The organism is Caenispirillum bisanense, from assembly GCF_039523075.1.
Lineage (GTDB): Bacteria > Pseudomonadota > Alphaproteobacteria > Rhodospirillales > Rhodospirillaceae > Caenispirillum > Caenispirillum bisanense.
This window is the reverse complement of record NZ_BAAAEP010000009.1, coordinates 1-85,507: the sequence shown is the minus strand read 5'-3', so window position 1 is coordinate 85,507 and position 85,507 is coordinate 1. Positions and strand designations below refer to the sequence as shown.

At 70.1% G+C, this 85,507-nt stretch carries 76 protein-coding genes; 28 read left to right on the top strand and 48 right to left on the bottom strand.

Annotated features, from left to right (window positions below):
- Positions 1 to 359 precede the first annotated feature (359 nt).
- On the top strand, positions 360 to 1,151 hold the full coding sequence (locus ABD056_RS06520; RefSeq protein ID WP_343865559.1) for an NAD kinase: 792 nt from the start codon (positions 360 to 362) through the stop codon (positions 1,149 to 1,151).
- Positions 1,148 to 2,275, top strand: coding sequence for an AbrB family transcriptional regulator (locus ABD056_RS06515; RefSeq protein ID WP_343865557.1), 1,128 nt, complete (start codon positions 1,148 to 1,150; stop codon positions 2,273 to 2,275). Before ABD056_RS06520 ends, ABD056_RS06515 begins: the two co-directional genes overlap by 4 nt.
- 33 nt (positions 2,276 to 2,308) lie before the next feature.
- On the opposite strand, the gene ABD056_RS06510 is transcribed toward ABD056_RS06515, so the two are convergent.
- From ABD056_RS06510 to ABD056_RS06500, 3 genes are all read right to left on the bottom strand, one after another.
- Positions 2,309 to 3,334 carry a permease gene (locus tag ABD056_RS06510; RefSeq protein WP_343865555.1) on the bottom strand — a complete coding sequence of 342 codons (1,026 nt, stop codon included), beginning with the start codon at positions 3,332 to 3,334 and terminating at the stop codon, positions 2,309 to 2,311.
- A 72-nt stretch (positions 3,335 to 3,406) separates the two neighbouring features.
- Positions 3,407 to 3,706, bottom strand: a complete 300-nt coding sequence (locus ABD056_RS06505) for an ArsR/SmtB family transcription factor (RefSeq protein ID WP_343865570.1) — start codon at positions 3,704 to 3,706, stop codon at positions 3,407 to 3,409.
- Positions 3,707 to 3,785: 79 nt separating this feature from the next.
- A complete protein-coding gene (locus tag ABD056_RS06500; protein WP_343865553.1) occupies positions 3,786 to 4,355 on the bottom strand; it encodes a YqgE/AlgH family protein in 570 nt (189 codons plus the stop codon).
- A gap of 201 nt (positions 4,356 to 4,556) precedes the next feature.
- On the opposite strand from ABD056_RS06500, the gene ABD056_RS06495 reads away from it, so the two are divergent.
- The 4 genes from ABD056_RS06495 (at position 4,557) to ABD056_RS06480 (ending at position 9,777) form a co-directional block, all read left to right on the top strand.
- Complete coding sequence (locus ABD056_RS06495; RefSeq protein WP_343865551.1) at positions 4,557 to 6,653, top strand: protein-disulfide reductase DsbD family protein; 2,097 nt, start codon at positions 4,557 to 4,559, stop codon at positions 6,651 to 6,653.
- Positions 6,654 to 6,727: 74 nt separating this feature from the next.
- Positions 6,728 to 7,210, top strand: a complete 483-nt coding sequence (locus ABD056_RS06490) for a peroxiredoxin (protein WP_343865549.1) — start codon at positions 6,728 to 6,730, stop codon at positions 7,208 to 7,210.
- 87 nt (positions 7,211 to 7,297) lie between these two features.
- Positions 7,298 to 7,723, top strand: coding sequence for a hypothetical protein (locus tag ABD056_RS06485; protein ID WP_343865547.1), 426 nt, complete (start codon positions 7,298 to 7,300; stop codon positions 7,721 to 7,723).
- Between the two features lie 101 nt (positions 7,724 to 7,824).
- Positions 7,825 to 9,777: an acetoacetate--CoA ligase gene (locus tag ABD056_RS06480; RefSeq protein WP_343865545.1), complete on the top strand. Its 1,953-nt coding sequence runs from the start codon at positions 7,825 to 7,827 to the stop codon at positions 9,775 to 9,777.
- 24 nt (positions 9,778 to 9,801) lie between these two features.
- Here ABD056_RS06480 and ABD056_RS06475 read toward each other — a convergent pair whose 3' ends face one another.
- The 3 genes from ABD056_RS06475 to ABD056_RS06465 are packed head-to-tail and all read right to left on the bottom strand — an operon-like array spanning position 9,802 to position 11,203.
- Positions 9,802 to 10,101: a DUF2293 domain-containing protein gene (locus tag ABD056_RS06475; RefSeq protein WP_343865543.1), complete on the bottom strand. Its 300-nt coding sequence runs from the start codon at positions 10,099 to 10,101 to the stop codon at positions 9,802 to 9,804.
- Entirely contained in the window at positions 10,098 to 10,823 is a 726-nt protein-coding gene (locus tag ABD056_RS06470) for an LrgB family protein (protein ID WP_343865541.1), read from the bottom strand. The genes ABD056_RS06475 and ABD056_RS06470 overlap by 4 nt, the downstream gene beginning before the upstream one ends.
- Positions 10,820 to 11,203, bottom strand: a complete 384-nt coding sequence (locus ABD056_RS06465) for a CidA/LrgA family protein (protein ID WP_343865539.1) — start codon at positions 11,201 to 11,203, stop codon at positions 10,820 to 10,822. Before ABD056_RS06465 ends, ABD056_RS06470 begins: the two co-directional genes overlap by 4 nt.
- 263 nt (positions 11,204 to 11,466) lie before the next feature.
- Between ABD056_RS06465 and ABD056_RS06460 the strand changes: the two genes are divergently transcribed.
- Genes ABD056_RS06460 through ABD056_RS06450 form a run of 3 tightly spaced genes read left to right on the top strand, consistent with a single transcriptional unit; the run spans position 11,467 to position 13,631 of the window.
- Positions 11,467 to 12,141 (top strand): cell wall hydrolase, encoded by a 675-nt coding sequence (locus ABD056_RS06460; protein ID WP_343865537.1) that lies wholly within the window; start codon positions 11,467 to 11,469, stop codon positions 12,139 to 12,141.
- Positions 12,142 to 12,181: 40 nt separating this feature from the next.
- Complete coding sequence (locus tag ABD056_RS06455; protein WP_343865535.1) at positions 12,182 to 13,207, top strand: aspartate-semialdehyde dehydrogenase; 1,026 nt, start codon at positions 12,182 to 12,184, stop codon at positions 13,205 to 13,207.
- Positions 13,208 to 13,226: 19 nt separating this feature from the next.
- Positions 13,227 to 13,631 (top strand): VOC family protein, encoded by a 405-nt coding sequence (locus ABD056_RS06450; RefSeq protein ID WP_343865533.1) that lies wholly within the window; start codon positions 13,227 to 13,229, stop codon positions 13,629 to 13,631.
- A gap of 42 nt (positions 13,632 to 13,673) precedes the next feature.
- Here the strand turns inward: ABD056_RS06450 and ABD056_RS06445 are convergent, their stop codons facing one another.
- From ABD056_RS06445 to pdxY, 4 genes are all read right to left on the bottom strand, one after another.
- On the bottom strand, positions 13,674 to 14,294 hold the full coding sequence (locus ABD056_RS06445) for a LysE family translocator (protein WP_343865531.1): 621 nt from the start codon (positions 14,292 to 14,294) through the stop codon (positions 13,674 to 13,676).
- An 87-nt stretch (positions 14,295 to 14,381) separates the two neighbouring features.
- Complete coding sequence (locus ABD056_RS06440; RefSeq protein WP_343865529.1) at positions 14,382 to 15,011, bottom strand: response regulator; 630 nt, start codon at positions 15,009 to 15,011, stop codon at positions 14,382 to 14,384.
- Positions 15,012 to 15,052: 41 nt separating this feature from the next.
- Positions 15,053 to 16,468 carry a diguanylate cyclase gene (locus tag ABD056_RS06435; RefSeq protein ID WP_343865527.1) on the bottom strand — a complete coding sequence of 472 codons (1,416 nt, stop codon included), beginning with the start codon at positions 16,466 to 16,468 and terminating at the stop codon, positions 15,053 to 15,055.
- Positions 16,469 to 16,549: 81 nt separating this feature from the next.
- Complete coding sequence (gene pdxY, locus ABD056_RS06430) at positions 16,550 to 17,425, bottom strand: pyridoxal kinase PdxY (protein WP_343865525.1); 876 nt, start codon at positions 17,423 to 17,425, stop codon at positions 16,550 to 16,552.
- 251 nt (positions 17,426 to 17,676) lie between these two features.
- Between pdxY and ABD056_RS06425 the strand changes: the two genes are divergently transcribed.
- The 6 genes from ABD056_RS06425 to ABD056_RS06400 all read left to right on the top strand — a co-directional run bounded on the left by ABD056_RS06425 (position 17,677) and on the right by ABD056_RS06400 (position 23,532).
- The gene (locus ABD056_RS06425) at positions 17,677 to 18,558 is read left to right on the top strand and encodes an HpcH/HpaI aldolase/citrate lyase family protein (protein ID WP_343865523.1); all 882 of its coding nucleotides are present in this window, start codon (positions 17,677 to 17,679) and stop codon (positions 18,556 to 18,558) included.
- A gap of 167 nt (positions 18,559 to 18,725) precedes the next feature.
- A complete protein-coding gene (locus ABD056_RS06420) occupies positions 18,726 to 19,787 on the top strand; it encodes a MaoC family dehydratase (protein WP_343865521.1) in 1,062 nt (353 codons plus the stop codon).
- Between the two features lie 352 nt (positions 19,788 to 20,139).
- On the top strand, positions 20,140 to 20,520 hold the full coding sequence (gene sdhC / locus ABD056_RS06415) for a succinate dehydrogenase, cytochrome b556 subunit (protein WP_343865519.1): 381 nt from the start codon (positions 20,140 to 20,142) through the stop codon (positions 20,518 to 20,520).
- A 14-nt stretch (positions 20,521 to 20,534) separates the two neighbouring features.
- The gene (sdhD, locus tag ABD056_RS06410) at positions 20,535 to 20,912 is read left to right on the top strand and encodes a succinate dehydrogenase, hydrophobic membrane anchor protein (protein ID WP_343865517.1); all 378 of its coding nucleotides are present in this window, start codon (positions 20,535 to 20,537) and stop codon (positions 20,910 to 20,912) included.
- A 5-nt stretch (positions 20,913 to 20,917) separates the two neighbouring features.
- Entirely contained in the window at positions 20,918 to 22,708 is a 1,791-nt protein-coding gene (gene sdhA, locus ABD056_RS06405; protein ID WP_343865515.1) for a succinate dehydrogenase flavoprotein subunit, read from the top strand.
- A 41-nt stretch (positions 22,709 to 22,749) separates the two neighbouring features.
- Positions 22,750 to 23,532 carry a succinate dehydrogenase iron-sulfur subunit gene (locus ABD056_RS06400; RefSeq protein WP_343865513.1) on the top strand — a complete coding sequence of 261 codons (783 nt, stop codon included), beginning with the start codon at positions 22,750 to 22,752 and terminating at the stop codon, positions 23,530 to 23,532.
- Positions 23,533 to 23,659: 127 nt separating this feature from the next.
- Here the strand turns inward: ABD056_RS06400 and ABD056_RS06395 are convergent, their stop codons facing one another.
- From ABD056_RS06395 to ABD056_RS06380, 4 genes are all read right to left on the bottom strand, one after another.
- A complete protein-coding gene (locus ABD056_RS06395) occupies positions 23,660 to 26,044 on the bottom strand; it encodes a methyl-accepting chemotaxis protein (RefSeq protein WP_343865511.1) in 2,385 nt (794 codons plus the stop codon).
- A 314-nt stretch (positions 26,045 to 26,358) separates the two neighbouring features.
- Positions 26,359 to 26,532 carry a hypothetical protein gene (locus tag ABD056_RS06390; protein WP_343865509.1) on the bottom strand — a complete coding sequence of 58 codons (174 nt, stop codon included), beginning with the start codon at positions 26,530 to 26,532 and terminating at the stop codon, positions 26,359 to 26,361.
- 95 nt (positions 26,533 to 26,627) lie between these two features.
- Complete coding sequence (locus ABD056_RS06385) at positions 26,628 to 28,682, bottom strand: hypothetical protein (RefSeq protein WP_343865507.1); 2,055 nt, start codon at positions 28,680 to 28,682, stop codon at positions 26,628 to 26,630.
- Entirely contained in the window at positions 28,679 to 31,252 is a 2,574-nt protein-coding gene (locus ABD056_RS06380) for a DUF4159 domain-containing protein (RefSeq protein ID WP_343865505.1), read from the bottom strand. The genes ABD056_RS06385 and ABD056_RS06380 overlap by 4 nt, the downstream gene beginning before the upstream one ends.
- A 26-nt stretch (positions 31,253 to 31,278) precedes the next feature.
- On the opposite strand from ABD056_RS06380, the gene purF reads away from it, so the two are divergent.
- Both purF and ABD056_RS06370 read left to right on the top strand, forming a co-directional pair.
- The gene (purF, locus tag ABD056_RS06375; protein WP_343865503.1) at positions 31,279 to 32,775 is read left to right on the top strand and encodes an amidophosphoribosyltransferase; all 1,497 of its coding nucleotides are present in this window, start codon (positions 31,279 to 31,281) and stop codon (positions 32,773 to 32,775) included.
- Positions 32,776 to 32,869: 94 nt separating this feature from the next.
- The gene (locus ABD056_RS06370; protein ID WP_343865501.1) at positions 32,870 to 33,604 is read left to right on the top strand and encodes an SDR family NAD(P)-dependent oxidoreductase; all 735 of its coding nucleotides are present in this window, start codon (positions 32,870 to 32,872) and stop codon (positions 33,602 to 33,604) included.
- Positions 33,605 to 33,628: 24 nt separating this feature from the next.
- On the opposite strand, the gene ABD056_RS06365 is transcribed toward ABD056_RS06370, so the two are convergent.
- The 8 genes from ABD056_RS06365 to guaA all read right to left on the bottom strand — a co-directional run bounded on the left by ABD056_RS06365 (position 33,629) and on the right by guaA (position 41,170).
- Entirely contained in the window at positions 33,629 to 34,048 is a 420-nt protein-coding gene (locus ABD056_RS06365; protein ID WP_343865499.1) for a GrlR family regulatory protein, read from the bottom strand.
- Positions 34,049 to 34,176: 128 nt separating this feature from the next.
- Entirely contained in the window at positions 34,177 to 34,365 is a 189-nt protein-coding gene (locus ABD056_RS06360; protein ID WP_343865497.1) for a hypothetical protein, read from the bottom strand.
- Between the two features lie 95 nt (positions 34,366 to 34,460).
- The gene (locus ABD056_RS06355) at positions 34,461 to 34,937 is read right to left on the bottom strand and encodes a hypothetical protein (RefSeq protein WP_343865495.1); all 477 of its coding nucleotides are present in this window, start codon (positions 34,935 to 34,937) and stop codon (positions 34,461 to 34,463) included.
- A complete protein-coding gene (locus ABD056_RS22900; RefSeq protein WP_425545011.1) occupies positions 34,831 to 35,373 on the bottom strand; it encodes a DUF488 domain-containing protein in 543 nt (180 codons plus the stop codon). The genes ABD056_RS06355 and ABD056_RS22900 overlap by 107 nt, the downstream gene beginning before the upstream one ends.
- Positions 35,374 to 35,455: 82 nt before the next feature.
- On the bottom strand, positions 35,456 to 37,732 hold the full coding sequence (locus tag ABD056_RS06350; protein ID WP_343865493.1) for a TonB-dependent receptor: 2,277 nt from the start codon (positions 37,730 to 37,732) through the stop codon (positions 35,456 to 35,458).
- A 151-nt stretch (positions 37,733 to 37,883) separates the two neighbouring features.
- The gene (locus ABD056_RS06345) at positions 37,884 to 38,837 is read right to left on the bottom strand and encodes a FecR family protein (RefSeq protein ID WP_343865492.1); all 954 of its coding nucleotides are present in this window, start codon (positions 38,835 to 38,837) and stop codon (positions 37,884 to 37,886) included.
- Between the two features lie 94 nt (positions 38,838 to 38,931).
- Entirely contained in the window at positions 38,932 to 39,462 is a 531-nt protein-coding gene (locus ABD056_RS06340) for a sigma-70 family RNA polymerase sigma factor (protein ID WP_343865490.1), read from the bottom strand.
- A gap of 154 nt (positions 39,463 to 39,616) precedes the next feature.
- Positions 39,617 to 41,170 carry a glutamine-hydrolyzing GMP synthase gene (gene guaA, locus ABD056_RS06335; RefSeq protein WP_343865488.1) on the bottom strand — a complete coding sequence of 518 codons (1,554 nt, stop codon included), beginning with the start codon at positions 41,168 to 41,170 and terminating at the stop codon, positions 39,617 to 39,619.
- Between the two features lie 235 nt (positions 41,171 to 41,405).
- Between guaA and ABD056_RS06330 the strand changes: the two genes are divergently transcribed.
- Positions 41,406 to 42,269: a hypothetical protein gene (locus ABD056_RS06330; RefSeq protein ID WP_343865486.1), complete on the top strand. Its 864-nt coding sequence runs from the start codon at positions 41,406 to 41,408 to the stop codon at positions 42,267 to 42,269.
- A gap of 72 nt (positions 42,270 to 42,341) precedes the next feature.
- Here the strand turns inward: ABD056_RS06330 and ABD056_RS06325 are convergent, their stop codons facing one another.
- The 3 genes from ABD056_RS06325 to ABD056_RS06315 form a co-directional block, all read right to left on the bottom strand.
- The gene (locus ABD056_RS06325; RefSeq protein ID WP_343865484.1) at positions 42,342 to 43,112 is read right to left on the bottom strand and encodes a hypothetical protein; all 771 of its coding nucleotides are present in this window, start codon (positions 43,110 to 43,112) and stop codon (positions 42,342 to 42,344) included.
- A 138-nt stretch (positions 43,113 to 43,250) separates the two neighbouring features.
- The gene (locus ABD056_RS06320; RefSeq protein WP_343865482.1) at positions 43,251 to 44,078 is read right to left on the bottom strand and encodes a universal stress protein; all 828 of its coding nucleotides are present in this window, start codon (positions 44,076 to 44,078) and stop codon (positions 43,251 to 43,253) included.
- Positions 44,071 to 45,756: a cation:proton antiporter gene (locus ABD056_RS06315; protein ID WP_343865568.1), complete on the bottom strand. Its 1,686-nt coding sequence runs from the start codon at positions 45,754 to 45,756 to the stop codon at positions 44,071 to 44,073. Before ABD056_RS06315 ends, ABD056_RS06320 begins: the two co-directional genes overlap by 8 nt.
- A 299-nt stretch (positions 45,757 to 46,055) precedes the next feature.
- On the opposite strand from ABD056_RS06315, the gene ABD056_RS06310 reads away from it, so the two are divergent.
- A complete protein-coding gene (locus ABD056_RS06310) occupies positions 46,056 to 46,613 on the top strand; it encodes a DUF2087 domain-containing protein (protein WP_343865480.1) in 558 nt (185 codons plus the stop codon).
- A gap of 27 nt (positions 46,614 to 46,640) precedes the next feature.
- Here the strand turns inward: ABD056_RS06310 and glpK are convergent, their stop codons facing one another.
- From glpK to ABD056_RS06265, 9 genes are all read right to left on the bottom strand, one after another.
- Positions 46,641 to 48,107, bottom strand: coding sequence for a glycerol kinase GlpK (gene glpK, locus ABD056_RS06305; RefSeq protein WP_343865478.1), 1,467 nt, complete (start codon positions 48,105 to 48,107; stop codon positions 46,641 to 46,643).
- Between the two features lie 230 nt (positions 48,108 to 48,337).
- Entirely contained in the window at positions 48,338 to 49,792 is a 1,455-nt protein-coding gene (der, locus tag ABD056_RS06300; RefSeq protein ID WP_343865476.1) for a ribosome biogenesis GTPase Der, read from the bottom strand.
- Between the two features lie 12 nt (positions 49,793 to 49,804).
- The gene (locus ABD056_RS06295) at positions 49,805 to 51,172 is read right to left on the bottom strand and encodes an outer membrane protein assembly factor BamB family protein (RefSeq protein ID WP_343865474.1); all 1,368 of its coding nucleotides are present in this window, start codon (positions 51,170 to 51,172) and stop codon (positions 49,805 to 49,807) included.
- A 2-nt stretch (positions 51,173 to 51,174) separates the two neighbouring features.
- Positions 51,175 to 51,885, bottom strand: coding sequence for a tetratricopeptide repeat protein (locus ABD056_RS06290; RefSeq protein WP_343865472.1), 711 nt, complete (start codon positions 51,883 to 51,885; stop codon positions 51,175 to 51,177).
- Positions 51,886 to 52,050: 165 nt separating this feature from the next.
- Positions 52,051 to 53,730, bottom strand: a complete 1,680-nt coding sequence (locus ABD056_RS06285) for a methyl-accepting chemotaxis protein (RefSeq protein ID WP_343865470.1) — start codon at positions 53,728 to 53,730, stop codon at positions 52,051 to 52,053.
- Between the two features lie 240 nt (positions 53,731 to 53,970).
- The gene (locus tag ABD056_RS06280) at positions 53,971 to 54,474 is read right to left on the bottom strand and encodes a chemotaxis protein CheW (protein ID WP_343865468.1); all 504 of its coding nucleotides are present in this window, start codon (positions 54,472 to 54,474) and stop codon (positions 53,971 to 53,973) included.
- A gap of 291 nt (positions 54,475 to 54,765) precedes the next feature.
- Positions 54,766 to 55,803, bottom strand: coding sequence for a transglutaminase family protein (locus tag ABD056_RS06275; protein WP_343865466.1), 1,038 nt, complete (start codon positions 55,801 to 55,803; stop codon positions 54,766 to 54,768).
- The gene (locus ABD056_RS06270) at positions 55,800 to 58,394 is read right to left on the bottom strand and encodes a circularly permuted type 2 ATP-grasp protein (protein WP_343865464.1); all 2,595 of its coding nucleotides are present in this window, start codon (positions 58,392 to 58,394) and stop codon (positions 55,800 to 55,802) included. Before ABD056_RS06270 ends, ABD056_RS06275 begins: the two co-directional genes overlap by 4 nt.
- Positions 58,395 to 58,457: 63 nt before the next feature.
- Positions 58,458 to 61,799, bottom strand: coding sequence for a transglutaminase family protein (locus ABD056_RS06265; protein WP_343865462.1), 3,342 nt, complete (start codon positions 61,797 to 61,799; stop codon positions 58,458 to 58,460).
- A gap of 142 nt (positions 61,800 to 61,941) precedes the next feature.
- Between ABD056_RS06265 and ABD056_RS06260 the strand changes: the two genes are divergently transcribed.
- Together ABD056_RS06260 and ABD056_RS06255 are read left to right on the top strand one after the other, a co-directional pair.
- On the top strand, positions 61,942 to 62,172 hold the full coding sequence (locus ABD056_RS06260; protein ID WP_343865460.1) for an AbrB/MazE/SpoVT family DNA-binding domain-containing protein: 231 nt from the start codon (positions 61,942 to 61,944) through the stop codon (positions 62,170 to 62,172).
- Positions 62,169 to 62,552 (top strand): type II toxin-antitoxin system death-on-curing family toxin, encoded by a 384-nt coding sequence (locus tag ABD056_RS06255; RefSeq protein ID WP_343865458.1) that lies wholly within the window; start codon positions 62,169 to 62,171, stop codon positions 62,550 to 62,552. The genes ABD056_RS06260 and ABD056_RS06255 overlap by 4 nt, the downstream gene beginning before the upstream one ends.
- 7 nt (positions 62,553 to 62,559) lie before the next feature.
- Here the strand turns inward: ABD056_RS06255 and ABD056_RS06250 are convergent, their stop codons facing one another.
- Entirely contained in the window at positions 62,560 to 63,285 is a 726-nt protein-coding gene (locus tag ABD056_RS06250) for a class I SAM-dependent methyltransferase (protein ID WP_343865456.1), read from the bottom strand.
- An 85-nt stretch (positions 63,286 to 63,370) separates the two neighbouring features.
- Positions 63,371 to 64,222: a hypothetical protein gene (locus ABD056_RS06245; RefSeq protein WP_343865454.1), complete on the bottom strand. Its 852-nt coding sequence runs from the start codon at positions 64,220 to 64,222 to the stop codon at positions 63,371 to 63,373.
- An 86-nt stretch (positions 64,223 to 64,308) separates the two neighbouring features.
- Between ABD056_RS06245 and ABD056_RS06240 the strand changes: the two genes are divergently transcribed.
- Positions 64,309 to 64,890 (top strand): YdcF family protein, encoded by a 582-nt coding sequence (locus ABD056_RS06240; RefSeq protein WP_343865452.1) that lies wholly within the window; start codon positions 64,309 to 64,311, stop codon positions 64,888 to 64,890.
- A gap of 85 nt (positions 64,891 to 64,975) precedes the next feature.
- Positions 64,976 to 66,226: a CaiB/BaiF CoA transferase family protein gene (locus ABD056_RS06235; RefSeq protein WP_343865450.1), complete on the top strand. Its 1,251-nt coding sequence runs from the start codon at positions 64,976 to 64,978 to the stop codon at positions 66,224 to 66,226.
- A 30-nt stretch (positions 66,227 to 66,256) separates the two neighbouring features.
- Here ABD056_RS06235 and ABD056_RS06230 read toward each other — a convergent pair whose 3' ends face one another.
- The 9 genes from ABD056_RS06230 to dgcN all read right to left on the bottom strand — a co-directional run bounded on the left by ABD056_RS06230 (position 66,257) and on the right by dgcN (position 77,589).
- Positions 66,257 to 67,108: an ion transporter gene (locus ABD056_RS06230; protein WP_343865448.1), complete on the bottom strand. Its 852-nt coding sequence runs from the start codon at positions 67,106 to 67,108 to the stop codon at positions 66,257 to 66,259.
- A gap of 339 nt (positions 67,109 to 67,447) precedes the next feature.
- Entirely contained in the window at positions 67,448 to 68,428 is a 981-nt protein-coding gene (gene glk / locus ABD056_RS06225) for a glucokinase (RefSeq protein WP_343865446.1), read from the bottom strand.
- A gap of 36 nt (positions 68,429 to 68,464) precedes the next feature.
- A complete protein-coding gene (otsA, locus tag ABD056_RS06220) occupies positions 68,465 to 69,859 on the bottom strand; it encodes an alpha,alpha-trehalose-phosphate synthase (UDP-forming) (RefSeq protein ID WP_343865444.1) in 1,395 nt (464 codons plus the stop codon).
- 26 nt (positions 69,860 to 69,885) lie between these two features.
- A complete protein-coding gene (locus ABD056_RS06215; RefSeq protein ID WP_343865442.1) occupies positions 69,886 to 72,351 on the bottom strand; it encodes a glycoside hydrolase family 65 protein in 2,466 nt (821 codons plus the stop codon).
- Complete coding sequence (otsB, locus tag ABD056_RS06210) at positions 72,348 to 73,217, bottom strand: trehalose-phosphatase (RefSeq protein ID WP_343865440.1); 870 nt, start codon at positions 73,215 to 73,217, stop codon at positions 72,348 to 72,350. The genes ABD056_RS06215 and otsB overlap by 4 nt, the downstream gene beginning before the upstream one ends.
- Positions 73,210 to 73,965 (bottom strand): beta-phosphoglucomutase family hydrolase, encoded by a 756-nt coding sequence (locus tag ABD056_RS06205; protein ID WP_343865439.1) that lies wholly within the window; start codon positions 73,963 to 73,965, stop codon positions 73,210 to 73,212. Before ABD056_RS06205 ends, otsB begins: the two co-directional genes overlap by 8 nt.
- Before the next feature lie 266 nt (positions 73,966 to 74,231).
- Entirely contained in the window at positions 74,232 to 75,410 is a 1,179-nt protein-coding gene (locus ABD056_RS06200; protein ID WP_343865437.1) for a GGDEF domain-containing protein, read from the bottom strand.
- A gap of 174 nt (positions 75,411 to 75,584) precedes the next feature.
- Complete coding sequence (gene dgcA / locus ABD056_RS06195; RefSeq protein WP_343865435.1) at positions 75,585 to 76,586, bottom strand: N-acetyl-D-Glu racemase DgcA; 1,002 nt, start codon at positions 76,584 to 76,586, stop codon at positions 75,585 to 75,587.
- Between the two features lie 4 nt (positions 76,587 to 76,590).
- Positions 76,591 to 77,589, bottom strand: a complete 999-nt coding sequence (gene dgcN, locus ABD056_RS06190; protein WP_343865433.1) for an N-acetyltransferase DgcN — start codon at positions 77,587 to 77,589, stop codon at positions 76,591 to 76,593.
- Between the two features lie 177 nt (positions 77,590 to 77,766).
- On the opposite strand from dgcN, the gene ABD056_RS06185 reads away from it, so the two are divergent.
- Positions 77,767 to 78,102, top strand: a complete 336-nt coding sequence (locus ABD056_RS06185) for a helix-turn-helix domain-containing protein (RefSeq protein ID WP_343865431.1) — start codon at positions 77,767 to 77,769, stop codon at positions 78,100 to 78,102.
- Positions 78,103 to 78,107: 5 nt separating this feature from the next.
- Here ABD056_RS06185 and ABD056_RS06180 read toward each other — a convergent pair whose 3' ends face one another.
- Positions 78,108 to 78,308: a (2Fe-2S)-binding protein gene (locus ABD056_RS06180; protein ID WP_343865429.1), complete on the bottom strand. Its 201-nt coding sequence runs from the start codon at positions 78,306 to 78,308 to the stop codon at positions 78,108 to 78,110.
- Positions 78,309 to 78,788: 480 nt separating this feature from the next.
- On the opposite strand from ABD056_RS06180, the gene ABD056_RS06175 reads away from it, so the two are divergent.
- Positions 78,789 to 80,357, top strand: a complete 1,569-nt coding sequence (locus ABD056_RS06175; RefSeq protein WP_343865427.1) for a malonate--CoA ligase — start codon at positions 78,789 to 78,791, stop codon at positions 80,355 to 80,357.
- A gap of 49 nt (positions 80,358 to 80,406) precedes the next feature.
- Here ABD056_RS06175 and metW read toward each other — a convergent pair whose 3' ends face one another.
- Positions 80,407 to 80,976 carry a methionine biosynthesis protein MetW gene (gene metW, locus ABD056_RS06170; RefSeq protein ID WP_425545012.1) on the bottom strand — a complete coding sequence of 190 codons (570 nt, stop codon included), beginning with the start codon at positions 80,974 to 80,976 and terminating at the stop codon, positions 80,407 to 80,409.
- Between the two features lie 95 nt (positions 80,977 to 81,071).
- On the bottom strand, positions 81,072 to 82,298 hold the full coding sequence (gene metX / locus ABD056_RS06165) for a homoserine O-acetyltransferase MetX (protein WP_425545010.1): 1,227 nt from the start codon (positions 82,296 to 82,298) through the stop codon (positions 81,072 to 81,074).
- A gap of 191 nt (positions 82,299 to 82,489) precedes the next feature.
- Here metX and ABD056_RS06160 point away from each other — a divergent pair, with 191 nt between their 5' ends.
- The 3 genes from ABD056_RS06160 to ABD056_RS06150 all read left to right on the top strand — a co-directional run bounded on the left by ABD056_RS06160 (position 82,490) and on the right by ABD056_RS06150 (position 85,426).
- Complete coding sequence (locus tag ABD056_RS06160) at positions 82,490 to 83,329, top strand: chorismate mutase (RefSeq protein ID WP_343865423.1); 840 nt, start codon at positions 82,490 to 82,492, stop codon at positions 83,327 to 83,329.
- A gap of 103 nt (positions 83,330 to 83,432) precedes the next feature.
- Positions 83,433 to 84,515 carry a histidinol-phosphate transaminase gene (gene hisC, locus ABD056_RS06155; RefSeq protein ID WP_343865421.1) on the top strand — a complete coding sequence of 361 codons (1,083 nt, stop codon included), beginning with the start codon at positions 83,433 to 83,435 and terminating at the stop codon, positions 84,513 to 84,515.
- On the top strand, positions 84,512 to 85,426 hold the full coding sequence (locus ABD056_RS06150; protein WP_343865419.1) for a prephenate/arogenate dehydrogenase family protein: 915 nt from the start codon (positions 84,512 to 84,514) through the stop codon (positions 85,424 to 85,426). Before hisC ends, ABD056_RS06150 begins: the two co-directional genes overlap by 4 nt.
- Positions 85,427 to 85,507: the final 81 nt, after the last annotated feature.

Sequence of the window (85,507 nt, the reverse complement as noted above, 5' to 3'; positions counted from 1 at the left end):
GCTGTGCCGCGGGAGCCAAGCGGCCGGTCAGGCCGCGCCGGCGCCTGAGGCAAGAACAAACCAAACCACCTTGCGCAAGCAAGGTGGCCGGCGCGACCGCGCCGCGCGGCTGTGCCGCGGGAGCCAAGCGGCCGAGGAGGCCGCGCCGGCGCCTGAGGCAAGAATACAGAGTTCAACCAGGCCCCCGAGGGCAGTCCAAGAAAGAAGAAGCGCCGGCCCGGTCTCCGTGGCCGGCGTTTCCATGAGCACCGCCGTCCGGCCCGACGGCATCGCCAACGGCGCCGCCTCCCGTCGCCGCTGGAGCGTTCTCTTTCCGATCCCCGGCCGGTATACTGCCGGTCCTGCAACCGTGGCGCACCATGATCCAGACTCCCGCGACTCCTCCCGATGTGACTGCCATTGCCTTCGTCGCCGCCCAGTCGGACCTGGCGCAGGAAGCGCTGATGCGGCTGCGCCACCGCTACGGCCATACGCCGCCGGAGCGGGCGGACATCATCGTGGCGCTGGGCGGCGACGGCTTCATGCTGGAGACGCTGCACCGCTACATGGCCATGAGCCGGCCGATCTACGGCATGAACCGCGGCACCGTCGGGTTCCTCATGAACACCTACGGCGAGGAAGACCTGCCGAAACGGCTGGCGCGGGCGCAGCATGTGGTGCTGCATCCGCTGCGCATGGTGGCCGTCACCTGCGGCGGCGAGACCATCGAGGCGCTGGCCATCAACGAGGTCTCCATGCTGCGCGAGACGCGCCAGGCGGCCAAGCTGCGCATCAGCATCGACGGCAAGGTGCGCCTGCAGGAACTGATCTGCGACGGCGCCCTGGTGTGTACCGCTGCCGGCTCCACCGCCTACAACCTGTCGGCCCATGGCCCGATCCTGCCCATGGGGTCGAACGTCATGGCCCTGACGCCCATCAGCGCCTTCCGCCCGCGGCGGTGGCGCGGCGCCATCCTGCCGCACACGGCGCGGGTGGCGTTCGAGATCCAGGAAAGCAACAAGCGGCCGGTCTCGGCGGTGGCGGACTACACCGAGGTGCGCAAGGTGGCGCGGGTGGAAGTCCACGAGGCGCGGGACGTGCAGCTGACCATGCTGTTCGACCCCGAGCACAATCTGGAGGAACGGATTCTGAGCGAGCAGTTCGCACCATGAAGGCTCCCGACCGTCTGACGGTGGGGGCCTGGGGATTGGCCCTGGCGCTGGGGGGCGCCGGTGGCTGGCTGTTTACCAAGATCGGCACGCCGCTGCCGTGGATGCTTGGCGCGATCTTCTTCAATCTGGCGGCGGCCATGGCGGGCCTGCGGCCGAAGGTGCCGAACCCGCTGCGGCTGGGCATGGTGGCGGTGCTGGGGGTGATGCTCGGCAGCGCCTTCACGCCCGACATTGTCGACCACCTGGGCGACTGGGTGGTGAGCATGGCGGGGCTGTTCGTCTACGTCATCGTCGCCACCAGCGCCGTCATCCTGTTCTTCCGCCGGGTGGTGAAGTTCGGGCCGGTGACGAGCTACTTCTCCGCCGCGCCGGGCGGGCTGACGGAAATGATCATGGTCGGCACCGCCATGGGCGGCGACGAGCGCGCCATCAGCCTGGTGCATTCCATCCGCATCCTCATCACCGTCTTCACCCTGCCGTTCCTCTATCAGCTGTTCGTCGGCTACGAGCGGCCGGAGGGCGGGCTGCCGCCGGCCGATGCCTTCCTGACCGGCACCGACCTCGGCCTGCTGGCGGCCAGCGCCATCCTGGGGGCGGGGGTGGCGCGGCTGTTCCATCTGCCGGCCTTCTTCCTCACCGGCCCCATGCTGGGCAGCGCCGTGGTGCATCTGGCGGAACTGACCGCCGCCCACCCGCCGCCGGTGGTGGTGGCGGTGGCGCAGGTGGTCATTGGCGCCAGCATCGGCAGCCGTTTCGTCGGCGTGCCGCTGAAGTCCATGCGGGATACCTTCTTTGCCGCCCTGGGCTCCACCTCCATCATCCTGGTGGTGGCGGCGGTCTTCTCGGTGGCGGTGCAGGCGATGACCGGCATCCCGTTCTCGTCCCTCATCCTCGCCTTCAGCCCCGGCGGCGTGGCGGAGATGTCGCTGATTGCCATTTCCCTTGGCCGCGACGTCGCCTTCGTCTCCACCCACCATCTGGTCCGCATCATGCTGGTGGTGATGATGGCGCCGCTGGTGTTCAGCCTGCTGCGCAATGCCCTGGCGCCGCCCGGCACGCCGGAGGCTCCCGGTGGCGGTAGCGGCGCCGGGGGCGGCGGCGAGGGCAGCGGCGGCCGGGCCTGAGGTCCGGCGCGCCGCTGCGTCCGCTGTCCGCTGTCAGGCCAGCAGGTTCCAGGCCAGCCCGGCGATGACGGCGCCGGTCAGCGAGAAGGCGATGTAGGCGGCGAACACCGGCAGCCGGGCCAGGGCGAAGACGGCGATGGCGGCCGGAATGCTGGTGACGCCGCCGGCCACCAGGAAGCTCATGGCCGCGCCCGGCGCCATGCCCTGGCCGAGCAGCCCGCCGACCAGCGGCAGGGCGGCATAGCCGTTGAGGTAAGCCGGCACGCCCACCAGCGCCGCCGACAGCACCGGCACCACGCCGCTGCCGCCCACCGCCTGCGCCACCACCTCGGCCGGGACGTAGGCCAGCATCAGGCTTTCCAGCAGGAAGGCGAGGGCGAGCCACTTGCCGAGGAACAGGGCGGTATCGCGGGCGCTGGCGACGAACTGGCTGCGGCGCACGGCATCGCTCCAGAACGCCCACACCACCGGCTTCGGCGCCCGGATCTTGGCCCCGGCGCAGCCGCCGTTGCCGACGCCCGGCCGCAGCGGCTCGGCGAAGGCGGGCAGGCGGGTCAGCAGCAGGGTGCCGAAGCCGCCCAGCAGGCCGATGCCGATGGCCGCCACCGTCTTGGCGATGGCGAAGTCGACGCCGAGGGTGCCGGCGGTCATGACGAACATGGACGGGTCCATGATCGGCGAGGCGAGCCAGAAGGCCATCACCGGCGCCAGCGGTACGCCCAGCGCCAGCAGCGCGGCGATCAGCGGGATGACGCCGCAGGAGCAGAACGGCGACAGCGCCCCCATCAGCGACGCCGCCACCACCATGGGCACCACATGGCCCTGGAAGGCCTTGGCAATCAGGTGCTCCGCCCCGCTCGCCTTGGCATAGGCGGCCACCGCCACCGACAGCAGCAGGAACGGCGCCACGCTGAGCAGGCTTTTTGCCGTGAACCGCAGCGAGTCCGCCGCCTGCTCCGGCAGGGCGAGGGCCAGCGCCGCCGGAATGACCACCAGCGCCGCCAGGGCCGGGTCCACCCTGCCCATCACGCGGCCGAGGCCGGCTGTAAAGGCTGTCATGATCGCAACTCCTTCTCCGCTATTCCTAAGAATTACGGAGAAGATCGGCAAAAAAAGGGGCGCGACGGGCGGCTAGCCGCAGGTGGGCGCGTCGGCGCAGCACTCGGTCAGCAGGAAGCCCATGGTCTCCTTCATCACCGGCAGGTTGGCCCGGCAGATGAGCGTGGTGGCCTGCCGTTCCTGGGTCACCAGGTCGACGGCGATGAGCTTGTGCAGGTGGTGCGACAGGGTGGAGCGGGGAACCCCCGTCCGGTCCTGCAGCGCCATCACCGGCAGCCCGTCGTCGCCGGCCCGCACCAGGATGCGATAGATGGCCAGCCGCGTCTCGTTGCCCAGCGCCTCCAGCCGGCGCGCCGTCTTCTCCATGTCCATGGTCAAGGCATAGCACTCCGCGGCGGCGGCTTCAACGGTATTCTCAAGATATTTGGAATAGCCCGGCTCCGCACCGGGATCAGGCGTGGCCGGCGGTGTCGATCAGGCGGCCGGTGTCGATGCCCATGCGGGTCATGGCCAGGCCCCACTTGCTGTCGTTGTCGTCGCCGAACAGCAGGTCTTCGTCGGGCTGGCAGATCAGCCAGGCATTGTCCTTCAGCTCGCTGTCGAGCTGGCCGGAGCCCCAGCCGGCATAGCCGAGCACCATCAGGCTGTGGCGCGGGCCCTGGCCGGCGGCGATGTCCTTCAGCACCTCGGCGGTGGCGGTCAGCGAGATGTTGGTGTCCACCGGCAGGGTGCCGTCGTCGCGGTAATCGGCGGTGTGCAGCACGAAGCCGCGCGCGGCCTCCACCGGGCCGCCGAAATGGACGCGGATCTGGTCGGTGCGCACGCTCGGGGTGATGCCCATCTGTTCCAGGATGTCGTCGAAGGACAGCTGGTCGATGGTGCGGTTCACGACCAGGCCCATGGCGCCCTCGGCGGTATGCGCGCAGACGTACACCACCGTGCGATGGAAATTGGAGTCCGCCAGCGCCGGCATCGCCACCAGGCATTTGCCGACCAGGTACCCCGAAGTGGAAAGCGTCATCGTCATCCCGAACACTTATGCCGAAGCCGAGCCGACGGCAAGGGGTGCCGCTTCATCCGCCAGTGTATCACTTGGGCGTGAGCCGCTTCACCTCAATCCGGAAAGGCTTGCCCGCGGACCTGTCCATAGTCATATCCTGCCCTCGGCCCACATGCCTAACCTGACCCAGAAGCTGCCGGCCCGGTGGCCGGAGGATCGTCCATGCGCCACACTGCCGCCCGTCTGTTCGTCCTCGTGCTGACCGCCCTGCTGGCCGTCGCCCTGCCGGCGCGGGCGCAGTGGGCCGAGCCCGGCTCGTCCGGCTGGGTGGAAACCGCCGAGGCCGACGTGCGGCTGGTGGCGGCCGAAGGCTCCACCGGCGACCGCGACACCCTCACCCTCGGCCTGCACTTCCGCCTGAAGGACGACTGGAAGGTCTATTGGCGCGATGCCGGCGATGCCGGCTACCCACCGGAAATCGACTGGTCGGGGTCGGAAAACCTGGCCGCCGCCGAGATGGCCTTCCCCGCCCCCCACCGCTTCAGCGTCCTCGGCATCGAGACGGCGGGCTACAAGTCGGAAGTGGTCTATCCCCTGACGGTGCGGCTGGAAGAAGCCGGCCGGCCGCTGCGGGCGCAGGCGTCGGTGGATTACCTCATCTGCGCCGAGATCTGCATTCCCGGCCGCGTCGACCTCGCCCTGGCGCTGCCCGGCGGCCCCGCCGGCCCGACCCAGTTCGCCCACTTGATCGAAAGCTGGAAGGCGCGCGTGCCAGCCTACGGCAGCGGCAACGGCCTGACCGTCACCGAGGCGGTGGTGGAAACCGGCGGCGAGCGCCAGCAACTGCGGGTGACCGTCACCGCCGATCCGCCGGTGCGGGCGCCCGACCTGTTCGTCGAAGGGCCGGACGAGCTGCGCATCGGCCCGCCGCAGGTCACCCTGCAGGATGGCGGCCGCACCGCCGTGCTGCGGGCGGCGGTGCGCGAAGGCACCCTGACCGCCGGCGAGGCGCTGCGCCTGACCATCGTCGACGGCGACCGCGGCCTGCAGTCAGCGGCCGCGCCGGCCGTGGTGGCGGCGCCGCCCGCCGTGGGCGGTGCGCCGGTGCTGGCCGCCATGCTGGGGCTGGCGCTGCTCGGCGGGCTCATCCTCAACATCATGCCCTGCGTGCTGCCGGTGCTCAGCCTGAAGGTGATGGGCGTCGCCCGCCTGGGCGGGGCGGAGCGGCGGACGGTGCGGCTGGCCTTCCTCGCCACCGCCGCCGGCATCGTCGCCACCTTCCTGCTGCTCGCCGCCGGCGCGGTGGCGCTGAAGGCGGCCGGCGCGGCGGTCGGCTGGGGCATCCAGTTCCAGCAGCCGCTGTTCCTTGTCGCCATGATCGTGCTGCTGTCGCTGTTCGCCGCCAACCTGTGGGGCCTGTTCGAGATCCGCCTGCCCGGTGCGGTCGGCGATGTCGCCGTCGCCCACGACCGGCCGCACGGCATGGCCGGGCATTTCGGGTCGGGCGTGTTCGCCACGCTGCTGGCGACGCCGTGCTCGGCGCCCTTCCTCGGTACCGCCATCGGCTTTGCCCTGGCGCGCGGGCCGCTGGAGATCGCCGCCATCTTCGCCGCCCTTGGCATCGGCATGAGCCTGCCCTACCTGCTGGTCGCCGCCGCCCCCGGCATCGCCCGCCTGCTGCCCAGGCCCGGCCGCTGGATGCTGACGGTGAAGACGGTGCTGGGCGGCGCCCTGGCCCTGACGGCGGTGTGGCTGCTGTGGGTGCTGTCGGCGCAGGTGGGGACGCGGGCGGCGGTGGGGGTTGCGGCGCTCATGCTGGCTGCCGTGGCGGTGCTGGCAGCGCGGCGGCGGATCGGCGCGGTGCGCGGACGGCTGGCGGCGGGCGTGGTCGCCGGGCTGGCGGTGGCCGCCTTCACCGCGCCGTGGTGGCCGGCGGCTGGCCGGCCCGATGCGCCGGCCGCCGATGCGGTCACCGCCTGGGCCGCCTTCGACGAGGCCGCCATCGCCACCCTGGTGGGCGACGGCAAGGTGGTGTTCGTGGACGTCACCGCCGACTGGTGCGTCACCTGCAAGGTGAACAAGGCCGCCGTGGTCGACCGCGGCGCCGTCGCCGGCGCCCTCAAGCAGCCGGGCGTGGTGCCCATGCAGGCCGACTGGACCAACCCGGACGAGCGCATCAGCCGCTATCTGCAGTCCTTCGGCCGCTATGGCATTCCCTTCAACGTCGTCTACGGCCCGGCGGCGCCCGAGGGCATCCCGCTGCCCGAACTGCTGACCGAGCGGGCGGTGCTCGACGCCCTGGTGCGGGCCGGCGGCTGACCTGGACAGCGGCACCGCCACCTCCCATGTGAGGGCAGCGTTTGATTCGCTGCAATCCTGATGGAGGACCGTCCATGCCCGTTTCCGCCGGCGACCGCATCCCCGCCATGACCCTCAAGGCGGCCAGCGACGAAGGCCCCAAGGACATCGACACCGGCGCCCTGTTCGGCGGCCGAACGGTGGTGCTGTTCAGCGTTCCCGGCGCCTTCACCCCCACCTGTTCCGCCAAGCACCTGCCGGGCTTCGTCGAGAAGTACGACGCCCTGAAGGCCAAGGGGGTGGACGAAGTGGTGTGCCTGGCCGTCAACGACGCCTTCGTCATGACCGCCTGGGGCCGCATGAACGAATGCCTGGGCAAGATCACCATGCTGGCCGACGGCAACGGCGACTTCACCAAGGCACTCGGCCTCGACATGGACGCCAGCAAGCACGGCATGGGCATCCGCGGCCAGCGCTTCGCCCTCGTCGCCCGCGACGGCGTGGTCGAGCAGGTCTTCGTGGAGGAACCGGGGCAGTACAACGTCTCCAGCGCCGACAACGTCCTCAGCCATCTGTGAGCCGGCGGCGCGGGCGGCCCCTTGCGCCGCCCGCGCCGGCGCGCTAAGCCGGGTCTTCCCACGGGCGGAGACGGGCGGAGAGCGGCCATGACACGAGCAAGGACACGAACGGGCGCGGGCATCCTGGCGGCAACGGCGGCGGCCGCTGTGCTGCTGTCGGCATGCACCCTGCATGATCCGCGCGGCCGCCCCACGCCGGGGGAGAACTTCAACCCCGGCGCCGGCTTCGGCGTGTCGTCGCAATCGCGCACCACCCCCGACATCGCCTCCGCCCCGCGGCTGTTCACCGGCAGCGGCAGCGACGACGGCCAGCTCACCGGCGGCCTCACCCGCGTGCAGCACACGGCACTGCTGAGCGGCTGCGACATGCTGTTCGCCACCCAGCCCGACAAGCGCCGGTCCTGCAAGGGCGGCGACTATGCCTTCGAGCAGGCGCTGCAGGCCGGCTGCGCCGAGCGCCACCGCGACGATGCCGCCCGCCGCCGCCACTGCCTGGCACCGCTGACGGAGTAGGGCGGCGCCGGCGGTTCTCCCCGCTTGGCGGCGGGCGCGAAGATCGGGCATCATCCGAAACCCGTCTGCGCACGCACAACAAGATCAAGGGAGAGCCGTCCGTGTCCGTCAAGCTGTGGGAACCGTCGCCCGAGCGCATCGCCCGCGCCAACCTCACCCGCTTCATGCAGGCCGCCGCGCCGGTGGCCGGGCGCCGGTTCAGCGACTACGAGTCGATCCGCGCCTGGTCGGTGGAGGAGCCGGAAGCCTTCTGGCGGCTGGTGTGGGACTTCTGCGGCGTGGTCGGCGAGCCCGGCGACGTGGTGGTGGACGACATCCGCACGCTGCCCGGCGCCAAATGGTTTCCCAATGGCCGCATCAACTACGCCGCCAACCTGCTGAAGGACCGCCCGGCCGAGACCGAGGTGATCGTCTTCCGTGGCGAGGACAAGGTGCAGCGCCGCCTGACCTTCGCCGAGCTGCGGGCGGAGGTGTCGCGCTTCCAGCAGGCGCTGGTGGCGATGGGCGTCGGCAAGGGCGACCGGGTGGCCGGCTACATGCCCAACATGCCGGAAACCATCATCGCCATGCTGGCCGCCACGGCGCTGGGCGCCATCTGGTCGTCGGCATCGCCCGATTTCGGCGTGCAGGGGGTGCTCGACCGTTTCGGCCAGATCGAGCCCAAGGTGCTGGTCGCCTGCGACGGCTATTTCTACAACGGCAAGTCCCACGACTGCCTGGAGAAGCTGACCGCCATCGTCGACCGCATGCCGACCGTGCAGACGGTGGTGGTGGTTCCCTACACCCGCGCCGAGCCCGACGTGGCGGCGGTGCGCGGGGCGGTGACGTGGCCGCAGTTCGTCGCCGGCCACGCCGAGCAGCCGGTGCGGTTCGAGCCGCTGCCCTTCGACCACCCGCTGTTCATCATGTTCTCCTCGGGCACCACCGGGGCGCCCAAGTGCATCGTCCACGGCCACGGCGGCACCATCCTGCAGCAGCTGAAGGAACACGTGCTGCATTGTGACGAGAAGCCGGGCGACCGCGTGTTCTACTTCACCACCTGCGGCTGGATGATGTGGAACTGGCTGGTCGCCGCGCTGGCGGCGCAAACCACGCTGCTGCTTTACGACGGCTCGCCGTTCTATCCGTCGGGCAACGTGCTGTTCGATTATGCCGATGCGGAAGGCATGACCCTGTTCGGCACCTCCGCCAAGTGGATCGACGCGGTGAAGAAGGCGGGGCTGGAGCCCATCCGCAGCCACCGCCTGACGACGGTGCGGACCCTGACCTCCACCGGTTCGCCGCTGGCGCCGGAAAGCTTCGATTTCGTCTACCAGGGCATCAAGGAGGACGTGCAGCTGGCCTCCATCTCCGGCGGCACCGACATCCTGTCGTGCTTCATGCTCGGCAACCCCATCAGCCCGGTCTACCGCGGCGAGATCCAGTGCCGCGGCCTCGGCATGGCGGTGGAGGTGTTCGACGACGACGGCACGCCGGTGCAGGGCCAGAAGGGCGAGCTGGTCTGCACCAAGGCCTTCCCGTCGGTGCCGGTGGGCTTCTGGAACGACCCCGACGGCGCCAAGTTCCACGCCGCCTATTTCGACAAGTACCCCAACACCTGGACCCACGGCGACTGGGTGGAACTGACCGAAACCGGCGGCATCATCGTCTACGGCCGCTCCGACGCCACCCTCAACCCCGGCGGCGTGCGCATCGGCACGGCGGAGATCTATCGCCAGGTGGAAAAGCTGCCGGAGGTGATCGAGGCGCTGGTCATCGGCCAGGACTGGGACAACGACGTCCGCGTGGTGCTGTTCGTCCGCCTGCGCGACGGCGTGGACCTGACCGACGAGCTTCAGGCCGCCATCCGCAAGGCCATCCGCGAGGGCGCCACGCCGCGCCACGTGCCGGCCAAGATCATCAAGGTGGACGACATTCCGCGCACCAAGTCGGGCAAGATCGTCGAACTGGCGGTGCGCGACGTGGTCCACGGCCGGGCGGTGAAGAACAAGGAAGCGCTCGCCAACCCGGAAGCGCTGGACCTGTTCGCCGACGTCGCCGACCTGCAGGTCTGAGTTCGACGAACTGGGCGGCGCGGATCAGTCCTCGCCGCCCACCTCGCGCCGCACGCCCCAGTCGGCCAGCACCGCGTTCAGCTCCGCCAGCACGAAGAAGCGGGCCGAGTCGGCGTCGTAGCCGTCGGCCAGCAGGGCGTCGTATTCGGTGAAGACGTGGCGGGCATAGGCGACCAGCGACAGCCACGCCGCCGTCTGCGGCGCCGCCTTGCGCAGGCCGGGGCTGTCGAGGGCATGGTCGAGCACCGCCGTCCGCTCGTGGCGGGGCAGGCGGGGCGCCAGGGCGTCGAGGGCGCGCCCGATGGCCTCGCGCCGGCCGCTCACAGGATCGCCCACAGCAGCGGCAGCAGGGCGGCGGTCAGCAGCCCGTTCAGCCCCATGGCGAGGCCGGCGAAGGCGCCCGCCACCTCGCTGGTCTGGATGGCGCGGGCGGTGCCGATGCCGTGACTGGCAACGCCGAGGGCGAGGCCCAGCGCCCGGTCGTCGTGCACCCGCACCAGCCGCAGCAGCGCCGGCCCCAGCACCGCGCCCACGATCCCCGACAGGATCACCAGCACCGCCGTCAGTGACGGCAGGCCGCCGAGTCGCTCCGCGATGCCCATGGCGATGGGGGTGGTGACCGACTTGGGCGCCAGCGACACTACCGTCTCGCCGCTCGCCCCCAGCACCCAGCCGAGCGCCACGGCGCTGCCGGCGGCGGTGAGCGAGCCCGCCACCAGCGCCGCCGCCAGCGCCGACAGCGACCGCCGCACCTGGGCCAGTTGGTTATAAAGCGGCACCGCCAGCGCCACCGTCGCCGGGCCGAGCAGGAAGTGGACGAACTGCGCCCCCTCGAAATAGGTGCGGTACTCCACCCCGGTGACGGTCAGCAGGCCGACGATCAGCAGCACCGCCGTCAGCACCGGGTTGAGCAGCGGCGTGCGGCCCAGGCGCTCGAACAGCGCCAGGCCGATCTGGTAGGCGACCAGGGTGATGAACAGGCCGGTCAGCGGCTCCGCCGCCAGATAGACCCAGATGCCGTAGAGGTCGGCGCCGACGTCGGTCATGCCCCGTCCCCGTCCGTATGGTGGGAGCGACGGCGCAGGGCCGCCTGCATGATCGCGCCGGTGACGACGATGGTGAGGAGCGTCGAAACCACCAGCGCCACGGTCAGCGGCAGCCACTCCTCCGCCAGCCGCGGCAGGTGGACCATCACCCCGACTCCGGCGGGCACGAACAGCAGCGACAGGTGCCGCAACAGGCCGGCGGCGGTGTCACGCACGGCCTCGGGCGTCTCCGCCTTGTAAAGTAATCCTCTGAGAACAAGAGCAAGGAAAAGCAATGCCATTCCGACCACGGGGCCCGGCACTGGAACCTCCGTCAGGCGGACTAGTACTTCTCCGAGCAACTGGCATCCGAGAAGAAGCGTTATGACCGGCAGTGCCATGCGGAGCACCCTCGTTACGGTTTGAGGTGTGGCCAGAATGCGCGAGAAGGCACTGAATCCTATGATTTTTGTTGATCGCGGACAGCATTTTTAACCTGCTGCGTTGCAGCAAACGTTTTTGCGATGCACAATCGCACCCATATACCAGAGAGGACGCATGTGACGGTGGTCCGTTCCGTCGGCCAGTCGGGCTGACGGTCCGCGCGGGTGAACGCGCGGCGGGGACGGCGGGCGGACCAGCAGGCTGCGAGGTGAATGCTACGATGAAACGACTGTTGACCGTGCTGGTGGCGATGATGCTGCTCATCGCCCCGGCAACCGGGAACGCGTTTTCGGTCGAGGTGCCGGAAGACATTTCCCTGCCGTCGGAAGGCCTGGCGGGCTCGCGCGACGAGCTGATCTGCCTCGCCCTCAACGACTACTTCGAGGCCCGCGGCGAGTCGCTGCGCGGTCGCGTGGCGGTGGCCCACGTGGTGCTGAACCGCGCCCGCGACAAGCGTTTCCCGCGTGACCTGTGCAAGGTCATCACCCAGAACCTGTCGTCGGAACAGCACCTGTGCCAGTTCTCCTGGACCTGCAACGGCCTGCCCAACCAGCCGGATGACCAGCAGAGCTGGCGCCAGTCGCTGCTGCTGGCGGTGGCGATGCTGCGCATGACCAGCGGCATTGACGACCCCACGGGCGGCGCCCTGTGGTACCATGCCGACTATGTTCGCCCCGACTGGGCCGACCGCCTGCAGGAAACCGCGCGCATCGGCCGTCATCACTTCTACAGCGACAAGCCGACCTTCGACGATGGCGAGGTGCCGGCGACGGAGGGGGTGGAAATGGCCTCGTTCGGGCCGCTGCTGCCCTCCGGCCGCCCGTCGGCGCCGCCGCTGACCTTCGCGGAATGGGTTGAAATGACGAGCGGGGCGGAACAGATTGCGCAGCGTTGAGTTCAACGCAGACGCTTCTCCGACCGAAAGCAGTGAACACATGGCTCTACGCATCGCGGTACTCGGCGCCTCCGGCAATGTCGGGCGCGAACTCCTTCACGTTCTGGCGGAGCGCGGCGTCCGCGCCGGCGACGTGACCGCCCTGGGCGGCGGCCGTACCGTCGGCAGCCAGCTGTCGTTCGGCGAGGATGACGTGCTCGACGTCGACGACCTGGAGCGCTTCGATTTCGCCGGCACCGACATCGTCTACTGCGCCCTGCCGGAGCGCGAGGCCCGCAAGCCGGTGGAGCGCGCCATTGCCGCCGGGGCGGCGGCGGTGGACCTGTCGGGCGCCTTCCGCCTCGACCCGGCGGTGCCGCTGGTGGCCGCCGACGTCAACCCGAAGGCGCTGGACAAGCTGGGCGACGGCCGCATCGTCGCCACCCCGCGCACCATGACCCTGATGCTGGCCCAGGCGCTTGGCCCCATCCACGATGCCTTCAGCGTCCTGCGCTGCGTCGTCACCACCTTCCAGTCGGTGTCGGCCTACGGTCGCGGCGCCATGGACGAGCTGTTCAACCAGACCCGCGGCATCTTCGTGAACGAGCCGATCACGTCGAACCAGGCGGAGTTCAGCAAGCAGATCGCCTTCAACGTGCTGCCGGCCGCTGGCGGCTTCGAGAAGGGCGGCGCCACCAGCGAGGAACAGGTGGTGACGCAGGAGATCTTCAAGATGTTCGGCGCCGACCTTGCCTGCCACGTCAATGCGGCGGTGGTGCCGGTGTTCGTCGGCCATGGCGCCTTCGTCAACGTCGAGTGCGAGGAGGGCTTCAACGAGGACCAGCTGCGCGCCGAATGGCGCAAGGCGGAGGCCATCTCGGTGGTCGACTACCGCGAGGAACACGGCTACGTCACCCCGGCCGAGACCCACGGCGAGGACGGTCTGTTCATCAGCCGCGTGCGCGCCGATACCTCCGCCGACAATGCCGCCAGCTTCTGGATGGCCGGCGACAATCTGCGCCGCCAGGCCATCAACGCCGCCCAGGTGGGCGAACTGCTGGCCGCCCGGCTGCACGGCCAGGGCTGACGGGGGGAGGGAAGGCATCATGCATGTGCTGCAGTCCTGGGTGCGGGTGTTCTGCGACGCCCGCGCCCTTGATGACGTAGTCGACTTCTACCGCGGCCTGACCGGCGGCGAGGTCACCCTGCGGTATGGGTACAAGGAACAGAAGGTGCGCATGGCCGGGGTCCGCTCGCCGGCCCTGTCGGTGCTGGTGGTGGCCGGCGAGCCGGCCGCCCGCCGGCCCTTCGAGGCCATCGCCCTGACGCTGGAGGTGGACGATCTCGACGCCGTGAAGAAGGCCTTCACCTACATCGGCGGCGAGGTGATGGAGGAAAAGACCACCGAAGCCGGCACCCGCACCCTGTTCGTGAAGCATCCCGACGGCCTGCTGGCGGAATACGTGCCGCACCAGCCGCCGCGGCGGGCAGCGGCCGAAGGCCAGGGGTAGGGCGGAGGCATGACGAGGGGCGGGGCGGCGCGCTGCCGCCCCTCAGTCCAGCACCAGCACGCTCACCAGCACGCCGATCCCGAACAGCACCAGCACCACGCCCGAGCCGCGGTTGAGCCACAGCAGCCAGACTTCGGAAAAGCGGTGGCGGACAGCGCCGGCGAGCGTGCTCAGCACCCCCCACCACAGGGCGGAGCCGACGAAGACGCCGCTGATCAGCAGCGTCGCATCCATGGTGTCGTCGGTCACCTGCACCGCCCCCATGGCGGCGAACACCGCCATGAAGGCCAGGATGGTCGCCGGGTTGGTGAGGGTGAGCACGAACGACGAGGTGAAGTCGCGCATCAGGCCGAGCTTCGCCTTCGGCGTCTGCCACAGGGTCGGCCGCAGGCGGGCGGTGTGGATGCCGAGCAGGATGAGGAAGGCGCCGCCCACCAGCGACAGGGCGACGCGGTGCTCCATCAGGAAGTCGGAAATCAGCGTCAGGCCGAGCCCGGCGACGGCGCCGTAGAAGGTGTCGGCGACGGCGGCGCCCAGGCCGGCGATCCAGGCGGCGAAGCGGCCGTCGGCCAGCGCCCGGCGGATGCACAGCAGGCCCACCGGCCCGACCGGCGCGGCAATGGCGAAGCCGACGGCGACGCCGCGCAGAAACAGATAGTCCATGCCTTCCGTCGCCGTGCCTTCCGTGGATAGGAGGGGTGAGGGTGCGCGCGTGGGCGCGACCTTACCCCTATCTGTGGCCCGGCGCGACTATTTCGACCCCCGCCGGTCCAGGGTCGCGCTGTCGTGGCCGCCGGCGCCGCCGTCGATGTCGCCGGTGAAGTAGTAGCGGTCGATCATCTCCTGCGACATTTCGGTCTCCCGCGGCTCCAGGCCGGCGAAGGGATGCGGCCCGCTGCTGCGGCGGTCGGGGCCGCGGTAGGCGGGGTCTTCCTTGCGGCGGCGGTCGGGCCCGAAATAGGTCTTGGTGCGCACGTAGCGGCGCGGCCGTTCGATCACCGCCCGCATGCGGCTGAACAGGCCGGCGGCGGAATAGGGCTTCACCAGGTACTCGTTGACGCCGGCATCGCGCGCCGCCAGCACGTGGAAGCGGGTGGCGTGGGCCGAGATCATGATGACCGGCAGGAAGGGGTTGGGACTGTCGGCGGCGGTGCGGATCAGGCGGGTGAACTCGATGCCGTCCAGGTGCGGCAGATCCCAGTCGATGAACACCAGGTCGGGCGGCCGCTGGTGGGTGACTTCCAGCGCCTCGGCGCCGTCCTTGGCCTCCCGCACGTCGGCCACCGTCAGCGCCCGCAAGGTGGTGCGCATGAGCTGCCGGGAGAAGGTGTTGTCCTCCGCCACCAGCACGCTCACCCCGGACAGGTCGAGCCCCGCCATCTTGCCGTCGTCTCCTTCCCCCTCGCCGCCGCGCCGCCCGGTCAGGCGCCGCCGCCGGCGTCCTGCCGCCAGGCCATCTCGACCCGGTTGCGGCCGCCGTGCTTGGCGGCATAGAGCGCCCCGTCGGCGGCCTTGATGATGCGTTCGTAATCGGGGTGGCCGTCGTGCAGGGCGGCCCCCACCGACACGGTGATCGGCAGCACCCCGCCATCGGCCAGCGCCACCGGATGGGCGGCCACGGCGGCGCGGATCTGCTCCGCCTTGGCTGCCAGGGCGCCGGCGTCCATCTCGGCCAGCAGCACCAGGAATTCCTCGCCGCCGTAGCGGAACACGAAGTCGCCGGCCCGCACCTGACCCATCAGCTGTTCCGACAGCAGCGTCAGCACGCGGTCGCCGGTGTCGTGGCCGTGGCGGTCGTTGATCTGCTTGAAGTGGTCGGCATCCACCAGCAGCACGCCGAAGGGCTTGCCGTGGCGCAGGCTCATGGCCACCTCGCGCTGGAAGATGGCCGGCATGAAGCGGCGGGTGAGCAGCCGCGTCAGGCTGTCGCGGCCGCCTTCCATCTCCATGGCGCGGGCGGTGATGGAGCCGAGCAGGTAGGCGATTTCCGTCACGTCGCGGTCAAGCTGGCGCACGAAGGCGGCCCCCACGGCCTCGCCGCCGGCGGCCAGGGCGTCGTGGACCCGCCGCGTCACCTCGCCGACCCGGGCGCGCAGGGCATCCAGCTCCGGCGCCGCGCCGAAGGTGAGGTCGGCCTTGTGGTTGAGCCACAGGCCGAAGTCGCTGGCCTCCAGCGACGGCACCGCCGGCGGGGCGTCGCCGCGCTCGTAGAGGCCGACCACCACCGTGCGCAGCCAGTCGAACAACGATGCCTTCAGCCGCTCGCTCTCGACGGCCAGGCTCTGGCCGGACATGAACATCTTCAGCGACTGCTGGTGCCGCACGTTGCCGACCAGATCGCCGATGTAGGCCTCGTGCATGGTGTCGGTAAGGGTGTCGAGCAGATCGCCCAGGAACAGCACCGCATCGGCCGCCATGGCCGCCGGCAGGGTGCCTTCCGCCATCAGCCGGCGGGTCAGGTCGCGCTTGATCACCCGCATGCCGGCGGGGATCAGGGTCAGCGGGATGTTGATGCGGGCATGGACGCTGCCGACATGGTAGTTCTGCGCCACCAGCGCCCGCACGTCGTTCTCGCCGGCCAGCGAGAACACGGTCCGCAGCCAGCGCGCCATGGACCCGCGCAGGCGGGTGCTGACCAGATCGTGGCTGAGGAAGGGCGCGGCGGCCGGATCGGCCATCAGGGTGTCGTAGAACACCGCCGCCAGCGCATCGGCGTCGCGCCCGGCGATGGAAGCCACCCGGCCGCGCATGACCGGATCGGCCGCCCGCCAGATGGACCACAGGCTTTCGACGGTACGCGCCGTGACGGCATCGATGCGGGAACTGGCTGCTGTCATCACCGGCTCTGGCTTCTACCTCTTCGGAGGAACCCTAGCCGAAAGATCGTCTTCTTGTAAGGGTTTTAAAGAAAATGCCAGCTATTGCGCCAGCGCGTGGCAGCGGTAGCGGCGGCCCGGCTCGGCCAGGGCGTCCTGGGCGTCGATCAGGCACAGTTCGCGGGCGCCGGCCCGGTCGGTGGCCTCGAACACCGTGAACAGGGCGTTCACCGCCAGTTCCAGCGCCGCCGGCACGCTGCGGCACTTGAGGTAGTGGCCGAGGAACAGGGCGGCGAAGGCATCACCCGACCCGGTGGGCGGGTGGCTGAGGCGGATGCGCGGGGTGCCGATGAGCCAGGCGCCCTTGGCGGTGCGGGCCAGCACCTCGATGCGGTCGGGGTCGCCGTCGTCGCGCCGGACGGAGGTCACCAGCACCACCCCCGGGCCGCGCCGGCGCAGCGAGTCGGCGGCGGCGATGATCTGCGGCAGGGCGGCGCAGGGCTGGCCGGTCAGCAGCTCCAGCTCGAACTGGTTGGGGGTGGTGATGTCGGCATGGGGCACCACCGCCGCCCGCATCAGGTCTGGGATGTCCGGCTTCACGTACAGACCGCCGGGGCCGCCGGTGGCGTCGTGGTCGCCCATCACCGGGTCGCAGCAATAAAGCGCGCGGGAGTTGGCGGCGCGGGCGGCGGCGGCCGCTTCCACCACCGCATGGCCGATGGCGGCGTCGCCCAGGTAGCCGGACAGCACGGCATCGCAGCGCGGCAGCACGCCGCGCTCGCCGATGCCGGTCACCGTCTCGCGCACCAGATCGGCCCCCAGCACCGTGCCGCGCACCGTGTCATAGCCGGTATGGTTGGAGAAATGGACGGTGTGAACCGGCCACACCTCGTTGCCGAGGCGCTGCAGCGGAAACACCGCCGCCGAGTTGCCGACGTGGCCGTAGGCGACATGCGACTGGATGGAGAGAATCGCCACGAGTGGCTCCTTCCCGGGGCTCGAAAGGGCGGGGATGAGGGGCCGATCATAGCCCCGGCGCCTTCGCCCGCAACGGCCATTTCCCCTACGGCCGTTGCGGACGGTTGGGCGACCGTTCCGATTATGACCTTATGCGCCGTCATTTCTGTTCGAATGTTTCAAAGACCGCTTGTCGCCGCCGGGCGTGTCGGCTAGGTTGCGGCGCAGCATCACAAACCGCCGAATCGTCCGAGAAAGGGAGACCACATCCCATGGCTACCGTGTCCCGCCCGCGCCGCAGCGTGCTCTACATGCCGGGCTCCAACACCCGCGCGCTGGAAAAGGCGCGCACCCTGGCCGCCGACGGCCTGATCCTCGACCTGGAAGACGCGGTGGCGCCCGATGCCAAGGTGGAGGCCCGCGCCAACGTGGTGGCCGCCGCCGGCTCCTACGGCCAGCGCGAGGTGCTGATCCGCGTCAACGGCCTCAACACCGCCTGGGGCCACGACGACATCGCCGCCGCCGCCGCCTCCGACGCCCATGGCATCCTGCTGCCCAAGGTGGAAAGCGCCGACGCCGTGCGCATGGCCGAGGCCATCATGGTCAACGCCGGCGCCCGCCCCGACATGGCCATCTGGTGCATGATGGAAACGCCGCTCGGCATCCTGCACGCCGAGGAGATCGCGGCGGCCAGCCCGCGCATGGGCGGCTTCGTCATGGGCACGTCCGACCTCGCCAAGGACCTGCATGCCGAACACACCGCCATGCGGCTGCCGTTCGTCACCTCGCTCGGCCTGTGCATGCTGGCGGCGCGGGCCTACGGCCTTGCCATCCTCGACGGCGTGTACCTGAACCTGACCGATGACGAGGGCTTCGCCGCCGCCTGCGCCCAGGGCCGCGAGTTCGGCTTCGACGGCAAGACGCTGATCCACCCGAAGACCATCGACGCCGCCAACACCGCCTTCGCCCCGTCGGAGGCCGAGGTGGCGTGGTCGCGCAAGATCATCGACGCCCACGCCGCCGCCACGGCCGAGGGCAAGGGCGTGGTGGTGGTCGACGGCAAGCTGGTGGAGAACCTGCACGTCGTCAACGCCAGGCGCCTGGTGGCGCTGGCCGACCAGATCGAGACGCTGAAGGCGGACATGGCGGGGTAACGCCCCCGCCGCTCCACATTGATCAACCACCAAGGCACCAAGGCACCAAGAAGCCGCCGCAAGCGTCACCGCCCGGAGTCGTGCCGGCCGTGACGGGAGATTGCTTCTTGGTGTCTTTGTGTCTTGGTGGTTCCCATTCACGCACGTCGCGACGGGAAATGACCCCCATGACCACCAAGACCAACCAAGGCAACTACTTCGAGGATTTCCGCATCGGCCAGGAGCTGGTGCATGCCACGCCGCGCACCGTCACCGAGGGCGACATCGCGCTCTATACGGCGCTCTACGGCCCGCGCTTCCTGCTGCAGTCGTCGGCGGTGGCGGCCATGGACGTGGGGTTCGAGGATGCGCCGGTGGATGACCTGCTGGTGTTCCACATCGCCTTCGGCAAGACCGTGCCCGACGTGTCGCTGAACGCCGTCGCCAACCTGGGCTATGCCGACGGCCGCTTCGGCGTGCCGGTCTATGCCGGCGACACCATCCGCACCACCTCCACCGTCATCGGCCTGAAGGAAAACTCCAACGGCAAGACCGGCGTGGTCTACGTGCGGTCGCGCGCGGTCAACCAGCGCGACGAGATGGTGGTCGACTACGTGCGCTGGGTGATGGTCAACAAGAAGGACCAGAGCAAGCCGGCGCCGGAACCCGTCGTGCCCGACCTGCCGGCGGTGGTGGCGCCCGAGTCGCTGCGCCTGCCGGTCGGTCTGAACCTCGAGTCGTATGATTTCGCCGGCGCCGGCTCGGCCTTCTGCTGGGAAGATTACGCCGTGGGCGAGAAGATCGACCACGTCGACGGCATGACCATCGAGGAGGCGGAGCACATGATGGCCACCCGCCTTTACCAGAACACCGCCAAGGTTCACTTCAACCAGTTCGAGCAGGCGAAGGGCCGCTTCGGCCGCCGCCTCATCTATGGCGGCCACATCATCAGCCTGGCCCGCGCGCTGTCGTTCAACGGGCTGGAGAACGCCTTCAAGGTGGTCGCCATCAACGCCGGCAGCCACTGCAACCCGACCTTCGCCGGCGATACCATCCACGCCTGGACCGAGGTCACCGGCAAGTTCGACATCCACGAACGCCATGATCTGGGCGCCCTTCGCCTGCGTACCGTGGCGACGAAGGACCGGCCGTGCGCCGATTTCCCCTACAAGGACGCCGACGGCAAGTACGACCCCCAGGTGGTGCTGGACTTCGACTATACGGTGCTGATGCCCCGCCGCATCGGCTGATCCCACCCGCCGGGGTGGGGTGGCTTGCGCGGCAGCCCCACCCCGGCGGCGTTGACACCGGGGGGGCGAGGGGCTAAACCTTTCGCCGCATTGCCGCAAGAGTCCAGGCGTCTCCCGGAACGCCCATTCGAGGGGGCGGGGCGGCTGCGCCGGTCCCGGCCGGTGCCGGCGGTCCCGATGGAATCGGGGCGGACCGCCCTCCCCGAGGGGAGGGGGCTTCGTCCCGGGTGCTCCGGATGGCCGCATCCGGCGCCGTGACTAACGTGGAGTGGGCGCGCAAGCGCCGCAGACCAAGGTGCGTCCCGGTCATGGGCAAGGGCCTGGGGCGCCGACCTTCGAAGAGGCTGACGCCATGAAATCTGATACCCGGCCTTTGTCGCCGCATCTTCAGGTCTACAAGCTGCCGGTCGAGGGCAAGCTGTCGATCACCCACCGTATCACCGGCGTGGGCCTCTCGGTCGGCATGCTGCTGCTGATCTACTGGGTCGGTTCCGCCGCCTACGGGCGCGAAAGCTACGACGCCGCCATGGGCTTCATCACCTCGTGGTTCGGCTACCTGCTGCTGTTCGGTTTCTCGGTGGCCTTCTTCTTCCACCTGGTCAGCGGCATCCGTCACCTCACCTGGGACATCGGCGTCGGCCTGACCAAGGAAGAGGCGCGTCGCTCGTCCTATGCCGTTCTCGCGGCCACCGGCGTGCTGACCGTGCTCGCCTGGATCATCGGTCTGGCCTGAGGGGGAAAGATCACATGAGCCTGCGTTCTCCGCTCGGCCGCGTGCGCGGCCTGGGTTCCGCCAAGGATGGTGTCGGCCACTGGCTGGCCCAGCGCATGACGGCCATCGGCCTCGTGCTGCTCGGCTTCTGGTTCGTTGCCGCCATCGTCTCCAACGTCGGCGCCGACCATGCCACCTTCACGGCGTGGCTCGGCCAGCCCGGCAACGCCACCCTGATGATCCTGACCATCGTCGCGGCCTTCTGGCATGCGGCGCTCGGCCTGCAGGTGGTGATCGAGGACTACGTCCACGGTCACTGCCGCGCCGCCGCGCTCATCGCCGTCAAGCTGGCCTGCTTCGCGCTCGGCGCGTTCGGCGTGCTGTCGGTCCTGAAAGTTGCCGTTGGAGGCTGAGGTAAATGGCTGCTTACGATCTCATCGACCATGAATACGACGTGGTGGTGGTCGGCGCCGGCGGCGCCGGTCTGCGCGCCACCTTCGGCATGGTCGCCGCCGGCCTGAAGACGGCCTGCGTCACCAAGGTGTTCCCCACCCGCTCCCACACCGTCGCCGCCCAGGGCGGCATCGGCGCCAGCCTCGGCAACATGGCCGAGGACAGCTGGCAGTGGCACATGTACGACACCGTCAAGGGCTCCGACTGGCTCGGCGACCAGGACGCCATCGAATACATGTGCCGTGAAGCCGTGCCGGCGGTCTACGAGCTGGAGCACTTCGGCGTGCCCTTCAGCCGCACCCAGGACGGCAAGATCTACCAGCGTCCGTTCGGCGGCCACATGCGCAACTTCGGCGAAGCGCCGGTGCAGCGCGCCTGCGCCGCCGCCGACCGCACCGGCCACGCCATCCTGCACACGCTCTACCAGCAGTCGCTGAAGCACAACGCCGAGTTCTTCGTCGAGTTCTTCGCCCTCGACCTGCTGATGGACCCGGTGGACGGCACCTGCCGCGGCGTCATCGCGCTCGACATGGCGACCGGCGAGCTGCACCGCTTCCGCGCCCACCAGACGGTGCTGGCGACCGGCGGTTACGGCCGTGCCTACTTCTCCTGCACCTCGGCCCACACCTGCACGGGCGACGGTAACGGCATGGCCGCCCGCGCCGGCCTGCCGCTGCAGGACCACGAGTTCGTGCAGTTCCACCCGACCGGCATCTACGGCTCGGGCTGCCTGATCACCGAAGGCGCCCGCGGCGAAGGCGGCTACCTCACCAACTCCGCCGGCGAACGCTTCATGGAGCGCTACGCCCCGACCGCCAAGGACCTGGCCTCGCGTGACGTCGTCTCGCGTGCCATGACCATGGAAATCCGCGAAGGCCGCGGCGTCGGCAAGGAAAGCGACCACATCCACCTGCACCTGGAGCACCTGGGCGCCGACGTGCTGCACGCCCGTCTGCCCGGCATCACCGAAACGGCGAAGATCTTCGCCGGCGTCGATGCCACCAAGGAGCCGATCCCGGTGCTGCCGACCGTCCACTACAACATGGGCGGCATTCCGACCAACTACATGGGCGAAGTGCTGCGCCCGACCAAGGACAATCCGGACGCCGTCTGCGGCGGCCTGATGGCCGTCGGCGAAGCGGCCTGCGTGTCGGTCCACGGCGCCAACCGCCTGGGCACCAACTCGCTGCTCGACCTCGTGGTGTTCGGCCGCGCCGCCGCCCACCGCGCCGCCGAGCTGGTGAAGCCCGGCACCAAGCACAAGCCGGTGGCCAAGAGCTGCGACGACCTGGCGCTGTCGCGCCTGGACCGCGTGCGCAACGCCAACGGCTCGCAGACCACCCAGGAAATCCGCTCGGCCCTGCAGCGCACCATGCAGAACGACGCGGCCGTCTTCCGCACCAGCCAGTCGCTGAAGGAAGGCTGCGAGAAGGTCAGCCAGATCGCCGGCACCCTGCCGCAGCTGAAGATCACCGACCGCTCGCTGGTCTTCAACACCGACCTGACCGAGGCGCTGGAACTCGAGAACTTGATGACCTGCGCCCTTGCCACCATCTACGGTGCCGAAGCGCGCCAGGAGAGCCGTGGCGCCCACGCGCACGAGGACTACCCCGAGCGCGACGACGAGACCTGGATGAAGCACACCCTCGCCGTCGTCGACCACGACTACAAGGTCACCCTCGACTACCGTCCGGTGCACACCTACACGCTGACGGACGAGATCGAGTACATCGCGCCGAAGAAGCGCGTGTACTGAGCCGGCTCCCGTGAAGCGACGCCTGTTGCGAGGATAGAAAGATGGTTGAATTCAACCTGCCGCCGAACAGCCGGGTCAAGGAAGGCAAGACCTTCAAGGCGCCGGCCGGTGCCAAGCGGGTCAAGACCTTCAAGATCTACCGCTACGATCCGGACCTGGGCGAGAATCCGCGTCTCGACACCTTCGAGATCGATCTGGACGCCTGCGGCCCCATGGTCCTGGACGCCCTGCTGAAGATCAAGAACGAGGTCGACTCGACCCTCACCCTGCGCCGGTCGTGCCGTGAAGGCATCTGCGGCTCGTGCTCCATGAACATCGACGGCACCAACACGCTGGCGTGTCTGAAGCCGATCGACGAGGTGCAGGGCGACGTCAAGATCTACCCGCTGCCGCACATGCCGGTGGTGAAGGATCTGGTGCCCGACCTGACCACCATCTATGCCCAGTACCGCTCCATCGAACCGTGGATGAAGGCGGAAACGGCGGTGGCGGCCAACAAGGAGCGCAAGCAGTCGCCGGAAGAGCGCGCCAAGCTCGACGGTCTGTGGGAATGCATCCTGTGCTTCTGCTGCTCGACCAGCTGCCCCAGCTACTGGTGGAACGGCGACCGTTACCTGGGCCCGGCGATCCTGCTGCAGGCGGCCCGCTGGATCAACGACAGCCGCGACGAAGCGACCGGCGAGCGTCTGGACCAGCTGGAAGATCCGTTCCGCCTGTACCGCTGCCACACCATCATGAACTGCACCAACACCTGCCCGAAGGGCCTGAACCCGGCCAAGGCCATTCAGGACATCAAGCACAAGCTCGCCGAGCGCGTGCTGTAAGCCGACGGGTCGGTCCGCAGGGACTGAACGAGGAAACCGCCGCAGGGGAGGCCCTGCGGCGGTTTTCCTTTTTGCCCCCTTGCACGGCCCGGCCCCGGGAAGAGGGCCGGGCCGGGGCGCGCATCCGTCAGGTCTGCTGCAGGTTGGTCAGGAAGCTGTCGACTTCGCGGCTCAAACCTTCCGCCGTGCTGCGCAGGGTGCGGGCGCTGGCCGACACCGACTGGGCATGGTCGCCGGTCTGGCCGGTGACGGAACTCAGGCTGCCCATGACGCTGGTGACTTCCTGGGTGCGGTCGGCGGCCGCCTGAACGTTGCGCGTGATTTCCGCCGTCGCCGCCGTCTGCTGCTCCACCGCCGCGGCGATCGACCCGGTGATCTCGCTCAGGGTGGCGATGGTGGTGCGGATGTCCTCGATGGCGTCGACGGCACCCTGGGTCGCGCCCTGGATCTCGTCGATCTGGTTCTTGATGTCTTCCGTCGCCCGCGCCGTCTGGTTGGCGAGGCTCTTGACCTCGTTGGCGACCACCGCGAACCCCTTGCCAGCGTCGCCGGCACGGGCGGCTTCGATGGTGGCGTTCAGGGCCAGCAGGTTGGTCTGGTTGGCGATGTCGGTGATCAGGTTGACCACCGCCGAGATGCGGGTGGCCGAGTCGGCGAGGCTGCGGACGGTGCCGCGGGTGGCTTCGGCGCGGTCCACCGCTTCGGTGGCGGTGCGGGAGCTTTCCGACACCTGACGGGCGATTTCCCGGATGCTGGCCTCCAGTTCCTCGGCGGCGGCGGCGACGGTCTGGACGTTGCCCGAGGCATCGGAGGACGCGACGCCCGCCCGCTGGCCCTCGGCGGCGGCCTTGGTGGCGATGGACACCATGGAGTCGGAGGCGGCGGCCATGTCTTCCGACAGCGAGGTCACCTCGCTGGTCACCCGGCGGACGCTGCTTTCGAAGGCGTCGACCATCTGCATGTACTTGGTCACGTCCTCCCAGTTCAGCATGGGGCCGATGTACTCGCCGTTCTTGTCGAAGATGGGCGTCACATGGTTTTCGATGGTGATGTCGCCCATGCGGAAACGCCCGGTGTAGGGCAGGCGCGACGGGTCCGACAGCAGGTTGCGGACAACGGCCGGGTTCTTGTGGAAATCGAGCACGCTACAGCCGAGCACCTCGTCGGGCGTGCGGCCGAGGTGGCGCCCCATCTTGGCCAGCAGGTCCTTGGCCGCCCGGTTGATGTATGTGATGCGCAGGGTGTCCCGCTCGCACATCATCACCTTGGCCGGCTGCACCTCCACCATCTGGCGCAGGCGGAAGGCTTCATCCACCGTCGTCGCCAGATTGCCGAGGGCGGTGGCGATCTGCCCCAGTTCATCCCGCCGCTGGCGTTCGGGGATGTCGACATCGCTTTCGCCGGTCGAGATCTGCTCGACGGCGCTGGTCAGCCGCTTGATCGGACGCACCACCGTGTAGCCGAGCGTCAGCCAGACGGCCGCCCCGATCAGCGCCATGATGATGGCGGAGGTCAGCAGGATAGAGTCCCGCACGCCGGTGGAGGCGGCCGCCATGTGGGCCTGCGGCACGGTAACCATCACCAGCCAGGGGCTGGCGAAGTCGCCGAAGGTGACCGGATGGAAGAACCGGGCCTCGGGCGCGCCGCCGGCGGGGGAGGCACCGTCGGTATTGAACGGTCCGCTTCCGGCGCGGGTGAAGGCATCGGCGGGGAAGTCACGGAAGACCTCGCCCGCCTTTTTGCCGATCCAGGAGGCATCGGGGGCGCCGGAGATCATGCCCTCGTGCGAAATGATCACCACCTGCCCGGCGCCCATTGGGTGGGCAGAGGCCGTTATCGCCGCCAGCCGGTCGAGGGAGAAGTCGGCGCCGATGACGCCGATCCCCTTGCCGTCGGCGATCACCGGCACGCCGACGCTGACCAGCATGACGTTCTTCTTGCCGGCCAGTTCGGGATAGACGATCGGGCTGGTCACGTAGTCGCGCCGGCTGTCCCGCGGCACGGTGTACCAGGCGTTCTGGGCGCTGGGCTGACCGCCATAGGCGGAAAGGCTGTCCAGCATGGGAGGGCCGCTGATGCGGTTCCAGTAGACCAGAAAGCGGCCGGTGTCGTCGCTACCGGGGGTGTTCACATAGGCGCTGTCGCGGCCGTCGAGGGCCTGCGGCTCGAACCCGGCCCAGACGCCCACTAGGTCCGGCGCCTTCAACAGCCAGTGATGGAGGATTTCGATGTAGGCGGCACGATCCGGCTGCCCGGTGGCCTGGAGAGCGGTGAACCCTTCCCGGATTCCGCGCGCCTGTTCCAGGGCACGCGAGAACTCCCCTTTGACCTGCTCGGCATAGAATCCGGCCTCGGCGGCACCCGCGTCCCGGCTGAGATTGCCGGTGGTGGTGGCGGTGCGGTCGGTGACGATGAAGACATTGATGCCGAACAGGATCAGCAGGACGGTCAGAACCGCCAGGGATACCTTGGCCTGCAGCCGCAGGCGGCTGCCCCCGGATGATGCTGTCATGGAATCCCCCCAAGAGCTTTATGATCTACAGGGGGAGTTTACGGCAGCCGCGCGGCCGAGATCATGAAATTCCAGTTGTTACCGATCAGGTCTCGCCGCCGCGGCGCGTCGGGGCTTGTCTTTATTCTCAGGGTTTACCGCGACTTACGGGTTGGAAAGATGGGCCCGTCTTACCTTGTGCTTATGCGGTACGGCATAGACTGCCCGGTGCCGCCGACGAAGACCTGCGGTTTTCATCGTCGGCTTCATTCTCCGGGCGATTGCTTCCGACTCAGGGCCATCTGTCTCGGAGCCCTCGCTCCCCGCAGGGGCGGTCAGGGCTTGGGGGCCGGGGGCGTCTTGTCGTCGTCGTCCTTCTCGTCGCTCGGCTTGCGCGGTTCGGCCGGGGTCCAGGAGGGAGGGTCGGAGGCGGGGAAGCTCTCGTCGATGGTTTCGTCGATGTCGTCTTCCTCGGTTTCCGGGCGTTCGCGGGATTCCTTGCCGGTCATTGCAGGCTCCTTGGTCAGGGGTGGAGCCGCCACCCGCGGCGGCGGTCGTTTTGCCATCAACGCCAGCCGTCGCCCCGACGTTCGAAAAGCCCGCCCTAGCGGCCCTCGCGCCACCACGCCAGGATCACGCCGCCGAGGATGAGCGTCAGCGCCGCCCACAGCGGCAGCAGCGGAATCTGCCGCACCCCCGCCACCACATAGTCGCCGTTGCTGCGCAGGCCCATCCAGCCGCTGCCGGCGGTGGCGGCGTCGGGGGCGGTGCGGCGGATGTCGGGCACGCCACCCTCGGCCAGCCACCACAGGCCGCCGCCGCTGGCCGCCGCCACCGGCGCCAGCACCGCATCGGTCGCCACCACCGCCGAGGTCTCCAGCGGATTGGCGGCCCCCGCGGCGGCGATGGCGGTCATGTCGCCGTCGTCGATGCGCCACACGCCGGGTTCCTCCACCGGCAGGGCGGCCTCGCTGCGGCCGCCGCCGGCCGCCTCCAGCGGCAGGACGGTTTCTTCCCCCGACGGGCTGGTGACGGTGACCTCGCGGCCGCCGGCGTCGTCCAGGCTGCGGCGGGTGATGGTGAGGGTGCCGCCGCTGACCTCCGCCCGCAGCGAGCGTTCCTCCAGGTCCGGTTCCTTCATCAGCCAGTGGGCGAGGCGGCGCACCAGTTCCGCCTGCGGGCCGCCGCCGCGCCAGTTCTTTTCCCACAGCCACAGGGTGTCGGACAGCAGCAGGGCGACGCGGCCCTCCTCCACACGGTCGAGCAGCAGCAGCGGTTCCTCGCCGGCGCCGGTCATGACGGTGGCGGCACTGCCCTTGGCGCGGGCGGAGATCTGGCGGATCCACGGGCCGAACGGCGGCGCTCCCGGCCGCGGCACCAGGGCATCGGTCACCGGGTGGCGCAGGCCGAGGCCGGCGATGCGCGGGCGGTAGGTCTCGTCCACCACCTCGCCCGACGGCGCCGCCGGCAGGATGTCGCCAAGGGGGCTGTCGTAGAGGCTGAACGGTTCCGCGAACTCCGGCCCCACCGCCAGCAGCAGGGCGCCGCCCTGGCGCACGTAGTCGCGCACGTTGGCCATGTAGGGGTCGGGCACCAGGCCGGATCGGGTGTAGCGGTCGAAGACGATGAGGTCGAAGTCGTACAGCCGCTGCTCGAACAGCTCCTGGATGGGGAAGGCGATGAGCGCCAGCTCGCGCAGGGGCGTCAGGTCGTCCTTGCTGGGCGGCCGCAGGATGGTGAAGTGGACGAGGTCGACGTTGGGGTCGGATTTCAGCAGGTTGCGCCAGGCCCGTTCGCCGATGTGCGGCTCGCCGGAGATCAGCAGCACCCGCAGGCGGTCGCGCACGCCGTTGATGGCGATGGCGGCCTGATTGTTGAGCGGCGACAGGTCTTCCGGCCCGGCCGGGGTTTCCAGCGCCACCACCGTCTGGCCGGCATGCTCGATCATCACCGGAATCTGCACCGCCTGCCCCACCGGCACGGCGAAGGCGCGGGCCGGGCGGTCGTCGACGGTGACGGTGAGGGGGGCGGTGGCGCCGGGCGGGGCGTTTTCGTCCACCACCCGCACGGTGACCTCCACCGGCCGGCCGACCAGGCCGAAGTCGGGCGCCGTTTCCACCACCAGGCGGCGATCGGTCTGGCCCGGCTCGCCGGTCAGCAGGGTGTGGACCGGGAAGCCGGGGGCGGTGGCGGGAACGTCGTGAACCTGCCCGTCGGTGACCAGGATGGCGCCGGCCAGCCGGCGGCGCGGCACGTCGGCGGTGGCGCGGGTCAGCGCGTCGAACAGGCGGGTGCCGGAATCGAGGGTGGAGCCGACGCGCTCGATGCGCACCTCCAGGCTGTCGTCGCCGTGCAGGCGCTCGGCCAGCTGCTGCACCGCCGCCTCGGTCTGGGCGGTGCGGTCGCCCACCCGCTGCGACAGGCTTTCGTCCACCACCACCACCGCCACGTCGGTGAGCGGCCGGCGGTCTTCCTGCACCACCTGCGGGTTGGCGACGGCGACCAGCAGCGCCGCCACCGGAATCGCCCGCACCAGGGTGCCGCGCGCCCGCCGCGCCAGCCCCCACAGGAACAGCAGCAGCGCCGCCACGGCCACGGCCGCCAGCCCCTGCCAGGGGATGACCGGCGCGAAGACGATGTCGGTGACGGCCTCGATCATTGCGTCAGGCGCTCCATGATGGCGGGGACGTGGACCTGATCGGCCTTGTAGTTGCCGGTGAGGGCATACATCACGGCATTGACGCCGAAGCGGTAGGCGATCTCGCGCTGGCGGTCGCCGCCCGGCACCACCGGCGCCATGTAGCTGCCGTTGGGCGCCCGCGCCCAGGCGGCGGCCCAGTCGCCGTTGCCGATGATGACGGAGGAGACGCGGTCATTGCCGCTGCCCTCGCGCTCCACCCACACCGTCACGTCGGCATGGCGGCCGGGGGTTTCCTGCAGCAGGTAGAACGAACGGGTGAGCACATGGTCGTCGGGCAGTCGCACCAGGGTCGGCAGCTCGAACTGCGACAGCACCGGCTCCACCGCCGAGGAGGGCAGGTCGCGGGTGTCGAACAGGATCATGCCGCCGTGCTGCAGGTAGTCCTGCACCTTGCCGCGGGCGGCGACGGAGAGGGTGGGGGCGCCTTCGATCACCGGCCAGTAGACCAGCGGGTAGAAGATCAGGTCGTCGACCTCGGGGTCCACCGCCATGGGCTCGCTCAGCTCCGCCGACGATCGATTGCCGAGCACCCGCGTCAGGCCGTAGAGGCCGGCTTCCGACAGGCGGTCGACGGCGGTATCGCCGGTCTGCACCCAGGCGAGGCGGGTTTCGGTCACTGCCTCCACCACCCGCGGGTCGGCGGGCTCCGGCGGCGGTGCCGGGGTTTCCTGCGCCCGTGCGGCGCCGGCCGCCGCGGCGGCGGCCAGCACGGCGGCCAGCAGCAGGGCGGCAGCGCGGCCGGCGGTGGAGCGGCGGCCCGGCAGGCGGGGGCCGAGGCCGCGCAGGGCGTAGCTGGCGATCCAGTCGAGCAGGGCAAGGCACAGCGCCGCCAGCAGCAGCCACGGCCGCAGCTCCACCTCGCGGCCGACGTCGGACAGGGTGCCGCGCTCGATGCCGCTGCCGAGCGCCGGCAGGGGCGCCAGGGCGGGCAGGTGATCGACCAGATTGAGCGACCGCCGCTCCTGCGCCGACCCGTAGTAGCCGGGCGGATGCTGCGGCCCCGGCGCGGTGGCGGTGAGGGCGGCGGCGGTGAGGGCGCGGGCATTGCCCGGCGGCTCGCCCAGGCGGCCGAACCCGTCCAGGGTGGCGAGCGGCGGCAGCGGGCGGCCGGCATCGTCGCCGCCGCCCTCGACGCCGGCCGACAGGGTCAGCATGCGCTCCATCATCTGCGGGAACAGGCCGGACAGCGCCAGGGTGGACCACTCGGCATTGGCGGTGGTGTGGAACAGCACCACCCAGCCCTGGCCGCGCGGCTCGGCGGTGACCAGCGGCGTGCCGTCGGTGAGGCGGGCCCAGGTCTTGTCCGGCAGGGTGGGGGAGGGTTCCGCCAGCACCTGGGCGGAAACCGCCACGTCGGCCGGGATGGGCAGGCCGGCGAAGGGGCTGCGGTCGGGGAAGGGGGCGAGGCGCACCGGCTCCGACCAGCTGAGGGTGCCGCCGAACTGGCCGCCGCCGCCGCGCAGGCGCACCGGCAGCAGCGGATCGTTCTGGGTGTTTTCCTCCAGCCGGTCGCCGGCGAAGCGCACCAGCACGCCGCCGGCGGTCACCCAGTCTTCCAGCCGCGCCGCCGCCGGGCCGGCGAGCGGACCGGAGTTGGCGATGATCAGCATGGACAGCGGCCGGTCGAGCAGCGGATCAAGCCCGCCGCGCCGCACCTCCGCCACCGGCTGCAGCGCCCGTTCCAGGTAATAGACATCGCCCAGCAGCGGCAGATCGGCCCCCAGCGGCGCCCCGGAGGCGAGGCCGATGGGGCGGCGGCGCCAGGTATCGTCCAGCAGCACCATGGCGCCGGCGCTGGCCACGCCCTCCAGGCTCAGGCTGCCGACGGTGTTGAGCAGGTCGGGCGGCACCTCGGCGCGGCCCTGGGCGGTGGCGCTGCCGGCGGCGAAGGACAGCGGCAGGCGGGCGACGGCGCGGCCCTGGGTGTCGAGCACCTGCACCGCCACCGTGCGCTCAGGCGCCGCCGGGGTGGCGGCCCGGCGGACGGTGAGGGTGAGGCCGTCGCCTTCGCGGGCCGGGCGGTCGAGCACCACCGGCGCCTCGTCGCCGGTCAGCACCGCCAGCGTGCCGATGCGCTGCAGCGCCGTCGCCAGCTCGCGGGCGGCGGGGCTGTCGAGGCCGTCGGACAGCCACAGCACCGAGGCACTGCCCGGCAGCTCCACCGCCTCCGCCACCGCGCGGGCGGCGGCGGGGTCGCTCGCCCACGGCTGCGGCGTCATGCTCTGCACCACCGGCAGCACCTCCGCCCCGGCGCCCAGGCGGCCGGCGGCCAGCGGGTCGCCGTCGGCGGGCGGGGCGGTGGTCAGCACCTGCACCGGCCGGCCCTCGCGGTCGGCGCGGGCGATGAGGTCGAGCGCCGCCTGGCGGCGGGCGGTCCAGTCGGCGGGGGGGGCCCCCCCCCCGCCGCCCCCGCCCCGGCGGCGGCCCCGGCGGGCCGTGCCGGCTATGCCGACGACGAGCGCAAGACCCTCGACCGGCTGTTCGAGACCACCCAGTGACCGACCCGCATCCCACCCCTGGATGCCCATCGCCCACGCAGGAGCTTCGGCCTTCGATGCTGACCACCAATCCTTTCGCCTTCGGGCCGGCGGCCCATCTTCGCGACGAGGACGATGACGACAAGCCGAAGGAGGAATGCGGCGTCGTCGGCATCTTCGGCGACCCGGATGCCGCCAGCCATGCGGTGCTCGGCCTGCACGCCCTGCAGCACCGCGGCCAGGAGGCGGCGGGCGTGGTGTCGTGCGACGGCTTCTCCTTCCACAGCCACCGCGGCCTCGGCCACGTGTCGGAGAACTTCAAGTCCGAAGAGGTGATGAACCGGCTGGTCGGCCCCATGGCCATCGGCCACAACCGCTATTCCACCTCCGGCGACAAGGCGCTGCGCAACGTCCAGCCGTTCTATGCCGACCTTGCCTTCGGCGGGCTCGGCCTGTGCCATAACGGCAACCTGACCAACGCCGTCACCCTCCGCCGGCAGCTGGTGCAGAAGGGCTGCATCTTCTCCTCCACCTCCGATACCGAGGTGGTGCTGCAGCTGGTGGCGCGGTCCGACTACATCACCGTCGAGGACCGGCTGGTCGATGCCCTGCGCAAGGTGGAAGGCGCCTATTCGCTCATCGCCCTGACCACCACCGCCATGTACGGCATCCGCGACCCGTATGGCATCCGCCCGCTGGTGCTCGGCAGCCTGGACGGCGCCCACATCCTGGCGTCGGAAACCTGCGCGCTGGACATCATGGGGGCGGAGTACGTGCGCGACGTGCAGCCGGGCGAGCTGGTCATCATCGACCGCGACGGCGTGCGCAGCGTGAAGCCCTTCGTGCCGGTGCAGAGCCGCTTCTGCATCTTCGAATACATCTACTTCGCCCGCCCCGACTCCAACGTCGAGGGCACCAGCGTCTACCATGTGCGCAAGCGCATCGGCGAGGAACTGGCGCGTGAAAGCGGGGTGCCGGCCGACGTCATCGTGCCGGTGCCCGACTCCGGCGTGCCAGCGGCGCTGGGCTTTGCCGCCGAGTCGGGGGTGCCATTCGAATTCGGCATCATCCGCAACCACTACGTCGGCCGCACCTTCATCCAGCCGACCCAGCGCACCCGCGACCTGGGCGTCAAGCGCAAGCACAACGCCAACCGCGCCTTCCTGGAGGGCAAGCGGGTGGTGCTGGTGGACGACAGCATCGTGCGCGGCACGACGTCGAAGAAGATCGTGCAGATGGTGCGCCAGGCCGGCGCGACCGAGGTGCACATGCGCATCTCCTCGCCGCCCACCACCTACCCCTGCTTCTTCGGCATCGACACGCCCGACCGCGACAACCTGCTGGCGGCGCAGCACAATCTGGCCGAGATGGAAAAGCTGCTGGGGGTCGACAGCCTGGCCTTCATCTCGCTGGACGGCCTCTATCGCGCCGTCGGCGAGGCCGGCCGCGACATGGGCAACCCGACCTTCTGCGACGCCTGCTTCACCGGCGACTATTTCCTGCCGTTGACGGACCGCAATGACACCGCCTGCACCTCGCAGCAGCTTAGCCTGCTGCAGGAAAAGCTGGGCTAGGGGCGGCCGCCGCTTCCATCCTGTTTCCGACCTGCCGGTCCGGGCGTCCCGTGGCGCCCGGACCTTCTCCCGCTGAAAGGACTGATCTCCCGCCATGACCGGACGCCTGCAGGACCGTATCGCCCTCGTCACCGGCGCGTCGCGCGGCATCGGCCGCGCCGTCGCCCTGCGCTTCGCCGAGGAAGGGGCGACGGTGATCGCGGTGGCCCGCACCAAGGGCGCGCTGGAGGAACTGGACGACGCGATCAAGGCCCGCACCGGCCGCAACGCCATCCTGGTGGCGGAGAACCTGCGCGACGGCGACAAGATCGACCAGATGGGCGCCGCCCTGTTCCAGCGCTTCGGGCGGCTGGACGTGCTGGTGGGCAATGCCGGCTCGCTCGGCATGCTGGCGCCGCTCGGCCATGTCGGCATCAAGCAGTTCGACGAGGTCATGGCCACCAACGTCACCGCCAACTGGCGGCTGATCCGCAGCCTCGACCCGCTGCTGCGCGCCTCTGACGCCGGCCGCGCCATCTTCGTCACCAGCGGCGTGGCGCAGGCCGACGGGCGTCCCTACTGGGGCCCCTATGCCGCCGCCAAGGCGGCGCTGGAGGTGCTGGTGAAGACCTGGGCGCACGAGGTGGAGAACGTGTCGGCGGTGCGCGCCAACCTGGTCGATCCTGGCCGCGTCCGCACCCGCATGCGGTCGCAGGCCTACCCCGGCGAGAACCCCGAGACGCTGCCGCCGCCGGAGGCCATCACCGGCACCTTCGTCGAGCTGGCCTCCCCCGACTTCACCGCCACCGCCCAGGTGATCCAGGCCGAGGTGGCCGAGGGCTGGCGCTGACGCCAGCCCCCGCGCCGCGGCGGATCAGCGCCAGGAGGCCACCCGGCGGGCAACCGCCGGCACCGGCGTCGCGTCCTCGTCGACGCGGTCGACGACCTCCCCCGCCCAGGTCGGCGCCCCGCCGCCGGCCTGCGGCCACAGGGTGAGGCGCAGGAACACCATGTCGTGCAGGTCGTCCAGGGCCGGCGCCGGGTCGCCGGCGTAGCGGGTGGCGTCGATGTCCAGCACCAGGGCGCCGTCGGCGGCGGTGCGGTACGTTCCAAGGTAGTAGTAACTGTCGTCGCCGCCGGTAAGGTGGCCACGGTCCAGGGTCAGCGTGGCGCCGGTGGCCTGGGCGGCGCCGTCCTTCTCCACCCTGACGATCCAGAAGCCTTCGACGGCGGCATCGACGGCGGGCAGCGGCAGGATGTCCGGACGTTCTGTCTGGCGTGCCGGTTCACTCATGTTCGGGCTCTCCCCCTTTGGTTTCGCATGAAGTCTAGTCCGAATGACACCGCGCCTCCATGGGGGAGGGCGGTGTCAAAGGGGGTAGGAGCCTGCTTCGTGCGTAGGCGGCCAGCTATCTTCGCGCGTCAGAAGAGCGAGAGTTGGCTGATTCGATCGAGACGCAATACGCCAATCAGCAGCCATGAAGCAGGGTATCGGGAATGGGTGCCCAGTGCGAACGCCATGCCCTTCTCCGGGTACTCATTTCCAAAGATGTTCTGAATTCGACGGACAGCCTCTTCTTCTCCGTGTTTTCTCTCAAACCGCCAGTACATGGCGGCCGTCTCCCAGTCCGCGCAACTGTGTTGGTGTACCCCATCAGCGGAGCGGTAGCGAAAACTGAAGTCGTAAGGGCAAGGAGAAAGCGCCTTCAGCTCTTCGTCGAATAATGAATGCTGGGCTGCGGCGTGAGAAAGCTTCGGCGTTCCGCCTCGATTTGTTCTGGTGGCTTCCGTCGGCACCGAAGCTCCACATTTTCTGGTCGCACCAGTGTTAAGCTCTTCCCTTTGGCGGCTGCCTCTTTCGGGCCGCCCACGAGGATGGGAGCAAGGAAGCGTGCGCGCTCCCGCTCGGGCATGGTTTCTGAAACCTTGATGCTGTCTTCATCCACGCGGCGGCTTTCAGGACGATGGTCATCGCTGGGCCTGCGCCAGTCGTACTCGATCCACTGCCAGCGCGAAAATTTGCTGTCTTTCAGGTGGCGGAAACGTATGGGGAATTGACGGCGCCATTGGCGGTCTTCAGTGACCCCCGCGCAGCACACCGTCTCTCCGATACGGCTGTCGTGAGGCAATGCCTTCACGAGCACCAGCACTTTCTCGCGTCCTGACCGCGTCTGTTCGTCCAAGTCTATTCTTCACCCCCAGGTGCCTTACCCGAAGTGGTAAGATATCTGAAAGTGCAGCCGCAACCAAAGATCGGTGGCAATGGAGTGGCTCTCGCTCGTAGCAGAGCAGGCAGACGGCGTGGGAAGGAAGCATTTCGGCGACCGCGACCAATCCCGCTTGGGCGGCATCGCATTCAAGGTGGGCCGAGTAGATGCGCCTGAACTCGTCTTGATGCCCCGCGCGAGCAGCCTCGCGCCCGGCCTTGGGGTCGCCCAATTCGGGAAGGTGGAGATAACGAAGCCCAGCCTCCAAGAGTGCTGACGAAAGGGCTTTCTTGGAGAAACCTTTCCGACGGGAAATTGCCAGTTCACGGATGTCGACGACCACCTCTACAGCGGACGTCTGTAGTGTGGCAATGAAGTCGGAAAGGCTGGCGCCTTCGTAACCGATGGTCATGATCGTGGGCACCGGCGGTCTCCTCAGTTTACCTCGGGAGGAAAGCAGACCCGCCGAGCCCGGTCAAAGAAAAGGTGGCCTCTCAGAACGTCGCCTTGGCTTTCAGCAGGAACGACCGTCCCGGCTCGCGCAGCGGGTCGACGTTGGTGAAGTCCTGGCCGTAGGTGGCGCGGTCGGCGTAGTCCTCGTCGAAGATGTTGTTGGCTTCGGCGCGCAGGGTCAGGTAGGGGGCGAAGTCCGGCACGTAGTCGGCGTGCAGGTTCACCACCTCGTAGGCCGGCAGGGCGCGGCCGCCGGCGCCGACGGTGTCGGTGTTCTTCAGCGCCGCCTCGATGCTGCCGCCCACCGTCACCCCGATGGCCTCGAAGCTATGCGCCGCCTCCAGCGCGATGATGCGGCCGAGCGGCGCCCCCAGGTACTGGGTGACGTCGGAATCCGCGGCATTGCCGTTCACCTTGATGGTGCTGTCGGTGTAGCTGGCGCGCACGAAACCCGGCCCCCAGGTGTAGCCGAGGCCGAGGGAGTAGCCGTAGGTCTCGAAGTCGGTGGTCAGCGAGGGGCCGCCGCGGAAGCTTTCGTCGCGGGCGTTGCTGAAGTCGCTGCGGAACAGGCGGGCGGAGGCGGTGATGCCGTTGTAGGCGGCTTCGACCCCGGTGGTGTAGTTCTGCGCCCGCACGCCCTTCATGTCGGGGTCGTACCGCCAGCGCGGGTTGAGGATGTAGTTCTCCGCCAGGGCGATGCCGCCCCAGACGTTGGAATAGCCGGCGTTGAGGCGGATGTGCTCGGTCACCTGCAGGGCGGCGGAGACGTTGCCGCTGAGGCCGGTGTTGCTGATGTCGGTGCCGTCCACGCCCTCGAACCACTGGCGGTCGCCGCGCAGGCCGAAGGAAAGGGTGAGCGGGTCCAGCGGCTGCAGCCGCGCCTGGGCGTAGGCGCCGACGTTGCGGGCGTTTTCGTCCAGGTCGTCGGTGGCGTCGAAATAGCGGGCGCGGTCGTTGTAGAAGTCGATGCCGGCGGTGATGCTGTCATCGGCGCTCAGGTTGAAGCTGTTCTCGATGCGGCCGGCCAGGGTGCCGGTGCGGCCGGTGCTGTCGAAGGGCTCCGGCACCTCCACGTCGGTGACGCTGTAGGACAGCACCACCCGCGGATCCCACAGGCCGGTGGCGTCGGGCGTGCTGTAGGTGAGGGCGACGGTGCGGCGGTCCATGTCGTACTTGCGCACCGCCGGTTCCGGCCGGTTGGTGATGGCCCCCAGGTTGGCGCGGTAGGGGCGGTTGGCGGCGTCGTTCACCCGCTCCGCCGAGACTTCCAGGCGGTGGCCGCCGTCGCTGTGGTAGGCGACCTTGGCAAGGCCGGAGATCATGTCGGCGCCGCTGCCGGCCACCTCGCGGCCGTGGCCGCCCTTGTAGTCGTCGCCGACGGCGCGGTTGACGTAGCCCAGCACCTCGAACCCGGCGGCGCGGCCATAGGCGGCGGTGCCGGCGGTTACGGTGTCGCCGTTGGTTGCGTAGCTGCCGGTGACGAAGCCGCCGAGGGAGCGGCCGGGCGCCAGCAGGTCGCCGACATCGACGGTTTCATAGCTGATGGCACCGCCGAGCGCACCGGGGCCGGCATCGGCCGGGGCGACGCCGGGGTCAATGCGCACCGCCTTCAGCAGGCTGGGGTCGATGAGGTTGGTGCCGCTGTGGTGGAACACCTTGTTGTTCTGGCGGGCGCCGTCGATCTGCACGGCGAGGTTGGTCTCCTCGATGCCGTTGACATAGACCTTCTGGCTGAGCGGCAGCGCGCCGCCGACGGACACGCCGGACTCGCCGGCGAAGACGTCCTTCATGGTGGCCGGATTGCGCCGCTCCAGGTCCTCGCGCGTCACGGCGATGCTGGCGGCGCCGTCGGCCGGCCCGCCCCAGCCGGCGGTGGCGAGGGCGCCCTCCACCCGCACCGGCTCCAGCACCAGCGCCTCGCCGCCCGGCGCGACGCCGGTGGCTTCCATGGTCACCGCATTGGGGGCGGTGAAGCGGTAGGTCAGGCCGGTGCCGGCCAGCAGGCGCTGCAGCGCCGCCTCGGCGCTCATGCGGCCGCTGACGCCGGCGGTACGCAGGTCGCGCACCAGATCACCGCGCACCGACGTCTGCACCCCCGCCTGCTGCCCGAACAGCGGCAGCGCATCGGCCAGCGGCTGCGGCGGGATGGCGAAGGTGTGCTGCGCTTCCGCCTGCGCCGTCTGCGCCGCCGTCGCGCCATCCTCCGCCGCCGCCGCCACCGCCGCCGCCGGCAGCAGCGCCGCCGCCGGCGCCGTCAGCGCCGTGGTCACCAGCAGCACCCGCAGCGAGGCGCCCGGCGCCGTCGCGGCCATCCCCATGCCCCAAACCCTCATTCGTCACCCTCCAGGCTCGTCTGTCATGGCTGCCGGTGGCATCTGCAAATGCGACGCATTTACCGGCTGTCCCACAAGAGACGACGGCGGGGAGGGCGGATTCAAATTTTCTTCGAAACGCCGTGCGGCGGGCCTGTCACGCCGCCGGCTTCACCAGCCGCAGCCACGGCGTGACCCGCTGCACCACCGCGCCGTGGGAAGCGGCAACCGCCTCCAGCGCCGCCTCCGGCTGGCTGAGGTCGAAGAAGCCGGTGACGGTGCGGCGGCCGAGGTCGCCATCGGTCACCACCACCCAGCCCGGCATGTAGGTATCGAGTTCAGCCACCACCTCGCTCACCGGCCGGTCGCGGACCACCAGCTGACCGCGCCGCCAGGCGGCCACCAGGGCCGGCGGGCCGGAGCTGCGGCTGAGGCCGCCGGACCCGTCGGCGGTGGCCGCCTCGCCGGCCGTCAACTCCACCGTTGCGCCGGGCGGTGCGACCCGGACGCGGCCATGCTCCACCGTCACCCGCACGCCGTCGCCCTGGCGGCTGACCTCAAAGGCGGTGCCGAGCACGGTGGTGGTGACCTCGCCGGCGCGCACCTGGAAGGGGCGACCGGCCTGGGGCGCGACCTCGAAGAAGGCGGTGCCGCGCAGCAGCGTCACCTGCCGCGTCGGGGCATCGGCCTGGGCGAGGCTGACGGCGCTGTCGGGTGCCAGATCCAGGCGGCTGCCGTCGGGCAGGTCCAGCCGCCGAGTCTCGCCGGAAGCCGTCACCGCGTCGGCCTGCAGGTGCAGCAGGGCATCGGGGGTGAGCACCGCCAGCGTCAGGCAGGCCGCCATGGCCAGCGCCGCCGCCAGCGGCCAGCGGCGGGGCGGCCCGTGCTGTGGTTGAGGAGACGGCGCCGCCGCCAGCGACGACTCGCCCAGCAACCGCCACACCCGCTGCATGTCCTGCCACTCCTGCCGGTGGGCCGGGTCGGCCGCCAGCCAGCGCACATGGGCGGCCAGCAGCGCCGCATCGTCCGGCGCCTCCCGCAGCGCCACCTGCCAGGCGGCGGCGGTGTCCGGCATCGGGGCCGGGCCGGGGCAAGTGGGGTGCTGGCTCATGGGGGTCCTTCCCGACGCGGCCTCTCCCTCGGAAGACGCTGGCGGGGGCAGGATTTTCAACCGGGGCCGGCGGCGGGTCATGGGGCGGCCTCCGTCATGACCGGCCCAGACGGCGGCGGCAGTGCTCCAGCCCGTCGGTGACCAGGGCATGGGCGGTGCCGACCGAAACGCCAAGGTGCGCGGCGATGTCGGCCAGCCGGTGGTCGCCGAAGCGGTGCATGGTGAGGGCGACGCGGGTGCGCTCCGGCAGTTCGGCCAGCGCCGCCTCCAGCAGGCGCAGGTCGTCGCGGGCGATGGCGGCTGCCTCCGGGTTCGGCTGATCGGCCGGCGCCGCCGCATCCAGCCCGTCGCCCTGGTCGATCCAGGCCCGCTCCCGCCCCAACCGCCGGCAGGCATCAATGGCAAGATTGCGCACCACCAGCTGAAGATACGCCGCCGGATCCTTCACCGCCCCGCTGCCGGCGGCGGCAGGGTCGCCGCGGCGGTCCAGGCGGAGGAAGGCATCCTGCACGATGTCTTCGGCCAGGCCGTGATCCTTGACGATGCCATCCGCCTGCCGCACCAGCCGCCGCCGCTGCGTCTCGAAAACCCGAAGCCAGGGAGCACTGCGCCAGGACGAAGCCATAGACCAGACTGGCCGACCCGCCGGCCCCACGTGTTGCGAATGACTATTCTTTGCAATAGCGCGGCGGCGGGTGGGATGTCAAACCACGAAAAAAAGGGGCCGGTCGTCGGACCGGCCCCTTCGGTACCGTCAGGTCAGGGAGAGGCCGGACGGCTCACTCCCACTCGATGGTTCCCGGCGGCTTCGAGGTCACGTCGTAGACCACCCGGTTGACGCCGCGCACCTCGTTGATGATGCGGTTGGCGGTGCGGCCGAGGAAGCCGTGGTCGAAGGGGTAGTAGTCCGCCGTCATGCCGTCGGTGGAGGTCACCGCGCGCAGGGCCAGCGCATAGTCATAGGTGCGGTCGTCGCCCATGACGCCCACCGTCTTCACCGGCAGCAGCACAGCAAAGGCCTGCCAGATGGCATCGTAGAGGCCGGCGTTGCGGATCTCTTCCAGGTAAATGGTGTCGGCCTTGCGCAGGATGTCCAGCTTCTCCCGCGTGATCTCCTGGCCCGGGATGCGGATGGCGAGGCCGGGGCCGGGGAAGGGGTGGCGGCCGACCATTTCGTCGGGCAGGCCCAGTTCCCGCCCCAGGGCGCGGACCTCGTCCTTGAACAGCTCGCGCAGCGGCTCGACCAGCTTCATGTTCATGCGCTCGGGCAGGCCGCCGACGTTGTGGTGGCTCTTGATGGTGACCGAGGGGCCGCCGGCGAAGCTGACGCTCTCGATCACGTCGGGGTAGAGCGTGCCCTGGGCCAGGAAGTCGGCGCCGCCGACCTTCTTGGCTTCAGCCTCGAACACGTCGATGAAGGTGGCGCCGATGATCTTGCGCTTTTCCTCGGGGTCGGTCTTGCCGGCCAGCTTGCCGAGGAACAGGTCGGAGGCGTCGGAGTGCACCAGATTGATGTTGAAGCGGTCGCGGAAGACCTTCACCACCTGCTCCGCCTCGCCGGCGCGCAGCAGGCCGTGGTCGACGAACACGCAGACCAGCTGGTCGCCGATGGCCTCGTGGATGAGCGCCGCCGCGACCGAGCTGTCGACGCCGCCCGACAGGCCGCAGATCACCCGGCCGCTGCCCACCTGCTTGCGGATCGCCGCGATGGCCTGGTCGCGGAAGGCGGCCATGGTCCAGTCGCCGGAGCAGCCGCACACCTGATGGGTGAAGGCCTGGATCAGCTGGTGGCCGTGCGGGGTGTGCACCACCTCGGGATGGAACTGCACGCCGTAGAAGCGGCGCGACTCGTCGGCGATGAAGGCGAAGGGGGCGTTTTCCGAGGTGGCGTAGACCTCGAAGCCCTCCGGCAGGGCGGCGACGCGGTCGCCGTGGCTCATCCACACCTGTTCACGGGCGCCCGGCTGCCACACGCCTTCGAACAGGCTGCAATCCTTCTTCACGTCGAGGAAGGCGCGGCCAAATTCCTTCATGTCGCTGGTTTCGACGCGGCCGCCCAGCTGCGCCACCATGGTCTGCTGGCCGTAGCAGATGCCGAGCAGCGGCAGCCCCATTTCGAACAGGCCCTGCGGCGCCCGCGGGCTGACGTCCAGCGTCACCGAGGCCGGACCGCCCGACAGGATGACGCCCTTGGGGTCGAACTCGCGGATGCTCTCCACCGTCACCTTGTTGAAGGGGTGGATCTCGCAATAGACGCCGGTCTCGCGCACCCGGCGGGCGATGAGCTGGGTGACCTGGGAGCCGAAATCGATGATGAGGATGCGATCGGTCATGGGCGTCCGTGTCCGACTAAAGGCAGTCCGGGGGCTGCGGGGGTGAGTTTGGGGCGGACCATACTCCAGTCGCGCCCCGCCGCCCACCCCCATTTTCCGCAGGGCGGTGCCTGCCGCAGCGGTGGCGAAACGGTGGTGCGGTGCCGTCGGCGGTGCCTTGTTCTTTCTACCATTTGGCGTATCGTTTCGGTGGGGATCGTCCAGGGGTGGACGACATAGCAAAGGGGGGCAAGCCATGGCCAAGATTGATTATCCCGTCACGTTGACCCAGAAGGACTGGGACAAGAAGAAGCCGCTGGTCGCCAAGACCAAGTCGACCGGCATCGGCGACATGCTGAAGCAGCTTCAGAAACTGCATGATGCCGTGACGTGGAGCGAATTCGAGTTCAAGAAGCACTCCTCGCTCGGCGCCATCGACGCGGCTTACGAGGTCGCGAAGAAGTCCTATCCGTCGAAGGTAAAGAACATCGCCCGCGCCTCAAAGGATGCGGGGTCGCTGGCCAACACCTGGGCCGGCAAGTTCAGCAAGGAGAAGCTGATCCCCAAATCGGCCGCTCAGGCCTGCAAGGCCATCGCCGATGCCGCCGACAGCTACGGCAAGCAGGTGCTCGCCTTCGAGCAGGCGTTCGAGGACGAATACCGCACCGAGCGCAAGAAGATCGAGGCTTCGGTGCGCGGCGCCCTCAAGCCGATCCTGACCAAGGGCGTGCAGAAGGTGGACCTGTTCCTCAGCGACATCGCGACCTTCAAGGGCAGCCCCACCAAGGCGAACCTGCTGAAGCTGGCCACCGGCGACGGCGGCGCGCGCGGCTATTGCACCCAGTGCAAGAACTGGGACCAGATCCTCAAGGACTTCCCCGACCTGCGCGACCCGGTGTTCAAGGGCAAGGCCATGGACGTCTTCTTCCCGCCGGTGCGTGAATACGGCGCCAACCATTCCCCCGGCAAGTGGGGCGAGATGCTGCAGGAGCAGATGCAGAAGCGCGGTCAGACGGAGGAGGAAGCGGTGCAGATGCACGCCAACTTCCTTGCCAAGCAGGTGCCGGAGATCAAGAAGTTCAAGGGCTACCTGCAGGAGGTTCTGGCCCTCATCGGCTGATCCGGCGGCGGATGCGCCCGGCGGCCTGCGGGTCGGCCGGGCGTGCCGCTCAGGCGGTGACGGACGGCAGGATCACGCCGTCTTGCTCTTCATCCAGGTGGAGACGTCCTTGCAGGCCAGGGCGAAGGCGGTGATGGCCTTCTTCACGTCGTCCGGGCTGGCGGTGTCGGGCAGCTTCTTGAAGTTGGTGTTCCAGTCCTCCAGCGCCTTCGCCTCCTTGTCGGGGTTGGCGACCGGCACGCCGGGGATTTCCTGCCCCTTGGCGCGGAACTTGACGATGTTGGCCAGCTGCTGGGTGATGTCGCGCGCCGCCTTCGGGAACTGGGCGTTGTAATTCGCCGCTGTCGGCTCGTTGATGACCTGGGTGTAGGCCAGCTTGGCCTTCTTCAGCGCCGAGTTGATGTTGACCATCATGTTCTTGATGGTCATTTCGGTCGCCGACAGCTGCTCCACCTGGGCGACCTTGCCGGCGATGAACGAGTCCATGCGGGCGGAAATGGCCTTCAGGTCCGCCTTCAGCAGCTTGAGCGCATTGGCATAGGCCGGGTCGGCGCCCTTGTCGGCCTTCATCGCGTCGTCCAGCGACTTGATGTAGGTAGCGGCGGTGCTGTCGTACTTCTTCTTGGCGGCCTTGTAGGCCTCCATTTCCTTCTCGGTCGGGGCGGCGCCGCCGCGCTTGTCGGCGACGGCGACATCGGCCTTGTCACAGTCCTTCAGGGCCCCCTCGATGCCCGAGGACTTGCGGAACATGCCGAGCACCTTCTCCGCCGGCTTCTTCTTGCCGGTGAGCTTCTCGAACTTCTCCTTGGTCGTCTTCCACTCTTTTCCCCAGTCGTTCGCCATGGCGACCTCCCCCTGTGTGGTGATGAACCTGCCATCGAAGGTAGCTTCATCCGGTCGCAAGTCAACTCCAGGAGAGGCAGGGATACTCCCAAGGCGGTGCTGCAATACCGCTTTCCGTTCCGGCGGTGGCGGCGGCGGTCAGCCGGGCGGAACCACCAGCACGTCGCAGGGGGCGCTTTGCAGGATGCGTTCCGTGGTGCCGCCGAGCAGCGTGCGCAGCGACGGGTTGCCGCCGGTGGTGCCGACGGCCACCAGGTCGGCGGCGTAGCGGGTGGCGAGGCTGCGCAGCACGGTGTCGACGTCGCCGATCTCCACCACCAGGTCGGGCCGCCGGCCGACCTCCTGCGCCAGCCGGTCGAGGGCCGGGCGCAGGCGGTCGGCGGCCTGTTCGACCGCATCGCCGGCCGCCGCCGCGCCGCCCGGCAGGTCGAGCACATGCACCGCCTGCACCGCCGCCTCCGGCCAGCAGCGCAGGGCCGCCGTCACCGCCCGCAGCGACGCCGGCGATCCGTCCACCGCCGCCAGCACGTGACGGTAGGGACCGCGATAGGCGCCGTGGGCGACCAGCACCGGGGCGGTGCCGCTGTGCATCACCCGCTCCGTCGTGGTGCCGAAGATGATGCCGCGGAAACTGCGCTCACGGTGGGCGCCGAGCACCACCAGACCGGCCTGCACGGCTTCCGCCCGGTCGACGATGGCGGCGACGTCCACCCCCGGCACCACCTCCACCTGCCACGGCACGGCCTTGGCCTGCGGCAGGGCGGCCACCTGTTCCAGCAGCAGGCGGCGGCTCTGCTCGCAGAGCAGGTCGCGCACCGGCGCCGGCAGGTCTTCGTCGACCACATGCAGCACCAGCAGACTGGCGCCGAAGCCGGCGGCGAGGTCCATGGCGCGGGTGAGCGCCCGGTCCGACCGCATGGACATGTCGGTGGCGACCAGAATGCTGGCCGGGCGGCGGTCATGCATGCTCGACTCCTCGCGTCTCGATGTCGGCGGCGCGGCCGGTGATGACTTCCACGGCATGGTGGGCGGCATCGGCGAAGGGCAGCAATACCACGTCGGCGCCCGCCTTGCGCAGGCGGGTGACGTCGCCGGCGCGGTGGGCGGTGACGGCGATGCGGCCGCGATAGCCGCTGCTGCGCAGGCTGCGCACCAGGGTCTCGCTGGGGTCGCCGCCGGCGGTGGACGACTGCTGCGCCGGCACGGCGGTCACCACCCACTGCTTGTCCTGCAGCGGCAGGGTGGCGGCGAAATCGGGGTCGCTGGCATCGCCGTAGAGCGCCGGGTGGCCCTGGCGCGTCCACTGCTGCACCGCCTCTGGGTCGAAGTCCACCCCCAGCACGCTCATCCCGCGCTGGCGCAGCTCGCGCCCGATGTTGCTGCCGTAGCGGCCGAGGCCGAACAGGATGACGTCGGCATGGGCGGGGGCGGCGGCCGCTTCCTGCGCCACCTCGCGGTGCGGCACGCGGCGCTCGAACACCCCGAGCAGCTTCTCCAGCCTCGGATAGAGCTGATGCGAATACAGGATCATGTAGGTGGACAGGCCGATGGTCACCACGCCCACCAGCGTCACCAGCCCGACGTCCTGGTTGGTGACGTGGCCGAGGCTCAAGCCCATCGCCATGAAGATGAGCGAGAACTCGCTGATCTGCGCCACCGTCAGGCCTGCCAGGAAGCCGGTGCGCTTGCGGTAGCCCATGAGGCCCATGATCACCAGCACGATCAGCGGGTTGCCCACCAGCACGAAGACCGACAGCACGGCCGCCGGCACGATCTGGTCGCGCACCGTCGACAGGTCCATGTGGGCGCCGAGGGAGATGAAGAAGAACAGCAGCATGAAGTCGCGCAGGGCATTGAGCCGGGCGCCGATGACCTCGCGGTAGGTGGTGGAGGCCAGCGCCACGCCGGCCAGGAAGGCGCCCAGCTCCATGCTGAAGCCCAGCATCTCCGCCCCCGAGGCGAAGGCGGCCGCCAGGCCGACGGCCAGCAGCACCATCAGCTCGGGCGAGGTCGCCAGCCGGTCGAGCAGGCGCTGCGCCACGTACTTCATGAACAGCGCCACCACCGCCACCATCACGGCGCCCTTGGCGAACACCGCCGCCACCTGCAGCACCATGCCGCCGGCGCCATCCTCCGCGGTGCCGGCGGCCAGCGCCGAGACCACCACCATCACCAGCACCACCACGATGTCCTGCACGATCAGGAAACCGAGCGCCACGCGGCCGTGCAGGGCGTCGATCTCGCCCTTGTCGGACAGCAGCTTGACGATGATGATGGTGGACGAAAAGGTGATGGCGACGGCGATGTACAGGCTCGCCAGCGGCGAAATGCCGAGCGCCAGGCAGATGAAGAAGCCGAACACCGACGTGAAGATCACCTGCCCGAGGCCGGTGGTCAGCGCCACCGCGCCCATGGTTCGGATGAGGTGGATGTCCAGCTTCAGGCCGACGATGAACAGCAGGATGGAGATGCCGAACTGCGCCAGCAGCTCCAGGTGCGCATCGGCCATCCCGAGCCCCAGCACCGACGGCCCGGCCAGGATGCCGGCGGCGATGAACGACACCAGCAGCGGCTGCCGCAACAGCAGCCCCACCGCTCCCACCGCCGTGGCGAACAGCAGGATCACCGACAGTTCATGAAACACGCTTTCCAAGGGAACCCCCGCCTCGATCCGATGCACGCCATATGGATGCCGGATTGATCTTCTCAATGATCCTGGGGCCTTGGCAACCGCGGCGGGCACAAAGCACCGTTGAAGCCCGGCGGCGGCGGGTGTATGAACGGGGCACGGTCGGCAGTTCACCGAGGCGTCGCTGCCCCTTCGCGGGGTGCTAAACCTGCCTGTTTGCCAGCACTCGCCCGAACCCTTGTCCCGTGCCGAGTCGTAAGACAGCGACCAACGACGGACCCATGCGGTCCCTGCGGCACTGCCAGGGGATTCCCATGACCAGACAAAGCTTGCCTTTCGTCGCGCCCGACCTGTCGGCGCTCGCCCGCTCCCTCGGCCGCGACCTTGCCGCCTGTGGCACTCCGCCGGGGCATGTCCAGCTGCTGAACATGCTGTCGCGCGCCATCGGCTTCCGCAACATCCAGCACCTGCGGGCCGAGCATGCCGCCCGCGACCGGCTGGAGCGCCTGCCCGCCGCCGCCCTGCCGCCGGAACCGGCGGTGGATCATCGGCGGGTGGAGCGGGCGGCGCGCCACTTCGATGCCGACGGCCGCCTGCTGCGGTGGCCGTCGCGTGCCGGCCATCGCCTGCTGTGCCTGTGGGCGCTGTGGGCGCGGCTGCCGGCGGGCGACGACCTCAGCGAGGCCGACCTCAACGAGGCGCTGACCGCACTGCACGACTTCGGCGACTATGCCCTGCTGCGGCGGAGCATGGTCGATGCCGGCATGCTCGGCCGTACCGTCGGGGGGCGCCGCTACTGGCGCATCGAGCAGCCGCCGCCGGCCGAGGCGCTGGCGCTCATCCGCCACCTGAAGCGGCGCCAGCCGTCTTAGGGGCCGGCGCCAGGACGGGCGGCGGCGTTACGGCGCCGCCACCCGGCCCACCGCCTTGTCCCACCCCGCCAGGTTTCGCCGCCGGGTTTCCGCCGCCATGGCCGGGGTAAACCGGGCGTCGAGGCCCCAGCGGCCGGCGATGTCGTCCAGGCCGGTGTAAAGCCCGGCCTGCAGCCCCGCCAGATAGGCGGCGCCGAGCGCCGTCGTCTCGGTCACGCGCGGGCGGTCCACCGGCACGTCCAGGGTGTCGGCCAGGAACTGCATCAGCCAGTCGTTCACCGCCATGCCGCCATCCACCCGCAGGGTCTGCGGCGCCATGCCGTCCTGGGCCATGGCCTGGAACAGGTCGCGGGTCTGGTAGGCGACCGCCTCCAGCGTCGCCCGCACGATCTCGTCGCGGCCGGTATCGCGGGTGAGGCCGGATAATGCCCCGCGCGCCTCCGGCACCCAGTGCGGCGCCCCCAGGCCGGTGAAGGCGGGCACCAGATAGACGCCGCGGTTGTCGGGCAGGGCGGCGGCGATGGCCTCCGTCTCGGCGGCGGAGCGGATCAGCCCCAGCTTGTCGCGCAGCCACTGCACGGCGGCGCCGGACACGAAGATGGAGCCCTCGATGGCATAGGTCGGCCTGCCGTTCAGGCGGTAGCAGACGGTGGTCAACAGCCGGTTGTGGGACTCGATGGGAGTGTCGCCGGTGTTGAGGATGACGAAGCAGCCGGTGCCGTAGGTGCTCTTGATGGTGCCGGGGGTGAAGCAGGCCTGTCCCACCGCCGCCGCCTGCTGGTCGCCCGCCACCCCCAGGATCGGCAGGGCGCGGCCGATGGTGTCGGGGTCGGTGGTGCCGAAGTCGGCGGCGCTGTCCAGCACCTGCGGCAGCATGGCGCGCGGCACCCGAAAGATGTCGCACAGGGCATCGTCCCAATCCTGGGTGCGCAGGTTGAACAGGGCGGTGCGGCAGGCGTTGGTGGCGTCGGTGACATGGCGCCGGCCGCCGGTCAGGCGCCAGATCAGGAAGCTGTCGATGGTGCCGAAGCACAGGTCGCCCTGCTGCGCCAGCAACCGCGCCCCCTCCACATGGTCCAGCACCCAGGCGGCCTTGGTGGCGGAGAAATAGGGATCGACGATGAGGCCGGAGCGCTGCGTCACCTCCGTCTCTACACCGGCCTCGCGCAGGCGGTGGCAGGTATCGGCGGTGCGGCGGTCCTGCCAGACGATGGCGTTGTGCAGCGGCCGGCCGCTGCGGCGGTCCCACACCACGGTGGTCTCGCGCTGGTTGGTGACGCCGATGGCGCCCACCTGATCGCCCGCCCGCTCCAGCACCTCGCGCACGCAGGCGACGGTGGATGTCCAGATGTCCTCCGGGTCGTGCTCCACCCAGCCGGGCGCGGGGTAGTGCTGCGGGAACTCCCGCTGCGCGACGGCCAGCGGCTGCCCGTCGGCGTCGAACACGATGGCGCGGCTGGAGGTGGTGCCCTGGTCGATGGCGAGGATGTGCATGGCGGGCTCCTTCTGGTTTGTCCCTCGCCGGGCGGGCGCTGGCGCGCCCTTGGCCGCTCGCTCAATGCTCGCTTCGGGGCGGGGAGGCCCGCCCCGCGCCTTTGTTTTGTCCCTCGCCGGGCGGGCGCTTGCGCGCCCTTGGCCGCTCGCTCAGTGCTCGCTTCGGGGCGGGTTGGCCCGCCCCGCGCAAGCGGGAGAGTGGTCGCCCTGTGCCGGGCGGCGGGTCGGCGTCAGTCGACGTAGGGGTTCTTCGGCTTGCGGAAGTGCATGCGGATGGGCACGCCGGCCAGGCCGAAGTCCTCGCGCAGGCCGTTCACCAGATACCGCACATAGGCTTCCGGCAGATCTTCCGGCCGCGAGCACGACACGGCAAAAGTCGGCGGCCGCGCCTTGGGCTGGGTCATGTAGCGCAGCTTGATGCGGCGCTTGGACTTGGACAGCGGCGGCGGATGGCGGGTGAGCGTGTGCTCCAGCCAGCGGTTCAGGGCCGAGGTGGAGACGCGGGTGTTCCAGATGCGATGCACCTTCAGCACCGCGTCCATCACCTTGTCGAGCCCCTGGCCGCGGATGGCCGACAGGGTGACCGTCGGGATGCCGCGCACCTGCGGCAGGCTGGCTTCCAGGCGGTCGTTCAGGCGCTGGAGCGAGGCGGCGCGGTCCTCGGCGGCGTCCCACTTGTTGACGGCGATGACCAGGGCGCGGCCTTCCTCGATCACCAGCCGGGCGATGGTGAGGTCCTGCTTGTCCATCACCATGTTGGCGTCGATCATCAGGATGACCACTTCCGCCATGCGCACGGCATGGAGCGTATCGCCCACCGACAGCCGTTCCAGGCTTTCCTGGATGCGGGCCTTGCGGCGCAGGCCGGCGGTGTCCACCAGTTCGATGGCGCGGTCCTTGTAGGTCCAGTCCACCGAGATGGCATCGCGGGTGACGCCCGCCTCCGGCCCGGTCAGCAGCCGTTCCTGGCCGATGAGGGCGTTGACGAAGGTGGACTTGCCGGTGTTGGGGCGGCCGACGATGGCCAGCCGCAGCGGCTTGGTCACGTCTTCCTCGGTCCGCACCGCCGGCAGGCTGGGATCTTCGTCGGCACCGAGCGATTCGTCGTCCAGCGCCGCCTGTTCCTCCGCCGTCAGGACAGGCGTCTCGGGCTCCTCGCCGAACAGGGTCTCGCCGCGTTCAGCCGCATGGGCGCGGGCGTAGGGCAGCAGGGCTTCCAGCAGGTCGCCCATGCCGGTGCCGTGTTCGGCCGAGATGCCCACCGGCTCGCCCAGGCCGAAGCCGTAGGCTTCCATCATGCCGGCCTCGGCGGCGCGGCCTTCGCACTTGTTGGCGACCACCACCACCGGCGTCGGCTGCTTGCGCAGCACGTCGGCGAAATGCTCGTCCATGGGCGTGACGCCGGCGCGGGCGTCGAACAGGAACAGCACCACATCGGCCTGCGACAGCGAGCCGAGCGTCATGGCGCTCATGCGGCCGGCGAGGCTTTCCGGGTCCGCCTCCTCCAGGCCGGCGGTGTCGATCACCCGGAAGTCGAGGCCGAGCAGGCTGGCCTTGCGTTCCTTGCGGTCGCGGGTGACGCCCGGGAAGTCATGCACGATGGCTTCCTTGCGGCCGACCAGCCGGTTGAAGAGGGTCGACTTGCCGACGTTGGGGCGGCCGATGATGGCGACGGTAAAGGTCATGGGGTCTCTAAATCAGCGATAGGCGACGAGGTCGGCGCCGTTCGTCAGGAACAGAAGGGTGCCGTCCGCCACCGCCGGAGCGATGGTCACGCCGGACGGCATGGATTCGCGGCCGAGAACCTCGCCCGTGTAGGGGCTGACGGTCATGGCCTCGCCGTGGCTGCCGGCGATGATCAGGCGGTCGGAGGCAAGCACCGGCCCCGACCATACGATGCGGCCCTTGCGGCTGCCCGGGTTCTCCCACTGCGGCAGGGCGGTGACCCACAGCACGCGGCCGGTGCGGGCCTCCACCGCGGCAAGGTCGCTGTCGGTGGTCAGGACGTAGAGGAAACGCCCGGCCAGCCACGGCTGTTCGATGCCGGCGACCGGCAGTTCCCAGATGCGGCGGCCGGTGCGCAGGTCGATGGCGGTCATCAGGCCGGAGGCGCTGACCACATAGACGCGGCCGTCGTCCAGCACCGCGCGGGCATTGATGTCGGCCAGACTGGCGGCGCCGTCGGTGCGGCCGGCGGCGATGACGCTGTCCGACCACAGCGGGCGGCCGGTGTCGACGGTCAGGGCCAGCACTTCGCCGGACCGCATGGGGGCGATGACGACGCCGGCGTCCACCGCCGGGGCGGCGCCGCCGAGGATGCCGGTGGCCTCGCCGACGCCCGGCTGGCTCCACAGCACCCGGCCGTCGGAAGCGGCAAGGGCGAGGGCGGTGTTGTCCACCGTCACCACGAAGACGCGGCCGCCGTCGTGGGTCGGCGCGGCGCGCATCGGCGCCGGCACGCGGGTGCGCCAGACCTCGGCGCCGGTGGCGGCATCCAGGGCCACCACTTCGGCGAGGCCGGTGGCGGCGAAGACGCGGCCGTTGGCGTAGGCGACACCGGCCCCGAGCAGGGTGGTGGTGTCCTCGTCGTCGGGCACCAGGTCGGCGCTCCACAGGCGGTCGCCGTTGCGCAGGTCGAAGGCCCGCACCACCGCCTCGGTGTCGATGGTGTAGACGCGGCCGTCGGCCACGATGGGCTGGGCCAGCAGGCGATCGCGCGAGGTGGCGCCGGCGCCGATGCCGGCGCGCCACGCCTGCCGCGGATGCTCCGCCACCACCATGTGCTGCATGGCGTGGTGGGCGAGGCCGCCGGCCTGCGGCCAGTCGGCGTTGGGCTCGGGCGGCGGCACCAGGATGTCGACGTCGGGCGCCTGGGCGGCCTCAAGGCCGGTCTGCATCTGCAGCACGCTGATGCGCTTGCCCGGCAGCGGCGGCGTTTCCTTGTCGCCGAGCCAGCTTTCGCAGGCGGTCAGGGCGGGCAGCAGCAGCGCCGCCACGGCGGCGACGGCAAGGCGGCGGGTGCGGGTGCCGCGGCGGGCGGGCCGGGCGGCGGTGGCGTGGGTCATCGTCAGCCCTCCTGGTTGGCGTCGGCGGGGGCGCCGCCCAGGGCGGCCAGCATCTGGCGGGCACGGGAACGCACGCCCTGCGGGGTGCCGCCGTCGTTCACCAGCGAGGTGTAAAGGTCGCGGGCGCGGCCCTCGTCGCCCTGGCGCAGGGCCAGCACGGCGGACAGTTCCAGCGCCGAGAAGCGGAACGGGTTGGCCGGATCGGTCAGCGGCTGCAGGTCGGCGGCCAGGGCATCGACCGCCACCGCCTCGCCGGAGGCCTGCAGCTGGTGCATCACCGCCAGCAGGCGGGCGAGATCGCGGAACGGCGCATCGACGGAGCGGTCGCCGGCCAGGGCCTGCCACTGGCTGATGGCGCCGGCGCTGTCGCCCTGTTCGGCCAGCAGCGCGGCGCGGCGCAGGGCCGCCACCGGGCCGTAGCCGGTGCCGCCGTCGCGGGCCAGGGCCTCCAGCGCCTCGGCCGCCTGCTGCGGCTGGTTGGCGTCGAGCAGGCGCATGGCATCGGCATACTGGGCCGCCTCGGTCTGACGCACGGACCCCTGCCACGCCTGCCAGCCCTGGTAGCCGGCAACGCTCAACACGACGGCAAGGGCGGCGGCGATGACGACGCCGCCATACTTCTTCCACAGCCTTGCCATCTGTTCATGACGAAGGTCCTCATCCACCTCACGGAACAATGCTTCCTGGGTGGCGTCTTCGCGACGGTCGGCCACGCGATGCTCCTGCACGAATACCAGCGGAAAATCGAGCGCCAAACATAAGCCGTGTCAGGGGGTAAGGCAATCACCGCCGGCAGGCCCCGCTGGCGGCGCCGAAACGACAACCGGCGGAGGCCCATACGGGCGCTCCGCCGGCGGACGTGGTGGGTCGGTGCGGCCTCAGGCGGCGCGCACGTCGTTCAGGAAGCGCGACACCAGGCTGTTCAGGCGGTCGGCCTGCTGCGACATCTGTTCCGAGGCGGACAGCACCTGACTGGCGGCGCTGCCGGTCTCGTTGGCGGCGTGGGTGACGCCGACGATGTTGCGCGACACCTCCTGCGAGCCGGCCGCGGCTTCCTGGACGTTGCGGCTGATCTCGTGGGTGGCGGCGTTCTGCTGCTCCACCGCCGCGGCGATGGCGGAGGCGACCTCGTTCACTTCCTCGATGGTGCGGACGATGGTCTGGATGGCGCTGACCGCAGTGGTGGTTTCGGTCTGCACCTGGGCGATCTGCTGGCTGATTTCTTCCGTCGCGCGGCCGACCTGACCGGCCAGGCTCTTGACCTCGTTGGCGACGACGGCGAAGCCCTTGCCCGCCTCGCCGGCGCGGGCCGCCTCGATGGTGGCATTGAGCGCCAGCAGGTTGGTCTGGTCGGCGATGTCGTTGATGAGGCTGACCACCTCGCCGATGCGTTCCGCCGACCGGGCGAGGCCCTGCACGATGTCGTTGGTGCGCTTGGCCTCGTCGGCGGCGGCGCGGCTGATGGCGCTGGAGTGGTTGACCTGGCGGCCGATCTCGGTGATGGAGGCCGACAGTTCCTCGGCGGCGCTCGCCACCGTCTGCACGTTGGCCGAGGCCTGTTCCGAGGCGGCGGAGACGGCGGTCGCCTGGCGGGTGGTTTCCTCGCCGATGGACGACATGCTCTGGGCGGTGGAGGTCAGCTGGGTGGTGGCGGCGGCCACCGCTTCCAGCAGGCGGTCGACATCGGTACCGAAGCTGCTGGTCAGCGCCTCGATGCGGCTGGCGCGGGCCTCGCGGGCGGCACGCTCGCGCTCCTGCTCGGCGGCCAGCTGGTCGGCGCGGATCATGCTGTCCTTGAACACCAGCACGGCGCGGCTCATGTCGCCCACTTCGTCCTTGCGGTCGGTGCCGATCACCTCGACGTTGTGGTTGCCGCCGGCGAGGCCGCTCATGGAGGCGGTCAGCGCCTTCACCGGGGTGGTGATGCTGCGGGCGACGAAGACCGACAGGGCGATCATGGCCCCGAGCACTGCCAGCACCACCACCGCCAGGGTGGCGGCCTGTTCCCAGAAGGCGCGCGACACGTCGTCGATGTAGATGCCGGTGCCGACCAGCCACTTCCATTCCGGCATGGCCTTGACGTAGGAGAGCTTGTCGATCGGCTCGGCGCCCTGGGTCTTCGGCCACATGTAGCCGACATAGCCCTCGCCGGTGCTGCGGGCGACCTGGATCATCTCGGCAATCATGGTCTTGCCGGTCGGGTCCTTGATGCCCGACATGTCGGTGCCGTTCAGCTTCGGATTGGGGTGGTAGGCCGCGATGCCGTCGAAACCGACGATGAAGAAGTATTCGGCGCCGTTCTCGTACTTCATGGCGCCCACCGCCTCGACGGCGCGGGCCTTGGCTTCCTCTTCCGTCATGGCGCCGCTGCGCGCCTTGGCGGCGTAGCTTTCAATGACGGTATGGGCCGCTTCGATGAGGTTGCGGGTCTTCATCTTGCGGTCCTCCATCAAGGTGGACTGCAGACTGACCAGGGCAACCGTCACCAGGACGGCCACGCCCAGAAGGGCCGTGGCGACGATAAGCCACAGCTTGGCGCTGATCTTGATGTTCTTCACCACACGCTCCACCACTGGCACCGGGCGGCCTCGGGACGGGCTGCTACGCAGTGCATGTTCCCCTGTATGAGCTAATACCATAGGAGAAGTTCACGAAGTGTAAAGTGGTGCGGGTGATCAGCGTCCGCGTTTCAATACTCCCAGGAAACAATGTTATACGTTCGTCGCCCGGGCCTTATCCCGAAAGTAAAAGGCCCGACATCCGGTCGGGCCTTTATTCAGTCTGTTCTAATATTCGCTTCAGTCGGTGAAGTCGAGGAAGGCGTCGATGTCCAGCACCACCATCAGTTCCTCCTCCAGCCGCACGACGCCGGAGGAAATGCCGCGCCAGCGCGGGTCGAGGGTGGAGGGGTTGGGCTCGATGCGGCTGACCGGCAGGCTCTGCACGTTGCCGACGCTGTCGACCTGAAGGCTGTAGAGTTCCTGCCCCTGCTCGACCGTCACGCACATGATGTTGCCCTTGGTCTTCTTGGGCGGCAGGCCGAGGCGGGTGCGGACGTCGATGACGGTGACGATGCGGCCGCGCAGGTTGATGGAGCCGGCCACTTCCGGCGGCGCCAGCGGGATGCGGGCGATCTTTTCCGGGATCAGGATGTCCTGCACCCGTTCCACCGCCAGACCGAACAGCTGGTCGGCGACGTAGACGGTGACGAACACCTGCTCGGCCACGGACTGCAGCCCGCCGCGGTGGGATTCGGTGGTTGCCAGGGCGCGGCTCTGGGAGGCGGGGGCCAAATCGGTCATGTCTTCCCTCTCAACTCGCGGTCTGCGGCCTGGCCGGCAGGGTGTCGGCGGCTTCGCCTTGACGTCGCCGCGCTACCGGCGGCCGGCGATCCTTCCGCCCGATGCCCTCTGCCCGGCGCCCCTCTGCCCCGACGCATGGATGCGGCGGCCGCAGCGCGCGGTTGGCCGGCGGATTGGATCAGGCTGGATATTGCCCCGTTTCGGCCCCCGCTGCCAGACATTTCGGCAGGGTTCTTGCGCCTTTCGGCCGGCATGCATACCGGAAGGGGAAGGTGCCCCGGTACCTGCTCGTTACTGTTGTTGCTGCTGTTGGGCCTGGGCGCCGGGGCGCGGCGGCTCCGCCCCCCGCGGCACCGGCGCCACCGTCACGCCGACGCTGACGCTGTGGGCGCCGCCGCCCATCATCACCCCCTTCAGCGGACTGACGTCGCCGAAATCGCGCCCCCAGGCCAGGGTGACGTGTTCGCGGGTGGTCAGCTTGTCGTTGGTGGGGTCCACATCCACCCAGCCGCCGTCGGGCAGGTAGACCGCCAGCCAGGCATGGCTGGCATCGCCGCCTTCCAGCATGCGGTCGATGTCGTCGAGGGAGCGCGTCAGCACGTAGCCCGAGACATAGCGGGCCGGCAGCCCCAGGGCGCGCAGGCAGGCGATCTGCAGGTGGGCGAAATCCTGGCACACGCCGCGGCGGTTCTTCAGCACTTCGGCCAGCGGCGTCGCCACGGTGGTGGCGGTCGGGTCGTAGGTGAATTCGCCGTGGATGCGGTGGGTGAGGTCAAGCACCGCCTCCAGGATCGGCCGGCCGGGGCGGAAGCTCTTGCCGGCATAGGCCAGCACCGCCTCCGGCAGCGGCACGCCGGGGCTGGCGAAGGTGTACTGGCAGGCATCCAGCAGGTCGCGGCGGCGGGCGTCGCGCACCAGGTCGCGCACGGCTTCCCACGGCGGCGTGCGGGCGGCATCGGGCGGCCGGGGCGGCGCCACCGTCACCAGACTTTCGGCCACCACGCTCAACGACTCGTGGGTTTCGTCGATGGTGAAGTAGCAGGCGGCATTGCCGAAGTAGTCGCGCCGTTCCTGCTGGCTGCCCGGCGGCGGGGTGATGGTCAGGCGGTGGCTGTGCACCTGCTGGGTCGCCAGCTGGCGCGGCCGCAGGTGGGCCAGGTGATGGCTGATGGTCACCGGCTGGGTATAGGCATAGCGGGTTTCGTGCGTCACCCGGTAGGTCACCGGCGCCGTCGGATCGGCCGCCGCCGCTGCCGCCGCCGCCGCGATTTCCTCGCGCTGCTGCTGCTGGTCGAGCGCCGTGGCGACGGGTTGCTGCTGGTCGGTCATGACGTGCGATCCTTGGCCGCCAGCAGCTCGACGAAGGGCGACAGGGGCTCCGATACCTCGGCGGCGTGGACGAAATACTGCCGCGTCAGGGTCTCGGAGAAATCCCACAGGCCGCTGCGCATGGTGCCGATGAGGTCGATCAGCCGCACCTCGCCCTCGCGCGGGTCGGCCAGGGTCACCAGCGCCGGGTCGAGGGTGCGGGCGCCGGTCAGCAGGCCCATGATGATGCGCTGTTCCGGGGTGAACATGCGGTCGGCGCGGTAGGGCGCCAGGGCGTCGGCGTGGTCCATCAGCCGCGCCAGCTGGAAGCCGAGGGAGCGCGGGTTGGTCTCGTCAACCAGCAGCAGGTCGAGCACCGGCACCACCTGCGGCGCCGCCAGATAGCGGGCGCGGTAGGTCATCACGCTGTCCGACAGGTCGAGCACCACGTCAAGCGCCGGCCCCACGTCGTCGGGCGGCGAGAACAGCAGGGCCGACAGCAGGTCCAGGCTGTGCAGGCCGCGTTCCACCCGTCGCCCCACGTCCATGAACCGCCAGCCGGGGCCGCGGGTCATGTTCTCGCTGCACAGGCCCGACAGCGCCGACAGGATCATGATGGTGTCGTTGAGCAGGCCGAGCATCTCGTCGGCGCTGGGCGGCTCGCCGGCGGGCAAGGCGGACAGGCCTTCGCTCAGGCGGTTGATGGACCGCCAGGTGTCCAGCGACAGGCGGTCGCGCACCACAGTCGCCACCCGCTGCATGTTCTGCACGATGCCGCGCAGGCCGACGAAGGAGGCGGGATCGGTGTTGCCGGCGATGAGCAGGCGGATGGCCTCGTCCTGCGCCATGGGGGTGTGGCGGTCGAGATCCTGCGGCAGGTGGCCGAGCATGGTGAACAGGTCGAGCACCACCGCCAGTTCCGGGTCGCCGCCGCCGGCCGAGCCTTCGACGGCGCGGCTCATGGCGGCCCGCAGCACGCGGGTGGTATCCTCGCACCGCTCCAGGTAGCGGCCGAGCCAGAAGGTGTTGTCAGCCACCCGGCTCGGCAGGTCGCGGCTGCCGCGCACCGTCTTGGCCGGGGCGTTGCGGCTGCGCAGCAGGCTAACGTGGCTGACCGGCTCGTCCGACAGCACCCAGGTATCCTTCGACCCGCCGCCGTGCTGCATGGACAGCGACAGGGTGCCCGGGGCGGTGGTGCGGCAGAGGCCGCCCGGCATGATCTCCGGCCCGGTGCGGGTCATGACGGCGTGGCAGCGCAGGGTGACGGCGCGGGTCTCCAGCCGCCCTTCCACCCACGCCGGGGCGGTGGACAGGTGCACCGCTTCCTGCGCCACCCACAGGTAGGGGGCGGCCTTGATCTGCTCCGTCAGCCTGGCGCGCTGGGTGGCGGACAGGCGCGAGGCATCGGTGATCGGCGCCTGCACCGTGAAGGCCGGCCGCACCGCCAGCCGGTGCAGGTTGGCGAGAACGTAGGCGCGTTCCTTCTCCTGCCCGCACCACCACGAGGCGACGCCGGGCATGCGCAGCTCTTCCCCCAGCAGGTGGCGGCAGAGGCCGGGCAGGAAGGGCATGAAGGCAGGGCTCTCGATCAGGCCGGAGCCGAGGCCGTTGGCCACCGCCACCGTCCCCGCCTGCACCGCCCCCACCAGCCCCGGCACCCCCAGCGTCGAGTCGTTGCGCAGGTCGAGCGGGTCGCAATAGCTGCCGTCGGTGCGGCGCAGGATCACCTCCACCGGCTTCAGGCCTTCCATGGTCTTCAGGTAGACGCGGGTGTCGCGCACCGTCAGATCCTCGCCCTCCACCAGCGTCAGGCCCATGTAGCGGGCCAGGTAGGCGTGTTCGAAGTAGGTCTCGTTGTAGGGGCCGGGGGTCAGCACGACGACGCGCGGATTGTCCGGGTTGCGTGGCGACAGGCCGATGAGGGCGTCGCGCGCCTTCAGGAACCAGCCGGCCAGCCGGTGGACGTTGGCGGTGCGGTAGAAGTCCGGCAGCACGCGGCTGACGATGATGCGGTTTTCCAGCGCATAGCCGGCGCCCGAGGGGGCCTCGGTGCGGTCGCCGACCACCCACCAGGTGCCGTCGGGGCTGCGGGCGACGTCGGCGGCGTAGAACTGCAGCTGCTTGCCCGCCTGCCCCTGGGCGCCGTGCAGCGGGCGCAGGAAGGCCGGGTTGGCGAACACCAGCGCCGGCGGCAGCAGCCCTTCCGTCAGCAGCCGCTGCGGCCCGTAGAGGTCGGCGAGGATGAGGCTCATGAGGGTGGCGCGCTGCTTCAGCGCCGTCTCAAGATAGGCCCATTCCTTGCTGTTGATGATGAGCGGCAGCGGGTCCAGCTGCCACGGCCGGTCCATGCCCTCGGGGTCGCCATAGACGTTGTAGGTGACGCCGTTGTCGCGGATGAGCCGCTGGCCGCGTTCCCAGCGGGCGCGCATCTCCGCTTCCGACAGCTGCCCCAGGCTTTCGACGAAGGTGCGCCAGTGCGGCCGCGCGGCGCCGGCCTCGTCCACCATCTCGTCGTAGGTGCCGCGGAAGGTGCCATAGCCGATGTGCGAGAAGCCGGGCAGCACGCCCTGGCCGTCGCGGCCCATGCGTCCTTTGGTGTCCAGCACCGGCATGACGGTCGGTCCCCACTACGGCGGCGGCCGGCACCCCGTGCGCCGGCCTCGCCGCATCTCCGCTCATTGCGGAGTAAAGCGCATATCCAGCGTGCAAGGGAAGTCGGGATTATACTCCGTCGGGGGTGCGGGTTTACGCCCGGGGGTATGGCCGAAGGGATAGAACCGCGCGAGCCGCCGCGCCTCCGCTTCGTAGGAGTTGATGGGGGTGGTGTCGTAGTTGCGGCCGCCGGGGTGGGCAACGTGATAGGTGCAGCCGCCCAGCGACCGCTCGTTCCAGGCATCCAGCAGGTCGAACACCAGCGGCGCGTGGACGCCGATGGTCGGGTGCAGGCTGGCCGCCGCCTGCCACGCCCGGAAGCGCACGCCAGCGACGTGGACGCCCTGCTGGTCGGTGGGCTGCAGCGGCACCCGGCGGCCGTTGCAGGTGACCACATGGCGCTGCGGGTTGAGGCCGGACACCTTCACCTGCAGGCGCTCGACGCTCGAATCGACATAGCGGACGGTGCCGCCGACGCCCGGTTCCTCCCCCAGCACCAGCCACGGTTCCAGCGCCTGCCGCAGTTCCAGGTGGACGCCGTCGTGGACCACCTCGCCATAGCGGGGGAAGCGGAACTCCACATGCGGCGCGAACCACGCCGGATCGAAGGCATGGCCGGCGCGGGACAGGTCGGCCAGCACGTCGTGGAAGTCGCGCTCCACGTAATGCGGCAGCATGAACTGGTCGTGCAGGCGGGTGCCCCAGCGGGTGAGGGGGCGGGTGAAGGGCTCGCGCCAGAACCACGCGATCAAGGCCCGCAGCAGCAGTTGCTGGGCCAGGCTCATCTGCGCGTGCGGCGGCATCTCGAACGAACGGAACTCCACCAGCCCCAGGCGGCCGGTGGCGCTGTCGGGGGAGTAGAGCTTGTCGATGCAGATTTCCGACCGGTGGGTATTGCCGGTCAGGTCGGCCAGCAGGTGGCGCAGCGCCCGGTCGACCACCCACGGCGCCGCCTGCGCCGTCGCCGGCGGCAGCTGCGACAGGGCGATCTGCATTTCATAGACGCTGTCGTTGCGGGCCTCGTCGATGCGCGGCGCCTGGCTGGTGGGGCCGATGAACATGCCCGAGAACAGGTAGCTGAGGCTCGGGTGCGCCTGCCAGTAGCGGATCAGGCTGCCGAGCAGGTCGGGCCGGCGCAGGAACGGGCTGTCGCCGGCGGTGGCGCCGCCGAGCACGATGTGGTTGCCGCCGCCGGTGCCGCTGGCGCGGCCGTCGATGAGGAACTTCTCCGTCCCCAGCCGGCAGGCGCGGGCATCTTCGTAAAGGCCGGTGGTGATGGCGACGGCGTCGTCCCAGCTGGCGGCGGGGTGGATGTTGACCTCGATCACGCCGGGGTCGGGGGTGACGGAGATGCTGTTGAGGCGCGGGTCGCGCGGCGGCGGATAGCCCTCGATGGTCACCGGCAGGCGGCAGCGCACCGCCGCCGCTTCGATCTCGGCGATCAGGGCGATGTAGTCGTCGGCGGTTTCCGTCGGCGGCATGAAGACGTGCAGGCGGCCGTCGCGCGGCTCGATGGCGAGCGCGGTGCGGACGGCGCGGCCGGCGGTGTGGCTTTGCGGGTGCTGCGGCCGCTCGATGGCGGCGGGGGCGCCCTGCAGGTGGCGCTGGTCGGGGTCGCGGGGTGCCCTCTCCAGGTCGCGGGGCTCCCGTTCCAGGTCGCGGGGCTCCGGCAGATCGCCGCGCGGGGCGAAGGGGTCGGCCTCGACGACGTAGGGGTAGCTCGACGCCGGCACCCACGGCAGGCCGTCCAGCGGCATGCGCAGGCCGACCGGGCTGTCGCCGGGGTGCAGCACCATGCGGCCGGTGCGGAAGCGCCACACCTCCGTCTGCCACCGCGGCGCTTCCGCCGCTCCCTGCCAGCGCTGCACCGGCAGCACATAGCCCACCGGCTGGTCGAGCCCGCGCCCGAACACCCGGGCCAGCCGGGCGCGTTCCTCGGGGTCCTTCAGCTTGCTGTCGAAGGGGTCGACGTTGTCCGGCAGGCGTGCCTCGCGGGCGAGGAAGTGGCCGGCATCCTCATAGGCGGGATGGATGGCATTGCCGTCCAGCTTCAGCCCGTCGGCGATGGCGTACATCAGCCGCTCGGCATCGGCGATGGTGCTGTCGGGGCGGTCGGTCTCGTCGGCGAAGTTGGACAGGTCGCGCCACAGCGGCTTGCCGTCGCGCCGCCAGTAGAGGTGGAAGGCCCAGCGCGGCAGGCTCTCCCCCGGATACCATTTGCCCTGGCCGTAGAGCAGCATGCCCCCCGGCGCAAAGCGGGCCCGCAGGCGGCGGATCAGGTCGGCGGCGTAGAGGCGCTTGGTGGGGCCGACGGCGGCGGTGTTCCATTCCGCCGAATCCATGTCGAAGGCGGCGACGAAGGTCGGCTCGCCGCCCATGGTCAGCCGCACGTCGCCGGCCCTCAGGTCGGCATCCACCCGATGACCGAGGGCTTCGATGGCGGCCCACTGCTCCGGCGTGTAGGGCTTGGTGACGCGCGGCGTCTCGTGGATGCGCGCGACGCTCATCTCGAAGCCGAATTCGGTCTCGCACTCGTCGACGCCGCCGGTGATGGGGGCGGCGGATGGCGTGTCGGGGGTAGCGGCAAGCGGGATGTGGCCCTCGCCCGCCAGCAGGCCCGAGGTGGGGTCAAGGCCGATCCAGCCGGCGCCGGGCAGGTAGACCTCGGCCCAGGCGTGCAGGTCGGTGAAGTCGTGGTCGGTGCCGGCGGGGCCGCCGTCGATGGGCTTTTCGTCGGCCACCAGCTGGATCAGGTAGCCCGACACGAAGCGCGCCGCGAAGCCCAGGTGCCGCAGGATCTGCACCAGCAGCCAGCCGGAATCGCGGCAGGAGCCGGACAGCTTGGTCAGCGTCTCCTCGCAGGTCTGCACGCCCGGCTCCAGGCGGACCAGGTACTTGATCTCCTGCTGCAGGCGCTGGTTGAGGCCGACGATGAAGCTGGTGGTCTGGGTCTTCTCGCGCGGGACGCTCGCCAGCCACGCCGCCAGCTTGGGACCGGCCGGCTCGCAGCGGCGGAAGGGGCGCAGTTCCTCCGCCAGGATGGGGTCGTAGTCGAAGGGCCAGTGCTCGGCCTGCGGCTCCAGGAAGAAGTCGAAGGGGTTCACCGTCTCCATCTCCGCCACCAGATCGACGTCGATGGAGAATTCCCGCACCTTCTCGGGGAAGACCACGCGGGCCAGCCAGTTGGACTGCGGGTCCTGCTGCCAGTTGAGGAAGTGGCCCTTGGGGTGGATGGTCAGGGCGTAGGACAGCACCTTGGTGCGCGAGTGCGGCGCCGGCCGCAGGCGGATCACCTGCGGGCTGAGCGACACCAGCCGGTCGTAGCGGTAGGACGTGCGGTGACGCAGCGCGACCCGGATGCTCATTCCCCCTGATCCCCTTTCCTTGCTGCTCAATATGCAGTCAACGATGCACGATGCCCAGCGGGCGGGCAATGGGGAAAGGAGGTGGTTGCCGTGGGGCGCGTGCCGACGTATCTCTTATGCATCGGGTCGAGGAGACGGAGCGATGGGAATCTATCAGCTGGAAATGACCAGGGTCGGCGGCAAGCTGGCCGTGGTTCTGCCTGAGGAAGCGATCTCGCGGCTGAATGTCGTCAGCGGCGAAAGCCTCTACCTGACCGAGACCCCCGACGGTTACCGCCTGACCGCGGCCGACGCCGACCTTGCCGAGCAGATGGCCATCGGCCTTGAGGTCATGGAGGAGTATCGCGACGCTCTGCGCGATCTTGCGAAATGACGGCGGAGTGGCGCTGGATATCGCCGAAGTTCGCCGTCCAGGTTCACGAACTCCAGATCGCACAGCATGGCGGTGCGAGTGGTACCCGTGACCCTGGCCTGCTGGAGTCGGCACTGGCGCGGCCGCAGCATCTGGCTGCCTATGGCGAGCCCGATGTGGCGGACCTCGCGGCCGCCTATTGCGAGGCGATCGTCCGCAATCACCCGTTTGTCGACGGCAACAAGCGGACGGGCACCATCTGCATGCTCACCTTTCTGCGCCTCAACGGGGCGCGGCTGAACAGCAACAGCCAGGAACTGGCGCCCGTCATCTGGTCGCTGGCGGATGGCCAGTTGAACGGAACCGACCTCGCCGCCTGGATCCGCCAGCGCCTGGCCTGAGGCCGGCTCACACGCCGCGGGCGTGGGCGTGCAGGTCCCAGTCTTCCCGCCGTTCCTTGCGCAGCACCGTCACCCGCGTCGGCTGGTCGAAGGTCCAGCCGTCGTCGGTGCGGGTGCCCAGCTCCTCGAACCGGGTGCGCAGCTCCGCCTCGTGGGCGTCGAAGCGGGCTTCGCGGTCGCTGTTGGCGCTGATGATGCGGTCGCGGAAGGCCTCGAAGCTGCGCATCTTCACGGTGTGGGTGAAGACCGTCTCCATCTCCACATGCAGGCCGTGGGCATGGGCGGCGTGCAGCGCCCGGTGCGCCAGGGCGCGCACCTCGCGCTCGTCGTCCACCAGGCGGCAGAGGTCGTAGAACGGGCCCTGCGCCACCGGCTCGGAGCAGTAGAGCTGGCCGCCCGGCTTCAGCACCCGCGCCGCTTCCGCCATGGCGCCGGCCATGTGCTGCGGCGGTACGTGGTGCAGGCTGTTGAAGAACACCACCGCGTCCTGGGTGGAGGCGAGCAGCGGCAGGGCCTCGGCCACGCCGTCGATGATGACGACGCCGTCCACCGGCTCGGCGGCGCGGGCCTTGGCCAGCTGGCGGGGACTGCATTCGATGCCGATGACGCGGGCGGCGCCGGCCTTGCGCAGGGCGCGGGCGAGGCCGCCGTCGCCGCAGCCGATGTCGGCAACGGCGCGGTCTTCCAGGGCCAGGGCCTCGAAAAGGACGTCTCGGCTGTTCCTGCGTTCCATGGCACTCACCAAACGGACCAACGGACAATAGCGGACGGCGGCGAGGCGAGGAAATCGGGAACGACGCGCCGCCGACCGGGCGGGGCTAGAACAGGTCCGGCCGTTCCGGCCGGTAGGACACCTTGTTGGCGCGCTCGAAGGCGTTGGCGAAGGCGACCAGTTCCTTGCGGCGGGTCATGGCGCCCTGCACCTGGGCGGGCGTGATGGGCGGGCCGGAGATGCGGTTTTCCTCGATCATCGCCTTGATGCGGTCAAGGAACATGCGCACGTTCACCGCCTCGATCAGGTCGGCGCAGAAGTGGATGAAGGTGTCGTAGCGCACCGGCTTCTTCGGCTTGGGCGGATGATGCACCGACACGGCGAAGGAGCCTGTGCGCCCGCCCCGGCGTTCCAGGATGGCGGCGCGGTGATAGCTGCTGAAGGGCGTGAACACCACCGCCGTCTGGCTGTCGTGCTGGACGACGAATTCCTCGTCCTTGCCGAACAGGGTCTGGCTGACGCGGCGCACGATCTGTTCGTTGACGTCGCCGCCCTGGGCCAGGGCCTCGATGGCATCGATCTGGCGCGAGGTGTTGGTGGAGAACAGGGTCCGCCCGTTGTGGTGGATCGACACCCAGGTTTCCGGCACGAACTGCCGTTCATACGACGACATCCGCTGGTCCCAGCGGGGAGCCCAGTCTTCCGGCTCGTCCTTGCTGAAGATGAACGGATTGCGGCTGAAGGCGTCGTACACCATGGCGGCGGCGCGCAGGGTGCAGGGAATGTTCTGGCCCCGCACGACCACGGTTTCGCTGATGTCGCCCGACTTCAGCATCATGGCGATCCGGTTGGAGCGGATCGACATGGCGGCCTGACCTCCCTCCGACGGCAGGTCGAAGGTGAACTTGTGGACCGTCGTCTTCTCGCGGAACAGCGTTATGCCGATAACGGAGGCCATTTCTTGGCTCAGGCAGAGGATTGTACGGGCGGAACGCCTACCAGCGTATTCTGTCGGGAGGGCGATCATGGAGGTAATACTACGAAATGTCCATCGAAGAAGCGGCGCTTCCGGAAGTTTCCCCGGCACCCCCTCGGGCGCCCCGCAAAGCCGCGGATTGCCTTGTTATTCTGGGTGCGAAGCTGACCTCTGAGGGGGCGCCGACGCCGGCCCTTCAACGCCGGGTGGAGCATGCCGCCGGCCTGTGGCGACAGGGGGTGGCACCTGCCCTGATGGTCTGCGGTGGTGCCACCGGCGCGGCCTCGGCCTCCGCCTCCGGCGTGTCGGAGGCGGCGGTCATGGCGCGCCTGCTCACCGCCGGCCACGGGGTGCCGCCGACGGCGCTGGTGATGGAGGATGTGTCGCAGGATACCCTCGGCAATGCGCGCGAGGCCCTGGCGCTCGCCGCCGCCCGCAACTGGCGGCGGCTGGTGGTGGTGACCGATGCGGTGCACCTGCCGCGGGCCCTGTGGACCTTCCGCCGGCTGGCGCAGCCGCTCGGCATCAGCGTCGACGGCCAGGCGGCGCCGGCACCGCCGCGGCTCAGTCCTGCGTGGTGGCTCTACAGCCTGCGCGAGGCGGCGGCGAGCCTTGTCTATCTGGTGCGGGTGCGGGCGCCGCGGCGCTGACTTGCCGGCCGCCGGTACCTGCCGCAAGATCGCCCGCCGCTGCCACCGCCAGCGCCACCGCACTGCCTGAGGGGGAGACCGTCCGATGACCGCCGCCGACCAGCCCGCCGCTCCCGCTGCCGACGCCGCCGCTGCCGCTGCGCCTGCGCCCCTGCCGCTGACCGGCATCCGGGTGCTCGACTGCGCCACCTTCATCGCCGCCCCCTACGCCGCCGCCATCCTGGCCGAGTTCGGCGCCGAGGTGATCAAGGTGGAGCAGCCCGGCGGCGGCGATCCGTTCCGCCGCTTCGGCACCCCGACGGCGCGCGGCGACAGCCTCGCCTGGCTGTCGGAGGCGCGCAACAAGCGCTCCGTCACCCTCGATCTGCGTCATCCCAAGGGGGCGGCCCTGTTCCGCCAGATGGCGGCGCAGGCCGACGTGGTGTGCGAGAACTTCCGCCCCGGCACGCTGGAGAAATGGGGCCTCGGCTGGGATGACCTGCGGGCGGTGAACCCCGGCCTGGTCATGCTGCGGGTGTCGGGCTACGGCCAGACCGGCCCCTACCGCGACCGCCCCGGCTTCGCCCGCATCGCCCATGCGGTCGGCGGCCTGACCCATCTGGCCGGCATGCCCGGCGGCCCGCCGGTGACGCCGGGCTCCACCTCGCTCGCCGATTACATGAGCGGCCTGTTCGGGGCGGTGGGGGTGCTGGTGGCGCTGCGTCACCGCGACCGCACCGGCGAGGGCCAGCAGGTGGACATCGGCCTATACGAAAGCGTCTTCCGTGTGCTCGATGAACTGGCGCCGCGCTATGCCCACGAAGGCACGGTGCGCGGGCCGGAAGGGGCGGGCACGCTCAACGCCTGCCCGCACGGCCATTTCCAGTGCGCTGACGGCCACTGGGTGGCCATCGCCTGCACCAACGACAAGATGTTCGAGCGCCTGACCCGCGCCATGCGGCGGGCCGATCTGGCCGCCTCCCACGGGCAGGTGGCGGCGCGGCTGAGCGACCGCGCGGCGGTGGACGGCGCCGTCGCCGCCTGGACCGCCGCCCACGACCGCGATCAGGTGATGGCCCTGTGCCTGGCGGAGGAGGTGCCCTGCGGCGCCATTAATACCATCGCCGACATCTTCGCCGACCCGCAGTTCGCCGCCCGCGGCAACCTGCTGCGCATGGCCGACGCCCTGCTGGGCGAGGTGGTGGTGCCGAACGTGGTGCCGCGCCTGACCGCCACGCCGGGCCGGGTGGAGCGGCTGGGGCCGGACCTCGGCGAAGGCAATGCCGACATCTTCGGCAAGCTGTGCGGCCTGACTGACGAGGAACTGGCCGCCTACCGGGCGCAGGGCATCCTCTGACGCCCTGCGCCCGGTGGCGGCTTGTCCGGCTTACTCGGCGGGCTGCTGGCGGGTGGCCCGCTGTTCCTCGCGCAGGGCGGCGATTTCCGCCCGCAGGTTCTGCAGCTCGGCCAGCACGGTGTCGGTGGCGGTCTGGGCGACCTCCTCGACTTCGCGCTCGATTTCCGCCCGTTCTTCCTCGTGCAGGCTCTGCATGGCGTTGACGATCACCGCGATGAACAGGTTCAGCATGGTGAAGGTGGCGATCAGGATGAACGGCACGAAGAACGACCACGCCAGCGGGAACTTCTCCATCACCGGCCGCACGATGCCCATGGACCAGCTTTCCAGCGTCATGATCTGGAACAGGCTGTAGAGCGAGGCGCCGATGGTGCCGAACCAGTCGGGGAAGTCAGGGCCGAAGGTCTTGGTGGCGATCACCGCGCCGACATAGAACAGCAGCGCCTGCAGCATGACGATCATGCCGAGGCCCGGCAGCGACGACAGCAGCGCCGCGACGATCATCTTCAGGCGCGGCAGCACGGTGATGAGGCGCAGCACGCGCAGCACGCGCAGGGCGCGCAGCACCGCAAGGCCCGGCGTGGTCGGCAGCACGGCGATCAGCACCACGGCCAGATCGAACAGGCTCCAGCCGTCGCGGAAGAAGGCGCCGCGGCGATAGGCGATGCGAAGCACCAGTTCGACGATGAACACGCCGAGGATGGCCTGGTCGATGGCGGCGATCAGCGGCCCGATGGCGTTGGTGACGGTCGGCGACGTCTCCAGCCCCAGAATGATGGCGTTGATGATGATCAGGGTGGTGATGATCCGCTGGATCCTGGCACTTTCCACCCACTGACCGGCGCGCTCGATGACGCCGGGCCGTTCCACGCACGCTTCCATACTATCCCCCACGATGACGCGGCCTGCCGCCGGCCCGTCTGCCCCGCGCCGATGGCGGCGGGCAGCGGGCATGTCGGGCACGCCGGCGGGCGCCGGCCGCCGGTCGGCCGCGGCCCGCATCCCATGACGATGACCACTCTCCCCCAATGGCGGTGCAGGCAGGGCTGCACATCGCCGGGCGCCGCGCCGCCGTCGTGGCCGAGAGGATCGTCGTTACCTGCAAGGCGAAAGGGGCGGCACGGTGCGCGACCGAAAATAGCGCACCCCCGCCCAGGGGGGAAGTGGCGACGCGAGCCGCCGCCACACTTTACAAATATGCACAGGAAAAATGATGTCGATTTATTTGGTTGATGCTTCCGCCGCCACCAGCCCGGCCAGCCCGACGAAGGCGGGGTAGGGGTGGACCACCACGTCGACCGGAATGCCGCTCAGGTAGTCGCGGAAGCGCCCCTTGGCCTCGAACTTGGTGCGAAACGGGCTGGCGCGGAACAGGTCGAGGTAGCGCGGCACGATGCCGCCCATGATCGTCACCCCGCCAAGCGCCCCGGTGGACAGGGCGAGGTTGCCCGCCACCGTGCCCAGCATGCCGAACACCAGATGCAGGCTGTGCAGCGCCAGCGGGTCGCCGTCGTCGATGGCGCGGCGGCCGATCTCGGCCGGATCGTCGGTGGCCGGTTCCGCCCCTTCGACGCCGCACACCGCCTGGTAGACGTTGACGATGCCGGCGCCGGAGATGACCCGTTCCGCCGACACATGATCGAACCGCCGTCCCAGCCGCTCCAGCACCGCCGCCTCGCCGGCGTCGGTGGCGGGCATGGTGACGTGGCCGCCTTCGGTCGCCACCGGCACCAGACGGCCGTCGCCGGCCGGCACCAGCAGGGCGACGCCGAGCCCGGTGCCGGGGCCGAGCACCGCCATGGGCCGTCCGGCCACCGGCTCGCCGCCGCCGATGCGCACGCGGTCGGCGGCGGTCAGGCGCGGCACCGCCAGGGCGTTGGCGACGAAGTCGTTGACCACCGTCAGCCGGTCGAGGCCGAGGGCGTCGCGGGTGGCGGCGATGCTGAAGCGCCAGGGGTTGTTGGTGAGCGCCACCGTGTCGCCGGCCACCGGGCAGGCGACGCAGAAGGCGCCGCGCCCCGGTGCCGTTGCCGCCTGCACCTCGCGCAGATAGGCCCGCGCCGCCGCCGCCGGCCCGTCGTAATCGGCGCACAGCAGGGTGCGGGCGTCATGCGCCTGGCCGTCCGGCCCGATGAGGGCGAAGCGGGCATTGGTGCCGCCGATGTCGGCGATGAGGCCGGGCGCGGATGCGGGCTCAACCATGGACAACTCCCGAAGGACGGCTGACGGACGACGGTGTCAGGCGGCAGCATACCCGCCTTCGGGCACCGCGCGCAGCACCGACAGGAAGCGCTCGCGCCACTTGTCGAGCGAACTGTCGTGGACCCGCAGCATCATCGCTTCCCAGCGCTCGCGCCGTTCCTCCAGCGGCATGGCGAGGGCGCGGTTGAGGGCGTCGGCGACGTTCTCATGGTCGAACGGGTTGACCAGCAGGGCGGCGTCCAGCTCCCGTGCCGCGCCGGCGAAGCGCGACAGCACCAGCACGCCGGGTTCGTGCGGGTTCTGGCTGGCGACGTATTCCTTGGCGACCAGGTTCATGCCGTCGCGCAGGGGCGTCACCACCCCCACCCGGCAGACCCGGTAGAAGCCGGTCAGGGTGTCGCGCGGGAAGCCCTTGTTGAGGTAGCGGATGGGCATCCAGTCCAGTTCGCCGTAGACGCCGTTGATGTGGCCGGCCAGGCTTTCCAGCTCGGCGCGGATGTTGCGGTATTCCGGCACCTCGCCGCGCGAGACGGGGGCGATCTGCATCAGCGACACCCGCCCCTGGTTGGCGGGATATTTCTGCAGGAAGCGTTCGAAGGCGCGGAACCGTTCGGGGATGCCCTTGGAGTAGTCGAGGCGGTCGACGCCGATCATCAGCTGGCGGTCGCCCATGTGCTTCACCAGCCGCCGCAGCTGGCTTTCCTGCATGGCGTGGGCGGCGGTGCGCTGCATGGTCTCCACCTCGATGCCGATGGGGTAGACCTCGGCCCGCAGGGTGCGGCCGAAGGCGCGCAGCATGTTGTCGCCCAGGATCTCGCCGCGCTGCTCGTGGACGATGTAGTCCTGGAAGGCCCGCAGGTCGTTCATCGACTGGAAGCCGACCACGTCGTAGGCGCACAGCGACCGCGCCAGCCGCTCGTGGCTGGGCAGGGCGAGGAACACTTCCATGGCCGGGAAGGGGGTGTGCAGGAAGAAGCCGATGCGGTTGCCGACTCCCAGGCGGCGCAGCTCGCTCGCGAAGGGGATCAGGTGGTAGTCGTGGACCCAGATGTCGTCGCTCTCGCGGATCAGCGGCCGCAGCTTCTCGGCGAAGTGGGTGTTGACGCGCAGGTAGCCGGCATAGTCCTGGCGGTTGAACTCGGCGAGGTCGAGGCGGTAATGGAACAGCGGCCACAGGGTGCGGTTGGCGAAGCCGTTGTAGTATTCCTGGTGGTCGCGGCGCGACAGGTCGAGGGTGGCATAGGTCACCGGCGGCGCCTCGGTGATGGTCGGTTCCTCCGACGGGCGGGCGACGCTCTTGCCGCTCCAGCCGAACCAGATGCCGCCGCTTTCCTGCAGCGCCTCGCGCAGGGCAACCGCCAGCCCGCCGGCCCGCGCCGGTCCGTCGTCGGGCACCGCCACCCGGTTGGATACCACCACCAGTCTGGACACGCCTGTTCTCCGTCTTGTTGCCGCCGTCAGGACGGCCGCCGCTCGGCGGCATCGTCCTGGAGGGAGAACGCGCGAACCTCCCCGGCGGTGAGGGTGGCTTGTTGCTGCCGCACCACCACCGTCAGCGGGGTGGTCCAGTCGTCGGCGGCCGACAGGGTCAGGCAGCCGCCGCCCAGCGCCACATGCAGCCATTTTTCGCGGAAGCGCACGCGCAGGGCGATGTCCTTCAGGTGGCCGGGCATCACCGGATCGAACACCAGCGTCCCGTCCTGTTCCGACATGCCGGTGAAGCAGCGCTGCACCAGGTCCACCGTACCGGCCATGGCGCCGAGGTGGATGCCTTCCGCCGTGGTGCCGCCCTGGATGTCGGAGATGTCGCTTTCCAGCGCCGTGCGGAACAGATCCCACGCCCGGTCGGGGTGGCTGCGGGCCATCACCCAGGTGTGGACCAGGTAGGACAGGGTGGAGCCGTGGCTGGTGCGGGCAAGGTAGTAGTCCACCGTGCGCCGCCACTGCTCCGGCCCGAACCGGTAGCCGAGGCGGTCGAGCAGCGCCTCCAGCTCCCGTTCCGGGAACAGGTAGAACAGCATCAGCGCATCGGCCTGCTTCGACAGCTTGTAGCGGTTGGCGCTGTCGCCCTCCGCCTCCAGGATGCGGTCGAGGCGGTGGATGTCGCCGTAGCGCTCGCGGTAGCCCTCCCAGTCGAACTCCTGCAGGTGCTCGTAGCCCTCGAACTGGCTGAGGATGCCGTCGTCGTGGAAGGGCACGAACAGGCGGTGGCCGATGTCGTCCCAGCGGTCGCATTCCTCCGGCGTGATCTGCAGCTTGGCGCAGAGATCGCCGCGCGTCTCCGGGTCCAGCTCGGCCAGCAGGCGGCCGGCGGTGGTCATCAGCCAGGCGGTGAAGACGTTGGTGTAGGCATTGTTGTTCAGCCCCGGCGACTCGCTGTCGGGGTAGGCGTCGTGGTACTCGTCCGGCCCCATGACGCCGTGGATCTCATAGCGGCCGCGGTCGTCGTTGAAATGGGTGAGGGAGGCGAAGAACCGCGTCACCTCCAGGATCAGCTCGGCGCCGCGGCTTTCCAGGAAGGCGCGGTCGCCGGTGGTGACGTAGTGGCTCCAGGCGTTGTAGGCCACCGCCAGCGAGACATGGCGTTGCAGCCAGGTGTTGTCGGGCACCCAGCGGCCGGACTTGGGGTTAAGGTGGACGACCTGGCTTTCCTCCCGCCCGTCGCTGCCCGACTGCCAGGGGAACATGGCGCCCCGGAAGCCTGCCGCCCGCGCCGCCCGCCGCGCCGCCCCCAGGCGGTGGTGGCGGTAGCGCAGCATGGCCTTGGCGATGGCCGGCAGCCGCAGGTGCAGGAACGGCAGGATGAACAGCTCGTCCCAGAACACATGGCCGCGATAGGCCTCGCCATGCCAGCCGCGCGCCGGAGTGCCGACGTCGAGGTCGATGGTGTTGGGGGACAGGGTCTGCAGCAGGTGGAAGATGTGCAGCCGCAGGATCATCTGGGTGCGGGCATCGCCGTTGGCGTCGATGTCGCAGCGTCGCCACAGGCGGTCCCAGGCCCGCCGGTGGGTGGCTTCCAGGTCGGCCATGCAGGGGGCGCAGGCCACCGCCTCGCGCGCCGCCAGTCCGGGCTCGGAAATGGCGGCATCGCGGCCGGTGTGCAGCGCCGCCACCTTCTCCACCGTCACCGGCGCGCCCGGCGCCATGGCGACCGTGAATACCTGGCGGATGAGCCCGTCCACCGGCGTTTCCACCCGGCTGCCGGCGTCGGCCAGGGGGGCGCCGTCGCGGTAGAGGCGGGTGCGGGCGGCCTGGCCGATGCGCAGGCGGCTCTGCACGAAGCGGGTGACGAGGCAGAGGATCGGCTCGCCGCCCTCGTCGTCGGCATCGCAGCCGTCGCGCCGCCACGCCAGGGTCTCCACCGGCTCCAGGTGGCGGCTGGCGAGGTCGGCGTAGCGGCGCACGCCGGCGTTGACGATGCGGCCGTCGAGCGGGCTGTCGATCTCCACCGTGCCGGACCAGCCGTGCGCCTCCAGGCTGAGGCTTTGCGCCATCAGGTGCGGGTATTCCATGTGGACGAAGCGCCGCGCCGTCAGGGTCGAGTCGCGGCCGTCGCCGTCGCGCACCCGCGCGGTGACGCACAGCACGCCGCCGCGCAGGTCGAGGGACTGGCGGAACTCCCGCACCTCGCAGGCGTCGAGGTCGAGCCACGGGCCGCCGTCGATGCGCAGGCGCAGGGCCGACCAGTCGGGCAGGTTGACCAGATCCTCGTTCACCACGTCGCGGTCGGCGACGCGGGTGACCAGCCGGTTGTAGCCGCCGGCCAGGTAGGTGCCGGGATAGTGGGTGTCGCCGGCCGTCGCCCACGGGAAGGCGCCACGGGTGACGGTGAAGCCGTTGCCGACGGCGCACAGCGCCTCGCGCAGCCCTTGCGCGGCGGGGTCGTAGCGGTCGTAGGTCAGGGTCCAGCCGTCGTCGCTCATGTCTGCCCCTCCTCGCGGTCGTCCGGTGCCGGCAGGTCGATGCCCGCCAGCCGCGCCAGCAGGGTCAGCACCTGGGCGGGATCATCGACGCGGAAGGCGGCGGCGGTGGCGCGGTCCGGTTCCTCCGCCCCGTCGGCGCAGACGATGCCGAGGCCGCCCTCGGTGCCCTGCAGGGCGGCGAAGGCATCCTCGTCGGTGACGTCGTCGCCGAGGAACAGCGGCGCGATGTCCGGTCGCCGCAGGTCCAGCGCCTCCAGCAGCCACAGCACGCAGCGGCCCTTGTCCCAGTCGATGGCCGGCTGGAACTCGAAGATCTTCTTGCCGGACTTTTCCTTCAGGTCGGAAAAGTCCGCCACCACCCCGTCCAGCACCGCCCGGAAGCGGGGATAATCGTCGTCGGCGACGCTGCGGTAGTGGGCGGCGATGGAGAACTTCTTGCGCTCCACCAGACTGCCCGGCACCTCGGCGAGGCCGTCGCGCAACTGCTGTTCGGCCTTGTCCAGCACCTCGGTCCAGTCGCCGTCGACCGGGCTTTTGACCGCCTCGCCGCCGGCCACCTCGACATCGAAGCCGTGGCTGCCGGCGTAGGTCAGGTGGTCGATGCCGACCATGCGCTCGACGTTGGGCCGGTCGCGCCCCGACACCACCGCCACCGGCAGCACCTCCGCCACCCGCCGCAGCAACTGGCGGGCGGAGTCGCTCAGCACCGCGTCGTCGGGGTGGGGCATGATGCCGGTGAGGGTGCCGTCGTAATCCAGGAACAGCGCCGGGGTGCGGCCGCCCAGGGCGGCGGCGAGGTCGGCGAAGGCGTCCAGCGCGTGCGGCACGGCGGACAGGCGGCGGCGGCGGATGGCGGCGTCAGACACGCTCGAACTCTCCCAGGTCTGTGACGACGATGTCGGCGCCGTGGCGGAGCAGGGCGTCGGCGCCGGCGCCGCGGTCGATGCCGATGACCAGCGCGAAGTCGCCGGCGCGGCCGGCCTCCACGCCGACCACCGCATCCTCCACCACGGCGGCACGGGACGGTTCCGCCCCCACCATGCGGGCGGCGGCGAGGAAGGTGTCGGGGGCGGGCTTGCCGGGCAGGTGGTGCTCGGCGGCATGGACGCCGTCGACCACGGCATCGAACAGGGCCGTCAGCCCGGCCTTCTCCAGGACGGCGCGGGCGTTCTTCGACGACGAGCACAGGGCGCAGGCGAGGCCGGCGTCGCGGCAGGCATTGATGAAGCGGCGGGCGCCGGGGAAGACCTCCACCGGCTCGCGCGCCAGAGCCTCGTGGAACAGGGCGTTCTTGCGGTTGCCGAGGCCGCAGACGGTGTCCGCCTCCGGCGGGTCGGCGGGGTCGCCCCACGGCAGGCGGATGCCGCGCGACTCCAGGAAGGCGGCGACGCCGTCATAGCGCGGCTTGCCGTCCACCCAGGCGGTGTAGTCGGTGCCGCGGTCGAACGGGCGGAACGGCTCGCCGGTGCGGGCCGCCCGCTCCTGCAGGTAGCCGTCGAACAGGGCCGCCCAGGCGGCGGCATGCACTGTGGCGGTGCGCGTGACCACGCCATCCAGGTCGAAGACGACGGCGGTCAGACCCAGCGCGGTCGGCCGGGGCAGGGCGCGGTTCATCCCTTTGCCTTTCCTTGGCAGCGGGACGGGATGACACACGCCGGATGCGGCGCCGCGGACTCCCGATCCCGCCGTCTCCCCGCCAAACGGCTGTGCCGCCGGACGGGTTCCTCAGCAGAATCAAAGTGGTGACGCGAGCTTGCCGACAACCGTAACAGGGATGGGCGGCGGCGGGTACCCTCAAAGGTACCCGCGGGCCGATCATGACCGCCGGATGAACCGACGGCGTCGGGCGGTGACGGAGGGGAAGGCGGTGGTGGCGAGGGTTAGAAGAAGGTCTCGTCGCCGATGGTGACGACGCGGTCCTTGCCGCTTTTCTTCGCCACGTACATGCGCTGGTCGGCCTTTTCCACCAGATCGCCCCAGTCGGCCGTGCTGTCGGCCATGCGCTCGGCGATGCCGATGGAGGCGGTCTGCTGCACGCCATCCGGGCGCGGGCCGAGGCCCTCGGCGCGCAGGCGCTCGATGGCGACGCGGGCCCCCTTGGCGTCGGTGCCGGGCATGACCACCAGGAATTCCTCGCCGCCCCAGCGGATGAGGATGTCGCCGCGGCGCAGCACCTTGCGCAGCTGCTCGGTGGCCTTGCGCAGGGTGTTGTCGCCTTCCTCGTGGCCGTAGCGGTCGTTGACCGACTTGAAGTTGTCGAGGTCGACGAAGGCCAGCGCCAGCGGGGTGCCGCCGCGCATGGCGCTGGAGAACTGCACGTCCAGCAGTTCCTCGCCGACGCGGCGGGTGTAGACCTTGGTCAGGGCGTCGTGGCTGGCCTGGTTGACCAGCTGGATCATGAAGTGCAGCTGGCTCATGCCGGCCAGCGTCGCCACCACCGAGATCAGCCCGAGCAGCCACAGGGCGCCGAGGTAGGTGCGGAACGGCAGCAGCTCGAAATCGCCGGCGATGATGGCGATGGTGGCCAGGATGAGCGGCGCGGAGTAGGCCGCCCCTTCGGTCGCCGTGATGGGGAACACCGACAGGCCGGCCACCATCACGAACGGCAGGAAGGCGTAGCCGGCGGCCAGCGCCTGGGCCAGCCCGTCGATGGGATAGCCGGAAACCAGCGGGTCGGAGATAAGGAAGAAGACCGTCGGCACCGCCAGCAGCGAGGCCAGCGCCAGCGACGCCACCTTCATGCTTTCGGTGTTGCGGAAGGCCAGCGCCACCGAGGCGAAGGCGACCGAGGCCATGACCCGCAGGCCGGCCAGCCACCACGCCAGCGGTTCCGGGAAGATGGAGAGGTCGACGCCGATCCACAGCGGCGTCAGGATGGCGAACACCGCCGCCACCCACCGCACGCGGGACACGATCAGCCCGGCGCGGCGGCGCTGCACCAGCGGGGAATGGCCGGTCGGGACCACCAGGTCATGCAGGATGGCGCGGCTCATCTCGCGCGAGAACCGCGACAGGGCGCCGTCGAAATACGCGGCCGCATTGACCCGCTTCAAGCCCATGCCGGTCTTCAGACCCCGCGGTCCGACAGACTCATCCCGCATCGCAATCCCCCATACCACTTTTGAGGGGAATAGAACGGCCGGCGCCAGTTTGCAAGGAAAATGGCCCGCCCTATGGCGAATGTCGCGGGCGACTTTGCGGCAGTCTGGAACAGCTCTCACCTGCCCCGTTCGTCAGCCCCACAGGGCAGCGGCGGGAGGGTGCAGGAGGCCGTTGTCGAAGGTGATGCCGCCGTCGCGGTCGCGGGCCAGCAGCAGCGGTCCGTCCAGGTCGACGAAGGCGGCGCCGGCGGCGACGATGGCGGCCGGCGCCATGGCCAGCGACGTGCCCACCATGCACCCGACCATGATGCCGAGCCCCGCCGCTTCCGCCGCCGCCCGCAGGCGCAGCGCCTCGGTCAGGCCGCCGGTCTTGTCGAGCTTGATGTTGACCACCTGATAGCGGTCGGTCAGGGCGGCGACGTCGTCGGCGGTGTGCAGGCTTTCGTCGGCGCACAGCGGCACCGGGCTGCGGTAGGCGGCGAGCCAGCCGTCGGCATCGGCCGGCAGCGGCTGTTCAATCAGGTCGACGCCCAGGTCGGCCAGGGCCGGCATCACCGCCTGCATGAGGTCGGGCGTCCAGCCCTCGTTGGCGTCGACGATCATGCGGGCTGCGGGGGCGGCGGCACGCACCGCCCGCACCCGCTCCACCACCAGATCGGCGCCCACCTTCACCTTCAGCAGCGGCCGGGCGGCGAGGCGGGCTGCCTTCTCCGCCATCTCGTCCGGGGTGCCGATGCCGATGGTCTCCGCCGTCACCAGCGGCTGCGGCCGCGGCATGCCCGCCGCCTGCCAGACCGGAACCCCCGACTCCTTGGCCTCCAGATCCCACAGGGCGCAGTCGAGCGCATTGCGGGCGGCACCGGCTGGCAGCAGATCCTGCAGGGCGGCGCGGTCGACGGCGCCGTCCGCCAGCCGCTCGCGCAGCGACTCGATGGCGGCCGTCACTCCCTCGACGCTCTCGCCGTAGCGGGGGTAGGGCACGCATTCGGCGCGGCCGCGGGCAGGGCCGCGCGCCAGCTCCACCACCACCACCTCGGCGCTGGTCTTGGAGCCGCGGGCGATGGTGAAGCTGCCGGCGATGGGCCAGCTTTCATGGCGGACGGCAAGGGCGATCGCGGTGTCGGTGACGGCCATGGGCTCAGACCAGCCGGTCGACGATGGGGCCGACGCCGGTGCGCACCGGGTCCACCGCCGGCAGGCCGAAGCGGTCGGCGGTTTCCTTCAGCACCCGCTCGGCCGCCGAGTCGTCCAGCCGCCGGGTGTTGAGCGCGATGCCGACGAAGCGCGGCGACGGGCTGGTCAGGCGGGCGCAGGCGAGGTTGAGGTCCATGCACTCCTGCAGGTCGGGCAGCGGCTGCTGCGGCAGGCCGCGCATGTGCAGGCGGTCCGGCTCGTGGCAGAGCACCAGGGAATCGGCCTGGGCGCCGTGCAGTAGGCCGAGGGAGACGCCGGCGAAGCTCGGGTGGAACAGCGAGCCCTGGCCCTCGATCAGATCCCAGTGGTCGTCATCGTGGGCGGGGCACAGGCTTTCGACGGCGCCGGAGATGAAGTCCGCCACCACCGCATCCACCGACACGCCGGTGCCGGCGATGAGGATGCCGGTCTGGCCGGTGGCGCGGAAGTCGGCCTTCATGCCGCGCGCCTTCATCTCCCGCTCCAGCGCTAGGGTCGTATACATCTTGCCGACCGAGCAGTCGGTGCCGACCGCCAGCAGGCGGCGGCCGGTGCGCGGCTCGCCGGTGCCGACGCCGAACCGCTCGCGCGGGTGGCGCACGTCGGCCAGCAGCCGGCCGCGATGGTCGGCCGCCTGCCGCAGGGCGGGGATGTCCACCAGCCGCTGGTGCAGGCCGGCGGCGATGTCGTAGCCGAGGTCGAGGGCGTCGAGGAAGGTCTGCTGCCAGCCCTCGGAGATGATGCCGCCACGGTTGGCGACGCCCACCACCAGGGTGCGGGCGCCGGCCTCGCGGGCTTCCTCCAGGGTCATGTCGGGCAGGCCGAGGGTGGTCTGGCAGCCGGGCAGGCGCAACTGTCCCACACACCACTCCGGCCGCCACTGGGCGATGCCGGCGGCGGTCTTGGCCGCCAGGTCGTCCTGGGCATCGCCGAGGAAGAGGAGGTAGGGGTGCTGCAGCTGCACGTCGGCTCTCCTTGTGATCGGTCCGCGTCGGTGCAGCGACTATAGCCCCTTTCCGCCGCCGGTTCGAACCCCGGCGGGATACGCCGGATGGGCAGGGTGGGGGTGTGTTGACAGACGCACCGTCTCCCGCAAGCTTCGTTGCCCGCGTGATCCCCCTCCGCCACAGGAGCAAGGCCTATGATTGAAAGCGGCGATTCGGTCATCCTGACGCGCAGCGAGTACCGCGGGCTCCTCCAGCGCCTGGAAGATGCCGAAGACCGCGCCGCCATCGCCGAGCGGCGGCATGGTCCCACCCTGTCGCTGGAGCGGATGAAGCGGATGCTGGAAGGCGAGCATCCGGTGCTGCTGTGGCGGGAGGAGCGCGGCCTGAGCCAGCGCGCCCTGGCTGCCGCAAGCGGCCTCTCGGCGTCGATGCTGAGCGAGATCGAGAGCGGCCGTAAGACGCCGTCGCTGCCGACGGCGCGGGCGCTCGCACAGGCGCTTGGTCTGGATCTGGATGATCTGTTCGGCTGAAAGGGCTACTCGGCCGCCATCGGCATGTCGAGCTGGGCCATTTCCATGCGGGTGTCGGCGATCACCTGGCGGGCGCAGTCGAAGCAGCGGCCGCACTGCGGGGTGCTGTCGAGGGCCTTGAACGCCTGTCCGACGGTGGTGGCCCCGGCGCGGGTGGCGCGGGCGAAGTCCTTGTCGGTCAGGGCGTTGCAGATGCAGACGTACATGCGCGTCCCCTAGCAGGCCGGAATACCCGACAGCGCCGATATGAGATTCATTCTCATTTTCTGTCGCCGTCCCTTGGGATATAGTCCATCCCGTGATCCTGAGCAAGCGACTTATTCGCAACTGCGGTCGGACCAGGGGAGAACGCTCATGTTCCTGTGGCGCTGCCTGACCCCGCGCGTGCTGCTGGCGGCCCTGGTCCCCGGCGGCAGCCCTCCGCCGCCGCCGCCCGCCTCGCCGCGCCCGGTGCCGGACGCCGCCGCTGCCCGAAGCGATCAGGCGGGCGACGCCCCCGCCCCCGCCCCCGCCCCCGCCCCTGCCCCCGCCGGGCCGTCTGCTCCCTCCGGCGCAGGGGATCACCGTTAGGGCGAGGACGGACCGCGGCAATTGCCATCGGCCCCCGATTCGGTTTATTCATTACGGATCGGTTTTGTATACAAACGCGCCGATCGCCAAGAACGAACCGCAACAGGGAACCGTCCATGACCGCCGTCACCGCCGAGACCACCCGCACGACCGCCAGCGGCGGCGCTGCCGACCAGTCGCTGTACGCGCTGATCGTGAGCCGCTTCCCGCGCGACGCCAGCGAGACGCTGCTGGAGACGGAGGACGGCACCCGCTGGTCCTACGCCGATGCCCATGCCGCCGCCGGCCGCTATGCCCGCTTCCTGTCCGACATGGGGGTGAAGAAGGGCGACCGGGTGGCGGTGCAGGTGGAGAAGTCGCCGCAGGCCCTGTTCGTCTACCTGGCCTGCCTGCGCGCCGGCTTCGTGTTCCTGCCCATGAACACCGCCTACCGCGAGGACGAGGTCGACTACCTGATCGGCAATGCCGAGCCGGCCGCCTTCCTGTGCCGCCCCGACTTTGAAAAGACCGCCCGCAGCATCGCCGACAAGCACGGCACGCCGCACGTCTTCACCCTGGACGCCGACGGCTCGGGCAGCTTCACCGACCGGGCCGAGAACGCCTCCGCCGACTTCGACACCGTGGCCTGCGATGCCGACGATCTGGCGGCCATGCTCTACACCTCGGGCACCACGGGCAAGCCCAAGGGGGCGATGCTCACCCACCGCAACCTGGCCTCCAACGGCCTCGCCCTGGTGGAAAGCTGGCGCTTCACCGCCGACGACGTGCTGCTGCACGCCCTGCCCATCTTCCACGCCCACGGCCTGTTCGTGGCCTGCCACTGCACGCTGCTGTCCGGCGCCCGCATGATCTGGCTGCCCGGCTACGCCCGCGAGAAGGTGATGGAACTGCTGCCCAAGGCGACCGTGTTCATGGGCGTGCCCACCTTCTACACCCGCCTGCTGGCGGCGCCCGAGTTCGGCCGCGAGCACACCCGCACCATCCGCCTGTTCGTCTCCGGCTCGGCGCCGCTGCTGGCCGAGACCCACCGCGAGTTCAGCGCCCGCACCGGGCACATGATCCTCGAACGCTACGGCATGACCGAAACGGGCATGAACACCTCCAACCCCTACGACGGCGACCGCGTGCCGGGCTCCGTCGGCTTCCCGCTGCCGGGGGTGGAGGCGCGCGTGGTGGACGAGGAAAACCGCCCGCTGCCGGTCAACGAGGTCGGCGCCATCCAGGTGCGCGGCGCCAACGTCATGAAGGGCTACTGGAAGCTGCCCGAAAAGACCAAGGAAGAGTTCACCGAGGACGGCTGGTTCAAGACCGGCGACCAGGGCAAGGTGGACGATCGCGGCTACATCTACATCGTCGGCCGCGCCAAGGACATGATCATCTCCGGCGGCTACAACGTCTATCCGAAGGAGATCGAGGGCGTCATCGACGACCTGCCGGGCGTGATCGAAAGCGCCGTGGTCGGCATCCCGCACCCCGACTTCGGCGAGGTCGGCGTCGCCGTCATCGTCAAGAAGGCGGACAGCGACCTGACGGAAGAGGCGGTGCTCGCCCACGTCAAGCACCACCTCGCCAACTACAAGGTGCCGAAGGCCGCCCGCTTCGTGCGCGAACTGCCGCGCAACACCATGGGCAAGGTGCAGAAGAACCTGCTGCGGCAGGATTACGAGAGCCTCTACAAGGGCTGAGCGGCCCGCTGATGCTCGGCGGCGGCCGGGGCGGGCGGGTGCGCCCGCCTCAGCTCCGCCGCAGCATGAACACGGCCTGTTCCGCCAGCAGGTTGGCAAGCGGATGGCTGGCGTTCAGCCGGCTGCGGCGGCCGGTGGAATCCAGCGCCACGCTGTGTTCCACCGTCACCCCCAGGTCGCCGCACAGCACCTCGAAATCGCGGATGGTGCAGAGGTGGATGTTGGGCGTATCCCACCACTGCGCCGGCAGGCAGGGGGTGACCGGCATGCGCCCGGTCAGCACCAGATGCCAGCGGCTGCGCCAGTAGCCGAAGTTGGGGAACGACACGATGGCGCGGCGGCCGATGCGCAGAAGCTCGGTCAGCACGCCGCGCGGGTCGCGGGTGGCCTGCAGGGTCTGCGACAGGATGGCATAGTCGAAGGCGCCGGCCGGGTAGTCCTTGAGGTCGGTGTCGGCATCGCCCTGGATCACCGACAGCCCCTGCGCCACCGCCGCCTGCACGCCGTCCATCGAAAGCTCGATCCCGCGCCCGTCCACGCGCTTGAACTGCCACAGATAGCTGAGCAGGGTGCCGTCGCCGCAGCCGACGTCGAGCACCCGCGCGCCCGGCTCCACCATGTCGGCGATCAGCTGCAGGTCGATGCGGATGGAATGGGCCGGCGGGGCGGCGGCCGGCGTGGTGGCCGGCGGCGGGGCAACGTGGGTCACGGGGGTCAGTCCTCCACCCGGCGCGGCAGGCCGCGATGCTCGGCGGCGCCGTCAAGGAAGCCGGCCAGGGTCTCGTGAAACTCCGGCTCGTCGAGCAGGAAGGCGTCGTGGCCCTTGTCCGACTGCACCTCGACGAACGACACGTTGGCCGCCACGGCGTTCAGCGCATGGACGATGGCGCGGCTTTCCGAGGTCGGGAACAGCCAGTCGGACGAGAAGCTGATGATGCAGAAGCGCGTCCGGGTGCCGACGAAGGCGTTGGCCAGCCGACCGCCGTTTTCCTCCGCCAGGTCGAAGTAGTCCATGGCGCGGGTGATGTAGAGGTAGGAGTTGGCGTCGAACCGCTCGACGAAGCTGCTGCCCTGGTGGCGCAGGTAGCTTTCCACCTGGAAGTCGGCCTCGAAGCCGTAGGTGATGGCGGCGCGGTTCTGCAGCTTGCGGCCGAACTTGCGGTGCAGCGCCTGTTCCGACAGATAGGTGATGTGGGCGGCCATGCGGGCGACGGCGAGGCCGCGTTCCGGCCGCTTGCCGTGGCGCAGGTAATCGCCGCCGCACCAGTCGAGGTCGGAGGTGATGGCCTGCCGGCCGACCTCGTTGAAGGCGATGTTCTGGGCCGAGTGACGGTAGCTGGTGGCGATGGGCACGGCGGCGAACACCCGGTCGCCGAAGGCGTGCGCCCATTCCAGCACCTGCATGCCGCCCATGGAGCCGCCGATGACGGCAAACAGCGTGTCGATGCCCAGGTGGTCGATCAGCCGCACCTGCGCCTGCACCATGTCGCCGATGGTGATGACCGGGAACCGCAGGCCCCAGGGCTCGCCGGTGGCCGGGTCGATCTCCTTGGGCCCCGTGGAGCCCATGCAACTGCCGATGACGTTGGAGCAGATGACGAAATAGCGGTCGGTGTCGATGATGCAGCCGGGGCCGACCACTTCATGCCACCAGCCGGGCTTGCCGGTCACCGGGTGCGGGTCGGCGACGTAGTGGTCGCCGGTCAGCGCGTGGCAGACCAGGATGGCGTTGGTGCGCTCGGCATTGAGGGTGCCGTAGGTGGAATAGGCGATGGTGAAGGGGCCGAGGTCGACGCCGCAATCCAGGCGCAGCGGCACGTCGTGGCCGAGCGTCACCGTCTGCCCGCGGCCGCGCGGCAGGGCGGCGGCGGGCGGCTGGTCGGCGGCGGCGGCAGTGTCGGTGGCGGCGGCGTCGGGCCGGCTGTCGACCTGGTTGGGCACCGGCAGGATCCCTTCCCACGGCAGGAACCGAATGGCCCGCCGGCGGGGCCCGAAGGGGCCTGCGGCGGGGACCCCGAAACCTATGGCCGGGCGCGCCGAGTTTCAACGTTTTCTTTGCTTTCGCAGAGGCGCGCCGGTAAGACTATCCGGCATTTTTCCACGTCAGCCGCAGTGCCATGACCGATCAGCCAGTGCCAGAGTCCCTGGACCTCCTTCGCCGGGAGATCGACCGCATCGACGATGCCATCCATGACCTGATCATGGAGCGCACCGCCATTGTCGAGCGGGTGCGGGCGGCCAAGCGCAACGGCGTCATCCTGCGACCGGGACGCGAGGCGGCCATCCTGCGCCGCCTGCTGGACCGCCACGACGGGCATTTCCCCAAGGCCAGCGTGGTGCGCATCTGGCGCGAGATCATCTCCGCCCTGACCAATTTCCAGGCGCCGCTGACGCTGGCGGTCTACATGCCCGAACGCGGCGCCGGCTTCCTGGCGCTGGCGCGCGACCAGTATGGCGCCTACACCCAGACCCAGACCTACGCCTCCGCTGGCCAGGTGGCGCGGGCGGTGATGGACGGCGAGGCGAGCGTCGGCATCCTGCCGGTGCCGCTGCTGGACGACGATCAGGCGTGGTGGACCATGCTGGTGGGGTCGAGCCCCGACCTGCCGCGGGTGGTCGCCCGGCTGCCCTTCCACGGCCCCGGCGCCGGCCGCGGCGACGGGCTGGAGGCCATGGCCGTCGGCAAGCTGCCGCTGGAGCCGACCGGCGACGACCGCACCATGCTGGCGGTGGAATGCTCCAACGCCCTCAGCCGTGCCGGCCTGCGGTCGCATCTGGAGGCGGTGGGCCTCGGCCCCAACCACCTGTGGGACACCCGCGAGAACGGCCCCGACGCCCGCATCGACCTGATCGCGGTGGAGGATTTCGTCGCCGCCGACGATCCCCGCCTGGCCGCCGTTCTGGAACGGCCGGAGGGCGAGGTCGCCCATGTTCACGTGATCGGCGCCTACGCGACGCCCTATCCGGTCTGACCGCCGGCCGGCGGGCCCGTCCCGCCGCGCGCCGCCCGGTCCCCCTGCCGTCGTCCGCCGGCGGCCCCGTCGTTTCTCCGCGTACCATACCAGGAAGAAAGCCATGAGCAGCCTGACGCCGCGTCCCGGCATCCTCGACATCGCCCCCTACAAGGGCGGCGAATCCAAGCTTCAGGGCGTTTCCCGGGTCATCAAGCTGTCCTCCAACGAGGGCGCGCTGGGGGCCAGCCCGAAGGCCATGGACGCCTATCGGCGCGAGGCGGCGGAGCTGTATCGCTATCCCGACGGCCATGCCACCCGCCTGCGCGCCGCCATCGGCGCCCGCCACGGCCTCGACCCCGAGCGCATCGTCTGCGGCTGCGGCTCCGACGAGCTGATCGGCCTGCTGTGCCGCGCCTATGCCGGGCCGGGGGACGAGGTGCTGTACTCCCAGCACGGCTTCCTGATGTACGCGATCTACGCCAAGGGCGTCGGCGCCACGCCGGTGACGGCGGCCGAGGTGGACCTGCGCGGCAGCGTCGACAACCTGCTGGCGGCGGTGACGGAGAAGACCCGCATCGTCTTCATCGCCAACCCCAACAACCCCACCGGCACCTACATGAGCGATGCCGAAATCCGCCGCCTGCGCGACGGCCTGCGGCCCGACATCCTGCTGGTGATCGACGCCGCCTATGCCGAGTACGTCAGCCGCAACGACTACACCGACGGCCGCGAGCTGGTGGACGCCCACGACAACGTGGTGATGACCCGCACCTTCTCGAAGATCCACGGCCTCGGCGGCATCCGGCTCGGCTGGTGCTACGGGCCGGAGGCGGTGGTCGACGTGCTCAACCGCCTGCGCAGCCCGTTCAACGTGGCGAGCCCGGCGCTGGCCGCCGGCGAGGCCGCCATCGCCGATGCCGACTTCACTGAAATGGCCCGCCGTCACAACGACTACTGGCTGCCGTGGGTGACCGGCAAGCTGCGCGATCTGGGCCTGGAAGTCACCGACTCGGTCGGCAACTTCGTGCTGGTGAAGGTGCCCGATGCCGCCGGCTGCGATGCCTTCCTGCGCTCGCAGGGGATCATCGTGCGGGCCATGGGCGGCTACGGCCTCGCCGACTGGCTGCGCGTCACCATCGGCCGCGACGACGAGAACCAGGCCTTCATCGAGGCCATGGGCCGCTTCCTGGAGCAGCGGGCATGACCGCCGACAGCTCCCCAGCGGTCGTCGCCGGCGGGCCGCTGTTCGGCCGCATCGCCTTCATCGGCATCGGCCTCATCGGCTCGTCGCTGGCGCGGCTGGTGGCGGAGAAGGGGCTGGCCGCCAGCACCGTCTGCACCGCCAAGGACCCGCAGCATCTGGTCGACGCCGCCGAGCTGGGCCTCACCACCGACACCGCCGCCACCATCGCCGAGGCGGTGACCGGCGCCGATCTGGTGGTGGTCTGCACCCCGGTCGGGGCCTATGAGGAAGTGGCCGCCGCCATGGGGCCGCACCTGAAGCCGGGCGCCATCGTCACCGACGTCGGCTCGGTCAAGCAGGCGACGGTGCGCGACCTCGGCCCCTTCATCCCCGAAGGCGTCCACTTCGTGCCCGGCCACCCCATCGCCGGCACCGAGCATTCCGGCCCCCGCGCCGGCTTCGCCGACCTGTTCCGCGACCGCTGGTGCATCCTGACCCCGCCGCCCGCCACCGACCCGGCGGCGGTGGACAAGGTGGCGGCCCTGTGGCGGGCTGGCGGCTCGATGATCGAGATCATGGACCCCGGCCATCACGACCGGGTGCTGGCCATCACCTCGCACCTGCCGCACCTCATCGCCTACACCATCGTCGGCACGGCGACGGACCTGGAAGAGCATCTGAAGCACGAGGTCATCAAGTTCTCGGCCTCCGGCTTCCGCGACTTCACCCGCATCGCCGCCTCCGACCCGGTGATGTGGCGCGACGTCTTCCTCAACAACCGCGAGGCGGTGCTGGAGATCATCCAGCGCTTCACCGAAGACCTCACCGCCCTGCAGCGGGCCATCCGCTGGGGCGAGGGGGACAAGCTGGAAGACCTCTTCACCCGCACCCGCACCATCCGCCGCGCCATCATCGACGCCAGGCAGGCTTGATTTTTTTAAGTCCCGAGTTTTTGTGGGTCCCTTGTATGTCTTGCCCAGCGTCGGCAGTAAGCTGCGCGAGGCTGGTGAAGG

Bases quoted from the DNA above. Each gene is read 5' to 3' on its own strand.
- ABD056_RS06320 (WP_343865482.1), bottom strand. From the start codon at position 44,078: ATGCATGACCGCCGCCCGGCCAGCATTCTGGTCGCCACCGACATGTCC.
- ABD056_RS06390 (WP_343865509.1), bottom strand. From the start codon at position 26,532: ATGACCGGCAAGGAATCCCGCGAACGCCCGGAAACCGAGGAAGACGAC.
- ABD056_RS06185 (WP_343865431.1), top strand. From the start codon at position 77,767: ATGATTGAAAGCGGCGATTCGGTCATCCTGACGCGCAGCGAGTACCGC.
- ABD056_RS06445 (WP_343865531.1), bottom strand. From the start codon at position 14,294: ATGGACTATCTGTTTCTGCGCGGCGTCGCCGTCGGCTTCGCCATTGCC.
- ABD056_RS06350 (WP_343865493.1), bottom strand. From the start codon at position 37,732: ATGGGGATGGCCGCGACGGCGCCGGGCGCCTCGCTGCGGGTGCTGCTG.
- hisC (WP_343865421.1), top strand. From the start codon at position 83,433: ATGAGCAGCCTGACGCCGCGTCCCGGCATCCTCGACATCGCCCCCTAC.
- ABD056_RS06360 (WP_343865497.1), bottom strand. From the start codon at position 34,365: ATGTACTGGCGGTTTGAGAGAAAACACGGAGAAGAAGAGGCTGTCCGT.
- ABD056_RS06520 (WP_343865559.1), top strand. From the start codon at position 360: ATGATCCAGACTCCCGCGACTCCTCCCGATGTGACTGCCATTGCCTTC.
- ABD056_RS06265 (WP_343865462.1), bottom strand. From the start codon at position 61,799: ATGAGCATCCGGGTCGCGCTGCGTCACCGCACGTCCTACCGCTACGAC.
- ABD056_RS22900 (WP_425545011.1), bottom strand. From the start codon at position 35,373: ATGACCATCGGTTACGAAGGCGCCAGCCTTTCCGACTTCATTGCCACA.
- ABD056_RS06435 (WP_343865527.1), bottom strand. From the start codon at position 16,468: ATGACAGCAGCCAGTTCCCGCATCGATGCCGTCACGGCGCGTACCGTC.
- ABD056_RS06270 (WP_343865464.1), bottom strand. From the start codon at position 58,394: ATGCCGGTGCTGGACACCAAAGGACGCATGGGCCGCGACGGCCAGGGC.
- ABD056_RS06505 (WP_343865570.1), bottom strand. From the start codon at position 3,706: ATGGACATGGAGAAGACGGCGCGCCGGCTGGAGGCGCTGGGCAACGAG.
- ABD056_RS06205 (WP_343865439.1), bottom strand. From the start codon at position 73,965: ATGAACCGCGCCCTGCCCCGGCCGACCGCGCTGGGTCTGACCGCCGTC.
- ABD056_RS06370 (WP_343865501.1), top strand. From the start codon at position 32,870: ATGACCGGACGCCTGCAGGACCGTATCGCCCTCGTCACCGGCGCGTCG.
- ABD056_RS06180 (WP_343865429.1), bottom strand. From the start codon at position 78,308: ATGTACGTCTGCATCTGCAACGCCCTGACCGACAAGGACTTCGCCCGC.
- ABD056_RS06395 (WP_343865511.1), bottom strand. From the start codon at position 26,044: ATGACAGCATCATCCGGGGGCAGCCGCCTGCGGCTGCAGGCCAAGGTA.
- sdhA (WP_343865515.1), top strand. From the start codon at position 20,918: ATGGCTGCTTACGATCTCATCGACCATGAATACGACGTGGTGGTGGTC.
- ABD056_RS06385 (WP_343865507.1), bottom strand. From the start codon at position 28,682: ATGATCGAGGCCGTCACCGACATCGTCTTCGCGCCGGTCATCCCCTGG.
- ABD056_RS06345 (WP_343865492.1), bottom strand. From the start codon at position 38,837: ATGAGCCAGCACCCCACTTGCCCCGGCCCGGCCCCGATGCCGGACACC.
- metW (WP_425545012.1), bottom strand. From the start codon at position 80,976: ATGGTGGAGCCGGGCGCGCGGGTGCTCGACGTCGGCTGCGGCGACGGC.
- ABD056_RS06295 (WP_343865474.1), bottom strand. From the start codon at position 51,172: ATGACCCACGCCACCGCCGCCCGGCCCGCCCGCCGCGGCACCCGCACC.
- ABD056_RS06470 (WP_343865541.1), bottom strand. From the start codon at position 10,823: ATGACCGACGTCGGCGCCGACCTCTACGGCATCTGGGTCTATCTGGCG.
- ABD056_RS06425 (WP_343865523.1), top strand. From the start codon at position 17,677: ATGGCTACCGTGTCCCGCCCGCGCCGCAGCGTGCTCTACATGCCGGGC.
- ABD056_RS06240 (WP_343865452.1), top strand. From the start codon at position 64,309: ATGTCCATCGAAGAAGCGGCGCTTCCGGAAGTTTCCCCGGCACCCCCT.
- ABD056_RS06400 (WP_343865513.1), top strand. From the start codon at position 22,750: ATGGTTGAATTCAACCTGCCGCCGAACAGCCGGGTCAAGGAAGGCAAG.
- ABD056_RS06150 (WP_343865419.1), top strand. From the start codon at position 84,512: ATGACCGCCGACAGCTCCCCAGCGGTCGTCGCCGGCGGGCCGCTGTTC.
- ABD056_RS06260 (WP_343865460.1), top strand. From the start codon at position 61,942: ATGGGAATCTATCAGCTGGAAATGACCAGGGTCGGCGGCAAGCTGGCC.
- ABD056_RS06450 (WP_343865533.1), top strand. From the start codon at position 13,227: ATGCATGTGCTGCAGTCCTGGGTGCGGGTGTTCTGCGACGCCCGCGCC.
- ABD056_RS06440 (WP_343865529.1), bottom strand. From the start codon at position 15,011: ATGGCGGGGCTCGACCTGTCCGGGGTGAGCGTGCTGGTGGCGGAGGAC.
- ABD056_RS06175 (WP_343865427.1), top strand. From the start codon at position 78,789: ATGACCGCCGTCACCGCCGAGACCACCCGCACGACCGCCAGCGGCGGC.
- glk (WP_343865446.1), bottom strand. From the start codon at position 68,428: ATGGTTGAGCCCGCATCCGCGCCCGGCCTCATCGCCGACATCGGCGGC.
- ABD056_RS06460 (WP_343865537.1), top strand. From the start codon at position 11,467: ATGAAACGACTGTTGACCGTGCTGGTGGCGATGATGCTGCTCATCGCC.
- ABD056_RS06245 (WP_343865454.1), bottom strand. From the start codon at position 64,222: ATGGCCTCCGTTATCGGCATAACGCTGTTCCGCGAGAAGACGACGGTC.
- glpK (WP_343865478.1), bottom strand. From the start codon at position 48,107: ATGCACATCCTCGCCATCGACCAGGGCACCACCTCCAGCCGCGCCATC.
- ABD056_RS06200 (WP_343865437.1), bottom strand. From the start codon at position 75,410: ATGGGCTTGAAGCGGGTCAATGCGGCCGCGTATTTCGACGGCGCCCTG.
- ABD056_RS06280 (WP_343865468.1), bottom strand. From the start codon at position 54,474: ATGACCGATTTGGCCCCCGCCTCCCAGAGCCGCGCCCTGGCAACCACC.
- ABD056_RS06485 (WP_343865547.1), top strand. From the start codon at position 7,298: ATGACACGAGCAAGGACACGAACGGGCGCGGGCATCCTGGCGGCAACG.
- ABD056_RS06365 (WP_343865499.1), bottom strand. From the start codon at position 34,048: ATGAGTGAACCGGCACGCCAGACAGAACGTCCGGACATCCTGCCGCTG.
- ABD056_RS06340 (WP_343865490.1), bottom strand. From the start codon at position 39,462: ATGGCTTCGTCCTGGCGCAGTGCTCCCTGGCTTCGGGTTTTCGAGACG.
- ABD056_RS06235 (WP_343865450.1), top strand. From the start codon at position 64,976: ATGACCGCCGCCGACCAGCCCGCCGCTCCCGCTGCCGACGCCGCCGCT.
- ABD056_RS06230 (WP_343865448.1), bottom strand. From the start codon at position 67,108: ATGGAAGCGTGCGTGGAACGGCCCGGCGTCATCGAGCGCGCCGGTCAG.
- guaA (WP_343865488.1), bottom strand. From the start codon at position 41,170: ATGACCGATCGCATCCTCATCATCGATTTCGGCTCCCAGGTCACCCAG.
- ABD056_RS06510 (WP_343865555.1), bottom strand. From the start codon at position 3,334: ATGACAGCCTTTACAGCCGGCCTCGGCCGCGTGATGGGCAGGGTGGAC.
- ABD056_RS06380 (WP_343865505.1), bottom strand. From the start codon at position 31,252: ATGGGCATCCAGGGGTGGGATGCGGGTCGGTCACTGGGTGGTCTCGAA.
- sdhD (WP_343865517.1), top strand. From the start codon at position 20,535: ATGAGCCTGCGTTCTCCGCTCGGCCGCGTGCGCGGCCTGGGTTCCGCC.
- ABD056_RS06455 (WP_343865535.1), top strand. From the start codon at position 12,182: ATGGCTCTACGCATCGCGGTACTCGGCGCCTCCGGCAATGTCGGGCGC.
- ABD056_RS06250 (WP_343865456.1), bottom strand. From the start codon at position 63,285: ATGGAACGCAGGAACAGCCGAGACGTCCTTTTCGAGGCCCTGGCCCTG.
- ABD056_RS06515 (WP_343865557.1), top strand. From the start codon at position 1,148: ATGAAGGCTCCCGACCGTCTGACGGTGGGGGCCTGGGGATTGGCCCTG.
- ABD056_RS06215 (WP_343865442.1), bottom strand. From the start codon at position 72,351: ATGAGCGACGACGGCTGGACCCTGACCTACGACCGCTACGACCCCGCC.
- ABD056_RS06310 (WP_343865480.1), top strand. From the start codon at position 46,056: ATGACCAGACAAAGCTTGCCTTTCGTCGCGCCCGACCTGTCGGCGCTC.
- ABD056_RS06495 (WP_343865551.1), top strand. From the start codon at position 4,557: ATGCGCCACACTGCCGCCCGTCTGTTCGTCCTCGTGCTGACCGCCCTG.
- ABD056_RS06255 (WP_343865458.1), top strand. From the start codon at position 62,169: ATGACGGCGGAGTGGCGCTGGATATCGCCGAAGTTCGCCGTCCAGGTT.
- dgcA (WP_343865435.1), bottom strand. From the start codon at position 76,586: ATGGCCGTCACCGACACCGCGATCGCCCTTGCCGTCCGCCATGAAAGC.
- sdhC (WP_343865519.1), top strand. From the start codon at position 20,140: ATGAAATCTGATACCCGGCCTTTGTCGCCGCATCTTCAGGTCTACAAG.
- purF (WP_343865503.1), top strand. From the start codon at position 31,279: ATGCTGACCACCAATCCTTTCGCCTTCGGGCCGGCGGCCCATCTTCGC.
- ABD056_RS06325 (WP_343865484.1), bottom strand. From the start codon at position 43,112: ATGGCGAACGACTGGGGAAAAGAGTGGAAGACGACCAAGGAGAAGTTC.
- ABD056_RS06330 (WP_343865486.1), top strand. From the start codon at position 41,406: ATGGCCAAGATTGATTATCCCGTCACGTTGACCCAGAAGGACTGGGAC.
- ABD056_RS06490 (WP_343865549.1), top strand. From the start codon at position 6,728: ATGCCCGTTTCCGCCGGCGACCGCATCCCCGCCATGACCCTCAAGGCG.
- der (WP_343865476.1), bottom strand. From the start codon at position 49,792: ATGACCTTTACCGTCGCCATCATCGGCCGCCCCAACGTCGGCAAGTCG.
- ABD056_RS06275 (WP_343865466.1), bottom strand. From the start codon at position 55,803: ATGACCGACCAGCAGCAACCCGTCGCCACGGCGCTCGACCAGCAGCAG.
- ABD056_RS06500 (WP_343865553.1), bottom strand. From the start codon at position 4,355: ATGACGCTTTCCACTTCGGGGTACCTGGTCGGCAAATGCCTGGTGGCG.
- ABD056_RS06465 (WP_343865539.1), bottom strand. From the start codon at position 11,203: ATGGCACTGCCGGTCATAACGCTTCTTCTCGGATGCCAGTTGCTCGGA.
- ABD056_RS06420 (WP_343865521.1), top strand. From the start codon at position 18,726: ATGACCACCAAGACCAACCAAGGCAACTACTTCGAGGATTTCCGCATC.